This window comes from Haloterrigena sp. H1, from assembly GCF_005938085.1.
Classification (GTDB): domain Archaea; phylum Halobacteriota; class Halobacteria; order Halobacteriales; family Natrialbaceae; genus Natrinema.
Genome location: NZ_SMZK01000001.1, coordinates 1171314 through 1284840, shown reverse-complemented (window position 1 = coordinate 1284840; position 113527 = coordinate 1171314). Strand labels below are relative to the sequence as shown.

Here is a 113527-nt window from a genome sequence, read left to right as displayed (position 1 = left end):
ACCGGCGTGTCGACGGTGTCGGTGACAGCGTTCGTCAGCGGCAGATCGTAGCCGTCTTTCGTGCCGTCCTTGTCGATCGAGTTGACGAACAGCTCGCCCGCACCACGGGATTCGGCCTCGGCGGCCCACTCGAGGACGTCGATCCCCGTCCCCTCGCGGCCGCCTTTCTTCGTACACTCGAACCAGCAGGACTCGCCGTCGATCTCGACGTAGTGTTCGCCTTCTTCGTCGAAGCGACGTCTGGCGTCGACGCTGATGACGATACACTGGTTGCCGAAGGCCTGTGCGCCCTCGTTGATCAGTTCGGGACGCTCGAGCGCGCCAGTGGTGATCGAGACCTTGTCCGCGCCGGCTCGCAGGGTCTCCTTGATGTCGTCGGTGGTGCGGATACCGCCGCCGACGGTCAACGGGATGAAGACCTCGTCGGCAACGTCGCGGACGACGTCGAGCATCGTCTCGCGGCCCTCCGCGGAAGCGGTGATGTCGAGGAAAACGAACTCGTCCGCGCCCGCGCGGTTGTACGCGCGGGCCATCTCGACCGGGTCGCCGGTGTATTTCAGATCCTCGAAGTTGACGCCGGTGTAGACCGCCGGATTGCCGTCCTCGTCCAGGTCGACGTCGATACAGGGGATGATTCGCTTGGTCAGTACCATGTGATCCTTGACGGATCGTTCGCACCGGGGGTAGTAAAGGGGTCTGGATCGGACAATCGGCTACTCGAGCAGCCGAGCGCGAACCGCCTCGATGGCGTCCGGCAGCGTCTCGAGGTGGCTCCGATGCCGGACGTAGTCGCGGTACTGGCTGGTCAGCGAGACGGTCGTCTCGGGTTCCCGATCGGCGGCGCGTCGCACGCTGTCGTCGACCCAGACGAGCGACCGGAGCGTCTCCGCGAGGATGTACGCACCGAGCGACGGCTCGGTGAGCGATCCGCCCTCGAGTTCGGCTTCGCGCGCCTGCTGGGCAGCAGCGAGCGCTTCCCGGCGCTCGGCGCGAACGTCCTCGACCGAGAGATCACGAACGTCGCCGTCGGCGATCCGGTCGCGAACCGTCTCGAACCCCCGGTACGCCACCTCGAACCCGAGGGCGTTGTAGAGTCCAGTCGCCAGGTCGCCCTCTCGCAACGCCTCTCTCATGCCATCCTGGGCGTCCTCGACCGGCTGTCCAGCCCGCCAGAGGACGAACTCGAGGTACTGGTCGTCCAGATCGCCGAGCCCGATCGCTTCGAACCAGTCGTCGTCTTGGGCAGGGAACCCGACTTCGTCAGCGGCCGCGATGGAGTGCTCGAGGGCGTCTTCGAAGGTCGACTCGAGGCCGACGGTTTCGTCGTCCGCGAGCCATCGGGCATCGAGGTGCTCCCAGACGGTCGTCGTCGCCGTCGCGAACTCGAGGGTGCTGGCGGACTCGCCAAGTTTCAGGACGTCGTCAGCCTCGGCGACGCTCCAGCGGTCGAGAATCCGATCCGCCTGGGCGAGGTCGGTCTCGTGTTGGTAGTAGTACAGACACGCGCGGAGTCGTCCCTCGGCCGTGTCAGTGCCGCGGTACTCGAGAGCCTCGTGTCGGTCCGTCACCGCGGCGTTGACGGCGTCGCGCTCGTCCCGGAGTTCGGCCACCAGCGGCTGCCTCTCCGCGTCGATGGCGAGCCACGTCGTCGCGGCGTGTCGCGCGGCCTCGCGTGCGTCTCTCGTCTCCCGAAAGGCGTGATACTGCGCTGCTCCAGTTGCATCGGCACCGTCCTCCCGAGTGTCGATCGCCACGTCGCGCTTCTCGGCGATCGACTCGCGAACGACGCCGTTCGGCACGTCGTCCGGTCCCAGCGAATCGGGAACGTCGGCCAGCAACGCGTCGACACGCTCGAGCCCGTCCTCGAGTGCGCTCTCGGCGGGCCGGATTGGAGCCGGCCACTCGATCATCGGCTCGTCGTCGGTGCGGACGCTCCCGGCTTCGGCCGACGACATCCGGAGCGACGTGGCCGTCCCGTCGTCCTCCCAGGGGAGGGTGCTACAGCCGGCGACGGCAACGCTGGAGACCGCACCGAGACCGGCGAGGAACCGACGGCGTGTCTTCCGGTGGTTTCCGCTCATTCGTCTCTCTCCGTGTTCGCGGTCGCGTTCAGCGTCGTGTTCGTCACGTTTCCGATGGGGCTGCTCTCTGCTACTATCGTTCGACCGCGACACGATGCGCTCTCGGAACTGCCGCTGCTCGAGGGACGCTCCGCGTACGCCCGGTCGACCCGGAGGACGATCGCTTCCATCAGTTCCCGGTCGGCCTCACAGGGCGTCGTCGGCGCTTTCAGGGACCGACAGAACGCCGTCTCGAAATCGTCGTCGCGTGCCCGCACACCCATCACGTGACGCTCGTAACAGTCCTCGACCGTCCACTGGAGGACGGCGATCGACTGGCTCCCGAAGTCGGTTGCCTCGAGGAAGTGGCGGATCTCTCGCTCTTTGTCGTCCGTGAGGTCGGGGTCGATCCAGAGTTCCGCAGTGTCTTCCTCGGAGAGAACGAAAAACGGCGAGAGGCTGTACGTCGCGGTCTGATCGCCGTTTTCGGCCTTCGTGGCCTCGTCCTCGTTTCGATAGATGAAGCGATCGTCGTTCTCGAAGCGGACGAACAGCGATTCGTACTCGTGGGTCGGCCCGAACCGACGCGTCGTGCGGTCGCTTTCGCTCGACCTCTCCGATTCTTCCGAGCCGGTACAGCCGGCGAGTGCGACCGTGAGACCGCTCGCGCCGGCGAGAAGTTGCCGGCGCGAGCACGGTCCGTGAATGGAGGGCATCGTGGCTCGATTGTTCCTCTCTTGGGAAATATATTCAGGTGACACGTCTCACCGATCGCTCCGAGCGCCACGTAGGTGTCTTTAAGATGGCAAGGAAACAACGCCCGCACATGACAGACGACACTGAGGACACTCCGGAGACCGATCACGACTCGGGGGCGGACGTCGGTCACGACCTCGAGGCCGAGCGAACGACCGCACCGATGAGCCCGTACTCGGCGCGGGACGTCGCGGTCGGCTTCGTCGTCATGCTCGTCGGCGCGGCGGTCGCGTTCGGGATCCCGCTGCTGACGATGGGCGTCTGAGACGGTCGACGACCCGCCGGCTTCGCTGGCAGCATGCGATCGGACGAGACAGCGTCTGCTCCCAGAAGTGGTAGGACCGGATGCGTGCGCTGTCGGATGGCTGAACTGACTGCCGAAAACAAAGACGTTAGAAGACGTATTCGTCGTCGTGGCCCATCATGCCGTCGTCTTCCAGGCCAGTGCCGCCAGTCGCGCCCTCGTCTTCGTCCATCGGTCCACTCGTCTTGTAGGCCTTGATACCCGTTGACAGGAGGTCCTCGATCGCTTCCTCGCGGTTGACGAACTCACCGCGTTCGACCATCTGCGCGATCTGCATCTCGAGGTGCTCCGGGATAGTGATCTCTACTTTCGGCATCTGATTCGGCTTTCGGCGAGGGGGTATTTAGGTTTGACGGGGAATCTACACGGAGCGGAAAGAAAAATTCAGTCGCGCGAAACGACGGTTGGTGTTCGGACGACTGTTTGCTACTGATGCCGTGGTAGGCGGACGGAGATCCGGTGAGTGCCGCCCTACCGACTTCCCATCACGGAGTCGAACGCCTCTCGCAGCTTCGTCCCCGGCTGGGTCAGCGTCTCGATTTGCCGGCGCATCTTTCGCTGGTTGAAGTAACTCGCGAACGCGAGGATCGTCGGCGGCCAGAGCCCGATGAACGTTCCGAGCTGGCGCTCACCGCGGATGAAGTAGTAGTACAGCGCGAGCCCGACCGACGCGGCCGATGCGACGAACGCGGGGCCCATCGCATCTTCGCCCATCTCTGCCGGTTGCTGCTCGGACACGCCTTGCTCCGTTAGTTGTTGTCTGCTCGCCATGCAACGGTAGTCTCGGGAACGCTGTACTAAGGCATAGCGAGGGTTTCGATGGAAACCGCAGTTTTCGACCGTTCGCTGATCGTTTCGATTCGTTTTGTCCCCTATGCCGGCTGCCAAACGTGGCGTTTCTCGAGGGGTGACAGGCAATGGCGTCACACCTACGTCCATCGGCACAAACCCACGCGTATGAACGTGACAGACGTAACGGATCTGTATCAGGAGTTCGGCGACGAGCGATTGCCCCCGGGACAGCGCGAAACGAGCGAGTTTCCCGTCCTCTCGAAGAGTGCAACGCCAGAGTGGGATCCCGAAACGTGGGAGTTTACCGTCACTGGGGCGGTCGATGAGGAACTGACGTTTTCGTGGGACGAGTTCCGATCGCTGCCGAGTGTGACCCTGTGTCAGGATTTTCACTGCGTGACCGGCTGGAGCAAGTTCGACTGTGAGTTCACTGGGGTTCCATTCCTCACACTCGCCGAACGGGCCGGCGTCATCGACGACGTCGACGAGCGACGCTCGTCGGGCAACCGGACGGAGTCCGGTCAGGCCGTCCACGTCCTGTTTTCCGCACTGGACGACTACACGACGGATCTGCCGCTCGAGGACTGTCTGCGCGAAGAGGTCCTGTTCGCATGGGCGTTCGATGGCGAGTCACTGCCCTCGGATCACGGCGGTCCACTTCGGGTGGTTACGCCGCACAAGTACGCCTACAAGGGCGCGAAGTGGGTCGACGGTATCGAGTTCCTCACCGAACCCGAGCGTGGCTACTGGGAACGGCGCGGCTACTCGCGGACTGCGGATCCGTGGCAGGAAGAACGCTACAGCTAGACGGATACACCAAGTGAGCGAATAGTTAGGCTGAAGGCGGGTGGGTCCTGAGGTTGTGTCGATGGACCGATCGTCGGGTGAGGGTCGACTAACTGGGGAGACCGAGTCGGTTGACGGTACCGTCGACCTCGTCAGCCGGAGTCGCGAACTCGAGACCGCCGCGTTCGGTGCGGTGCTCGAGGATGAGACCGCGTCGAGAATCCAGTGGGCCACACCCGACGGACTCGAGATCGTCGGTCGCGGCGTCGCCGCCCGCTTTACCGCCGCCGGCACCGACCGATTCGATCGGATTCGAACGCAGGCGAGCCGTGCCTTCGACGGACTCGCACACGACGGCCCCGAACACGCGCGACCGCGGGCGTTCGGCGGCTTCTCGTTTCACGACGGCCACGAGGCCGTCCCACCTTGGGCCGGCTTCGACGCGGCCTCCTTCGTCGTTCCACAGCTTTTCGTGACCCGAACTGACGACGGGACGTGGCTGACCGCCGTCGGCGAACACAGCGACACAGTTGCTGACCGCCTCGAGCGCTGGCACGATCGCCTGATGAACCAGCCGGCGACGCGACCAGCCGACGCGACCCCCGGCGTCGACGCAACGCGGCGGACGACCTCGCAGGCGGCGTGGACCGAACAGGTCGACACCGCTCTCGAGCGGATTGCCAACGGCCAGCTGACGAAAGTCGTCCTCGCACAGTCGCTGTCGGTCGATCTCGAGGGGCCGATCGACGTGCCGGCGACGCTCGAGCGGCTCCACCGGCGGTATCCGAACTGTTATCGCTTCTTAGTCGATCACGATGTCGGCGGCACGTTCTTCGGCGCGCCACCCGAGCGACTGGTTTCGAAACGCGGCGTACACGTCGAGACGGAAGCGCTAGCCGGGTCGGTTCCCCGCGGGGACACGTCGACCGAAGACGAGGCACACGTCGAACGGATGCGCGCCGACGCGAAATTCCAGCAGGAACACGGCCTCGTCGTCGACGCGATCCGCGAGCAACTCGCACCGCTCGCACGCGAACTCACCGTGAGCGAGCAGACGATTCGCCGGCTGGCGACCATTCAACATCTGCGGACGCCGATCGAAGCCACGCTCGAGGGTGATCGTCACGTTCTCGAACTCGTCGAGGCATTGCATCCAACGCCTGCGGTCGGCGGCGTCCCGCCGGAGGCTGCCTGGGAGACGATCCGCGACACGGAGCCGTTCGACCGTGGCTGGTACGCCGCGCCGATCGGCTGGTTCGATGCCACTGGCGACGGCGAATTCGCAGTCGGGCTTCGCTCTGGTGTCGCGGCAGACGAGACAGTGACGCTGTTTGCGGGCAACGGAATCGTCGCCGACAGCGACCCCGACGAGGAGTGGGACGAGGTACAGCTGAAGTTCCGACCGATTCTCGACGAACTGCGGTAGTATCCAATGACTGCACCGAATCGTGCGACCCTCTGGGGTCGCGTCCTCGCCGACGAACTCGCCAAGGGCGGCCTCGAGGCCATCTGTATCGCCCCCGGAAGCCGGTCGACGCCGCTGACGGTCGCGTTCGCCGAACACCCGGAGATCGAGGTCTACTCCCATCTCGACGAGCGCTCGGCGGCCTATTTCGCGCTCGGTCGCGCCCGCCGGACCGGCGAGCCGACAGCGCTGGTCTGTACTTCCGGGACGGCGGTCGCGAACTTTCACCCCGCCGTGATGGAGGCCGATCAGGCTCGCGTCCCGCTGTTGGTACTTACCGCCGATCGGCCGCCCGAGTTGCGCGACAGCGGCGCGAATCAGACCGTCGATCAGGTCAAACTCTACGGCGACGCGGTCCGGTGGTACACCGAACTGCCCGAACCCGAAGCCGACGAGCGGAAAGTGCGCAGTCTCCGGACGACTGCTGCGCGTGCGCTCGCGGAGACGACCGGCGTCCCGCCCGGCCCCGTCCACCTGAACTGTCCGTTCCGCAAGCCACTCGAGCCGATCGACGTGCCCGGCGACGTCCCCGAATCGTTCGCCGACACGCTGGCAGCAACGGGTCGAGACGGGCCGTTCGTCGAGACGACCGGGGGTGTGCGGACGCTCGCAAGCGAGGAGCACCGACAGCTACGTAGAGCGCTCGAGGGCGCTGACCGCCCACTAATCGTCGCGGGGCCCGCCGATCCGACCGCTCTCGGCTCGCTCGAGCCCGGCGCAGTCACCGAACTCGCCGATCGGCTCGGCGCGCCGGTCCTCGCGGATCCACTCTCGGGACTGCGATACGGCTCCCACGTCGGACGACCCGATGGAGACAGCGATGCACCGTGGACGATCTACGGTGGCTACGATGCCTACATCGATGCACTGCCAGCGCCGGATGTCGTCCTCCGCTTTGGCGCGTCTCCGACATCGAAACGGCTTCGCAACTGGCTTCGAGACGCCGATGCGCGACAGTTCTTGATCGATCCCGCGGGCGCGTGGCGTGAAGCGACGTTCACTGCAACCGATCTATTGGCCGCCGAGCCCGGAACTGTGGTCGAGGGGGTGCTCGAGGCACTCGACGAATGCGAACACACCGAGTCGGCGACAACCCCCTCGACTGGCGACGAGTGGCGTGCCTGGTTCGACGCAGCCGAACGCTGCCACTGGGAAACCTGCGACGATGCGCTGACTGCGGACGCGCTCGCGTCCGAGCCGTTCGAGGGCGCAATCCTCGCATCGGCGATCGCGAACGCGCCGGATCCGGCGACGGTGTTCGTCTCGAATAGCATGCCGATCCGGGACGCCGACCGATTTGGCCGGCCCCGAGCGACCGATCTGACAGTGCTCGCGAACCGCGGCGCGAGTGGCATCGACGGGATCGCGAGTACGGCACTCGGTGCCGGCAGCGCGACCGACGACCCGCTCGTACTGGTCACCGGCGACCTGGCTTTCTACCACGATTCGAACGGCCTGCTCGCGGTCGATCGCTGCGACGTGGACGCGACGATCGTGTTACTGGACAACGACGGTGGCGGTATCTTTCACAAACTGCCAATCGAGGAGTTCGACCCACCCTTTACTCAGCAGTTCAAGACGCCCCACGGCCTCGAGTTCGAGGCGCTCGGCGATATGTACGGGCTCGCGTTCGAACGCATTGCGCCCGCTGACTTCGAAGCCGCCTATCGCGACTCGCTCGAGACGGCGGGTACACAGATCATCGCCGTCGACTTCGATTCCGAAGCGAGCCACCGACGACGCGAAGCGCTCATGGATCGGGTCTCCGATACCGTGGCGACCGCACTCGAAGACGACGCAGCCAACGGATCGGACTGATCTCGAGGGGCGTCGTTCCTCGCTTGCTGAACGCTGTGCAGTAGCGCGCTAGCGGACGCCTCTAAGACAGTGAGCAGCGACGCACGACGGTCACGGCCGCAGGACCCACCAGAGAGCGACGGCGTAGCCGAACGGCACCCAAGCGAACCCCATCGCGAGGAGTCCGACCGCGGAGACAGGAGTGAGCCAGGGAATCGCCACCAATCCGATCGGAAAGCAGACGCTCCAGACACCGAACGCCGCCACCGCGAGCCGGGGCATCGTCAACAGGTAGCCGCCTATCGCCAGCGTACACGCGGCGACGACGGCGTTAACTGACAGCGAAAACAGCGACGTGAGGCTCGCGGCGACTAATAACGGGTACAACAGCGCGATCAAGCCCACCGAGACGACCGTCCGCCGATGGATCGGTGGTCCCTCCCACTCGAGGTCGACATCGCCGTCCCAGTCGTGGACGGTATACTGAAACCCGTTCTCTCGTCTCTCGGCCGCAGATCCTCCTGTCCGAGTACGCCCTTCCCGTCCGTTTTCGGGGTCGTCCGTCCCCTCGAACGGCCAGTCGCCGGCCGCTTGTCGTCTCGCCCGCTGGCGGTGCCGTTGCGATCGGTGTCGAGCATGGTGGCTTCCGGTTCGATGGCCGCTTTCCGCATCGGTCTGTCTTCGCCCGGCTCGACTCCCCGTCCGTCGGTCGCCCGCTGTCGCTCGGGAACGATCGGTTGCGGTTCCCGAGGTCCCCGTGTCAGTCGTTTCTTTTGCTGTCCCGGTCGCGGTTGCCGCCCGTTCACCCCGGGCGCTCGAGGCTGACCGGTCTGTGCCGCTGGCCTCGCCGCTTGAGTCACCGCTACCGGCGTCTCCGTGGGCGAGACCGACGTACGCGTCATGGCCGAGCCGATCGTATCGTGTGCGCTCCGCTTCGTCAGTGAGTACCGACTTCGCCGTCGTGACCCGTTTGAACTGCTTGGCCGCATCGGGATCGTCGGAGTGGTCGGGATGGGTCTCGAGGACACGGTCGCGATAGGCCGACTCGATCTCGTCAAGGGTTGCGTTCGAGTCGACACCGAGGACCTCGTAATACGTCTCGCCCATCGCGTGAGCGGTCGGGCTGACGGGCAAAAAATAATATGGCCTAGATGAACGGTGGCCGTATTCGAGGACGAGCCAGCACGCAGTGGCAGACAGTGACGGTCGTGAGTTTCCGTCGATTATCGAGCAAATAAATCAAGTGACGCTATAGTGAATATCTCTCGAGCGCGACGCGAACCTATTTCTGGTATCGCCGACGACACTCGAGCAAATGGTTTCGGACCTCTTCGATCCGGCACAGTGGGAGCCGATGGCCCTGAACGACGAGTTCAAAGACATTACCTACCACCGCGCGGTCGACTCCGGAACGGTGCGGATCGCGTTCGATCGACCCGACGTGCGCAATGCCTTTCGACCCGGGACGGTCGACGAGCTCTACGACGCTCTGGAGCACGCGAAACGCCAGACCGATGTCGGCTGTGTGTTGCTGACCGGGAACGGCCCCTCCTCGAAGGACGGCGGCTGGGCCTTCTGCTCGGGTGGCGATCAGACGATCCGCGGCGAAGATGGCTACCAGTACGAAGGCGACGAGGAACGAGCATCGGAACAGGGGCGGCTGCACATCCTTGAGGTCCAGCGGCTTATCCGTCACATTCCGAAGGTCGTCGTCTGCGTGGTGCCGGGCTGGGCCGTCGGCGGCGGTCACTCGCTGCACGTCGTCTGTGACCTGACCCTCGCGAGCGAAGAGCACGCGAAGTTCCTCCAGACCGACCCCGACGTGGCCAGCTACGACGCCGGCTTCGGTTCGGCCTACCTCGCCAAGCAGATCGGCCAGAAGAAGGCCCGCGAGGTGTTCTTCCTCGGGAAGACCTACTCCGCCGAGGAAGCCGAAGAGATGGGGATGGTCAACGAGGTCGTCCCCCACGAGGAGTTAGAGGAGACCGCCCTCGAGTGGGGCCGCCGGATCAATTCGAAGAGCCCGACGGCGATGCGGATGCTCAAGTACGCCTTCAACATGACCGACGACGGGATGATCGGCCAGCAGGTCTTCGCCGGCGAGGCGACGCGGCTGGGCTACATGACTGACGAAGCGAAGGAAGGCCGCGACGCGTTCGTCGAGGGGCGTGAGCCGGACTTCGACGAGTTCCCGTGGCATTACTGACGCCGGGCAGCCGATCGTGAGACCAATCGAGTGACCCACGATGGACCGGCGCACGTTCCTTCGACAGGCGGCCCCGCTGTCGGCTGTGATCGCCGTCACGGGGTGTACGGCACCGGGTAGTGGAACCGACGATCGCGACGCGAGCGACGGTGCCCGCGAAAACGAAGCCGAACGCGGCGGCGACGCAGGGACGGGAACCGCGCCGGTCCCGATGCTCGAGGACCCGCCGAAAGCGGTGTATCTCCCTGGCCACCGGAGCGCGATGCGAACGCTCGAGCCGATCGACGCGGGCGACTACCGGCTGGCACCGATGCTCTCGTATCCGCATCCGTTCTGGCTCGTTACCGGGACCGATCGCGAGCTCGTCGAGCCGGCGGCCGGCCGCGGCGTCCACCTGATGCTCGTCGTCTGGGACCCGGAGACGGGACGCGTGCTTCCCGTGGATCTCAGTCCGCAGGCGACGATCGAGGGCGACGGTGGTTGGCAGCGAAGTCGGTCGCTGTGGCCGATGCTCTCCCAAGAGATGGGCGTTCACTTCGGAGACAACATCACGCTGCCAGCCGACGGTATCTACACCGTGCATGTCGATTTGCCGCCGATCACGACGCGACGAACCGGCGCGTTCGCGGGGCGATTCGACGACGGTGCGAGCGCGACGTTCGAGTTTACCTACGACCAGGCGTTCCGTGAGGGGGTCGTCGATGAGATCGAACTCCTCGAGCGGGACCGCTGGGGGACCCGTGGTGCGCTCGAGCCGATGGGCCACGGCGGCGAGGGGATGCAGTCTCCGGTTCCGTATTCGACATTCCCGCCTGCTGGAGACTATCCCGGGACCCACTTGCGCGCGTCCGACGGCGAGTCACGGGACGGGCTGCCGACGAGCGGCGACGCGGCGTTCGTGGGCAACCTGCTCGAGGCCGGCTCGCGACTGGCCGACGGCGACGATCGGTATCTGCTTGTCTCGCCGCGGACGCCGTACAACCGGGTTCCGCTCACGAACATGTCGCTTCACGCCACCGTCGACCGCGACGGCTCGACGGTCGTTGCCCGGGACCTCGTCGGGATGCTCGACGACGTTGTCGGCTTCCATTACGGACGATCAGTCGGAGCGGTCCAGCCGGGCGATTCGGTGACGATCACGGTCGAGTCCCCGCCGCAACTGGCCCGCCATCAGGGGTACGAGACGGCGTTTTTCGAGATGGAGTCCCTCGAGCTTGCAGTCCCCACGGCGTGACCGCGCGGTCGTGTCGGTTCACAATGCCAACGTTGACACTCTTTCGAGTCGGATAGACGAGTAATGAGTTCGGCCGAGGTCGACATTTCACGGACGAAGGCGTGGCTGATGGCAGCCCGTCCCCAGACCTTGCCCGCGGCTGCGGCTCCGGTGATCGTGGGAACGGGGCTGGCGGTCGCCGACGGCGTGTTCGCGCCGCTGCCGGCGCTGTTGGCGTTCGTGGGGGCGGCGTTGATCCAGATCGGGACGAATTTCGCGAACGACTACTACGACGCGATCAACGGTGCCGACACCGAGGACCGCGAGGGCTTTACCCGCGTCACCCAGTCGGGGCTGATCTCGCCCGAGCAGGTCAAGTTCGCGACCATCGTGACCTTCGGGCTGGCGGTTCTCTCGGGAACCTATCTCGTCTACATCGGTGGGCTTCCGATTCTCGTCATCGGGCTCGTGAGCGTCGTCTGTGGCTGGGCCTATACCGGCGGTCCCTATCCGCTTGGATATCACGGCCTGGGTGATCTTTTCGTGTTCATTTTCTTCGGGCTCGTCGCCGTGACGGGGACCTACTACGTGCAGGCCGCGGCCGTCCTCGCCGAGCCGCTGACGACGACGCTCCCCGCGGACACGATCACGGCTGCGGCCGTCGTCGCGAGCCTGCCCATCGCCGGGATCTCGACGGCGATCATCGTCGTGAACAACATCCGTGACCTCGAGACCGACGCCGAGACCGGCAAGCGAACACTGGCAGTACGACTCGGCTATCAGTGGAGCCGCCTCGAGTACGTCGCTCTGCTCGCACTCGCCTACGTCGTTCCCGTCTGGTTCTGGCTCGGGACCGAGTACGGCCCCGGCGTGTTGTTGCCGCTGGTCACGGTACCCTACGCCGCGATGGTTGCCCGGACCGTCGTGACGCGAACCGACGGTGACGCGCTCAATCCCGCACTCGAGCAGACGGGGAAACTACTCGCGCTCTACGCCATCTCTTTCGCCGGGGGATTGGTGGTGCTATGATCCCCGACGATCTCTCGCTCGAGTATCGACCGTTCTCGCTCGCCCTGGCCGAGCCACTCGAGACGGCCGACGGATCGATCTCCTCGCGAGACGGCTTTCTCGTGCGCCTCGTCGCCGAGGGACGCGACGACCCCGCCGTCGGCTACGGCGAGGCGACGCCGCTCCCGGGCTGGACGGAGTCGCTCGCGGACTGCGAGCACGCCCTCGAGCGCGCACAGGATGCGCTCCGGACGGGCGGCGCGAGCGAGGCACTCGAGGCCGTCGATCAGCAGGTCGCGGCTCGACACGCGCTCTCGCTGGCACTTACCGACCTGCAGGCGACCCGCGAGGCGACGCCGCTGTATCGCTATCTAGGCCAGGGGCCGATGGTCGGCAGGGTGCCGGTCAACGCGACGATCGGTGACGGCCCCCCGGCCGACACCGCACGCGACGCACGCGCGGCGGTCGATCGGGGCTTCGACTGCTGCAAACTGAAGGTCGGCATCCGAAGTATCGAGGAAGACATCGAACGCGTTCGTCGCGTGCGCGAAACCGTCGGCCCCGACGTCGAACTCCGGGCCGACGCCAACGAAGCCTGGACCTACGAACAGGCCCAGTCGGCGCTTGCGGCCTTTGCGGACCTGGACGTCTCGATCCTCGAGCAACCGCTGCCCGCGGGGGCCCTGGAGGGCCACGCCGACCTCCGGGCGGAGAGTCGGGGCGTCTCGATCGCGCTCGACGAGGGCTTGCTCCAGCACGGCGTCGACACGATTTGCGACGCCGACGCCGCGGATGTCGTCGTCCTGAAACCGATGGCGCTGGGCGGGCTCGACGTGGCGCGCAAGCTCGCGGCCTGGCTAACTGAACTCGATGTGACGCCGCTGGTAACGACGACGATCGATGGCGTCGTCGCGCGGACCGGCGCGGTCCATCTGGCGGCGGCGATCCCCGATGTCCCGGCCTGCGGGCTCGCAACTGGAGACCTGCTCGCGGAGGATCTGGGCCGCGATCCCGTCTTGCTCGAGAAGGGATCGGCGGTCGTTCCGCAAGCGAAAGGCCTCGGCGTCACCGACGTGTGGACCGAGTGATGCCTACCCCGATCGACTGGCCGACACGCGACCCGGTCGCCCACCGCGTCGCGGCGACGCCACAGCGGACGGCACTGATCGACGTCGCAACGGACACCGACTGGACGTTCCGCGAGTACGACCGCCGGGTCGACCGCCTCGCGGCGGCACTCGAGTCGGCGGCCCTCGCTGGCGAACGGATCGGCGTCCTCATGGACACCCGTCCGGCCTTCGCGACGCTCTTTTTCGCCGCGATGCGAACTGGGACGGTCGCCGTCGCGTTGAACGTCCGCGAGACGACCGGCGAACTTGCCGCGAAAGTCGCACGGACCGACCTCACCGCCATCGTCTGCGAGCGCGGGACCGAGGCGACCGCGCTCGAGGTCGCGACCGACACCGGATCGGTCGACGTGTACTCGGTCGACGAGCCACAGCGAGATCGGACACGGATGCTGGCTCGGCCGGAAACGAGCGCGACGCTCGAAGCGGCCCCCGAGCGAGACGCACAGCTGGTCGAGGCGACCACACTCGCACGCGACGAGACACAACTGATCATGTTCACCTCCGGCACCTCCGGCGAGCCGAAGGCCGTCCGGCTGACGGTCGGCAACCTCGTCGCGAGCGCGACTGCCTCCGCGTTTCGGCTGGGCGTCGGTCCCGACGACCGGTGGCTGTGTTGTCTCCCGATGTATCACATGGGCGGGCTAGCACCCGTCGTCCGGTCGGCGCTGTACGGCACGCCCGTCGTGATCCAGCGCGCGTTCGAGCCGACGGCGACAGCGCGCGTGCTCGAAAACTACAGTGTAACCGGCGTCTCGCTCGTCCCGACGATGTGCAAGCGCCTACTCGACGCCGGCTGGGAGCCAGCAGACGCGTTGCGGTTCGTCTTGCTCGGTGGCGCACCAGCCTCGAGCGAGTTGCTCGAGCGCTGCCGGGAGCGTGACGTGCCGGTCTGTCCGACCTACGGCATGACCGAGACGGCCTCCCAGATCGCGACGGCGCTGCCCGACGAGGTCGCCGCCCACGAGGGGACTGTCGGCCAGCCGCTGGTGTTCACCGAGGTTTCAGTCGTCGACGAGACCGGCACGCCCGTCGAGCCCGGCCAGCAAGGCGAGCTCGTCGTCTCGGGGCCGACGGTGACGCCGGGCTACCTCGACGACAACCACACCGAAGCGGCGTTCGACGACCGGGGCTTGCACACCGGCGATGTCGGCTATCGTGACGCGGACGGGCGGCTGTGGATTCTCAATCGCCGCAGCGACCGCATCGTCACCGGTGGCGAGAACGTCGATCCCGGCGAAGTGGTCGCGGCACTCCGGGACCATCCTCGCGTCGAGGACGCCGCCGTCGTCGGACTCGAAGACGAGGAGTGGGGCGAGCGGGTCGCGGCGCTTGTCGTTCCAGACGCGGACTCGAGTTCGGACAAGAGCACGCTCGAGCTGCGAGCACTCCTCGCCCACTGCGACGACCGCCTTGCAGGATTCAAACAGCCGAAGACGATCGGGATCGTCGACGCGTTGCCCCGGACGGCGTCGGGTACTGTCGATCGCGAGGCAGTTCGGGACCGGCTGCTCGCTGACGGGATCGACGTAAGCGAGGAGCCGTAGTTCATACTGCCGGACAGCAGTCGGTGTGACGTCGATCGCGAAAACCGGCCGTCTCCGATGACGACCGCCGCGCCGATCGATCTTCAAATGGTTCTGTCCAGCAGTATCACTCGTCGGCCACGAGCTTGTAGCCGCCGCCGTCGGTGTCGATCCCCTCGTCGGACGGGTCCTCGCCGTCTTCTGGTGGGTTCGGTGCGCGTTCGGCGTAGTAAATCGCGCCGTCGATCACGCGCGGCGTACTCGAGACGACGCCCTCGTTGTCGACCGTCCAGACGATTTCGCCGGTGCGTTTCTCGAGCGCGTAGACTGTCCCTCCTCTCGAGCCAACCAGAACACGGTCGTCGCAGACGGTCGGACAACCGTAGAGCCAGCCGTCCGTTTCGACCGACCAGTGGCGCTCGCCGGATTGGGCATCGAGAGCGTACAGGTTTCCGTCGTGACTGCCGATGAAGACCGTATCCAGCGTCGGATCGATCGCCGGCCCCGACATCACGAGGTCTCCCGTCTCGAACGACCAGTCTTCGGTGCCGTCCTCGAGACTGATCCGGTAGACGCGGTGGTTCCACGACCCGAAGTATGCTCCGCCGTCGTAGGTCGCGATCGGCCCTTTGATATCGCCGTCGTTGTCGCGGGGCTCGGCTTCGAACGACCACTGGAACTCGAGATCCGGATAGGACCAGCCGTAGAGCACCCCGTCGTTCGAGCCACACACGAGCCGACCGGCGTCGGGGTCGATCGCCGGCGTCGAGTGTGGGTGATCGGTGGGCCGACCTTCGGGGTCTTCCCAGACGACCTCCCCGGTGGCCGCGTCGACGACGAACGTGCTCCCCTCCGGATCGGGGTACTCGACTGCCATGACGACCTGCCCGTCGTGGTAGAGCGGGCTCGAGCCGATCGAGCCGCCGAGTTTCGTCTCCCAGTCGATGTCGCCGGTCTCGGCGTCGACGGCGTAGAGGACGCCGTCGTACGCGCCAATGTAGACGCGGCCGTCGGCGACGGCGGGCGTGCCGTGGATCCCTCGCCCCTCGGTGTCCGTCCCGGTTCGCCAGCGCTCCTCACCGTCGGCGTCGAGGGCGATGAGATAGCCGGTGTCACCCGGGAAGACGACCCCGCCGTCCGGAAGCGGGACGGCGCTGGCCTTCGCTGCAGTGTGCGACCCCGTGTTGAGTTCGTCGAACCGCCAGTCCTGTGTCACCGCGTCGGGTACTGTCGCGTCGGGGTAGTACCCCCACCGCTCGACCGAGTGTCTGAACTGGGCGACGCCGTCGGGCACGGTCTGCTTGAGGTCGGTCTCGACGAGGGGAATCCCGTCGGTTCCGGCTTCCTCGCTCTGGCCGAGACAACCTGCGAGTCCAGCGGCCGCGACCGTCGCGCCGCCGACCGCCTGGAGCACCTGCCGGCGACTGTGACCCGTCCGCCGCCGGTCAGTCGTGTGTGAATCGTCCGTCATCGTCATGACGGTCTCGCTCGAGGAGCACCTGTTTTGTGTTTTGTCGACACATCGCCGGAACGAGAAGCTCGCCGTCCGCACTGTCTCTACCGGCCGATTTCCCCCTCTCCCGTTCGGGTAGAGGGTGGCGGGGGACGGCTACTCGAGTTCGTTGATCATAACGACGGCCTCGCCGTCGATGACCGTCTCGTCGCTCTCGTCTACGACCGTCGTGTGCAGCCGGAACCGGTCCTCGCCGAGGTCTTCGATGATCTCACACGCTGCCGTGACCGTCTCACCGATCTCGACCGGTCCCGTGAACTCGAGGTCCTGCGAGAGATAGACCGTCACGCCGGGAAAGCGGGCTAACGCGGCGCTGATCGTCCCGGCGACGAGCGTGCCGTGGACGATTCGGCCGCCGAACTGCGTTTCCTCGGCGAACTCGGACTCGAGGTGGAGTCGGTTGGCATCCCCCGAGACCTGTGCGAACGCGGTGACGTCCGTGTCCGCGATCGGCTTCCGAAAGCGAACGTAGTCGCCGACACCGAGTGCGTCGGCGTCGTCGGTCGAGCGTTCCATGGTCCAGTTCTCGTCGCCGAACGCGATTTCGCCGACCGCCCCCGAGGTCGTCGTGTCTGTGTCGGACGAAGATTCGCGCGAGTGCGTCAGCCCCATTGCCGCGAAGAGGGCGTTGTTGGCTTCGACGTAGCTGTTGAAGACGTGTTTCGAAACACTACTCCAGTGGTCAGTCGGTGGGACGGGGTCGACGCTGCTGGCGTCCGGGCGTTGGCTACTCATAGGCCAGGGGTGTGCCGAACTAGGGGTGCCGTCGTCTTTGTGGTGGTGCCAAATCACATTGGAACACCCACGACTCGTGTGACCCCATCCGATCTCGGACTCTCAACCGACCGCTCCGATTCGTGGCACCGGGCCGCCCCGATGGAGCAACCGGACCCGACTCGAGCCGATGCCACTGTTCGATGACCAGTGCCGGCTAGGCCGCGGAGAGGGAGTCGAGGAAGTTGGTCGCGGTCGCGTTGAACGCACGCGGGCGGTCCTGGTTGACCAGATGGCCCGAATCAGCTAGTTCGACGCGCGTGCCGTCGGCGACCGCCGACGCGATCTGGGCACTCTGTCGTTTGACCAGCGGCACCTCCTGATCACCGTGGACGACGAGTGTCGGCGTCTCGAGACCAGTCAGCTCGGGCGGATCGTACCGGTAGAGCGCGCCGAATATCTTGCGGTACTCCGCCGACGGGATGTCGCCGACGGTGTCGATCGCTTCGGCCCTGATCGCGGAATCGACCGACAGCCACCGCTGGCCAGTCGTCGCCTGAATCGACTGGAGCATCGACTGGAAGGTCCCTGCCGAGCCCGTCATCGACAGCGATGCGGACACCGCCGGCAGCGGCGACCAGAACGGTTTCAGCCCCGTCGGCAGCTCCACCGGCGGCATCGACCGCACCGCTCCGCCAAGGATCGCGCCCGCCGTACGGTCCGGGTGGCGATCCAGATACTCCTGGACGACCATCGACCCCAGCGAGAGCCCACAGCAGATCGGTCGCTCGATCTCGAGGTGTGAAAACAACGCCTCGAGGTCGTCAGTGAAGAGTTCGATCGAGTACTGGTCGGCGTCAGTTGCGCCGGTGTTACCGTGGCCGCGGACGTCGAGCGTGACGACTTGATACTCGTCGGCGAAGCGCTCGACCTGTGGCTCCCAGGTCGTGGCGTCCAGCCACCCGCCGTGGACGAACACCAGTGGCCGGCCGTCGCCGGTCGTCTCGTAATTGATCGTACCGTCGTCGACCTCGAGTGCTGCCATACAATGGCTGGGTGCTACTCGCTCTTAGAATACCGGGTTGCGATAGCACGAACTGAGAGCCAGCCAAGCTCTCATTTTCTGTGCGACTGGACCACAGTCACTCTCGGGTGCTCGTCTCGGTCCGGATCCAGCGGTCCCAGACCGAGTCGAAGTCGGACTCGTCCTCGGAGATACGGTCCCACGCCGCGAGGCCGCGTTCCTCGCGGGTCCCCGGGACCGTGTTGTCGAGGACCAGCGCCGCGAGCCCGCCGACGGCCATCCCGGTCGAGCCGACGATGTATACCGTATCGACGACGGCCTGTACCGCGGCCTCAACCCCGGTCGCGGCGGCTGTGTTCGCGAGTCCAGTCGCGGCGATCATGGACTCGAGGCCGACGGCCTCACGGAACGCGATCGTGCTCTCGAAGTTGCCCATGTACGCCGGGATCGCCAGCCCGACGAAGAGGGCAAAGCCGATAATGAACGTGTTTCTCGAGGAGTCGAGATCGACGTGACGAAGGTTCGAGATCCCGACGGCAACGATCTGACCGAACATAGCAATAAAAAGTCCGCCGACGATCGGATCGGGGATCGTCGCGATCAACTGGCCGAAGTAGCCGATGAAGCCGACGAACAGCATGACGACGGCCCCGATCTGGACGACATATCTCGAGGCGACACCGGTGAGCCCGATCGCGCCGATGTTCTCGGAGTACGATGTCGAGCCAGCGGTGCCCATGATGCCCGAGAAGACGTTCATCAGCCCTTCCATCCCGATGCCGTGGTTGATCCGTTTCTCGCTTGGCGCACCCGCACCCGAGATATTCGCCACCGCGTAGTAGTCGCCGATGCTCTCGACGATCGAGGCCAACACGCCGGCGAACATCCCGATAACGAACGCCGTCGTAATCTCGGGGGTCCCCCACTGGAAGGGATAGATCGGAAGCAGCGGCCTAGTGTTCGCGACCGCTCCGAGATCGACGTAGCCCGGATGACCGCCACCGATCACGCCCGCCACCGAGAGTGCTGCGGCGGCGACCCAGGCGATGACCAGCGCGAGAATCACTGGATAGAGGCGGAACGCCTTGTGTCTGACATCGAGGTACTGTGAAAACAGCAGGATGAGTCCGAGCGTGAGCCCGAGCAGGGGCCAGCTCTGGTTGTTCGTCGTGATTTGCGGGGCGCTGAACAGCGAGAGGCCGATCAGCGCGATCGTCGGTGCGATTACCACCGGCGAGAGGAACCGGCGGAGTTTCCCGACCAGTCCGAAATACCCCATCGAGACCTCGACGACCGCGGCGACGATGATCGCGCCCTGAAGCTGCAACAGTGCTGCTTCCCAGCCCGGTTGTCCCTGAACGCCGCCGGCAGTGACGACCCCGACGATCGCCAGCGCCGGTGCGAGCATCGAGAACGGCGCGCCCTGCACGATCGGATACCGGTTTCCAAATGTCGTCTGGGCGAGCGTCGCGATGCCGGAGACGACGAAAAACGTCCCGATGAATCGGGCTGTCACGCCAGGAGGCATCCCCATCGCGTCAGCCAGAATCAGCGGCACCGCAATGTTCGCGCCGACCATCGTCAGATAGTGCTGGACCCCCAGTACCATCGATTCACCCAGCGGCGGCTGTTCGTCGATTCCGTATTCGATCGCATCACCGACGGACTCGTCGGCGACTTGCTCATCCCCCGTCATCGATTTCCGTCGGATAACAGCCGAGGGGCGTTCAAAGGGGTGTTGATCCGTCTTCACCCTCGTTTCGGGTAGTTGTCCTGTTTTAGGAGCGCTGGTTCTCGTCGGCCGCTCGCTCGGCGGCCGCCCGAACCCGCTCGACCGACAGCGTCGAGAGCTCCACTCGCTCGCCGTTGGTCTCGCTCGCGACGAGGTCCGAGAGCCCTGCGCGCGAATCGTCGCCGGCGTCGACGACGACTACGCGCGTGTCCTCGGTCGCGAGCGCACGTGCCGCCTCACGAGTCGCCGCCGTCGGACTCCCGTCGGCGACGTTCGCTCGGCCGTCAGTGACGAGGACAACGACCGCGGCGTCGGTGTCGGCCTGCTCGATGACCCGTCTCGAGGTCTCGAGTCCCGCCGGCAGGGGCGTTCGATCGCCCGAGGGGAGGTCCTTGAGATGGCGGGCGGCCAGCGAGACGCTGTCGGTCGGTGGGAGCAGAACGTCGGCGTCCTCGCCGGCGAATGCGACGAACGCGACCTGATCGCGGTGTTCGTAGCTGTCGCGCAGTAATTCGAGGACCACACCTTTGGCAGTCCGCATCGCCGGGCGCATGGAGGCGCTGGCGTCGACGGCGAAGACGATCGTCACCGACGTCTCGCCGGCCCGAACCGATTGCCGGAGGTCCTGTTTCCCGACGCGGGATTCGCCGCGGGTCGCCGCCGACCGGACCGACGCCGCGGCGTCGATCGAGCCTTCGCCCGAGGCGGGCTCGGTGCGGACGCGCGCACCCCGGTTGTCCGTACTCGGTGCCGTACTCGCCCGTGATCCCGTCGCAGTCGCGCCCTCGCTGCCTTCGACGGTCGCCGTCTCGAGATCCGGCGCTGCCGCGTCGCCGATCTCGGCGCGTTGCTGGCCGGGGACGAGCGGCTGGGCGGTTTCGTCCTCGCTATCCTCGTCATTGGATGACTCGTCCGACTCGGAATCACGCTCGCTCGAGTCGTCGTCTGACCCCCCGTCGCCGGTCTCGGCGGGGGACTGGTTCGCTGGAGCCGGTTGCTCCCCACGCTCCGGTCGCTGTTCAGGCCCGTCATCGTCGCTTTCGTCGCCATCGCCGCCGTCGCTCGAGTCGTCGTTGCCGGCTCCATCGCTGCCGTCGTCCGATCCCTCGCGACCGCTGTCCTCGTCTCCATCACCTGGTTCGGGTTCTGGTTCGCTCTCGTCGCCGTCATCCCCGTCATTGTCGTCTCCATCCCCCTCGCCATCGTCGTCGGGTGACTCCTCGTCGAAGCGGTCCTCGAGCAGATCGTCGAGATCCGGTTCGTCCTCGAAGGGAGTGCTCCGAAGCCGGTGGGGAAGCGTGTACGTCGCCGCCTCGTGGACATCCGATTCGATGACCGTCTCGCGACCCTCGAGTGCAGCCAGCGTCATGGCAGTGCGGGCCGTCGCGACGTCGCCGCGGTGGCCGTCGACGCCGGCCGCGAGACAGAGGTCGGCGATCTCGGCTTTGAAATCGGTCGGGAGGTCGACGTTCGCGAGGCGCTCGCGGGCCGCCGCGAGGTCCTCTCGCAGGGTTTCGGTCTCGTCGGCGTACGCCGTTGCGGGGTCGGGTTCGCTCTCGGCCTCGAGCGCACGATCGATGATCTCGACGCGGTCGTCGATCTGGCGACAGCCCTCGACGGTGGCCTGTAAGGCGAACCGATCGCGCAGTTGGGGCCGAAGGTCGCCTTCTTCGGGGTTCATCGTTCCGATCAGAGTGAAGTCCGCCGGGTGGGAGACGCTGATCCCGTCGCGCTCGACGGTGTTGACGCCGCTGGCGGCCGCATCGAGGATGACGTCGACGAGGTGATCGTCCAGCAGGTTGACCTCGTCGACGTAGAGGATGCCGCGGTTGGCACGAGCCAGCAGGCCGGGATCGAAGTCTGCCTCGCCGGCCAGCGCGTCCTCGACCGAGAGGGTACCGACGACCCGGTCCCGTGTCGCCCCCAGCGGCAGGGTCACGAGCGGCACGGGTCGCGTCTCGACCCGGAGATCCGCGGGGTCGCGCTCGCGGCAGTCGTCGCACTGCTGGCTCGAGTCGTCGGGCGAACAGCCATACGGACAGTCGGCGACGGCCCGCTGTTCGGGCAGGAGATCGACGAGCGCTCGTACTGCGGTGGATTTCGCAGTTCCTTTTTCCCCGGTTATCAGGGCACCGTCGAGGTCGTCGTTGGCCGCGACGGCGAGCAACACGCGTTTCAGCTCCTCCTGTCCGACGATCGCCGGAAAGGGGAGTGACGACAGGTTTTTGCCCCCGGCGTTTGCAACCATACTTGCGCTAATACAATAGAGGTTTAAAAGTACGATGACACGGATCGGGATCTATACTGCGACGGAAAACGAACTCGGCTCGATCGGACAGGCCGCCGAGCGCCTCGAGGGGATCGAGCTGGTCGTCCGCTCGGAGAGCGACCTCGACGAGGAAGCCGACGTCGAGGAGTTCGTCGAGGAATTGCGCGACGCCGCGGCAGCGATTTTCTGGCTGCATGGGGCCGAAGACAGCATGCCGGGCTACGATTACGCGACGGGCGCGCTCGAGGACGCGGGCGTCCCGCTGATCGTCAAGGCGACCGGTGACGCCTACGCCGTCGAGGACACGACGGTCGCGACTGAACACCGCGAACGTGCCTACGACTATCTCGAGAAGGGCGGCACGATCAACGTCGCGAACCTGTGTCGGTTCCTCGCCGCCGAATACGAGGGCCGAGACGTCGACTACGACGAGCCCGCCGAACTCTCGACGGAGGGCGTCTACCACCCCGATCATCCGGGGATCGAGTACGAGGAGCTGCTCGCGACCCACGACCCGGACAAGCCGACGGTCGCGGTCTGGTTCTACGAGTCCCACTGGACCCACGAGAACACCCGCTATGTCGACGCGCAGGTCCGCGCACTCGAGGAACAGGGGGCCAACGCACTGCCGATCTTCTGCAATCCGGCGACCGATACGGACGAACAGGAAGACGCCGAGTGGGTGACCGACAACTGGCTGCTAGACGACGCGGGTCAGCCGGTCGTCGACGCCGTGCTCTCCTCGTTTATGTTCTCCCTCTCGATGGACGAGCGCGGCCGCAGTGCCGATGACGAAGGCAGTTCTGCAGAGGACGTTTTCCTCGACCGGCTCGGGGTCCCCGTCCTGCAGACGGTCACCACGATGCGCTCGCGGTCGCGCTACGAATCCAGCGACACGGGCGTGATGGGCTTCGAACTCGCCCTTTCGGTCGCGCTGCCGGAGTTCGACGGAAACGTGATTACGCACCCGATTTCCGGCAAGGAGCGCACCGACGACGAGGCCGGCATCGGCTCCGCGCCGAAACACCACTTCCCGATCGACGACCGGATCGACCACGCCACGCGGCTGGCGGTCAACTGGGCACAGCTGCGACACACCCCTAACGAGGACAAGCAGGTCGCCGTCGTCCTCCACAACTACCCGCCGAGCGACGACGGGATCGGGACCGCGTTCGGCCTCGACTCGCCGGAGTCGACCGTGAATCTGCTTGAGGAACTCGATGCGCGAGGCTACGATCTCGGCGACGACATGCCCGAGGACGGCCAGACGCTCGTCGAGAACCTGACCGCCCAGCTCACGCTCGAGGATCGGTGGGTCGCACCGGAAGACGTCCGTGATCTCTCGGTCGACGTGGTTTCGCCGGACACCTACGCGGACTGGTTCAGCAACGCCGACGAGCGCTTCCAGGAGAACGTTATCGATGAGTGGGGCGAGGTCCCCGACCGCCCGTTCGCGATCCCCGGCGTCGAGTTCGGTAACGTCCTCGTCACCGTCCAGCCGCCACGCGGGTTCGGGATGGACCCCTCGAAGGTCTACCACGATTCGGACCTGCAGCCGCCACACGACTACTACGCGTTCTACGGCTGGCTCCGGAACACGTTCGAGGCCGATGGCGTCGTCCATCTGGGCACCCACGGCAGCCTCGAGTGGCTCCCCGGTAAGACGGTCGGCCTGAACGGCGCAAGTGCGCCGGATCAATTGATCGACGATATCCCGAATGTCTACCCCTACATCGTCAACAATCCCGGCGAGGGGACCCAGGCCAAACGGCGCTCGTACGCCGCGATCGTCGACTACCTCACGCCGGTCATGCGATCGGCAGGCACCTACGACGAACTCTCGGAACTCGAGGAACTGGCCAATCAGTACCGCGAGGCCGGGATGGAAGACGCCCGCGCCGACGACGGCGAGCACCTCGAGACGCTGATCCGCGAGAAAGTCGACGAACTCGATCTCGCAGTCGAGTTGGGCATTACGGGCACGATCGACGAGAAGGCCGATGTCCGTGGTCCTGACGAGGCCGGGTCGACGCTCGCGGAAGGCGACGTAGCGGGAGACGATATCGAAATCGACGAACTCGTCGAACGCGTCCACGAGTATCTCACCGACGTGAAGACGACTCAGATCCGGCTGGGACTCCACACGATGTCCGAGCCGCCGGAAGGCGAGCGCCTCGTGGAGTATCTCGTCGCACTCACCCGCCTTGAGAACCCCGGTTCGCCGAGCCTGCGCGAGAGCGTGGCCGGTGCGCTCGGTGTCGACTACGAGAAAATGCTCGACTCCCCCGGCGAGTACGACGATGCCCTCGGGATGACCTACGCCGAGGCCGCCGACATCGTCTACGAGACCAGCGTCGACCTGCTCGAGACACTGGCCGCACACGACTTCGACGTCCCTGTGTCCGAACTCGAGGGCGGGCCCGACGACGAGGTCAACATCAATCTCATGATCGTCGATCTCGAGACGATCGGCGACGCGAAGGCCAAACCGGGTGCACACGACGACTTGCGCGAGGTGCTGGCGTACGTCTGCGAGGAGGCCCAGCCGCGCGTGCAGGGTGCCGAAGACGAGATTCCCCGCACTGCGGACGCCCTCTCCGGCGAGTACGTGCCGCCGGGCGGCTCCGGTTCACCCACCCGCGGCGGTGTCGACCTGCTGCCCACGGCTCGAAACTTCTACACGCTCGACCCGCGGAAGGTGCCCGCGAAGGCTGCCTGGCAGGTCGGGAAGGAAGTAGCGGAAGGGGTCCTCGAGCGCCACCACGACGAGAACGACGAGTACCCCGAGGAGATCGGTGTCGTCGCGTGGGGAACCCCGACCGTGCGCACGCGCGGTGAGACGATCGCCCAGGTGCTCGCGATGATGGGCGTCGAACCACAGTGGACCGACGCCGGCCGGATCGATGACGTCGAGCCGATCCCGCTCGAGGACCTCGACCGGCCGCGGATCGACGTGACGACGCGCGTCTCCGGGCTGTTCCGCGACGCGTTCCCTGCGGCTGCGGGCGTCATCCACGATGCCGTGGATGCGGTCGTCGACCTCGACGAGCCCCACGAGATGAACTACGTGAAGAAACACGTCGAGGAAGAGCAGGCCGAACTCGAGGACGAGGAAGGCCTCGACGAGAAAGAGGCCCGCAAAGCGGCGAAACACCGCGTCTTCACGACCACGCCCGGCGGCTACGGTGCCGGGACGAACAAGGCCGTCGACGAGGGCAACTGGGACGACCGCTCGGACCTCGCTTCCGTCTACGTCCAGTGGGGCGGCTACGCGATGGGGTCGCGCGGCCGCGTCTCGGACGCCCACGACGCCTTCGAGCGCCGACTCTCGAGCGTCGACGCGACCGTCAAACTCGAGGACACGATGGAACAGGACGAGTTCGACTCCTCGGACTGGTACGCCTTCCACGGCGGCTTCATCTCCGCGGTCTCTGAGATCTCGGGCGAGGAACCGGCTTCCTACGTCGGTGACTCCTCTGACCCGGACAACGTCGACGTCTACACGAACGAGGAGAAGGTCCGCAAGGCAATGCGCTCGCGTGTGCTCAACCCCGACTGGCTCGAGTCCATGGAAGAGCACGGCTACAAGGGCGCGGGCGATCTCTCGACGACGGTCGACGTGACGCTGGGCTGGGATGCAACCACCGGTGTCGTCTCGGATACCCTCTGGGAGGAGGTCGCCGAGAAGTTCGCCTTCGACGAGGATCGCCAGGAGTGGATGCGCGACGTGAATCCGTGGGCGCTCGAGTCCATCACGGACACCTTGCTCGAGGCGATCGAGCGGGACCTCTGGGACGCCGACGATGAGACGATCGACCGGCTGCGCGATCTCAATCTCGAGGTCGAGGGCGATCTCGAGGCACAGACGACCAACGAGGCAGTGGGGGTGACCAACGATGACTGACGGCCAACAAGAGTTCGAGAAGGAGTACGCCGATCTGGGCGCAACGACACAGAACGCGATGGACATCGCGGAGACGAGTATGGACATCGTCCGGCAGTTCGTGCCAGACGAGACGCTCGCGGACCGGGTTCGACAGAAGTCAGTCCACTCGATGGGCGACATCGAGTTCCAGCATCTGATCGAGTTCACCGGCTGTGACGACCTCGGCGACGACGAGGACGCTCCCGTCCGTGCCGGGGCGCGCGCCGTGCTCGAGGAGGCGACCATCGTCACCGACATCACGATGTCGAAAGCCGGGATCACCGGCCGCGGCCACAACTGCGAGAAGCGCAAGGCGATCGGCAACGGCGCGGAGCTAGCAAAGGAAACAGGGATGACCCGAACCGCCGCGTCGGTGCTCGAACTCGACAAGCAGGGCGTCTACGACGGCGCGATCGCGACGATCGGCAACGCGCCGACGGCTGCGTTCGCGCTGGCTGACTGTATCGAGAACGGTACCCGACCCGCCGCCATCGTCGCGACGCCGGTCGGCTTCGTCAAGGCAGAGGAGAGCCGCCAGCGCATCCGCGAGGTCAGCGAGGAATACGACGTGCCGGCGATCACGAACGTCGGTCGCCGCGGCGGCAGCGGCCTCGCTGCGGCGCTGACGAACGAACTGATCCACGTCGCGAAAGACGTGCGAACGGACGACCTCGAGCTGGAGCACACGGCCGCCGAGCGACGATCGCTGGAGGACAAATGAGCGGCGAGTACGACCTCGATTCCGGGCCGGACCCGGCGACGTTCGCGGCCGCAACGGCGGAACCGGACATTGATGAAGAGACGGACGACCCGGTCTACGCCGTCGGCGTCGGCCCGGGGAATCAGGAGTATCTCACTCCACGGGGCGAACGCGCGATCCGCGAAGCGGACGTCGTCGTCGGCTTCACGACGGTCGTGGAGTTCGTCGAAGACCTGACCGACGCCGACCTGCTGACCTGTGGGTACAAAGACGAAGCCGAAGCACTCGAGGAATTCGGCGAGCGCGTCGCCGCCGGCGAGTCGGGCACTGCGGTCGCAATGGGCGATCCGAATCACTCAGGGTATCAGTTCGTCGGGAAGGTACAGGATGCAGTCGAATCCGAGGACCCCGAGATCCCGGTGCGCGTGATCCCGGGCATTTCGGCGATTCAGATGGCCGCCAGCCGCGCTCGGACTCCGATGGAGGACACCGAGTTCGTCACGCTGCACAAAAGCGGCGACCTCGAGTCCGACATGGAGCGCCTCGTCGCTGCCGTTACGGACGACGGGCGGCATCTGCTCACGTTGCCCCGGCCCTACGACCGGATGCCTGGCGACATCGCCGCCACCTTACTCGAGGCGGGTGCCGACCCCGACCTCGAGGCGCTGGTGCTCGAGAAACTGACCCACGACGAGGAGACGATCCATCGATTTACGCTCGGCGAGCTGTCGGAACACGCCGGCGGGAACGGCAAAGACGACACGCCGTTTTCCGATCTGGTCGTGCTTGCGGTTCGACAGCCGGTCTAATCGTCGCTGTCGGGGGCGGGCCACGCCACCACCGTTCTCCACGGTGGTCGATTAGTAAACGGGACGGACAGCCCACGACGATCGCAGCGCGACCTCACGTGACGGCGTTGCCGCCGATCAGATCGGTGTACCAGAGGTGTTTTATACTGGGGCAAAAGAAATGCGGGTAGACGGCACGGTTAGACAGTTACCTTTCAGCGCACGTGGTTTCCACGTGCGTTCACCTGCTGACCTACCCCGTCTTTCCAACAACTCACGAGCGGTTGCTATTGCGATCGTTCCAAGATACTGAGACACCAGTCAGAGACGCGTGTCTATTGCACAGCCACGACCTCATCCGCGAGCAGCGTCTCGAGGTTCTCGAGCGCCCGGAGGCTGACCGGCGTGTATCCTGCCTGATGGAGCGGCAGTTCGAATGCGACCCGGCAGCGCCCATCGCCGAGGTCGTCGACGCGGTGGCCGGCAGCCGGAATCCCGGTCACGCGCCAGGTCCACCGCCGTTCCGCACAGCCGGTAATCTCGAATGGCACCCAGACGCCGGGCAGTCTGACCCGTCCGGTCGTCCCTGCCCGAATCCGGCGATCCGTCGACTCGACGCCGTGTATCGTCGGCGACCAGTCGGGCCACGTCGTGGTGTCGATCAGCGCGTCCCAGGCGTCCCCTGTAGGGACTGCCATCACGTGCGAGACCTCGAGCCGACGGCCATCCGGCGTTTGCGTAGTCCGAACTCGAGTCATAGGGGCCACTACGTGGCCGGTCCCTATGTGGGTTGCTGCGATCAGCCAGCCGATCGCTGTCTGTGGCTCGAACCAGCGTTATATCTATTCGATACTGACTGTCACTAGTCGCTAGGTTTTACTGAGACGACTCCTTCGATCGGGCTACCCAATGGCAATACTCGACGTAACCGACCTCCGGAAGGAGTACGGCGGCTTCGTCGCCGTCGAGGGTAGCTCCTTTTCGATCGAGCGGGGCGAGGTCTTCGGCGTCGTCGGCCCGAACGGCGCGGGCAAGACGACGACATTGAAGATGCTGGCCGGGCTGATCGAGCCCACCGCCGGGACCGCCGTCGTCGCCGGCCACACCCCCGGCGAGCCCGCGATGGCCCGCCAGCTCGGCTTTTTGCCCGAGGAGTCGCCGCTGTACGAGGAGATGACGGCGATCGAGTACCTCGAGTTCTTCGCCGATCTCTACGACGTGCCCGCCGACGTGGCCAGCAAGCGGATTCACGACTCGCTGGATCGACTCGATCTCGAGCATCGCGATCGGCGGATCGGCAACATGTCGAAGGGCATGCAACGGAAAGTCGCGATCGCGCGGGCGCTGGTCAACGATCCCGACGTGTTGATCTTCGACGAGCCGGCGTCGGGGCTCGATCCGTTGACGACCAACTACATCATCGAGTTCACCCGCGAGTTGAGCGACGAGGGGAAGACGATCGTCTTCAGCGCGCACAACCTCTTTCACGTCGAGAGCATCTGCGACCGGATCGTCATCATGAACGACGGCCGGATCGTCGCCCGCGGCACGCTCGAGGAGATCAGGGAGGCCCACGGCGGCACCGAATACCACGTCACCGCGACGGTCGACGGCAGCGACGGCCTCGACGACGCTACGATCGAGGTCACGCGTGAGGATGGACAGGTTCGCCACGTCGTCGGCGATATGGCCGCCGTCGATGCCGTCCGCGAAACCGTCGAAGCGGCGGGCGGCCGCGTCACGGACATCCAGACGAAGACGCCGAGCCTCGAGGAGATCTTCCTCGAGGTGGCAAGCGACCCGGCGGAAGCCGAGCCGTGAGCGCGGGCCGGCTTCGCGGGTCTGTCGCGCGAACAGCCCGGATCGCCCGCTGGGAAATCGCCCGGAGCGTCGGCACCGTCGATCGGAAGACGACACTCGCCCTGATCGTGATCGCCGTCGCGGTCGGCACCGCCGGTGTCTCGGTCGCCGACGACGGGGTCGGCCTCGAGCGCGAGATCTACGTCGTCGGTGTCGACGAGGGCAGCGAGTATCACGACGTCGCCGTCGAGAGCGAACAGTTTCGCGCGATACCGCTCGAAAACGTCGAGATCGAAAGCGAAACCGAGGCGAACGTCGACGTCGTGGTGTTGCGAGACGGGCGAATCGGCTACGCCGGGACGAACGGCGAGGCCGCCTCCGACGCGTTTCGCGAGGCAATCACGGAGTACAACGCGAAGCTAATGGAGGCAGAAGCCGACGAGACGGCCGCGTATCCGGTCCTCGTCTCGCTCGAGTATCAGGACCGTGACCGCGGGACGGCATCCGGGTCCGGAACCAGCGCTGGCACCGAGAGCGGAGGCGGTGACGAGGGTACGACGGGCGATGGCGACGGCGGCAGCAGTCTAGACGGGAGCAGCGGCGCGTCCGAACCGCACGAACCCACTGGCGACGATGGTGGCGGTGGAACCGACCGGCTACAGGTTCCCAGCGTCGGCGGTGGCTCGACGGCAGCGACGACGTCGACGACGCCCGGATCGCTCGCGCCGCCGTTCCCGTTCGAGTCGCTCGTGCTCGCATTCCTGTTTATCGTGCCGATGAACTTCGTTATCCAGGCCTACGGGAGTACGATCATGGACGAGCGAGTCAACCGTCGAGGCGAACTGTTGCTCGTCTCGCCGGCCTCGCGCTACGAGATCGTCGCCGGCAAGACCTTCCCCTATCTGCTCGGCCTCGTCGGCGTCATCGTCGCCATCGCGACCGTGATCGACGGCGGACCGGTGGCCGTCGCGGCGTCGCTGCCCATCGCGTTGCTCTTTCTGGCGGCGACGTTCGTCGGCGCGATGCTGGCACGGTCGTTCAAGGAACTGACGTTCGTGACGGTCACGATCAGCGTTTTTCTGACGACGTATACGTTCGTGCCGGCGATCTTCACCGATGTCAACGCCGTCGCGTTGATCTCGCCACTGACGCTGGTCGTGATGGTCCTCCAGGGGACTTCGGTCGGGTTCGGCGAGTACCTGTTTTCAACCAGCCCGTTCTATCTCGGCGCGGCAGTCTGTTTTCTGCTCGGGATCGGCGTCTACCGCGAGGAGGACATGTTCGCCCAGAAGCCGATTCCGACGAAAGTCATCGACGCGATCGCGAGCCGGATCCATGGCCGGCGGAGCATCTCCGTGCTGTCGATTCTGTTCATCCCGTTCGTCTTCGCGAGCCAGCTACTTGCGGTCGCCTTACTGTTCGTCGTTCCCCAGTCAGTTGCCGTACCACTGATCATCGTCGTCGCGGCGACGGTCGAGGAACTCGCGAAAAGCGTCCACGTCTACGCCGGCTTCGTCCGCTCTCGGTTCGAGCCAACGGTACGGACCGGCGCGGTCCTCGGCGTGCTCTCCGGTGCCGGCTTCTTTGTCGGCGAGAAACTCACCCACGTCGTCCAGTTCGTCGGCCTTCCCGAGCTGCCGGTCGGCACGGCAGCTTTTGGCCCGGCCGTCTCGAGCAATCCGCTCGTACTCGCCGTTATCTTCCTCGCGCCGCTCGCGTTACACGTCGTGACGGCCGTAATTTCGGCACTCGGAGCGAGTCGCGGCCGATTCGGCTACGTCGGCGGACTGGCCGTCGCAACCATCGTTCACGTGACCTACAACGCGGGGGTGATCGCCCTTGTCGCGTAAGCCCGACGCCGACGACACGCACGATGCGACCCCTCGCGGGCTGAACCCGCCGGCACGGCCGGACGGCGGGTCCGAGACGCCCTCGAGCTGGCGGTCCCGCTGGGCCATCGCTCGCCGAGAACTGCGATCGCTGCGCTCGGAGAAAACGATCCTGTTGGCGATCGCGATCCAGCTGTTCATCGCGACGTTTTCTTCGTTTTTAGTCGTCGGACTCGTCTCGCTGTCCGATCCGGGCGCGGCCGACGACTATCAGAGCGAGGTCGCCGTTACCGGTTCGGATACCGACACGTTGCTCGCGGTCGCAAGCGAGCGGGACGGTATCACCGCTCGGGAGTACGACCGCGAGGCCGCCTACGAGGCCTTCGACGCGGGAACAGTGTCTGCCGTCCTCGACGCGAACAGGACCGAGAACGGCCAGCTCAGCGTCCGGGTCACCGCCCCCGAAGAGGGGCTTCGGACGACCCTGCTCGTCGTCCAGTTGCGGGAGACGCTCGATAACGTCGAACGCGTCGAGCGCCAGCGAAACGCCGCGGCCGGTCGACTCGAGCGGGCACCGCTTCCGGTGCCGAACGAGATCGGGGCGAGTCCGTACGTCGGCTTTACCTACACCGTTTTGCTGCCGCTGTTGTGCTTCCTGCCGGTGTTTATCAGCGGCTCGATCGCCGTCGACTCGTTGATCGAAGAGCGCCAGCGGGGTACCTTCGAGTTGCTCCGGGTTGCACCCCCCTCGCTTGCGACTGTCCTCGATGCGAAGCTGCTGGCGATGGCGGGGCTAGCTCCGCTGCAGGTGGTCGTCTGGCTTGGCTTACTGGCGATCAATGGAACTGCGATCGCTGGGCCAGTGGCACTGGTCGCACTGGTGGCTGCGCTGTCGGCCCTCGTCGTGACCGGCGGGATCGCGATCGCGCTGTGGGCTCCCGACAGACGACAGGCACAGCTACTGTACTCGGCGGCCACGGTCGGCGTGCTGGTTATCGCAACGGGCTTGCCCGAACACCCTGCGAACACGGTCGCGAAGTTCGCGATCGGGAACCCGACACAGACGACGTGGTGGCTGCTGGCCGGCTACGGCCTGCTCGCCGTCGTCGCCGTCCTCGCGCTTCGGGTCGGTGTCGGTCGCCTCGAGCCCGACGCGCTGTAACCCGTCGACCGACGGCGTGCTGTCAACTCACAGTTAACCGCACTGTGCTGTCGGCTCGATCACTGGCCAGTACCGTCCTGTTCGATAACGTGTCACGATAGCAGATGCTAAACGCTTAGTTCCTCTAGAGGCGCGTACCTGATAATGAGTGCTCCCGATTCGACCGATCAGCCGCAACCAGACCGCGATCCTCCCGAACAGGAACAGGTTAGAGAGGCAGTCGAGCGCTCACGGAGTGGCGCTCCAGCGGTCGGTGCGGTCGTCCGCGATCGCTTCTCCTCCGACGAGATCTTCCAGCGGATCGTCGCCGCGGCCGACGAGGAGATTACCTCCGGAAGCCGCGAACTGTTCTTCAGCGGTCTCGCCGCCGGTTTCGCGATCACTATCACCTTTCTGTTGTACGCGTCACTGACGGCGTCGACCGACGGGCATCCAATCTTGAGCAAACTGCTGTATCCGCTCGGCTTCATCTACATCATCATCGGTGGCTATCAGCTCTACACCGAAAACACGGTGCCGCCGGTCGCGCTGACCTTGGAGCGGCTGGCCAGTATCCCCGCCCTGTTGCGCCACTGGACGATCGTCCTCGCAGGCAACTTCACGGGCGGTGCCCTCGGTGCGGTCGCGCTGTCGTGGGGTGGGGTCTTCGACGAGCCAGCAGCCACCGCAGCGATGGAACTCGCTGAAAAGGGCGTCGCAACGCCGTGGTGGTCGCTGTTCTCCAAGGCGGCGTTTGCGGGCCTGATCGTCGCCGGCGTCGTCTGGATCGTTTACGCGTCACAGGACACCATCTCGCGGCTCGTCGTCGTCTACATGGCGTTTCTCGCGATCCCGCTCGGAAACCTGTTTCACGTCGTCGTCTCCTTTACCGAGATGGTCTACATCGTCTTGGCCGGTGAGCTCGCCTTGCTGGTTGGCATCACCGAGTTCGTCCTGCCGGTCTTGCTCGGCAACACCATCGGCGGCATCGTGCTGGTCACCGTCGTCAACTACTTCCAGACCAGCGAACGACGGCTTGAATCGGCCCGTTTCGAGGGCTCCGACCGACAGCTCTCGATCCGGGAGTGGCTGTTCGGGAACTACGCGGGCCGGTCGTACGTGCCGTTGATCGACACCGCCGAAACCCACGGGACCGGCAACGGTGACTACCGCGTGCTCGTCCCGATCGCGAACCCGCGAACCGAGTCGACGATCGTCGACCTCGCCTGTACCCTGGCCAGTGGCCACGAGAACGCGACGGTTCACGCCGTCCACATCGTCCAGATGCCGGGTCGCGCCTCGATGCGCTACGGGGCCGGACAGACCAACCGGATCGTCTCCGAGTCCGAACAGCGGATGGAAACCGTCCGGCAGCGAGCGCGATCCTACGATGTCGACTACGAGACGTCGACCGTCGTCTCCCACCGCTCGTTCGAGGACGTCTTCCAGACGGCGGAACGCGAGCGCGCGGACCTCGTAGTCCTCGGCTGGGGTGACGATCGACCGTGGGGCAAAGGACGTGCCGAAGGTCGGATCAACGAACTGACCAGCAACCTCCCCTGTGACTTCCTTATCCTCAAGGACCGGGATCTGGATACCTCGCGTATCCTCCTCTCGACCGCTGGCGGGCCGGACTCGGATCTGAGTGCCGAGGTCGCGCGGACGCTTCGCGACCACGCCAACGCGGAGATCACGCTCCAGCACGTCGTGGCCAGCCCGGACGACCGCGAGCGTGGCGAACAGTTCCTTACCGAGTGGGCCACGGAACGCGATCTCGAGGACGCCGAGATCGTCGTCGACTCCGGTGACGTCGAACGAGCGATCTGTCGGCAGGCCGCGGATCACTCGCTCGTCCTCATCGGCGCGACCGAGGAAGGGGTGATCTCGCGGCTGATGAGCGACTCGCTGCACATGGACGTCGTCAACGAGGTCGACAGCTCGGTGTTGCTCGCCGAGCGACCGAGCGATCGCACCGTTCTCCAGCGACTGTTCGGTCACTGGTAGCGCGGTCACACGTCTCGTCACCGCGTTCGCGTCGAAAAACGACACGGCATCCGGACGTTGGTGACCGATCTCCCGATGCCGTCGCGATTAGGTGCGGGTAAACACGTTCTTGATGCGCGAGACGATACCGCTGTCGTCGGTGCGTTTCGTCCCCCGATCGTCGTGTTCGTCCGCCAGTGGCACGCAAACGTACGATCCCGTTCTACTAAAAAATGACGAAGGTACGACAGCTGTCGCCGCTTGCCACACCACGTACTGTTTTTTCGCCCGTCTCCGTACGGCCAGTATGGAGTATACGACCCTCGGTTCGACCGGCATGGAAGTCAGCCGCATCTGTTTGGGCTGCATGAGCTTTGGCTCGAGCGACTGGCTCGAGTGGGTCTTAGACGACGAGGAGAGCAAAGCGATCATCGACCGGGCGATCGACCTGGGAATCAACTTCTTCGATACCGCGAACATGTACTCGAACGGCGAATCAGAGCGGATCTTGGGTGATGCTCTCGAGGGCTACCGCGAGGAGTCTGTCGTCGCCACGAAAGGCTACTTCCAGATGCGCGAGGACGACCCGAACTCGGGTGGGCTCTCCCGGAAGGCGATCGAACAGGAACTCACAGCCAGCCGCGAGCGACTGGGGATGGAGACGATCGACCTCTATCAGATCCACCGCTGGGACGACGACACGCCGATCGAGACGACGCTGCGGGCACTCGACGACGCCGTTCGACGGGGTCACGTCCGCTACATCGGGGCCTCCTCGATGTGGGCCCACCAGTTCGCCGACGCGTTGCACACGAGCGACCGGCTGGGGCTCGAGCGGTTCGTCACGATGCAAAATCACTACAACCTCGTCTACCGCGAGGAGGAACGCGAGATGCTGCCGCTCTGTGCGAAGGAGAACGTGGGTGTCATCCCGTGGTCGCCGCTGGCCCGTGGCTATCTGACGCGGCCCCACGAAGAGATCGACGCGACGACGCGCGGCGAGACCGAGGACCACCTGTACGAACATCCCTATCGCGACGGCGGTGGGCCGGAGATCAACGAACGTGTCGCAGAAGTCGCTGCCGACAAGGGTGCGACGATGGCCCAGATCGGGCTCGCGTGGCTGCTCCACAAAGACTGGGTCGACGCCCCCATCGTCGGGACGACCAGCGTCGAACACCTAGAGCAGGCCGTCGAAGCCCTCGAGATCGACCTCTCTGCGTCAGATATGGCCTATCTCGAAGAACCCTACGAACCGGTTCCGGTATCCGGTCACAGCTAACTCGGGTCGGAGCCGAGCCCAGCGGTTCTTATTCGTCGTCCGCTTCACTCGGGGTAATCGCGAGAATCGGAGCCGATGCGTGTCTGAGCAGCCGCTCGGTCGTGCTTCCGAGCAATAGCCGATCGAGACCGCTTCGGCCGTGGGTCCCCATCACGACCAGATCGATCTCGTGGTCGTCGATGTACTCGAGCAGTTCGGTGCCGGGTCGTCCCTCGAGCACGGCGGTCGTGGCCGCCAGCCCGTCCTCCTGAGCCCGCGCTGCGATCTCGTCCGTCGCGTTCTGGCGCTCGGTCTCGAGGTGTTTCACCATCTCCGTCGGCGGTGAGAGTGTGGGACTGGCCGCCATATCGCCGGTGTCGAGGACAGTGACGGCATGGACGCGTGCGTCCGCCGCGCGTGCGATCTCGAGGCCGTGGTCGACTGCGACCCCTGCAGCGTCGCTGCCGTCGGTCGGCACGAGGATCTCTTCGTAGCCGTCGCTCCGTTCGGCCTGTTCGGTCGCTCGAACGGTCAGGACAGGGAGGTCTGTGCTGCGAACGACGTGTTCGGTGACGCTGCCGGCCACGAAGCGACTCACACCGCTTCGGCCGTGGGTCCCCATCACGATCAGTTCGGCGTCGGTATCTCTCGCGTATGCGAGGATCTTCTTTTTGGGCTTCCCCTCGAGAACTGTAGTCTGAACCGCGATCGAGTCGTCGGCCATCTCCTCGATCGTCTCGACGGCGCGTTCGGCACCGGTCTCGAGTTGATTGATGAACTCTCGACGGACGCTGCCGGAACTGAGCAGGCCACTCGCGGCGCTCGTGTCGACGACGCTGATCGCATGGACCGTGGCGTCGAACCAGTCTGCGAGCGTCAGGGCCTGCTCGGCCGCTCGGACGGCGTGGTCGCTCCCATCTGTTGGGACGAGAATGGTATCGTACATGGAACGGATGTACTCGCGGTTCGCTTCGCAACCGCATAAAGGCGGTTCGACATTCCCGGTCGCTGCAAGTGTCTCTCAAAGCCCGACGTTGGACCGCACCGCAGGATGGAGCCCGACAGCGACTCCGACGAGTAGTGATGTGAGTATGCCGCCGAGGAGGCGGTCATAGTATTCCATGGGGCTTGTTCGGTCCACACTCGAGACGGAAAACTCACTGTCCAATTGCCAGTAGTCGAATGGCAGGTCACGCGGCGGCTGGAGCGATCAGGACAGCCGCGCGGCGATGTCGGCCTCGGTGATGATACCGACGGTTTCGCCGGCTTCGGTAATCATCACGGCCTTGTAGTGCTCGAGCAGGTTGCTGATCTCGTCTAAGGTGGCATCTTTCGAGACGGTCGGGAAGCTCTCGCTCATGTGATCTTCGACGGGTTCGTCGCGGTCGTCCGAGTCGAGGTGGACGAGATCGGTCTGGCTGATCGAGCCGACCGGAATCCCGTCCTGGATGACCGCAAGCTGTGAGTAGGCTTCTTCTTCCATCTTTTGGGCGGCCTCGCTGACGGGGTCGTCGGGAGAGACGTTGACGACGGCCTCGTTCATCAGGTCTTCGGCGCGGATGACGTCGCTTTCGGCCTTTTCCAGGGCGTTGACGATCCGCCGAAGCGTCGAGAGGCGCGGATCGACATCGCCACCCTCGATCCGAGCGATCAACGGCTGGGAGACGTCAGCCGTCTCCGCGAGTTCGCTCTGAGTGAGTCCGAGTTCGGTACGGCGTTGTCTGAGGTCTGCAGGCGTCGGGAGTTCCATATCGAACAATAACTACGGGTTATAGAAAGAACTTTGGGTGGGATTCCCTCCCCAGAGGGACAGCGTGGCTACTCGATACCCTGTATTACTCGAGCGATCGCTCCGCCGACGCTGCCACAGACGAGACCCAACAGTGCCCCGAACAGGAGGACGAGTCCGGCCCATAGAAGAAAAGCAATGACCGTAAGTGGAAACGCCACGGTGAGAAGCAGTGCGCCGATGCCACCCGTCGAGTACGCTCCGAGCCCCACGGCCACGGCGAACAGACAAACGACGACGATCGAACCGGCGACGCCGAGTGCGGTTCCGTACGCTGCACCGCGAAAAACGCTTCCCGACCGGTAGCCGGCGTAGCCGAGGATGGCGATCGCCACCAGCGCGAGCGCGTCGGCCACGTCGCTGGCGGCGACGGCGATCATCCCCACGACACACAGCGTTCCGATCGCGACCTTCGCTCTGGGTCCCATCGACCGGCCGATCGGTCCCACGCTGTCGGCCGACGTCGCCCCCGCTTGGTACGCGTACCCGACCACCATACAGAGGACCACCAGGAAGACGGCTGTCTCGAGATCGGAGGAAACGAGGGCAATAGAGCCCAGAATCACCAGCACGCTCCCGCCCAGTCTGGCCCACGACCGGAGCGACGATCTCTCAGTCATGAAGCATATCTGGACGTACATCTTACTGTGATAAGTCACATTCGATGACTAGAGACCGGTCCCGGCCACGAGGTCTCGTATGCGACCGGTCGTTGGAGCCAGTGTTCGAGATAAACCGATAGAATAGCCGACGCTCACTGGTACTTGCAGCACTGGTCGAACGGCTCGAGCACCGAATCGGCGGGTCCGGTTCTAGTCCTCGTCTTCGGGGACTTCGACGACCTCGACGACCGACAGCGGGACGTCCCGTAGCGCGCCACCGACCTCGCTTTTCGCGATGCGAGAGGCGTGTTCCTCGCCATCGGCGTTGAAGACCTCCATCTCGAGTGCGAGGCCGACGAGTGCGGTGTCGGCGGCGATAAAGGCGGAGTCGAACGGCTCGCCACAGGCTGGACAGCCCGTCGCACCGACCTCGACCTCGACGTAGTCCATGTCTTCGCTGTTGAGTCGCTTCCCGGCTTCGCTGACGGCGACGCCGATCGCGTCGTCGATCTCATCGACGTCACGAACGAGCCATGCCGCTTCCATCGCGACGAGATAATTGCCCATACAGCGTAGTCGGTCCGGGGGGTTTCCTGTCTTGCGGTTCGTCGGCGCTGTCGTCTGCTCGACGCGCGCGCCGCCGATTCGGACGCGCACGTCAATCGGATGATTCCCATAAGTTACGAGAAATCCCCGGATCAATTGCCACCGACATACCCGTACATCGACGCGAGTGTAACTCGAGTTGTGTCTACCGCAACCGTAGTTGAATCGCAAGCAAGCGTTGACCCAACAAGTAGTTAATAATCATTATATATTCCATTCTTCAACAATGCTTATATATGGCCTTCGTCTGAGCCACGACTGAACGCTGATGATATCCCGCGTGTACCACGCGACGCTGTTCGCACTGTACCAGCTCTGTATCGTGGCCGGCATCGCCGCGATGCCGCTTGCGATCGCCGCCCGACAGGCTGGATTCACCCTGCCGATCCACCGCGTCCTCGCCACCGTCGAAGACGCGTACGAAGCCACGCAGCGCTAATCGACGCTGACTGATTTTCGGACTCGCCGACCGACGAGCCACAGGTCCGCGGGCACACGCCGAATCGTCGCTCGAGTGGTCGCTCGCCTCTGCGAACGGAAGCGGAAACGACGGTGGTGACCGCCGGTGTTTTATACCGCCCCGGCGTACGCTTCGGGTAATGCGTACGCCCACACACGACTCCGATTTCTCCCGGACGGTCGACCAGTTGGCCGACGATCCGAACCCCTACGAGCCGGAGCTCGGCTCTCTGCCACAGAACGATCTGACCCAGGCTGATCTGGACAACGTCAACAAGACCGGCACGACGACGATCGGTATCTCGACCGCCGACGGCGTCGTCATCGCGACGGACATGCGCGCCAGCCTCGGCGGCCGGTTCGTCTCGAACAAGAACGTCCAGAAGGTCGAACAGATTCACCCGACCGGTGCACTCACCCTCGTCGGCAGTGTCGGCGGCGCACAGTCGTTCATCTCGAGTCTCCGCGCCGAGGTCAACCTCTACGAGGCCCGACGCGGCGAAGGCATGAGCATCGACGCGCTCGCGACCCTCGCAGGCAACTTCGCCCGCGGCGGCCCGTTCTTCGCCATCCATCCGATCCTGGGCGGCGTCGACGACGAAGGCAGCCACGTTTACAGCATCGACCCCGCCGGCGGCGTCATGGAAGACGACTACACCGTCACCGGCAGCGGGATGCAGCTTGCCTACGGCCACTTAGAGCAGGCTTACGAGGACGACATGTCCAACGAGGAGGCCAAGACGGTCGCCGCGCGCGGCATCAAATCCGCCGTCGAGCGCGACACCGGCTCCGGTAACGGCGTCTTCCTCTGTGAGATCACTGACGAGGGCGTCGACATCCACGGCCACCACGACTTCGACGAAGTCCTCTAAACCGGTCGAAACGGGCGGATTTTCCGATTTTCTCCTGCGACCAGCGGCGGCGCTCTTCGATCAGTTCTCGTCGATACAGTGTTGAATCGCGTTCGAGAGCGTCTGGAATCACATGCCGAAACCTGCGCTTCGAGAAATCGCCGATCAGTCGAGTCGCGTCGCTTCCTCGAGTTGGGCGTCGCTGACGCGAGCGTCGGCGAGCGTCACCGACCGTTCGGCCTCGTTCGAGCGATAAATCGCGTCGATAACGCGCTGGACGGTCAGCGCTTCGTCGATCGTATTGGTCTCCGGTGGGACGCCGGTCGCGACGGTCTCGAGGAACGCCTCGTCCTGTTCGGCATAGCCGGTCAGTGTGTCGTCGGCGCTCATGTCGACGTCGGCGTAGTGGTCGCGACCGACCGTGCCGGCCTCGAGAATCCGCAGATCGGTGTCACCGATGTCGAACTGGGCTCCCGCCTTCGTTCCGCGAACGCGGAAATCCATGCTCTCCTCGCGGTTGGTCGCCCACGCGGCCTCGAGCGAGATCGTCTGGCCGCCGGCACAGCGGATGAAGGCACTGACGGAGTCGTCGACCTCGTAACGTTCGGCGTCGGCGTCCCAGTTGTCGCCGAACCCGTCGGGATCGGCGACCTCCTCGCGCGTGCCGAACGTGGTCCGGGTGACGCCGCTGACTTCCACGATCTCGGGGAAGTCCAGCGCGTAGAGCGCGAGATCGAGGGCGTGAACGCCGATGTCGACTAAGGCACCGCCGCCGGAGAGTTCGGGGTCGGTAAACCACGAGCCGGGGCCGGGGACGCCACGCCGACGAACGTAGTTGGCTTCGACATGGGTGAGCTCGCCAAACCGGTCGCGGGCCCGTTGTTCCTCGAACATCACCATCGACGCCGCGTGGCGGTTGTGGAAGCCGACCATACAGACACCCGCCGATCGAGCCGCCGCCTCGGCGATGCGTTCGGCGCTCTCGAGGGAGTGAGCGAGGGGTTTCTCCACGAGAACGTCCAGCCCCGCCTCGAGGGCTGCGACCGCGATGGGTTCGTGAAAGCGGTTGGGCGTCGTCACGATGACGGCGTCGACTACCTCGTCCGCGACGAGTTCCTCGTGCGTTTCGTAGGTTCGTGCGTCGAACTCGGCGGCGAACCGTTCGCGTTGCTCCGGGACGAGGTCGACGCCGGCGACGACCGTTGCGCCAAGGTCGCGAACGCTTCGCGCGTGGAGTGTTCCCATCCCACCGAGGCCAACGATGCCGACACCGATGTCGTCATCGATCATCGCCACCCCTCCGCGTTCGCTACAGCGAAGCAAAACGTGTCGTGAGAAACCATCGATTTCGCTGTCATTTGAGCTCGATCCCGTTCCATAGGAAGAGGCAGTTGGCGATCGAAATAAGGGTTATGACCGATTAATCTATACAGACGTGCTGTATTTCAATTATTATTATACTATTGTGGTCTCTATTTCAAACTTATTGAATGTGCGTTATCCCCCATTCGACAATTTTTATCTGCAACTGGCTGGAATAATAAATTGGTGGGCTGCTGTTCTCGGTCGGTGGATCGCACTTGCGCAGCCATCCGACGACGACCGACAGTATAAGCCATCGGCGGGTGGAGAGGATTGCCATGGTCGCAGTCACCATCTGGAACGAGTTCCACCACGAACGCGAGGACGACGCGGCCGCTGCCGTCTATCCCGACGGAATCCACGCGACCCTCACCGACGCGCTTGCTATGGACCACGAGGTTCGAACCGCGACGCTTGACGAACCGGACCACGGACTCACCGATGAGGTCCTCGCATCGACTGATGTCTTGTTGTGGTGGGGCCACGACGCCCACGAGGACGTCGACGACGCGGTCGTCGACCGCGTCCAGAAGCGCGTACTCGAGGGCATGGGCTTCGTGCCGCTTCACTCGAGCCACTATTCGAAGCCCTTCAGGCGGCTCATGGGGACGACCTGTAGCCTGCAATATCGCGAAGACGGCGGCACCGAGCGCCTCTGGGTGGTCGATCCCGGCCATCCGATCGCTGACGGCCTCGAGGAAGCGATCGAACTCCCGGAGACGGAGATGTACGGCGAGCCGTTCGACGTACCCGAACCCGACCGGCTAGTGTTCATCAGCTGGTTCGAAGGTGGCGAGGTGTTCCGCAGCGGCTGCTGTTACCGACGCGGAAAGGGACGAATCTTTTATTTCAGACCGGGCCACGAAACGTATCCCATCTACGAGAATGAAGCGGTCCAGCGAGTACTCCGCAATGCGGTCGCGTGGGCTGCCCCGACCGAGGGCTCGCCACGGACGTTCGGCGAACGAGACTAGAACGTCTGGCGGCCTTCGTCCGTAATGACGCTCTCGAGCAGCTCGACTGGCGTCGCGTCGTAGGCGGGGTTTTCCACGTCGAACCCCTCCGCGGGTTCAGCCATGACCTCGCTGGCCGATCGGAACTCGTTTTCGAAGACGAATCCCTCGCCGACGAGCTTCGAGGCCGAGCCGAGGACGGTCACCGGCACGTCCAGTCGGTCGGCCGTCGACGCAATCGGGAACGTGCCGACGCGATTGTAGAGGGTATCGTCGACGATACAGTCCATGCCGACGACGACCCGGTCACACTCCTCGAGATAGAGCCCGTGAGCGCTGTCGGTGATCAGCGTCGTATCGACTCCCTCGAGGTCGGACAGCGCCCGAGCGGTCTTGCGTCCGATATACCGCGGTCGGGCCTCGGTGACGTAGACGTCGAACGTCTTGCCGGCCTCGACCGCCTGCTCGATCGCCTCGAGGACCGTCGAGGAGTAGTCGTGGGTCAGCAGCGTTGCGCCATCCTCGAGGACATCGACGGAGTTTTCGGCCGCTAAGCGCTTGCCGGATTCGATTCGTGCGACAACCTCGTCGATCGTCTCGCTCGTGAGCCGTTTTGCGTCCGCAACGCTGTCGGGATCGGCGTCAGTCACATCGCCGACGATCTCTCGGATGGCGTTTTGCAGGGAGGCATGCGAGGAGTTCGCCCGCCGCAGGACGGTGCCGTTTCGCTCGAGTGCCCGCGTGTATTCCTCGACGGTGGCGAACTCTCGGTCGACCAGTTCCTCGAGGGCCTGCGCCGCGCGAACCGCAACCACCGAGGAGCTGTGCGTCTGCATCTCCTGGATTTCCTCGGCCGTCTCGTCGATCATACTCTGATGGTTTCCCGTCAACGGCAAAGGTGTTCCGGGTGTTGTCACCCGTCGCCGTCATGTGACTTTCGACGTGAACGTTATGCCGTATCGTCGAAGTCGAATCGCTGTCGCAACTCGGCCTCGATTCGGTCGACGAACGTTTCGAGGACGGGCTCGAACTGCGCGTGGTCGGCAACTGCACCGACCCGCTCGCGTGGATTCTCCGGCAGTTCGATGCGGAACTCGCCGTCACCCTCGTAGAACGGCTCGCTCTCGCTCAATATCTGCCGATCGATCGCGCGAAGCACCGTCGAGTCGTACTGGCCGTGGAGCTGTTGGTATGCACTCGAGTACGCTGCCTCGAGTTCCTCGAAGTAGTAGACGTATTTCTCCTCGAACTTTTCGGGGTCGAACTCGGTCATTGCCGTTTCTGGATCCGCGATAGGGTAAACGGTTTGGAACGGACACGCCGTCTCACTCGGCCAGACGATCACCGCCGCCCGCAGGCTTACAGTCTCGAGGTCCCTAGTGCTGTCGATGACCGTCACCGTCCGATACACCTGCCCACACTGCGACGCCGTGGTGAGCGTCGAGCGCCAGCCGGATCTCGCGGATCGATCCGTGACCACGATCCCTCAGCCGGGATGGGAGTACGCGAGTCCGGACGAGGGCTTCGCGGACGCCGATGGAATCGAGTTCCACTGTGGCGAGGACGGTCCGGTTACTGACCTCGAAGGCGAGCCCGTCGAGGGCTGTGGCCGGCCGTTCTATCTGAATTTCGTGCGCTACGAGCAGGGTGTCGAACTCGAGCCGGACCCGCCGACGTACGGCGGGCCGCGGTTCGATTTCAAGGGCTGACTCGGGATCGTCCACGACTGGTCGTAGCAGGGCAGCAACGGCCGGTCACACGCCAGTGAGCGGCCGGAGATAGGCGGCTACGTTTTCCGTGGACAACCTTCTCGTCTCGATCGACATCCCGACGACACCTCAATCGAACACAACCCTTTTCGACGCCGGGCAGTACCTACGAACATGGACGAAGCCGCCGTACGCGACCGTCTCCGGACGGTCGACGATCCCGAACTCGGCGACGATATCGTGTCGCTCGGACTCGTCAACGACATCACCGTCGACGGCGACGAGGTCGACATCGATCTCGCGCTGGGTGCGCCTTACTCCCCGGCCGAGAGCAACATCGCCGCGGAGATTCGCGAGGTTCTGACTGCTGAGGGGATCGACCCGAATCTGACCGCGAGCATTCCCGATCGCGACGACCTCTCGGGCGACGAGCAGGTGCTCCCGAACGTCAAGAACGTCATCGCCGTCGCCTCCGGGAAAGGCGGCGTCGGCAAATCGACCGTCGCGGTCAACCTCGCTGCCGGCCTCTCGCAACTTGGGGCCCGTGTCGGCCTCTTCGACGCCGACGTCTACGGGCCGAATGTCCCGCGGATGGTCGACGCCGACGAGCCGCCGATGGCCACCGAAGACGAGACGCTGGTCCCGCCCGAGAAGTACGGCGTGAAGCTGATGAGCATGGCTTTCCTCACCGGCGAGGACGATCCGGTCATCTGGCGCGGCCCGATGGTCCACAAGGTCATCACCCAGCTTACGGAAGACGTCGAGTGGGGCCATCTCGACTACCTCGTCGTCGACCTCCCGCCGGGGACCGGCGACACCCAGCTGACGATGCTCCAGACCATGCCCGTCACTGGCGCGGTCATCGTCACGACCCCACAGGAGGTCGCCCTCGATGACGCCCGCAAGGGCCTCGAGATGTTCGCCAAACACGACACCGTCGTGCTCGGCATCGCCGAGAACATGTCGACGTTCGCCTGTCCCGACTGTGGCGGCGAACACGACATCTTCGGCTCCGGCGGCGGCGAGGAGTTCGCCGACGAACACGACCTGCCCTTCCTCGGGTCGATCCCGCTCGATCCGGCCGTCCGCGAGGGCGGCGACGGTGGGAAGCCGACGGTGTTGAAAGACGAGGACGGAACCAGCGACGCCTTGCGGACGATCACCGAAAACGTCGCCAACAATACGGGCATCGTCCACCGGCAGGGCATCTCCCAGTACCGACGCAGCGAGGCCGCCTCGTCCGACTGATAACTGCCACCGGCAGGCCGAGGCCGTCGGTCTCGGCTGTGGCGTCGCCGGGCGCGTCGCTTTTGATCTTGCCACCCAAGAGGCGAGTGTGGACGCGAATCAACAGTCTCGAGCGAACCCCTTCGGCATGGACGAGGAGTGTCAGAACTGTCCGGCACTCTGTGAGACGCGCACGCAGGTCGTCCACGGCTACGGCGACGTGGATGCGGACTTCCTGTTCGTCGGCGAACGACCGACGGCCCAGGCGGACGACACCGGCGTTCCGTTTGCCGGCGCAGGTGGCAGCGACGGTGACGGCGGGCTGCGACGGATCCTTGAGCGACTCGGGCTCTGTGACGTAACCGCCCCGGCCGACGAACCCGTCCTCGAGAACGTCTATCTGACACATCTCACCCGCTGTCGCGATTCCGACCGGCAGCCGACCGACGAGGAAATCACTACTTGCGAACCCTATCTCAACGCCGAGATTCGGATGATCAACCCCGAAATCCTCGTTCCCATCGGCGAGCGCGCGCTCGCGGAACTCGGAACGGAGTACACGACGACCCCGGCCGAAGACCTCTCATTGGCTGACGATCACGCCACTCGAATCCGTGGCCGTGGGTTCGAACTGGTCCCCATGATCGCCCCTCGAGAAGGAACCGACGAGCAGACGCAGGCGTGGCTCGAGGCCTTCGCGGACCTGATGGCGACGGATTATCGACAGACGAAAGGACGGCAGGAACGGTAGCGGTCGAAACGAACGCGGTGGATTACCAGTAGGGGTTTGCCCGCCAGCGTTTCGAGCCCACGCCGAGCGCGATCAGCGCTCCCACGGCGATGACCGCGACGACGAGGACGCCGATCGTCGCTGTGACGTACGCACCGGATGCGGCGATGAGCGTGCCATCTGCGAATCCGAAGACACCGATAACTGCCAGCGCCGCGACGACGAGCGTCCCGAGCAGGCCGGCGATCGATAGCTTGTCCATACCGGTCGAAGGCGCTACGCCACTATAATTTGTCACGTTTCGAACTGGGGCGGATGCACGATCCCCGGAAGCGCCGCGTTCAAGAACCGCGCGCCCCGAGTAGCGGGTATGATCGTCGTCGTTCCGGTCACGCCCCCGCGAGAGGGACTCGTGCTCTCGTCGCTCGTCGAGCAGTCGCCGCTGTCGGCTGCCGAGGCGGTCTCGCTCTACGAGACCACTGTCGCCGACGTCCTGTGGGCCGTCGCCTCCAGTGGCGGCGACCTGCTAGTTAACTACCGTGACGCCGACACGCTGCCCGACGGGCACGCTGACGGCGACCCCGAAGCCGAGGTCCGCGCGCTCGTCCTCGACGCGCTCGGCGAGGACGCCGAGGTCCGGTTCGAGCGCCAGGTCGGTTCGAGCCGCGCCGCGCGCGTCGGCAATACCGTCACACATCTGCTCGAGCGCGAGGGAGCCAACAGCGTGGGCGTACTCGAGCCGACAGCCCCGCTGGTGGCTCGCACGGAAATCGACGGCGCGGCGATGTCGCTCCGTCGCTACGACGTCGTGTTAGGCCCGGCCGAGCGGGGCGGGACCTACTTCACTGGCTTTTCGGAGTCCATCGACTTCACGGACGCGTACGCCACGCCAGAACTGTCGACGCTGGCCCAGCAGGCGGCCGACGACGGCCGCGGCGTCGGGTTTGCGCCGATGCTCCCGACCGTAGCCACCCCGACCGGGTTGCAGGCGACCGTCGCGAGACTCGCGGCCCAGCAGGCTGCCGACCGGCCGGGCGCGGAGGCGACGGCGGCGCTCGTCGACGACCTGGGGATTGGCGTTGGTGCGGACGGTGAACTCGAGCGCGAATAGACCGACAACTCTTTTTGAACGTGTGCAGAATCCGAAGGTGAGGTGGGGTGGCAGAGCGGCCCAACGCGCCTGCCTTGAGAGCAGGTGGCTGTCAAGCCTCATGGGTTCAAATCCCATCCCCACCGTTGCTGTCACGAACAACTTTGTGAGCGACAGCGGGGTCGATTGATTTCAACGAGACCAGTCGCGCGCAGCGAAGCGAGCACGTCTGGGCGTGGTTCAAATCCCACCCATTATATCGTTTTTTCGTCATGTTCGCTCGAGTTGCTCGTGAACGCTCGAGCGAGCTGTAACGATGAATGAACCGCAACGTCTCGCGACCGACCACACAAGCCGTCGGAAAGCCGAAACCGACATTACGCCGTCGTACCCACCACAGTATAGTGACCCGCGTCTGTTTGCTCGGCGAGGCCGAGAGCACCCTCCAGTACGAACTGCTCTCCCGGGAGACGGCTCGAGAGGCCCTTGCGACCTACGACCTGACGCGCCCGTTCGAGAACGCCATCGCTCTGCGGACGGTCAGCGTCGGTGCTGCCGTCTCGCTGCTGAACGACCTCGACTGGTATCTGACGCGGTTCGTCGACGAGGCGCTCGTCCAGGAACCCAGCGTCAGCGACACGGAGTGGCTCTCGCGGTCGCTGGCGACCCAGCTTCGAAACGGCGACGTCGAACCCGCCGAGACGGCCGAATTCTGCAAGGTCTATGGCCTCGAGCGGATCGATGCGGCCGACGGCGATGCGGACGACGCAGACGGGAGCGACGACGCAGCACCCGCTGGCGGGCCGCCCTATCGGCTCGTCGAACCGCTGTACGTTCGCCGGACTGGCGGCGAGCTCCCGGCGTACGATCTCAGGGACGTCGAGGATACCCTCGTCGTCCGCGTGACCGAAGCCGAGTTCGCGTGATCCAGTCGGGGTCGCGGTGTGACTCGAGCGTGACGGCGGCCGGCACAACCCCCTCGGCTGACGACTACGAGTCTGACGGCTGGCTCTCGCTTTCGGCGCCCCATTCGGACGTGACGGTCGAACCCGCGGACGCGGAGCCGCTGTCGCTGCCCATCGTAACGCCGTACGTCGACCCATCGTGACCGACGATCGTGGCCGAAATCGTCGTCAGCGGTTCCGATTCGAACGTTACCCGAACGAGTCGGCCGACGGTCGTGATCACCTGAGCGCAGGCCCCGCCATCATCGGTCTCGTTGACGGCCGCCTCGAGGACGAGTTCCTCGTCTTCGTCGGCACTTCGGTCGGTACTGTCTGTGTTGGTTTCGCCACCAGGACTGCCGCTGTCGACGCTCTCGCCTGCCTCGATGTCGACCGACTCGAGGACGACCTCGTAACACGGGGTGGGTGCCTCGGCCGAAAGCGACACCAGTATCGACGTTTCGAAGTCGGTGTCATCGACGAACGTGGAGATCGTTTCGGCGTCGCGTAGCGATCCTCGGTCGTCGAGCCAGTCCGTTGCGCTGTCGGCGTCCCGCAGAACCGTTATGTCGGGCTCCGTCGAGGCGGGAAACTGGTACGACAGCGTTCGACCATCGGCTACCCCGTTGGGCAGATCATCGATCGTATCGCCGACGGCATCAGGACTGTCTTCGGTGTCGTTTGGCGAGCCATCGTCGCTATCGGCTGGGTCGTCATCGTCGGAGGGGGTCTCGTCGTCGGCGAGACAGCCAGCCGAAAGGCCGACTACTGCCGCAGTGCTACACAGTACCGTCCGTCTAGAGGGACGTGTCATCGTAACTGTACGTACGGTAGGGGTGATAAAGGCGGTTTGGCTAGGTGAAACAGTGATTTTCGTCTGCTCATCCTGCCGGACAGAACGACGTGACGCCGGTTGCATGTATGCTGCCGTCCCCGCAGGTGACGGCCGGGAATTCGCGCCCGGCTTCGTATTGACTGCTGTCCAGTAGTAGCAGTCAGCCTCATACGGTCTACTGGAGATCATTGTCGGCCGGCCGCGACCGTGTGTACGGTCGGGCCGGGAAATCGATACAGCAAACCGTCTCAGTCGAAGAGGCCGGTCGAGAGGTATCGTTCGCCGCTGTCCCAGAAGACGGTGACGACCAGCGGGCAGTCCTCGGCCGACCGTCCGCCGTCGGTCTCGGACGTCGCCGACTCGCCGACATCGTCGAAGGCCGTCGGCACGTGCGGGCACTCGACGTCTGGGTCGGCGATCTCGCTGGCGATCCGCTGGGAGGCCAGGCTCGTCGCACCGCTTGATTGGCCCACGAGGACGCCCTCCTCGCGGGCGAGGCGGCGACACTCGTCTTCGGCGTTCTCGAGTCGCACCGTCTCGATGCGGTCGATCAGGTCGCGATCGAGGTTGTCGCTGACGAAGCCGGGCCCCATCCCCTGGAAGTCGTCGTCGCCGGACTCACCGGTCGAGAGGACGGCGTTGCGCTCGGGTTCGACGGCGATGATCTCCATGTCGGGAAACTCCTCGCGGAGTCGCCGGCCGGTTCCAGAGAGCGTGCCACCGGTGCCGACGCCGGCGACGAAGGCGTCGATCTCGCGGTCGCCGACCTGTTCGACGATTTCCTCGCCGGTCGTCTTGTAGTGGGCCTCGGGGTTCGCCGGGTTCTCGAACTGGCCGAGCTGGATCGCGCCTTCTTCCTCGAGTTCGTCGGCGCGTTCGCGAGCGTCGGACATGTCGCCGTCGACGAGCTCGAGATCGGCCCCGTAGGCGGCCATGATCTGGCGGCGCTCCTTGGACTTGTTGGCGGGCATGACGATCGTCAGGTCGTAATCGCGGGCGGCAGCGACGAGTGCGAGGCCGATGCCCGTGTTGCCGCTGGTCGGCTCGACGAGCCAGTCGCCGGGTTCGATCAGGCCGTCACGTTCGGCCGCGCGGATCATCTCGCGAGCCGGCCGGTCTTTGGCTGAGCCGCCGGGGTTGAACGATTCGATCTTCGCGGCGACTGTGACGCCATCCGGTGAATCGACCTGAACGAGCGGCGAGCCGATGGTGTCCAGGATACTCCCTTTCATTGGCGTGCCGTAAGCAGTGGAGACGTAAACCCATGCTGGACGCAGGCAGGACGTGCCGGTGGTCGCGTTCCGTGTTCGGACGAAGCTGCCCGCGTTTCCGAACGCAATTTTTTCTCCAACATATGTGGCCAGCATCTATTTATGGGTTATTTTCTGTTATATTTTCATGGGGGAAACGCCTCAGTTCGGCTCCGTTGGATACAGTCGCAACGTCGATGCAGAAGATCTGGTCGATCGGATCGGACTCAGTGACGACGAAATTGAGTGGCGAAAGCAGTACATCGATTTTACCGAGGACGACATCGAGCGTCTCCGCCGATACGAGGAGACGTTCAATCTCCGTGGCGACGACGTCGCAGAGATGTTCTACGAGAAAATCGAGGACAACCCCCAGGTCCACGAGATTATCGACCGGTCGCCACGAAGCGTCGAGCAACTCAAGTGGTCTCAGAAGATGTATCTGGTGACCCTCGCGACGGGCGACTACGACCAGGAATACTTCGAGAATCGTGCTCGGATCGGGAAGCTCCACGATATGCTCGAGATGCCGATGAAACACTATATCGGCCAGTATGGCGTCTATTATAACCTCCTCCTCCCGATCATTTCGGATCGGATTCAGTCTGACATCTCCGAGGCGATCAGAGCGGCGATCGACCGACAGGCCGAGCGACAGGACGACGGCGACGACGTGAGCGCGGGCCGACTGTCGTCGCTGCTGGGCCGTGGCAACGGCACCGACGGCGACGCTGACGACGAAGCGTTCGAAACGACGATCGAAGAACTCGAGGACGAACTTTCCGAACGCATCGACGAGCGCATCGGCGAACTGCACTCGATTTTGAAGATCATCAACCTCGACATGCAGGTCGCAATCGACACGTACATCGACTCCTACTCGAGCGTCGAGGATCTCCTCGAGCACCAGCAGAACGTGACAAATAAGGTGTCACATTCGATGCAGGACATCTCGACGGCCGGCGAAGCGATCGCCCAGAACATCGACGACATCAATCGCTCGGTCGAACGGCAATCCGAGCAGACACAACTGGCATCGGAGGAGATGCAAGAGCTCAGCGTCGCCATCGAACAACTCGCGACGACCACGGAGTCGGTCGTCCAAGACGACGGTCTCATGGACCGCATCGAAGCCGGCGACGCCCACTGGACCGAGTTGCTCGAGTCGATGAGCGAGATTCGCGACGGCGAACAGCGTGCCCAGGAGGAGCTCGAGGGCCTCGACGAGACGGTCGACGACCTCGACGACATCCACGACACGATCAGCGAGGCCGCAGAGAAAACAAAGACGCTTGCGGTCAACGCGAATGTGGAGGCCAGCCGATCCGGATCCAACTCCAACGAGAGCTTCAGTGTCGTCGCCGACGAATTCCAGGAGCTCTCCGAAACGATACAACAGCAGACGAACGCAGCCGACGAACGAGTCGAGACCCTCCGAGAGCGTACCGACGATGCGCGAACCGAACTCGAGGACACCCAACAGCACCTCGAACGCGACCTCGAGCGAGGGTCGGACCTGACCGAGGCCATCGACGACATCCGAAAAAGCGTCGACTCGTTTACCGACGACGTTCGTGAACTCTCGTCGCTGGTCGACGATCAGGCGTCGAGCACACAGGAGATGGCGACGCGACTTGACGCGATCGACAACGAGGTCCAGTCGATCAGCGACGACCTCGAGCGGGTCACTGCCGCGATCGAAGAGCAGTTCTCGAAAGTCGAGACGGTCGAAGCCGTCGTGACGGAGCTATCCGACACGGGCGAGGAACGGCAGAAACGGTACGGCGTCCGCTAGCCGTCGCCCACGTGATCAGCGACCGTCGTCCCGGTCGCGAGCGAGTCAGTTAAGCGACTTCCCCCGCAAGCACCGCCCATGAGTCTCGAGACCATGCGGCCGAACCCAACGTGGGACGCGGCCAGCTACGAGGATGTGGTCGACACGCTCGAAGCACACAACGACGAACTCGTGTACAAGATCTGGGGCGGCGACTGGTGTAAGGACTGCCGCGCCTTGCTGCCCGATTTGGGGGCTGCGCTCGAGGCCGCCGCGGTTCCCGACGAGCGAATCGAGGAGTTCGCCCTCGATCAAGACAAGCAAGGTCCCGGCGTCGAGGCGTACGACATCGAACTCATTCCGACGATCGTCGTCGAGGACGACGACGGTGAAGAGCTCACCCGGTTCGTCGAGGAAGAGGACGTCCCGCCGGCAGTCTGGCTCGCCGACGAACTCGAGGCCGCGCTCGAGACCGACACGGCCTGAGACCAGCGTTCGAAGCCGATCGCAGGAGTCTTCTTAAAACGGCGCGTCGTCGCTCTGGCTGTTGCCACCTTCGGGAGCGGCGTCGCCGTCGAGCCACTCGAGGGCTTCGTCAGCGTCGTGAGTTGGCGGCGAACACGTTCGATCCCGGCAGACGTACAGTGTCGGCTCGCCGTCGCGGGCCTCGCGACCGGCCCAGATCGGGGGTGCATCCGCCAGATCCAATCGGTCGAGCCAGGTCTCGAGTCTGTCCTCGGTCGGCGGCCGCAGCGCAAACAGTCGATCAGGGAAGTATCGCGATGTAAACCGGTCGCGCCACGTGGGTGGCAGGTCGTCCGCCGCGACCGTCACTTCGAGCGCACCGGATTCGAGCCAGTCGGCCGCGAGACACAGCGTCGCGTGCTCGAGCGCGTTCGCTTCGAGGGTGTTCGCGTGGGTCTCGAGGACGGTCGTGGCGATTCCTTCGAAGTCCTCGTCGGCGGCAAAGACGTCGAGAGCGAGCAGCGTTTCCACGGCCACGCCGGCCGCAGAGGGCGTCGACTGATCGCTCAGTTCCTGTGGCCGGGTGACCAGTGACTCGCCGCTCGCGGGGGTAAAGTAGAGCGTGCCGTGGTCTGCATCCCAGAACTCGGTCTCGATGACCCGTGCGAGTTCGAGCGCAAAGGCGAGGTGGTCGACCTCGCCGGTAGCCTGATAGCAGTCGAGTGCGCCGCGTGCGAGGAAGGCGTAGTCCTCGAGGTAACCATCGACTTTGACATCGCCATCCTTGTACCGCCGTGACAGCCGCCGCTCATCTGCGTCCCAGAGCCGCTCGCGGACGAATTCGAGGGCATCGACCGCGGTCTCGGCGTAGTCGTGCTCGCCCAGTACGAGCGCCGCCTCGGCGTAGGTCGAGATCATCAGCCCGTTCCAGCCCGCGAGTACCTTCTCGTCACGAGCAGGGCGCGGGCGCTCCTCGCGGGCCTCGAACAGCTGCTGGCGGATCGAGTCGAGTCGCTTCAAGACCTCGCTTTCCTCGAGGTCGAAGCCGACGGCCAGTTCCGATACCGGCGTCACGCGGTTGGGCTGGCTCCGTCCCTCGAAGTTGCCCGATTCGGTGATGTCGTAGCGCTTGCAAAAGAGGGCAGCGTCGGGTTCGTGCTCGATGACGTCGTGGACCTCGTCGGGCGTCCAGACGTAGAACGCGCCCTCCTCGTGCTCGCCGGTCGCGGGCGATTCGCTCTGGGCGTCGAGGGTGCTGAAGAAGCCGCCGTCGTCGTGGGTGAGCTCTCGCTCGACGAACTCGAGGGTGTCGCCGACGACCTCGGCATAGCGGTTCTCACCGGTGAGCTGGTAGCCAGTCAGGAACGCCCGCGGAATCTCGGCGTTGTCGTACAGCATCTTCTCGAAGTGAGGGACCGTCCAGTCCCGATCGACACAGTAGCGGTGGAACCCGCCGCCGACGTGGTCGTAGAGCCCGCCCGCAGCCATCGCGTCGAGGGTCTCCTCGAGCACCTCACGGTACTCCGTCTCGCCGGTTCGATCGTGTGCTCGCGCGAGTACGCGCAAGCGCGAGGGCTGGGGGAACTTCGGCCCGCTCGAGCCGAAGCCGCCACACCGGCGGTCGGCGCTGCGCACGATCGCGTCGGCGGCCGTCTCGAGGACCGCACTCGAGGGTGGCCCAGCAGCTGCGCCGGCATCGGTGTCTGAAGCGGGTGTCTCCTCGAGCCGATCTTTCGCGGCGTCGGTCCACTTCTCGGCGCGGCTCTCCATCTCGGCGCGGTCCTCGGTGCTCTCCCAGGAGCCACTGATCCGTTCACAGAGGTCCAGAAAGCCAGGCTGGCCCCGTTTCCCCTCCCGCGGGAAGTAGGTCCCAACGAAGAACGGCTTGCCCTCGGGGGTGAGCCACGCCGACAGCGGCCAGCCGCCCTGCCCGGAGACGAGCTGGCAGACGGTCATGTAGATGCTGTCGATGTCGGGGCGTTCCTCGCGGTCGACCTTGATCGGGACGAAGTTCTCGTTTACGACCTCGGCGACGGCGTCGTCGGCGAAGCTCTCCTCTTCCATGACGTGACACCAGTGACACGCCGAGTAGCCGATCGAAAGGAAGATCGGCACGTCGTGTTCGCGTGCCGTCTCGAGTGCCTGCTCGTCCCACGGCTGCCAGTTGACGGGGTTGTCCGCGTGCTGGCGCAGATACGGGCTCTCCTCTTCGTCGAGGCGGTTTCGCGTGGTCGGGGTAGTCATACGGTTGCATACGGCCAGGAGTTGTAAAAGCCCGACGTACGACCCGCTCTCGAGACAGCGACAGCGACAAAAAATCGAGTTGCTATGAGACGTGGGTTCGTGTCCGTTACTGCAGTTCTTCGTTGAGCAGGCGACGGAGCACGAGGTGGAGCACGCCGCCGTTCTCGACGTACTCGACCGCCATCGGCGTGTCGACCTGTGCGGTGACCTCGAATTCGGTGGTCTCGCCGTCGTCGTCCTCTGCGGTCACGGTCAGCTCGGCGTTCGGCTCGAGGCCGTCCTCGAGGCCTTCGATCTCGAAGTACTCGTCGCCCTCGAGGCCGAGTTCTTCCCAGCCCTCGCCGTCTTTGAACTGCAGGGGCAGGACGCCCATGCCGATGAGGTTGTCACGGTAGATACGCTCGTAGCTCTTGCCGATGGTCGCGCGGATACCGAGCAGGTCGGTCCCCTTCGCGGCCCAGTCTCGGCTCGAGCCGGTACCGAGTTCCTCGCCGGCCATGACGATCAGCGGCGTGTCCTCCTCGCGGTAGCGCTCGGAGGCTTCGAAGACGGTGGTCTCCTCGCCGGTCGGGTGGTGGATGGTGTAGCCGCCTTCCTTGCCGTCGAGCAGCTCGTTTTTGATGCGGACGTTCGCGAAGGTGCCACGCATCATGACTTCGTGGTTGCCACGGCGCGAGCCGTACGTGTTGAACTCGTACGGTTCGACGCCGCGCTCTTTGAGCCACTGACCGGCGGGCAGGTCCTCGCCGAACGGCCCGGCGGGGCTGATGTGGTCGGTCGTGACGGTGTCACCGAGCGTCAGCAGCGCGCGGGCGTCCTCGACGTTGTCGACGCCGGGTTCTTCGAGCGGGAAGTCCTGGAAGAACGGCGGCTCGCGGATGTACGTCGATTCGGAGTCCCAGTCGTAGACCTCGCCGGTTGGCGCGTCGAGTGCCTCCCAGCGCTCGTCGCCCTCGTAGATGCTCGAGTACTTCTCCTCGAACATGTCGGGGGAGACGTTGTCGTGGATCGTCTGACGGACTTCCTCGGTGTCCGGCCAGACGTCCTCGAGGAACACGGGCTCGCCCTCGTCGTTGGTGCCGATCGGCTCCTCTTCGAGGTCGATGTCCATGCGACCTGCGAGGCCGTAGGCGACGACCAGCGGCGGGCTGGCGAGGTAGTTGGCCTTGATCTTCGGGTGGATACGGGCTTCGAAGTTGCGGTTGCCCGAGAGGACGCTCGTCGTCCAGAGGTTGTGCTCGTCGATGGCTTCCTCGACTGGCTCCGGCAGCGGACCGGCGTTGCCGATACAGGTCGTACAGCCGTAGCCGACGACGTGGTAGCCGAGTTCCTCTAAGTCGTCGAGCAGATCTGCACGCTCGAGATACTCCGTGACAACGCGGCTCCCGGGTGCAAGACTGGTCTTGACGTATTCGGGAACTTCGAGTCCCTGCTCTGCGGCGTTGCGTGCGAGCAGGCCGGCCGCGACCATCACGGACGGGTTCGAGGTGTTCGTACAGGACGTGATCGCGCTGACGAGGATGTCACCGTGGCCGATCTCGACCTCGGTGCCGTCCTCGAGTTCGACGGGGATCTTCTCGTCGAGTGCGGGCGTGCTCTCGGCGACGAGTCCGCCGTCGCTCTCGGCGGCACCCGAGGGGATGACGCCCTCTTCCTCGAGCAGCGTCGGGAAGTGCTCGTCCAGGTTGCCCATCGGGATGCGGGCGTGGGGCTTCTTGTGGCCCGCGAGGCTGGGTTCGACCTCGCCGAGGTCGAAGTCGACGACCTCGGTGAACTCGGGGTCCTGCTCGCCGAAGAGGCCCTGTGCCTCGAGGTACTCTTTGACGAGGTCGATGTGGTCGGGGTCGCGACCCGTCAGCTCGAGGTACTCGAGGGTCTTGTCGTCGACGGGGAACATACTGATCGTCGAGCCCTGTTCGGGGGCCATGTTCGAGATGGTCGCGCGGTCGGCGACCGAAAGCTCGGAGACGCCGGGACCGAAGAACTCGACGAACTTGTCGACGACGCCGACCTGACGGAGCTTCTCGGTGATGTGAAGCACGAGGTCGGTCGCGGTCGCGCCGTCGGGGAGTTCGCCCGAGAGGCGGACACCGACGACTTCGGGCAGGCTCATGTTGATCGGCTGGCCGAGCAGTGCGGCCTCGGCCTCGATACCACCGACACCCCAGCCGACGGCACCGATGCCGCCGATCATCGGGGTGTGGCTGTCAGTGCCGACGAGCGTGTCGGGGACGAGCCACTGCTCGCCGTCGACTTCGCGCTCGTGGACGACGCGACCGAGGTGTTCGAGGTTGACCTGGTGGACGATACCCGTTCCCGGTGGGACGACGTTGAACTCGTCGAACGCCTGCTGGGCCCACTTGATCGCGCGATAGCGCTCCTCGTTGCGCTCGTACTCGATCTCGACGTTCTTCTCGTAGGCGTCCCCGCTGCCGAAGTAGTCGACCTGCACGCTGTGGTCGATCACGAGGTCACAGGGGACTTCGGGCTCGACGACCGTCGGGTCGACGCCCTTGCGGTCTGCTGCCGAGCGCAGCGCCGCGAGGTCGACGACCGCCGGCACGCCAGTCAGGTCCTGCAGGACGACACGCGAGACCGTAAACGGAACCTCTGCGTCCGGCACGTCGGGTTCCCAGGAGGCCGCCGCGCGGACGGCGTCGGCGTCGATCGTCTCGCCGTCGGCGTTGCGCAGCACCGACTCGAGCAGAATGCGGATGCTCACGGGCATCTTATCGAGGTCACAGAGGCCCTGCTCCTCGAGAACCGTAAGATCCGCCATCTTGTACGTCTCACCGTCGTGTTCGAATTCCCGGATCGCATCCGAGAACTGGTCGATTGCCATACTCCGCTTTCGAACCGGGGGGTTTTCAATCCCCCGAGAATTGTCTGAAGAACCATTATATACCCTCCACGTCTCAGCATGTGGTCTAGTAGCACGAATTGGGGGAGAGAGCCGACCCGAGAGAGAACGGCACGCCAGTGCATCCGGATAATGGCACCTATCTGACTGAAAGAGTGGCTATTAAAATGGGTTCGGCATCGGCTGATGCCCTCTCACTGGTCGTTCGACTCTCGAGTGTCGCGTGTTCGGTCACGCGCTAAAAAACAGATCAATGTGTGACGTCAGTTACCAGACCGGGGGTAGCGTTAGTTGCCGCCGCCACCGCCGCCGCCGGCTCCGGTATCGTTGCCGCCAGCACCACCGTTACTGTCGGTGCCACCGTCTTCCATGCCGCCGTCGCCGCCGTCGCCACCGTCGCCGCCGTCACCGCCGTTGCCGTCGTCTTCGTCGTCACCGCCGTTGCCGGACGCACCGGGGGTCACTTCGACCAGGTCCAGCTGGGAGTCGCGGAACTCTCCGTCGTCACCCATCGTCTCGCTGTCGCCGGAGCTGAGGGCGATATCTTCCGAGAGCAGGAAGCCCCACGTTGGGGCTTCGGCACCTAGATCGTAACTGATGATGTAGGCCTCCCAGTCGTCCGGATCGTCGAAGATGTCGTCTTCCGACCCGGAGTCCGCGATCAGATCCTCTTTCGTCTGCGTGTTTAGCTCCGAGATGACCTCGAAGTCCTGGCCGGGCCGGTAGTCGTCTCCGTACACGAGCACTTGGCCGTCCGCCTGAGCGCTGACGGTCCCGGTCGCGCCTGCGCCGAGGGCGAGCGCCGTCGTGGCGACCGCTCCTTTCTTCATGAACGAGCGCCGTGAGTCGTCGAATAGTCCGCTATCGTCTTCTGTCATGTCTCTCACCTAAGTCCCCTGTTCGGGGTGACCTGTTCTTGACCCAATTTTCGCATAAGTCGGCCCGATCGTTTCACTGTCTAAGACAAACTGAACCCGAACGATGGTCGTTCTGGATGCCTATACGCCCTGATTTCGACACTTCACGAGCTACCGACCGAATACTGTCAGCAATGATTGTTTATCGAGCGAAACGGGCATCGACGCACGTGCTTTCTGCCATTACGTTTCGTAACTGATGGGAGTCACCCGTGACAACCGGCAGTCGCGTCGCTGTCGATCCGATGCGGCCTGATTCGGGTCGTAACGGCGTTTCCGTGGGTTTTAGACCGGCTGTGTCGTGTGGCCCGAACCCATCGTATAATAAAACAAATGCTTTCCTCGGACTGTCCGTGAGAAAACCATCACGAGAAACTGATCACGACCGTGACTGATCGGCAATCCGACCAGCGATGTCGGCCCACGCCGCTGGCGTGGGTCTCGCGGGCGACACCTCGAGTCTCGATCGGGCTGTAAGTAAGACACGTTCGACTGACGTCACGAGACGGACCATCACGCGAGAGAAAAGGTTCGAACGGGAGACCGCGTCGCGGGGTCTCTCGCTTGCGCTCACAACTCGGCTTCGATCATGTCCAGACGGGAGTCGCGGAACGCTCCGTCCTCTCCCATCGTCTCGCTGTCGCCGGCCTCGAGGGCGATATCCTCCGTAAACAGGAGCCCCCACGCCGGGGCATCCGTGTCCAGATCGTACTTGATGATGTAGGCGTCCCAGTCGTCGGGATCGTCGAACACGTCGTCCGTCGCTCCGGAGTCCGACAACACGTCCTCTTTCGTCTCCGGTTCGAGTTCCGAGACGACGTCGAAGTCAGCGTCGGGGCGGTAGTCGTCTTCGAACACGACGACGACGTCCTCGTCGTCCTGTGCGGCGGCGGTGCCGGCCGTCGCGCCCGCGCCGAGGGCGAGCGCCGTCGCGGCCAGCGTTCCTCGCTTCGCGAGCGAGTCGCTCGAGTCGTCCGACTGCTCTTTGTTTTCTGTTGTCATATCTCTCACCTGAATCCCCTGTTCGGGGTGGAGAGTTCTTGACCCAATCTACGGATAAGCCAGCCACATCGTTTCACCGTCCAAGGTTCCCTGTACTCGGGGAACAGAGCGATCCATCCGGATCGATGGATCAGTCGCGACGGACGTATTCCACGAACGCGAACCCGTCGCGCTCGTCCAGCGCAACTGCCCGAAACGCCTCCCGATCCCAGTCCGGAAAGTGCGTATCGCCCTCGGGATCGTCGTGGACTTCGGTGACGATCAGCCGATCGACCGCCGGCAGGAACTGCTCGTAGACCGTCGCGCCGCCGGCGACGAACACGCGATCGGCCCCGTCGTGGCGCTCACGGGCCGCGGTTTCGGCCGCCTCGAGTGCAGCCTCGAGATCGTGCGCGACGACGGCGTTGTCTGGCGTCTCGAGGTCCTGGCTCGTCAGGACGATCGTCGTCCGGCCGGGCAGTGGCTCGCCAAGCGCCTCGAGGATCCCCTCGTAGGTCACCCGGCCCATGATGACCGGCTGGTCCATCGTCGTCTCCTTGAAGTGCCGGAGATCGGCGGGGATATACCAGGGCATGTCGCCGTCCTTGCCGATGACGCCGTTGTCGGCAACGGCGACGATCGCGACGAGTTCGCGGTCGGTCTCGAGCGCCGACACGTCGGTATCGCCGTTCATTCGGCCACCGAAAATTCGATCCCGTCGTGTGACTCGTAGTCCCGAAGCTCGACGTCGTCGTAGCTCAGCTCGTCGATCGAGACGTCCGCTACCTCGAGCGTCGGGCGCTCGAGTGGCTCCCGCGAGAGCTGCTCGAGCAGGCCGGGGACGTGATCGAGCCGTTCGTCACCCGCGGCCTCGGGTGGAGCTTCCGATTCGAGCCACTCGCGGACCGCGAGATACTCCTCGCGGTCGTCGACCGCTGCCAGTTTCGATTGCAGTGTCTCGAGGTTGTCGGCGTACCACTCCCCGCGCGCGCCGCGCCCGCAGTAGACGTGTGCGTCGACGACGGTGTGGGCGAACGTGCCGGGTTCGAAGCCGGTCTGCTGGGCGATCACTTTGGTCAGCAGCGAGTAGGCTGCGATGTTGAACGGGATCCCGAGCGCGGTATCGCCCGACCGCTGGGTGAGATGGCAGTTCAGCCGATCGCCCTGGACGTTGAAGACGAACGTGTAGTGACAGGGCGGCAGCGTCGAGACGGCCGCGTTGGCAGGATGCCAGGCGTTGACCACGAGCCGACGGGAGTTCGGCGACTCAGAGAGCGTATCGATCACGTACTGCAGTTGGTCGAACGTCCGCCGACCGTCAGCTTCCTCGGTGACCCATCGGTGGGCCGCGTCGGGCCAGGTCTCGCCCTCGAGTTGCGCGTCAGCCTCGGGAATCGGATACCGTCGCCAGAAGCGGCCGTACGCGGTGTCGAGTCGCCCCTCGTCGTCGGCCCATGCGTCCCAGATCTTGGTCTCCTCGCGGAGCTCTCGAATGTGTTCCTCGCCGGAGAGATACCAGCAGACCTCGTGGAGCATCGAGTTCCAGCGATAGCCGTCCATCTCTTTGGTCGTCAACAGCGGATACCCGTCCTGTAAGTCGACCTCGTAGTGCTCGCTGAACGACGAAATCGTGTCGACGCCCGTCCGATTGGGCTTGTAGGTGCCATCGGAGAGGACCGTGTCGACCAGCTCGAGGTACTGTTGCATTGCGCTTGAGTTTTGTCCGTACGGATAAAAACAGCCGCTTTTCGTGTCTCCCGACGGTTGTTGTGCCGGCTTCGGACTTTAGTTCGACCGCGTGTCACTAGGAGTGGTGACGCTCGAGGACCTCGTCCACGGACAGCGAGCGAACGCCGTCATCGGATGGGTACTGACCGGCATCGTGGCGCTGAGTGCCATCTGGAACGGGCTCACGGCCGCCATCCTCTGGTGCGGGCTCGCACTGCTGGTCGTCGTCGTGGCATCGGTGCCTGCGCTGGCGACCCGCGACTGGACGGCGATGCTCCCCTGACCCGTGCTATCGGTCGCTGCGATCGCAGTGATCGCCAGGGGGGTCGGGCTGGGTCCCGAAGCCGCGGGATACCTCATCGTCGCGACGCTGGCGCTGATCGTCGTCGTCGAACTCGAGGTCTTCACGTCGGTCGAGCTAAGCCGTCGCTTCGCCGTCGCCTTCGCGGTCATGACGACGATGGCGCTGCAGGCGCTCTGGACCGTCGCCCAGTTCTACTCGGATCGCTGGTTCGGGACTGCGTTCCTGCGCTCCCAGACCGAACTCCAACAGGACATCGTCGTCGTCACGCTCGTCGGCTTCGTCCTGGGCGGACTCTTCGAATGGTATCTCACGCGGTTCGAGCCCGCCGGAGCCGTCGGTCGAGCGACCAACAGTACGGGGTCGACATGACGCTCGGCGATCTACTCGACGTGACCGACACCTGGGAGCGACGGCTCGTGTGGCTGCTACAGCTCGCACTGGTCGGGTTGGTCGTCTACGGGACGGTGGCGGGACGGATTTCGGTTTCCGTGACGGCGAGTCTCGCGCTCTGTGTCTCGTTCTTACCGGCGGTTCTGCGGCGGGAATACGGGTACGCGATGGACGCCGGACTCGTCCTCTGGATCACTGCCGCCGTCTTCCTCCACTCAGTCGGCTCGATCGGCATCTACCGGCAGTATCAGTGGTACGACGAGGTGACACACACTGTGTCGTCGATCGTCGTCGCCGGGTTCGGATACGCTTCGTTCCGGGCGCTCGAACTCCACTCCGACGACGTGTCGGTTCCGTCGGCGTTTCGATCGCTGTTCATCGTCGTCTTCGTCCTCGCCGCCGGCGTCCTGTGGGAGGTGTTCGAGTACGCCCTCGGTGGTCTGGTTCCCGTCTACGGAGTCGACGACATCGTCACCGATTTCGTATTCAACGGAATCGGCGGGCTGATCGTGGCGATCTGGGGAACCGGCCACGTCGGCGGTCTCGTCGGATTCCTCCGGAACCGACTCCGGTCCAATGCCGATCAGTAACCGGTCGCCGCCGCCGAGACGCGCAGTCGTTCAGAGATGGCTGCAAACTCCGGCCCGAAACCTATCCACAGACGGGCTGAAGGAACGGCCTGAAAAGGCGGCTGATTACAATGGCTAACACACCACGCTTCGAGACGCGACGTCGATTCATCGGGACGGGTACGGCGACCGTGGGCGCGCTTGCGTTCGGAGTGACGGGGAGTACGACGGCCCAGGAATCCGGAGACGAAGCAGCTGACGCGTCCTTTCAAGACGTGATCTCCACCCGCGAGACGTACTTCTCCGGCGCGATCTTCAGGGTCGTCTCACCGCCGCTCGAGAACGCCCCTGTGGTACAAAACGAGGAGCCGGTACAGAACTACAGCGTGCGCGTCATCGAGTACTTCAACACGAACGAGGAGGGATACCTCTTCCTGCCACCGAACGCACAGGTCGAGCGCGGGCAGGTCTACGTCTTCGACGACCGACTGGGATCAGGAGCGCCGGAACTTCCGGCCGCGAACCTCATTCGAGTCGAGTACCGACCGGTCACGCAGGCGGAGCTGCCCTTCAAAATGGAGGAGGACGAGGACTTCGAGTACTTCGAGGGCGGGGGTGGCGAGGCCGCCGTCCGCCCGGACGACTTCTACTCGAGTGCCCTGTTCGAGATTACCTCCGGCGCGCAGGGCTGGGTTCCCCAAGACGTCGAACAGAGCGGTCTGTTCACTGATTACAACACCGTCCACGCCAGATATCTTGGCACGAATCAGCGCTTCCTCCTCTTTCCCCAGGAGGCTGCAGGGACGAACCCGGGACAGCTCTACGTGATGCGCGACGAATCCGAAATCTTCGATCCGGCCGGCAATCTCGTGGCTGCCGAGTCCAGCCCCGTCGACGAGGACAGTCTCACCTTCGACGACGAGTTCCTCCGCTCTCGGACGTGACCGACGACGTGTGAGCGGTGCCGGCGACGGCGTCGAACGCACCCACGTTCCGACGACTACCCCACGAACGTGAATACTTCCGGCCGCCGAAAGAGCAACGCTTACAGGTTCGTGCGTTCCGCTATCGACCATGCGAGAGAACGTTCTGTTGATCGGGGGTGGCGGCCGCGAACACGCCATCGCCCGCGCGCTCGAGGATAGCGAGGCCGACCTCTATGCCTGTGCCGGCAACAAAAACCCCGGCATCGCCCGCATCGCAGTCGGGTTCGAGACGCTCGAGACGACCGACCCCGACGCCGTCGTCGACTACGCCGAGGAAGTCGACGCGACACTGGCCGTCATCGGCCCCGAAGCGCCGCTCGACGCCGGCGTCGCGGACGCACTCGAGGACGCAGGCATCTACGCCTTCGGTCCGAAGGAAGCCGACGCTCGCATCGAGACGGACAAGGCCTTCCAGCGCCGGTTCATGGCGGAGAACGACATCCCCGGCTGTCCGGACTTCGAGACGTTCGACGACATGGACGCCGCCTGCGAGTTCATCGACGAGTACGACGGTGACCTCGCGATCAAGCCCGCCGGCCTCACGGGCGGCAAGGGCGTCAAGGTCATCGGCGATCAGGTCACGCCCGAGGAGGGCAAGGAGTACATCCGCGAATCGGATTACGACCGGATCGTCCTCGAGGAACGGCTGATCGGCGAGGAAGTGACGATCCAGGCCTTCGTCGCCAACGGCGCGTTCGAAACCGCACCCGCAGTGCAGGACCACAAACGCGCCTACGAGGGCGACGAAGGGCCGAACACCGGCGGTATGGGGAGCTACTCCGACGCGACGAACGACCTCCCGTTCATGAGCGACGACGACTACAAGGAGGCCGTCTCGATCATCGAGGCGACCGTCGACGCCCTCGAGGACTACCGTGGCATCCTCTACGGTCAGTTCATGCTGACCGAGACCGGCCCCCGTGTCATCGAGTTCAACGCTCGCTTCGGCGACCCCGAGGCGATGAACACGCTGCCGGTCCTCGAAACGGACTTCCTCGACGTGCTCACCGCGGCACGGGACGGCGAGGCCCCGCCGGAACTCGAGTTTGCCGACCAGGCGACAGTCTGTAAGTACGCCGTGCCGGAGGGCTACCCGACGGACCCCGAGGCCGGCGCGAAGGTGCAGGTCGACGAGGAGAGCGCGGGCGACGCCCTGCTGTACTACGCCAGCGTCGACGAGCGCGACGACGGCATCTACACGACGACCTCCCGGTCGTTCGCCGTCGTCGGCGTCGCCGACTCGATCGACGAGGCCGAGGAAATCGCCGAAGACGCCCTCGCGGTTGCCGGCGACGAGGGCCTGCACATGCGCCACGACATCGGGAAAGCCGACCTCGTTCAGAGACGGATCGACCACATGAACGAACTCCGCGGCGAGTAACACCGTCGCTGCGTTCTTTCGGTCCTGTTCTCGTTCCCAGTCCGTGAGAGCGAACGCACGCCTTCATCGTTTCAGCGAGCCGTGACGTTGGGTATGGACGCCACGTCACGGTCGACAGCCCAGACGCGAGTGCGGCGGGCGCTCGAGCGCTCGCAGCCGTGGGCCTTTCCGACGCTCTATTTGGGCTGGGCGTACCTGTTCTGGCTCCCGATCGTCGCCTCCGGCGAGTCGGTGTGGTCGGTTCCGAATGTCGGGCTGTTCCTCGTCGGCGGGATGAGTCCGCTGCTCGCAGGGCTGGTGTTGCTATGGCTTGAGGACGGCCGTGCGGGCATCGCCGATCTCCGGCGACGGCTGACCGATCGCGACCGCATCGAGCCCCGCTGGTGGCTGGTCATCGCCCTCTTCTATCCGGCGTTCAATCTGCTCGCCGCCGGCGTCGCGCTCGCGACCGGGTATACGTCGGCGCCGCTCGAGGTCATCACGACCGACCGCCTGCTCGATCCGTCGGCACTGCTCCTATTGGTCGCCGTCGCGCTCGTGTTTCCGACGATCGAGGAGATCGGCCTCCGTGGCTACTGGTTCGATCAATTGCAGGCGCGCTGGAGCGCGCTGGTGGCGAGTTTGATCCTCGGCGTCGTGTGGGCATCGTGGCACGTGCCACTTGTCTATATGGCCGGCTACTACGAGGGAACGACCTTCGATCCGGCGCTGTGGTGGTGGCTCCCGAGCATCGTGCTCACCGCCATCATCGCCACGTGGGTCTACAACAACACACAGCGAAGCGTCCTCGCCGTGATCGGGCTGCACTCCGTCGGTAATCTGACTGGTGAGACAATCGGATTTAGTCCCGAGTTGTACCCGGCCGTCCACCTTGGGACTGCCCTCGTGGCGATCGTGCTGGTCGTCGGCTGGGGCCCTGAGTCGCTTCGTGGCTGGGGACAGCCCCGTCCCGTGTCAACGCCATCGTAATCGTCCCGTCGTGATGGGCGGGCACGATCACCGAGTCGAACGCGCCGTTGATGCCAGCACTATAGTAGCCACTGACAGTCACTGCACACCCGATCGCACGACGGAGACGCGGTTCGGAGCGACGACGTGAGCAAGAACCGCGGACTGTACGATCGGTGTGTGAATCGTTTCAGTTGTTACTATAGCGAGCGACCCAGAGTATCCGCGGCTGAGGCGGACTCCTGTCAGTCAGTGCCGGCCGTACCTGTCCAGCAGGTCCACCGGTCACTCGGGACGGCAGACCGTATGAGAGTGTCACATCGGGTCGGTCGCGGCGGCGTCGATCGCCTCGAGCAACAGCCTCGCCCCGAGCTCGATCTCCCGTTCGGTCACGTCCAGTGGCGGCAGCAATCGTAGCGTCTTGAAGCCACAGCCGAGTGTCAGCAACCCACGGGAGAACGCCGCCTCGAGGACCGTATCCCGGCGCGCTTTGGTATCGAACTCGACGGCGAGCATCAGGCCGCGACCGCGAACGTCGATCACGCCCGGGGCATCGCCATCGGTGACGGCGTCTGTGAGTATCGCCCGGAGTTGACTCCCACGTTCGCGGACGTTCGCGAGCAGATCGGCTTCGTGAATGACGTCGATCGTGAGCACGCCTTGCATGGCGGCGATGAAATCGCCGGCACCCCACGTCGAGGAGAGGCGACTCTGCTCGGTGGGAAACACGTCGGACCGGGAAATCGTCGCGCCCACGCGGAGGCCCTTTCCGCTCGCGATGACGTCCGGCGTGAGCTCGAGGTGATCGACGGCCCACAGTTCGCCTGTCCGGCCCAGTCCGGACTGGATCTCGTCGGCGATGACCCGGAGGCCGTAGCGCTCGCGGAGCGCCTCGAGATCGCGGGCGAACTGGGGGTGAGCGACGCGGTAGCCGCCTTCGCCCTGAATCGGCTCGATGATCACGTAGGCGACTTCGTTGGGGTCGATCACGCCGCGGTCGGGATGGAGCATATCGGCGACGACATTGCCACCGGGACCGTCGGTCCGCCAGCGGGTGTCGTATTCCTCGTCAGTGGTTGGGTAGGGAACGCTGACGACGCCCGGAATTTCCGGAAAGCCAGTTCGGTGGACGGCTTTCGAGCGGTTGAGCGAGAGTGCCCCCAGTGTGCGGCCGTGGAACGCGCCGTCGAAGGTAAACGCCCGGTGGCCACCGGCGGCGTAGCAGATCTTGATGGCGTTTTCGACGGCCTCCGCCCCGGAGTTCGAGAGGAAGACCCGATCCATGTCGTACTGGTCCGTCATCGCGACCAGCCGATCCATGAGTTGGGTCGGACCCGGGAGCTCCGGGTCGTCGGGTGGACCACCACCGCTCACGTAGAAGTCCTGGCCGGCGATCTTCAGCGGATCGACGAGGTCGAATTCGCGGAGTCGCTCGCGGATCGCGGGGTTGTTGTAGCCAAGCGGCGAGGCGGCGACGTGACTCGTGAAATCCAGCAGGACGTTGCCGTCGACATCGGTACAGAACGGGCCGATCGCTTCACCACTGACATCCCAGACGAACTCGTAGACGTACGTACTCGGGGCGGCGAACCGGTGGTGGTAGTTGACCCACTCACGGGCCCGCTCGCCGGGGAGGTCGTCGACTGCTGGCTCGGCCGTTGCGCGGTCCATATGGTACCACTAGGCACGGATGGATAAAGTTACTCAGTCCTAAACGACGACGAGCACCGACGCGAGCGCACCGCCGATCAGCAGGATCGCGCTGTAGGCTGCGACCCGGTTCCGGAAGCCAGTGTTCGTCGACGTCGACGCCAGCAGGGCCTTGACCACGATGCTCGAGACCGTCGCGAGCAGGATGGCGATGGTCGCCTCTGGCCCGCCCAGTTGGCCGCCACGGTAGAGGACGACCGCGGAGGTGGTCGCGCCGGCACTCGAGACGAAGCCGCTGGCGACGGCAGTCGCGTAAAAGCCGAGCGTCCCGAACCACGTTTCAGCAAGCGAGCCGAAGACGAGCACGCCGAGAAAGACGACGCCGAACCCGAGCGCGTTTCGCAACGAGAACGGACTCTCGAGTTCCATCGGGCCGGACTCGTCCCAGTCAGCAGTGAGCGCGGCGACGGCGAACGCGAGGACGATCACGGCTCCGAGCGGCACGATCGCCTCGACGAGGATTTCGGAGTCGCTACCGGCAGTAAAGCCGACCGCGATCGCGAGGTTGCGCGCGGCCATCGCGGCGTTTGCGAGCAAGATCGCGGCGACGGCATACGAGGCCGCCTCGGGTCGTTGCTTGACGTGATCGAGCATCGTCCCGACGACGGCCGTCGAAGACGCCAGCCCGCCGAAAAAGCCCGTGATTGCGATCCCGCGACCGCCATACGTCGTGACGATCGCGTAGTTGGCGATGCCGATTCCCGCGACGGCAACGACCATCAGCCAGATGACTTGCGGCTCGAGGGGAATCGCCAGTCCGACGAACTCGACGGTCGTTTCGGCGGGGAGGATCGGATAGATGACGAACGCGAGGATGGCGAACTCTATCGTCGAGCGCATCTCCTCGTGGGAGAGCCCCCACGCGAACTCGTGGAGTTCGCGCTTCAAGACGAGCAACAGCGACGAGAGCACGGCGACGGTGACCCCCTCGAGAATGAAGCCGACAGCAACCAGCGCGCCGACGCCGTAGGCGACGAGCATCGACACCGATGTCGTCAGGGAGAGTCCCGCCTCGTCATCGCTCATGAGCCCCTGGACCGCGAGCAACACTCCCTGGACGATCACGAGGACGCCGCCGAGTACCAGTAGTCCCTCGCCGATGGGTGTCTCGCCCTCGACGGCGAGGACAGTAAAGACGGCCGCGAGCAGGCTGATCAGCGAGAACGTCCGAATGCCGGCGGACTTCTGAGACCACTCGCGTTCCAGCCCGAGGAACATGCCCAGTGCACCGGCCAGTGCGATCCGCACGACTGTCTCCTCGAACGGCGCGTCGGCGACCTGCAGCGCGACCTCGTTCACCCCCGACCGTTCACCATGGTCGCATATAAGCAACCCGCCGACGGCAACTCGATCTGTCCTCGAGCGCTGCTATCGCGGGTACTCGACGAAACACGGACCCGGACTAGAGATCGACGTACTGTTCTTCCCACTCGCGGCGGGCCTCGAGTTCGCGCCGGCCACGACGAGTGAGTGTGTAGAAGTTTGTTCGGCGGTCGCGTCGGCCCTTTTCGACCAGTCCCTTGTCGACGAGGGTGTCGAGGTTGGGGTAGAGCCGACCGTGGTGAATTTCTTTCTCGTAGTACTGTTCGAGCTCGTCTTTGATCGCCAGTCCGTGGGGCTCCTCCTCGCCAGCGATGACGTAGAGCAAGTCACGCTGAAATCCTGTCAGGTCGTACATTGGGAAAGTACCAATCGCACTTACTGTCGAATTTTAATAAGGCTATCGGGTTGTTTCGATCGAAAGAGGGTTATTACCAGCGAGACGTGTCGTTTCGAGTGCGAGAGACCCATAATGACTATGACGAATCGGTCGACGATGCTCCCATAATGTGCGGTTCATGTTTACAGTCCAGATATTTTGTTTCGACACAATTATATAGGATTATCCATCACTAGAGACTTCGGTGTGAGAGTACAGACGAGTCTCACCAGTCGGCAATAGTACAGTGAAACAGGAAAGCAGATCGCGTGACGGGAAAAGTGTCACGCGACCGCTTGCCGCCCTGAATTGGTCCCCGCTGACGCTTCGGCCCTCCAAGCGAAGCGTCACGTAGAAGACTACGTTGTGTGTACTTAAATGTAACGGCAGTGCTGACAGCAGGCGCGGACTCCGATCCGACCCTCGATTAGATATGTTCCTCCTCGAGTACCCAGCCGAGTGCTCGCTTGTAGTAGGTAAACATCTCTTCGACGCCGTCGTGGCGCATCTCGTCGCTCTCTAACTGCTCTTTGAGGAACTCGTACTGTTCGCGGATTTCAGCTTCGTCTCGCATACTCGTCACTATCAGGCGAGAGCGGAAAAGCACCGCTACACGATGTCAGTCACGCTCGCTTCACGACGGTTCGCGACGGGTGAGCCCGCATACCGTTTCAGACGGAAACACCTGTCTTTCCGGGACGAAACGATGCGGAGCGACCGTGTGTCTCCGTATAGCCGTTCGGTGAATGGGTCCGTTCGAACAGCATCTACAGACCACACCGACCCGGGGTGGTTCCCTAGATGCTGTCGTTGCAGTCGTTAATTGGCTGTTGATACTGCCGGACAGAGCGACGTGCAGCCGGTCGCGACGTCGCGGCCGCCCCCACCGGTGACGGTCGCACGCATGCGGCCGGCGTCGTCGTGACTGCTGTCCAATCGATGAGCGACAGTCGTCCTCTCGGTGTCCGTTCGGCCACCTAACCACCGCCGTGGACCGTCGCTTGCGTCTCACGATTTGTCAGTGGCGATGACGTTCTCGAGCCGGGTCCGGTGAGATTTTTTGTGTTCCGTCCGTAGCGAGCGCTATGAAAATCAGGGGCGAGCGCGAATGTACGGAGTGTGGGACCCGGTGGTCGTACTACGAGACCGGGAGCGTGGGCTGTCCGGCTTGTGGGAGCCTCCAGAGCATTGGCGTCGACGAGCGGACTGAGCATACTGATATGCAGGTCACGTTCGATCTGACCCCCGTTCGAAACGCGATCGACGAGGTCGACGCCGACGATCTCGCTGAACGGGCTCGCGATCGGTGTCGAGAGTACGTTCGCCGCCGCGGGTTCGTCAACGCCGGCACCCTCCGCGACCTCGACGATACCTATCTGGCCGCGATCGAACTGCTCCACGTCGCCGACATCGTCGCCCGTGAGATCCACCTCGACGAACGCGAAGAGATGTACTTCCTTGCCCTGCTCCGCGACGCCGATCAAGGCAAGCGCCCGCCCGTCGCAGACGTTCCGAAATCGCTTCGCGCCGCTCGCGGCCTTGCGTATGCAAACGCCGTCCGCGAGTATCGTCGAGACATCCGCACGTGGGCAGCGGACCGAGAACTGGCCACGAGCGAACGGGGAGCACTCGAGACGCTCGGCGAACACGTCACGCGGGTTCGGATGCTCGACGGTGACATCGAACCACGGACTGCCGAACGATTGATCGAGGCGACCCGCGACTTGACAAACGGCCTACGCGGCGACAAGGTGGCGTTCTCGCAGGCCCAAGAGCGGCTGGCGAGCCTCGAGTTCGGTCCAGCGACCTGAGAAATCAACCAACGAGCGCCAATGAGAGCGAAGCCGTCAGCATCGACGTTTGACGAACGGCAAACGTTATTGGCGTGGGTAAGACCGGTCATCATCGTCCTCTCGATCCCACCGCTCGTGGTCACGAGTATCATCGTCGTCGGTGAAAGCGGTGTCACGACGGGATCGATCGGAGTGATCGCCGCGGTCGTCGCTCCAAGCCTCGGCATGCTCCCCTTGCTGAATCGATCCGAACTTCGAACACGGGTCTACGACGATGGCGTTTACTTTCGCTTTCAGCCGTTTCATCGCTCGTGGCGATCGATTTCGTTCGACGAGATCGACGACGTTCAACGGAGCGAGCGCCGCGCCTTCCAGCACGGGATTCGCTGGACGAGATGGGGCTGGGAGTACCGGCCCAACGCCAGCGAGGGCGTCGAAATATATCGGGCAGCGGAGCGTCCGATCTTTCTCGGCTCCGAGCGACCCTCCGAACTACGGCTAGCGATCGAAGAAGGAATGCGAGCGTAATCGATCGGCAAATCGCGCCTCTCGAGCCGGTCTCAGGGCAGGTCCACCGCGACGTCTTCCTGCAGGCTCGCGGCTTTGACGGTATTATATAGCAACATCGCGCGCGTCATCGGGCCGACACCGCCGGGAACCGGCGTGATGGCGCTTGCCTTCTCCTTTGCGCTCTCGAACTCGACGTCGCCGACGAGTTCGTAGCCCTTCTCAGTGTCCGCGTCGACGCGATTGACGCCCACGTCGATCACGACCGTTCCGTCCGAAATCATCGAGCCGTCGACGAGTTCCGGGACGCCGGCGGCAGCGACGACGACGTCTGCACGCCGGGTCTTTTCCGCGAGGTCTTCGGTTCGGGAGTGACAGACCGTCACCGTCGCGTTGCCGTCGTCTGCCTTCTGGATCAGCAGGTTCGCCAGCGGCTTGCCGACGATGTCAGACCGGCCGACGATCGTCACGTCCTTGCCCTCGGTGTCGACGCCGGCCGACTCGAGCAGCTTCTGGACGCCGTGGGGCGTACAGGGTCGGAACCGGGCGTCACCGGCGACGAGCCGGCCGACGTTCTCGGGGTGGAAGCCGTCGACGTCCTTCGCGGGATCGACCCGGCGGATCACGTCACGATAGTCGACGTGGTCCGGCACCGGCGCTTGGACGATATAGCCGTGAACGTCGTCGTTGTCGTTGAGGTCCGCGATGGTGTCGAACAGTTCCTCGGCCGGAGCGTCACCGTCGACGTCGACGTGGTGGCTCTCGATGCCGACCTCCTCACAGTCACGCTGTTTCATGTTTACGTAGGTCTGGCTCGCCGGATCGTCGCCCATGAGGACGGTCGCCAGCCCCGGCCGTGCGCCCGCGTCTGCGAGTGTCTCAATCGCCTCGGTCAGATCGTCTCGAATGTTACTCGCAACCGCGTTGCCGTCGATGATCTCGGTCATTACTCGAGTGGGCGACCGCGAGGCTCATTAATCCCCGGATTCGTGCGTAGAATCGCCCTCAACTCGGCTCGAATATACACGTTTGTGAACAATCGCCGCAGAACTGCCCGTCGACTCAGTCGGATCGTGTCGGCAGGAGTACCTGCCGCTTGCGAGTACTGGCAGCGAACCGTCAGCAGCGAAAACGGGTAGGTCGTCAGTTACTCGTACAGCGGGTTCTCGTCACACAGCGTCGCGACTTCCTCGCGGACCTCCTCGAGGACGCTCTCGTCGTCGGGACTGTCGACGACGCGGGCGATCAGGTCGGCGACTTGTCGGCAGTCGTCCTCGTCAAAGCCACGCGTGGTCAGCGCCGGCGTGCCGGCGCGGATGCCGCTGGGGTTGAACGCCGAGCGCGTCTCGCCGGGCACCGTGTTTCCGTTGAGGACGATGCCGGCTTCCTCGAGCGCTTCTTCGGCGTCGCCGCCGCTCGTATCGGGGTGGCTCTCGCGGAGGTCGACGAGCACGAGGTGGTTGTCAGTGCCGTCCGAGACCAGCGAGAAGCCGTGTTCGGAGAGGCGCTCGCCGAGGGCCTTCGCGTTCGCGATCGTCTGCTCGGCGTATTCTTCGAACTCCGGCTCGAGGGCTTCCTTGAAGCCGACGGCCTTGCCGGCGATGTTGTGCATAAGCGGGCCGCCCTGTCCGCCGGGGAAGACGGCGGCATCGATGTCGTCGGCGTACTCCTCGTCACACATGACGATGCCGCCACGGCCCGAGCGGATCGTCTTGTGCGTGCTGCCGGTGACGAAGTCGGCGACGCCGACCGGCGAGGGGTGGACGCCGGCGGCGACGAGGCCCGTGATGTGAGCGATGTCCGCGAGGTGGAGCGCGTCGACCGCGTCGGCGGCCTCCTGAATCCGTTCCCACTCGACCTCACGCGGGTACGCGGAGTACCCCGAGACGATGATGTCGGGGTCGAACTCGGCCGCGTGCTCGGCGAGTCCGTCGTAGTCGAGATAGCCCGTCTCGGGGTCGACCTCGTACTGTTCGACCTCGTAGAGTTGGCCCGTGAAGTTCGCCGGGTGGCCGTGGCTGAGGTGGCCGCCGTGGGTCAAGTCCAGCGAGAGGATCTTGTCGCCGGGCTCGAGCATCGCGAAGTAGACGGCCTGATTTGCCTGCGTGCCCGAGTGGGGCTGGACGTTGACGTGTTCCGCGCCGAACAGCTCCGTCGCGCGGTCGATCGCGAGCTGCTCGACCTCGTCGGCGTACTCACAGCCGCCGTAGTAGCGCTCGCCAGGGTAGCCCTCGGCGTACTTGTTCGTCAGGGCGCTGCCCTGCGCGTCGAGGACGGCCTCGCTGACGTGGTTCTCGCTGGCGATCATCTGCAACGTCTCTCGCTGGCGCTGTACCTCGCCCTCGAGGGCGTCGGCGACGGCGGGGTCGACGTCCCGTACCTTGTCGTGGTCCATATCCGAAATGCGGTCTGGCGGCTGTATAAGTGTACCTTTCCCGGGCAAGCCAAGCCAGTACCGCTGGCTAGAACAGCGGAGCGATCGCCGGACGACGGTAGTTCTCCCATAGTCAATTACCATCCGATACAACTAACTCATCCGAATGACATTCATCCAACCAAATGATAGAGTGGACGGCCGACGGCAACACGCTCCACGTCATCGACGCGGATAACGCGGAGCTGACGGTCAACGGGCCCGACCTCTCCGTCGACCATCTCGACGTCGACATCCCGCGGCCCGTCGACGAGACGCTCGTCGTGACGGCTGACGAGCTTCGCTTCCCCCACGCGGTCGTCTACGCGTTCTCGCTCGAGCGCGAGGACCACCGTGAACTCGACCCGAGTGGCGAGCCACTGTCGCTGTCGCCTGGCGAGTACATCGTCGACGTCGACACGGAGATCAAGTCTTACCTCCGATTTTCCGGCGCGGCGACCATCACAAAAACCGACAACTACGAGGAGATCGTCGTCTCCTTTCCGCACCGAACGCGCGTCGTCCTCGGCTTCCGCTGTCGCCACGAGTTCCCCGCGGGAACGATCACCGTCCCCGACTCCCCCTCGGCCGTCGCCGACGCCATCACACATCTGGCCGCCTCGCACAAGACAGCCAGTCCCGATCGCTCGTATCCCACGCTCCGAGGCCATCCGGCCCTGCTCGAACAGGGTGACTCCCTCGAGATCCCCGACTGCATCCGATCTGCAACCCCTGACCACGGGATCGAACTCGTCGTCCCGCCCGACTACGAGTCGCTGTTGGTCACCGCGCCGCTTGCCTACTACCTGCAGGCGACGGTCCGGACGATCGACGACTGCCGTCGCACCGCTGCCAGTTCGGACCCGGGCCGTCCGCGGCTCCGACTCGTCGGCCGCGGGACCGACGTGGCACTCTCGCCGATGCCCGAGTTAGAGCGCGACGTGGGACGACTGCTCCGAAAGACCTTCTTCCTCGACTGTCTCGTCCGCAACGCTGGCCCCTATGGGACGACACTCGCCGAAAGCAGTCTGCTCGAGCAGCTCGAACTCGACGCCAACACGCTGTACGACGCCTCACCGCAAGCTCGGCTCGCAGCCTATCTCGACGTGCCCTTCGCGGCCATCAAACACCGGTTCCCCGAGTGGCATCTCTCGACGTACGTCACACCCGCGTACGAGAGCGTCGAAACGCTGCCGTTCCTGCTCGACCGACTGAGCATGATCTACACCCCCCGTATCTCCGAACTCGAGGGACAGGAACTGGTCGAGCGCTCGCTCGAGGATTTCTATCGTGGCCCCGGTTCCAAAAACGGCTGGACCGAGCGGCCGTGCGCTCCGTCCGCGGCCAGGGCCACCACCGGGCAGGTCGCTTCGGTCGACATCGTCAAACCCGACCTCCGGAGCGGCCGCGCCCACGGCTGGCTGGCCGACGGCGTCCCGATCGACGTCTTCAAATCCGCGCCCGAGGCCTACGACAACCGCCTCGACTTCCTCGAGCGAGCGAGTGACGCGATCTCGATCTGTGTCGTCCTCAACGACCCGAAGATGGCCGGCGAACACGACCGCGTCGCCGACATCTACCGCCAGCGTTCCGAGGAGCTGACGATCGACCTCGCTGTCGAAGAATCGCTCGAGACGGCCGAACTCGCCCGCGTTTTCGAGAACGGCTACGACTTCGTCCACTACATCGGTCACTGCGAAACCGGCGGGCTATGCTGTCCGGACGGCACGCTCGCAGCCGCGAGTCTCGAGCGCTGTACTGCCCAGACGTTTTTCCTCAACGCGTGTGGCTCCTTCCATGAGGGACAGACCCTGATCGAGCGTGGCAGCGTCGCCGGCGCGGTGACGTTCACCAAAGTCCTGAACGATCACGCTATCAAGGTCGGCTCGACGTTCGCCAAACTGCTGGTCCACGGCTTCAGCATCGAACGGGCGATGGATCTCGCCCGCCGGCGCATCATGATGGGAAAAGACTACGCCGTCGTCGGCGATGGGACACATTCGCTCACGCAGGGCGACCGGCCACCGACCACCGCACGGCTCGAGGAGTTCGAGGATGACGGCCGTGAAACGCAGTATCTCTTGTGTCTCGACTGTTACTCGACGCGAGCAGCCGGGTCGTACTACTTTCCACACACCGAGACCAACGAGTACGCCTATCTCTGTGGGAACGCCTCGAGGTTTACGCTGACGGAACCGGAACTGGTCACGATGCTCAAAGAAACCGAGACCGCTGTGATCTACGACGGGGACATCTACTGGTCGGACGCCCTCTGGCCGCGATTCGATCGGTAACTCCCTTACGGACCGCCGTACGTGCTGACCCGCTCTGTCCGCACAGTGTTACGTGACGATCGAGTGTGGTCCGGTTCGAGCCACCCTCGGCCGATGGCCGATCGAACGACCCACCACAGTCGGTTCTGTCGAACACACATACGATAGCAGAGTAACACGTTTATTTCTTATAGTTATTGGTACTAGCAACGAAAACCGGACCTCAGTTGCTCTATTACCAATCATCGTTTCCAATTGTATCTCTATCAACGCACATGTGTATAAGAGATAGCAGTATTTGGTAGGCGAACCAACGGTTTCATGGACAAAAATTACCGGATCAGCCGGGGGACGAGAAGTTCTGCTGTGCAAACGGCCGCCAAAATTAAGTACCGTGTTCCCAATTACTTCTGTATAGGCATGACCTCGAATTTACTCAACCATCAGATTGACGATATTCTCGAGTCCGTGCTCGAGGATGCGAGCGGTGATATCTTCATGGTAAATCCATCCCACGACGCCATCGAAGAATTCGTCGCCGTCGCCACCGGATTCGACGGCGACCTGCCGTCGGTCCACATGCTCGCCGACGAGCGTACGCTCAAAGACATCATGGGCGATTTCATCGTCGCCTCGAACGCGGCCGACCTCATCAGCGAGGGTGCACTCGCCCTGCGAACGCTCGAGCAGGCCCCCGAAAACTCGCTTTTGGTCACCGAAGATCGTGTCGTCGCTGTCGTCCGCGCCGGCGACCGCGTCGGCGGCCTCGTCACCGACGCTCAGGATTTCGTCGCGGATACCTACGCGACCTACGAGGACCGCTGGGCCGACGCGTCCGAATTCAACCTCCGGACGCCACCGATCACGGACGTCCGCGAAACGCTCGCCGACGAGATCAGCCCCGACGCCGAAGACGACTTCACCGCCATTCTCGACTCGCTCGAGACCGCCCGTGGCGACGGCGATGGTCTCGACGAGGTCACCATCTCCTTGCTCGTCGCCGCGAAAAACGAGGCCCTGCTCTACGACATCAGCAAGTGGGGCGAAGACGTCGGCATCGCCTCCAAGGCCACCTTCTCGCGGACGAAGACCAAACTCGAGGACATGGGCCTGATCGACACCGAGAAGGTCCCGATCGACGTCGGCCGCCCGCGACTCCGTCTCAAGATCGGCGACGAGCGGCTCATGGAAGCCGATAACGGCCAGCTCGCGACGGTGGCGCAGTCGATTCTCAACTAACAACCTTTTACACTGCGTTCTGGCAGGCTGACGACAGCGTAGCTGTCGCACAGCCTGCCGTCACTCGGTAAAAGGTTGATCAAAAGCACTCCTCCTCCCCGTTGGGTCGGTCGTCGGCCCGCTCGCTCACCCTCGGGTTCGCTCGCGGTGAGGTCGGGTAACGGCCTGCGCTCCCGGCCACGGCATTCTGAGGTGATTCGAGAGGTGCGACTGGATGGCGCAAACCCCAAGTCGACCCCGTGAGACGATCCGAGTATGTACGAGGCCGTCCACGCCCACCCCGACGGACAGAGTACGGTCGCCAGACTCGCGAAAACGGCGGCCGACTACGGGTTCGAGGGCGTGGTCGTACGCAATCATGCCGACGCTCGAGCCGAATACGACCCCGATCGAATCCGCGACGAGTACGGGATCGACGTCGTCGAGGGTGTCGAAATTCGGACCACCGATCGACAATCCGCCAGCGGTGCGGTGGGAAACTATCGGACCACCGAAACGATCGTCGCGGTCCACGGCGGGACGAACGCGATGAACCGGTTTGCAGTCGAACAGGCGAAAGTCGACGTTCTCGCACACCCGATGGCCGGCGACGGTGATATCAACCACGTGCTCGTGAAAGCCGCCGTCGAGAACGGGGTCCGCCTCGAGTTCGACCTCTCGGGGATCCTCCGACAGAGCGGCGGTCGGCGAGTCCGAGCCCTGCAGTCACTGCGAAAGCTCCGGGAGATCGTCGACCACTACGACGCGCCCTACGTCGTCAGCGCCGAGCCGATCTCACACCTCGAGGTGCGCGCCCCCCGTGAACTCAAAGCACTCGGCGAGGAGATCGGCCTCACACGTGAGTTCATCGAAGACGGACTCGCGGAGTGGGGACGGCTCGCCGAGCGAAACCGCCACATCCACTCCGAGTCGTTCATTGAGCCGGGTGTCGAACGGGGCAAGTATGAAGAAGAGCCTTGAGGAACACGCCGCCCGGTTCGACGAGAAAGCTGGCGCGTACGACGACTCGAAGTCCGAGGAGTACCACGCCTGTGCGAATTTGGTCGTCGAGCACGCCGCGCCCGAACCCGACGATGTCGTCCTCGATCTGGCCACTGGGACCGGTGCGATTGCGCTCGCGCTCGCCTCCGACGCAGCCCGCGTCGTCGGCCGCGACATCAGCGAGGGCATGCTCGAGCAGGCTCGGCAAAAGGCCGACGAGGCGGGCCTCGAGAACGTCGAGTTCGGTCACGGCACGTTCCGAGAACCCGACTATGAGGGACCCGCCGATATCGTCACCACGAACTTCGCGTTCCACCACCTCTCGGACAACGAAAAACGCGAGGCGATTGCAGTCATCGCCGACCTCGAGCCTCGAAAATTCGTCCTCGGCGACGTAATGTTCTTCGGCGATCCCGACCCCGACGACCCCTTCTATACGCCCGCCGTCGACGATCCGGCGACCGTCGGCACCCTCGCTGACGCCTTTACCGACGCGGGCTTCTCGCTGACGGCCGTCGAGCGTGTCCACGATCAGGTCGGCGTGCTGGTCGCCGAACGGAATCCGAGTGACGGCGACATGACGACCGACGAATGAAACACCTCCCGAAACACCTCCGGCCGCGCTGGCGCTATCTCGCCATCGAACTCGAGACGTGGCCCGACGAACACATCGGCAGACGCTCGTTCCAGCGCGAGGTGTGGTATGCGGGCCAGAACCTACTCGGTGATCCGGGTAGTGCCGACGCCGATCTCACTGTCATGCGGTTTTGGTTCGCCGATGGCCGGGGCGGGGCGATCGTCAGGGTTCGTCGGGGCGAGACCGAACCCGCTCGCGCGGCGCTTGCGTGTCTCGACGAGATCGACGGCGCTCCCATCGGCGTTCGCGTCCGGGGTATCAGTGGCACGATCCGTGCCGCTGAAGAAAACTATTTACGGCGACGCGGGCAAGAATCCGAAGAGAGAAACGTCGTGTTCGGGAACGAGGAGCGAGTCGCCATCCTCCGGGATAGCGTTGGAGATGTCCGACTCGATGAGACGTTCGCGGGCGCGACAGACCTCGATTACGATTTAGCGTGATACTATGCAGGGACAAGCCCAACAGCAGGCGTACGACCGTGGCATCACGATCTTCTCGCCCGACGGCCGACTCTACCAGGTCGAGTACGCTCGCGAGGCGGTCAAGCGAGGCACAGCCAGTATCGGCGTCCGAACGAACGACGGCGTCGTACTCGCCGTCGACAAACGAGTCCCCTCCCCGCTGCTCGAGGACTCAAGCGTCGAGAAGATTCACAAGGCAGACGACCACGTCGGCATCGCCAGCGCGGGCCACGTCGCCGACGCCCGCCAGCTGATCGACTTCGCCCGCCGTCAGGCCCAGGTCAACCAGCTGCGCTACGGCGAGCCGATCGGCGTCGAGACGCTGACCAAGGAGGTCACCGACCACATCCAGCAGTACACCCAGGTCGGCGGTGCCCGCCCGTTCGGTGTCGCGCTGATCGTCGGCGGCATCGACAACGGCGAACCGCGCCTGTTCGAGACCGACCCCTCGGGAACGCCCTACGAGTGGAAGGCCCTGGCCGTCGGTGCCGACCGCGGCGAACTCCAGAATTACTTAGAGGAGAACTACGACGACGAAGCTGATCTCGACGGCGGTATCCAGCTTGCCCTCGACGCGCTCGCCTCGGTCAACGATGGCTCCCTGCTCCCCAACGAAGTGGGGCTGGCGACCGTCGACGTCGAAACCGAGACCTTCGAACAGTTCGACGCGGATCGGATCGAGGATTACCTCACCGAGAACGAGCTTCTCGACACCGGTGAAGACGACGAAGCCGACGAGTAACCCCTACTGAGACGGGCTGCTGTCCCGATGTCCCAGTGGGACCGCAGGGCAGGTGGCGGTCCCACCGGCACCCACTGACAGGAGTCCGTACGATCCGTTTTCGCGTTCGCTTACCACTCCTCGAGACCCCTGTCTCGGTCTTGCCGTCTTGTCGCGCCGACGCCGGCCCGTACCCACCGACGCCCGTCCACACCGATCGGGGTCGCTCGTCGGGAAACACTCTTTAAATTGGCGCGGGAATCGTGAGGTATGATTTCGCTCGACGAGGCGGTGACGGCGCGACTCGAGTCACACGGGGCGCGCTTCGAAGTGCTCGTGGACCCGGATGCAGCGCTGGCGATCAAACGCGACGAATTCGAGGGCGACTTGGAGGACGTCATCGCAGCCGAGGACGTCTTCGAAAACGCCTCCCGTGGGGATCGACCGGCTGAGAGCGATCTCGAGAAAGTCTTCGATACGACGGAGCCACTCGAGATCATCCCCGAAGTGATCAAACAGGGGGAGATCCAGATCACGGCCGATCAGCGCCGCGAGATGCAAGAACAGAAGCGCAAGCAGTTGATCGACACGATCACGCGCAACGCGGTCAACCCGCAGATGGATAACGCGCCCCACCCACCCGAACGGATCGAGAACGCCTTAGAGGAAGCTGGCTTCACCGTCGATCCGATGGAGCCGGTGCAGGCACAGGTCGACGACGCGCTCGACGCGCTCCGCCCGGTCATTCCGATCCGGTTCGAAGAAGTGACCGTCGCGGTCCAGGTGCCGGCCGACTACGCCGGCAGTGCACAGGCCCAGATCCGACAGTTCGGTGACTTAGAACGCGAAGAGTGGCAAAACGACGGCTCGTGGATCGGTGTGCTGACGTTCCCGGCGGGACTGCAAAACGAGTTCTACAACGAGGTCAACGAATACACCAGCGGCGAAGCCGAAACGGAGATCGTCAAGGACAAGGACGATCTGAAGACGCGATAGCGGACGACCAGCGACTCATCCGCGCTTGAAGCCGATTAGGAACCCACCGGTAAAGCCCGCGCCGATCGACAGCGTCGAGACGAGCGACTGGACCCAGTGGTTGTTCGCTGCGTGCTGTGCGTGGTCCCCCGTTTGGAGAATCCCCGCTGAGAGACGGTTCCAATCCACCGTGATGATACCCTGAGACTCGAGATAGCGAAAGATCATCAGCTGGACGCCAACGATGACCGCGAGCACCTTCGCGATCTTTTTGGCGGCGAAGCCGATGAGACCCCCGATAACGGCACCGCCGCCGAACTCGAGGCTGAGTGCGGTCGGATCGAGGTCGATCATCGTCCGGATTCATTCGAGTCGGCTCGTATGACTGTTATGATCGGCCGCTGTTCACCGGCATACACTGTTGTCAATTGAACCGAAGCCAGACTGCCGCAGGGCCATCGTGCGATCAGGTGTGCGAAGCGAATCGGCAGACAGGATCGGGCACTGGATTCAAGACGACTCGTCGCGTACGAGCAGGTATGAGCCACGTCCGTCCAACGGAGGTGTTCGACCGGCATCGTTAGCGTACCCGGGTCACTGCGGCAGTGTCCGTCTCGTCGATATGCCCGACCACGCCCGGAGGACGCAGCTCTCTCTGCATGAACACGATAATCGTCAAACGCGTCGATTCAGGCACGCCCGACACGAGCGAGATTCGCGATCTGGCCCGGGCGGCGGGGTACACCGTCGTCGGCGAAGTTACACAGTCCAGACGGGCCGATCCAGCCCTCCAGATCGGCGAGGGGAAAGCCGAGGAACTGGCCGCGTTAGTCGAGGAAACCGACGCGACGACCGTCATCTTCGACAACCGGCTCGGTCCCTACCAGACGTACAACCTCGGTAAGCTCCTGCCCGAGGGCGTCGAGGTCATCGATCGGTTTACGCTCATCCTCGAGATCTTCGGCCAGCGCGCACAGACGCGCAAGGCCCAGCTACAGGTCGAACTGGCCGAACTCCGCTACGAACTGCCCCGTGCGGAGGCAAAGACCAGCCTCGCAAAGCGCGAGGAACACCCCGGCTTCATGGGGCTGGGCGAGTACGACGAGAGCCGCGAGCAGGACATCAAAGCCCAGATCAGCCGGATCAAAGACGAGCTCGAGCGGATCGAGCAGACCGAACAGCAACGCCGAGAGCGCCGACGTGACTCGGGGTTCGATCTGGTCGCGCTAGCCGGCTACACCAACGCGGGCAAGTCGACCCTGTTGCGTCGGCTCGCGAGCGATCTCGACGTTTCCGAAAACGAGGGCCTCCATCCGGATCTGGATGCGACGGCCGAATCCAAGGACAAGCTCTTCACGACGCTCGGCACGACGACTCGGCGGGCGGCCATCGACCGCCGAGACGTGCTGGTGACCGACACCGTCGGCTTCATCAGCGATCTGCCCCACTGGCTGGTCGAGTCGTTCAAGTCGACGCTCGATTCCGTATACCGGGCGGATCTGGTCTTGCTCGTCGTCGACGTCAGCGAGCCGATCGACGAGATCCACGAGAAGCTCGTGACCTCTCACGATACCCTCTACGAGCGCAACGAAGCCCCAATCGTCACCGTCCTGAACAAGATCGATCAGGTCAGCGACGCGGAACTGGCCGAGAAACGCGAGGCGCTCTCGTCGCTCGCGCCGAATCCAGTCGCGGTCAGCGCCAAGGACGGGCAAAACGTCGACCGGCTGCTCGAGCGGATCGACGAGGAACTGCCCGACTGGGAGGAAGAACGGCTGTTGTTGCCGATGACCGACGACACGATGAGCGTCGTCTCGTGGCTTCACGACAACGCCCACGTCGACGACGTTACCTACGGGGATGAGGATGTCGTCGTCTCCTTCGAGGCTCGACCCGCTGTGGTCTCGCAGGCGCGCTCGCGCGCGAGCGAGTTGCGGACGGCCGCGGCCGAATCCGCGTGAGCCTCGAGTCGGTGTCGACGGCGGTCGATTACTGGTGGGTGGTATCGTGGGCTCATGTTGAAATAGTGAGTCAAGCAGCGAACACTGTCACGACCCCCCACATATAAACCACTGACTAGAGTCACCTTGAGTATGGAACGTGTTGCAATCATCGGTGCCTCGATGACCCAGTTTGGGCAACGCGAGGGCGAGTGGATCACGGACCTCCTCGCGGAGGCCGGTATCGAGTGTCTCGAGGATGCAGGTGTCGACGCCGACAACGTCGAACATCTGTACGTCTCGAATATGGCAAGCGGCGAGTTCGAGGGACAGACGGGCGTCCCGAACGCGCTGGCACACGACTTGGACGCGATGCCGGCGTACACACAACGGATCGACCAGACGAGTTCCAGCGGCGGTGCGGGGATCTTCGCCGCCTGGCAGTCGGTCGCCAGCGGGGCAAGCGACATGACGCTGCTCGTCGGTGGCGAGAAGATGACCCACAAGACCACCGGCGAGGCCACCGACGTGATCGCGTCGCTGACCCACCGCGCTGAGTACAAAACCGGCGTCACGCTGCCGTCGTTTGCCGGCTTGACCGCACGCCACTATCTCGAGCGATTCGACGCGCCTCGCGAGAGCCTGGCGAAAGTCGCGTCCAAGAATCACAAAAACGGCGTCGACAACCCCAAGGCCCAGTTCCAGAAGGAGGTCGACGTCGAGACGATCCTCGAGTCACCGATCATCGCGGACCCGCTGCGACTGTATGACTTCTGTCCGATCACGGACGGGTCGGCGGCGCTGATGCTCTGTCCCGAGTCGGTCGCCGAGGAGTACACCGACGACTACGTCGTCATCTCGGGGATCGACGGCGCGACGGACACCCACGTCGTCCACGAACGCGAGGACCCGACCGTGATGGGCGGCGTCGTCGAGAGCGGCGAGGGAGCCTACGAGATGAGCGGCCTCGGACCCGACGACATCGACGTCGCCGAACTCCACGACATGTTCACCATCCTCGAGTTCCTCCAGATGGAGGGACTCGGCTTCGCCGAGCACGGCGAGGCCTGGAAACTCGTCGAGGAGGGATACACTGAGCGAGACACCGGCGAACTACCGATCAACACCTCGGGTGGCCTCAAGTCGAAGGGCCACCCACTGGGGGCAAGCGGCGTCGCACAGGCAGTCGAGATTTACGAACAGCTCATGGGCGAGGCGGGCCCGCGCCAGGTCGATGCTGAGACCGGCCTGTGCTGTAACGTCGGCGGCTTTGGCAACTGTGTGATTACTACGATTATGGAGGCAGCACAATGACGATGGACGCGACACGCTACGAGGACGGTTCGATCAGCTACCCCGGCCACCCGCGCGGTCCCGGTGGCTCGAATCCGGCGGAAACGATCGATCTCAGCGAGTACACCGCTGAAGTCGTGACGTGGACGACCAGCACCGCGACGCCCCCGGGCGTCCGCGAGCCAAACCACCTCGCGATCCTCGAGTTCGACGTAGATGGCGAATCCGTCCGCGCGATCGGCCAGCTGACGACCGGCGACGTCGAAACCGGCGACGAGGTCCAGCCGGTCCACGTCGACGAACTCCGCGAACCCGGTGCCGGCATTCGCGAGCCCGAGAGCCAGGACTGGGACGGCTACCGGTTCGAACCCGTCTAAGGTCGCTCGTCTCCGCCACCGCTTTTTTCAGATCCGTCAGCGTCCGACGCACCGGTGTCGTCGGCATCGTCATCGTCGCTCACACTCGAGTCGGTAGCGTCCTCGCCGTACTGATCTCGCAGCGTCTCGAGTTCGGCGTCGACGTCGACCGCAGAGTCGGATTCGTCCGAATCCTCGTCGGCCGTCTCCTCGGCGTCGCTTGGCGGTCCGTCGGCGATGTCGATCGAGATCCCGGTCGCCGCCGATCCTGACGCGCTCGATTGGGAGGCCCGGTCGGTGGCCTCCCGGAGACGCGTATCGACGTCGTCGCGAAGCTGGCGTGCTTCAGAGAGGAGGTCTCGTGCCCCCTCGTCTGCGGGTAGACTCCCCTCTGAGACGGCCCGGTTGAGTTCAGTCAGGACCATATCAAGCTGCGAGAGCGTCGTCCGTCGAAGCTCGCTTGCGCGGTCGCTCGTCGCCTCGGCGGCCGCCGACGTCCGGTCGCGAGCCGCCCGCTCGGTTCGGACGATTTGCAGACCTCGCTGGAACGCCTCGAGCGCGCGAACGTTCGCCTCGAGGATGGCCAGCGCGGCGGGAAGCGCCACCTCGTCGGTGAGTCGGAGCAACTCTCGCGGTGTCGGCGGTCGTAGCGGCGGCCGAAAGCGCCGGCGAGGCTCCTCGAGTTCCGTTTGAAGCTCGTCGATCGTTCGCGTCAGTTCGCGAACGGCATCGGCGAGTTCGTCGTCGCGATCTGTCATACGTGTCCTACGGCCGCGCGGCTCAAAAAGTGGACGCTCAGCGTATTGGGTTCCAGCCGATCCAAGCGTTTTTAGCCCCACCGAACCCCTGAACGGGTGTGCGAATCGAGAACAGCTTCATTCCCGTTCGTGGCGTCGGAGAAACCACCGAACGACGCCTGTGGGAAAACGGCGTGACTCACTGGGACGAGTTCGACGGCAGCGTCGTCGGCTCGACGCTCGCGGATCGGATCGAGACGTTCATCGACGAAGGTCGAACCCACCTCGAGCGTGGCGATGTCTCCGTCTTCGCGGAGGCGCTGCCTGCCGCGAGTCGCTGGCGGTGCTACGAGAACGTCCGCGGTGAGACCTGCTTTCTGGATATCGAGACGACCGGCCTCAGCGCCGAGACGAACCACGTGACGACCGTCAGCCTCCACCGTGGTGGCGAGACGAAGACGTTCGTCAACGGGCGCGATCTGACGGGCGACCGCCTCGTACGCGAACTCGAGGAATCGTCCCTGCTCGTCACCTTCAACGGACAACGCTTTGACGTTCCGTTTCTCGAGACGTGTTTCGACGTCGAGGTCGACGTGCCCCATGTCGACCTCATGTACCCGTGCAAGAAAATCGGGCTCAACGGCGGGCTGAAAGCGATCGAGCAAGAATTAGGTATCGATCGGGACATGCCCGACATCAGCGGCCGCGATGCGGTGCGTCTCTGGCGTGAGTACGAACGCGGTGATGAGGGTTCCCTCGAGACGCTTATCGAGTACAACCGCGCAGACACGGCCAATCTGGAACCGCTGATGGAAACCGTCGCCGACCGACTCCACGAGCGTGTCTTCGAGGCTGCGATGGCCGACGAGTGAGTGGATAGCGGTGAGACCGGAGACCGAGTCAACGTTCTGCCCGCTCCGGGAGACAGAGTACAGCGACGACTGTGCAGTCGCTCGTCGCCCCGGAGATAGCTTACCTGGCCGACCCTGCGTGTGGTGAACGCAGGGCGGACTTAGAAAGAGCCGCCTTCACTCGAGGTCGGACACCTCGACTTCGCCGTCGCTCGTGACGACGATCCGGTAGCCACAGTAGGAGAATTCGACGCGGCCGGTCGGTCGCTCGCGGCCGTTCTCGCGGGTCGCAAAGAGTGCGTCGAGCGCCTCGGGATTGATCACGTCGTAGAGGGCGTCGTATTCGGGCGGTTCGAGCTCGAGCGGGTCGATGCCTTCACGCTCGGCGACGGCCTCGATCACGTCGAAACTTATTGATTGCCCGACTGTCGGTTCCGAGCGATCGACTGAGAGTAGCATTGGCCGGATTCTTACATCGATCCAGTATAAATCCTCTGACCTCAATCTGATCGCAAAATCCAATTCTGCTCGTTAACGCCCGAATGTGTGCGATAATGTATTTGTTATACGCTATAACAACCATCATTTTATTGATTTCGCACTGTTCTAAGCTATTCAAGAACTGATATCAATCGGACAATCATCGATTGTAGCGGCGGTAAAACCGCAAGCCTACGGCCCCGTTTGAACCGGTCGCGTTACATGTTCGGCACGAACTCTCTCATCGTCCGCACCGTGTCCGCGCTGGCGAGTGGTGGATCTCGAGGGAGCAGACGACGAGCAGTCACAGCCAGACCCCGAATATGTTCGCAATGGTGTGTTTACACGTGTGGGTCGTACAGTTCCCGCATGGGAGCTAACCGAGTCACCGCCACCGAGCCAGACAGTCGAAGCGATGCTACGACGACAGTGACGGTCCGCTGTACTGGCCACGTCCGCGACGCTGTCGGCAGTCACGAACTCGAGTTCACGTTCGATGGCACCCGGCTCCGGGACTTCCTCGAAGCCTTTTTCGAGGAGTACGGGCTCGAGGACATGCTCATCGCGGAAACCGAGTCCGAGGCGACCCACAGCGGGTGGGCACCGGTACCCGACGACCTGCCCGGGACGTGGCGCAAGAATCCGGAGGGCGACCAGACCCGACCGTACGCGCGGGTCTGTGTCAACGGTCGGTTCAACGAGCACCTCGGTGGGTTCGAGGCGGAACTGACCGATGGCGACCGCGTCGCGCTGATCTATCCCTTCATGTTCTGCTGTTGAGCGACCCCGTGTCGACGGTGACGGACTCAGTCTGCGGCACCGCCGACCATCGATCCCATTTCTCCACCGCGAACCTCGTCATCGGAGAGGTAACACTGCGGGTCGGGTTCGAAGAGGTCGCCGGTCGACGCCAGCGCGCGCAGTCGCGAGGCGCCGCGACAGATCGACTGATACTGGCAGTCCGCACACTTTCCTTTCAGGTGCTCCTCGCGGTTGCGAAGCGCCTCGAGCAGCGGGTTCGACTCGTCTTCCCAGATCTCGCCGAAGGGCCGGTCCCGGACGTTGCCGAGACTGTAGCCCTGCCAGAACTGGGTGAGGTGGACGTTGCCCTGATAGTCCACGTCGGCGATCCGTTCGCCGGTCGGGTCCCCGCCGTTTCGCTCGAGGTAGTCGTAGACCGCCTGTGCTTTCGCCTCGCCGAATTCCTCGCGGGCGTACTCGACGAGGAAGGCCGCGTCGGCGTAGTTGCCGACCAGCAGGGTCTCGATCTCCTCGCCACGGTCGTGGTACTCGAGGGTCATGTCTGCGACGCGGCGAACCGCCTCGCGTTTCTCCTGTGGGGAGAGGTCGGCGTCGACGATTTCGGCCCCGCGGCCGCCGTAATCGAGGTGATAGAAACAGAACCGATCGAGCCCTTTCTCGGCGAGCAGGTCGACGACTCCCTCGAGGTCGGGCGCGTTGGCCTCGGTGATCGTGTATCGGAGGCCAGTCTTGAGGCCGACGTCGAGACAGTTCTCGATGCCGCGGACGGCGGCGTCGAACGCACCCTCCTCGCCGCGGAACCGATCGTTTCGCTCGGGGAGGCCGTCGACGGAGATGCCGGCGTACTGGAGCCCGGCGTCTCGCAGCGCCGTAGCTTTCTCGCGGGTGATGAGGGTGCCGTTGGAAGATAGTACCGGCCGGAGCCCCTGATCGGCCGCATAGGAGACGAGTTCGACCAGATCGTCGCGCACGAGCGGTTCACCGCCGGAGAAGAGCACGACTGGTGCGCCGTAGTCGCCGAGCTGGTCGAGGAACGCCTTCCCTTCGGCGGTCGTGAACTCGCCGGACGCGGGCTCGAGGTCCGCACCGGCGTAGCAGTGCGAACAGTAGAGGTTACATCTGCGAGTGGTGTTCCAGACGACGACCGGCCGCCGCTGTTTCTCCTCGGTGATCTGTGGCTTCTTCGAGCCCTCGGCCGCGTCGTAGCGCAGGCCGTCGCCCTCCGCGTCGAGATCACAGAGCAGCTTGCTGATCGAGATCACGCGTCTTGCACCTCCGTGGCGTGTGCCGTCTCTTCGGACTCGCGCGGCTCGTCGCTGTCTCCGACGGCCTCGTCCGATCGGTCGTCGGCCGCAGCCGCGAGTCCCTGTGTCGAATACCGTTCGACCGCATCGGCAGGGCACAGCCAGATGTCGTCGGCATGCCAGCCGAACAGCCGGGATGCGTGTTCGTGCGCTTCCGTCCCGCTGGCGGCGGAGACACTCCCGGCGTGGCGCATCGGTTCGTCCGCTTCGGGGCGGATGAAGACCTCCCACTGCGGGGTCGGGTTCCCTCGCTCGTCACGTTCGACGTGCGTCCGGCGTGCGTTCTCGACCATACGGACATCTACGAGACAACACCGAAGGCCGTTCCGCGACCTCCCAGCACGCGGGAATACCTCACCGGCCGGCCGACCATCTTCACGTCGGGTCGAGACTGATGACGCTCCAGTGTGCGGGACCGAAAAAACAGGTTCGACTGCGGCGTTCGCTCGCGTTACTCGAGGACGACCAGCGTGTCGCCCATGTCGACGCTATCGCCTTCCTCGACGGCAATCTGGGTGACCTCGCCGCCCTGCGAGGCGACGATGTCGTTTTCCATCTTCATGGCCTCGAGGACGACCAGCACGTCGCCGGCGGCGACCTCGTCGCCTTCCTCGACTTCGATGTCGAGAATCGTGCCCTGCATCTCGGCGTCGACGGTCTCGCCGTCCCCCTGGATCTCGGTCTCGCTGCCGCTGGAGCCGCCGGCCGGCTCCGGTCGGCTGGCCTGTGCGCCGCCGGCGTCGACGTCGCCGGCCGGGATCGCGGGCGCACCGTGTTCCTCGAGTTCGACCTCGAAGCGCTTGCCGTTGACTTCGACGGTGAACTCGCGTTCGACGGCTTCCTCGTCCTCTTCGCTGGCACCGTCGCCGGTGTCACCGCCCCACTGCTCTTGGGCTTCCTCGATGCGCGTCTCGTCGAGTTCCTCGTCTAAGTACTTCGTGGTGTGGGTACTCGCGACGAACTCCTCGTCGGTTAGCATCAGCCGGTGGAACGGGATGATCGTCGGGATACCCGCGATGTCGTACTCGCGGAGCGCGCGCAGCGAGCGCTCGATACACTCGTCGCGGTCCTCGCCCCAGACGACCAGCTTCGCGATCATCGAGTCGTAGTCGGTGACGAGCTCGTCGCCCTGTCGGAGCGCGTCGTCCATCCGGACGCCGATCCCGCCTGGCGGGTCGTACGTCTCGAGCGTGCCGCCGGTCGCGGGCGCGAAGTCGTTAGCCGCGTTCTCGGCGTTGATCCGGAACTCCATCGCGTGGCCGTCGACGTTGACGGCTTCCTGTGCGAAGTCGAGTTCCTCGCCAGCGGCGATCTTGAGCTGGCGCTTGACGATATCGATGCCGGTGATCTCCTCGGTAACGGTGTGCTCGACCTGGATCCGCGTGTTGACCTCGAGGAAGTAGAAGTTGGTGTCGGGACCGAGCGGGCCGTCGCGGCCTTCGTCCTCTTCGACGAGGAACTCGACGGTGCCGGCGTTGGTGTAGTCAGCAGCCGAGACACCGCGACGGGCGGCTTCGCCGATCTTCTCGCGCAGTTCGTCCGAGAGGGCCGCCGAGGGGCCTTCCTCGATGACCTTCTGGTGGCGGCGCTGGAGCGAGCAGTCACGCTCGCCGAGGTGACGGACGTTGCCGTGCTGGTCGGCGACGATCTGGACCTCGATGTGACGCGGGTTCTCGAGGTAGCGCTCGAGATACACCGAGTCGTTGTCGAAGTAGGCCTCGCCCTCGCGCTGGGCGCTCTCGAGTTGGTCTTCGACTTCGCTCTCGTCCCAGACGACCTTCATCCCGCGGCCGCCACCGCCACCTTCGGCCTTGATGGCGATCGGGTAGCCGTGTTCCTCACCGAACTCTTTGACTTGCTCGGGGTCGGTGACGGGTTCGGTCGTCCCGGGGACGATCGGCACGTCGGCCTCGTTCATGATCGTCCGGGCTTTGGTCTTCTCACCGAGCGCTTCCATCGAGTCGCCGGACGGGCCGACCCAGGTGATCCCCTCGGTCTCCTCGACCTTGCGGGCGAACTCGGCGTTTTCGGCGAGGAAGCCGTAGCCGGGGTGGATGGCGTCGGCGTCAGCCTTGCGCGCGGCCTCGATCACAGCCTCGTGATCGAGATACGAGTCAGCTGCTCGTGCCGGCCCCACGTTGTACGCTTCGTCAGCGTAGCGGACGTGACCCGAGTCCTTGTCGGCCTCGGAGTAGACGGCAACAGTCCCAATATTCAACTCTTCACACGCCCGCATGACGCGGACGGCGATCTCCCCGCGGTTGGCCACGAGAACCTTCCTGAACATTCCTGTCGAAACCGTCGTGAGGGGCCTACGTTACTTTTTCGCAACTGGTTCGTCGTGACGGGCGCTTTTGTTACGTAGCGAACTAGTCTCACACACGGATGGCAGTGTGAAATGCTAGTTATGGACAAGGGTTATCCGAACTGAACCCCTGAATCACACGATGGACGAGCTGGTAGCCACTCCACTCCAGACACAGTCAGTGCTCGAGGATCCGATCCTGCTGGTCGGGTCGATCGGGCTCTTACTCGTCGTTATCACGGTCTGGCAGATGGTCGAGATCGTCGACGCCTACGACAGAGCCGCGCTGACCGTCTTCGGCGAGTACCGCGAACTTCTCGAGCCCGGGCTGAACATCGTCCCACCGTTCGTCTCGCGGCTCTACACGTTCGACATGCGAACGCAGACGATCGACGTGCCGAGCCAGGAAGCGATCACGCGGGACAACTCCCCGGTGACCGCCGACGCCGTCGTCTACATCCGCGTGATGAACGCCAAGCGTGCCTTCCTCGAGGTCGACGACTACCAGCGGGCGGTCTCGAACCTCGCCCAGACGACGCTGCGCGCCGTGATCGGCGACATGGAACTCGACGACACGCTCAGCCGGCGCGAGCTCATCAACGAGCGGATCCGCACCGAGCTCGACGAACCGACCGACGAGTGGGGCATCCGCGTGGAATCGGTCGAGGTCCGCGAGGTCACCCCCTCCCAGGGCGTCAAAGGTGCGATGGAAGAACAGACCTCCGCCGAGCGCCGCCGCCGCGCGATGATCCTCGAGGCCCAGGGGGACCGCCGCAGCGCCATCGAACGGGCCGAGGGTGAGAAACAGTCGAACATCATCCGCGCTCAGGGGAAAAAGCAAAGTCAGATCCTCGAGGCACAGGGGGACGCGATCTCGACCGTCCTGCGCGCGCGCTCGGCCGAATCGATGGGCGAGCGCGCGGTTATCGACAAGGGCATGGAGACGCTGGCCGAGATCGGCCAGGGCGAGTCGACGACGTTCGTCCTCCCGCAGGAACTGTCCTCGCTGGTCGGGCGCTACGGCAAACACCTCTCGGGCAGTGATATCGAAGCGGACAGCACCGAACTCGAGAGCCGCGAGTTCGACGAGGAAACGCGCGAACTGATCGGGCTTGACGACATCGCCGACATCATCGGCGAGATCGACGAACAGGCGGAGATGGACGTCGAAGCGATGGAAGAACAGGCACGGGCGATCAAAGAGGGCGGCGATGTGGGAACAGAAATCGACATCTCCGATACGTCGGCGGCTGCCGACTCGGAGTCGACCCCGGACTCGGAGTAGGACGGCTAGTGGTTCGTCACGCCTGACTTTGTGGGTCGAACCGACCGCTGTTATCTGGTTCGACTCGCCCGTCGACGCGTGACGGAGTACTAGTTTTCTCGAGAAGTAATTCCCTGGTGGGACGTGAGCCTGCTCACATACCGACTGCAAAAAACGAGCGAGCGCGGATTAGAAGCGTTCGGTCCGTCCCGCGGCCGACCACGCGTTGGTCGGCGCGTCACGCGGAACGCGAACGGTCCGGTGTTGCTGTGCGCGCACTCGGCCGGCAAAGGCCCAGCGCTTGTCGTCCCACGTCTCCTCGCCGCTGGCCGCCGCCGCGGCGACCGCGAGCGCGTGATCGTGGAGATGGGCACCGATGGCGGCCGCGATCGCCGCGGCCTCCTCCTCGTCGGCGTCGTCGGGCAAGTCGATGGAGACGTCGCCGGGCAGGGCTGCCTCGAGGCCGGGTGAGTCGCCTGCGGCCGTCTCGTCCGCCGGCGCTGACGCGGTCGCGTCGTCGGCGGTGGACTGTTGCTGTGTGGTCATGCTACAGCGGGATGTTACCGTGTTTCTTGTCGGGCTTGTCCTCGCGCTTGGACTCGAGCATTTTCAGGTCGTCGATCAGCCGCGGACGGGTCTCGGTTGGGACGATGACGTCGTCGAGGAAGCCCTTGTCCGTTGCGGTGTACGGGTTGGCGAACTCCTCGCGGTACTCCTCGATGAGTTCGTCGCGGAGTTCGTCGGGGTTGTCGGCTTCGGCGAGTTCCTCACGGTAGAGGATGTTGACTGCGCCCTGTGGACCCATGACGGCGATTTCGGCGGTCGGCCAAGCGTAGTTGACGTCCGCACCGAGGTTCTTCGAGGCCATGACACAGTAGGCACCGCCGTAGGCCTTCCGCGTGATGACGGTCAGCAGCGGCACCGTCGCCTCGGAGAAGGCGTAGAGCAGTTTCGCGCCGTGGCGGATGATCCCACGGTGTTCCTGGTCGGTGCCAGGCATGTAGCCGGGGACGTCGACGAACGTGACGATCGGGATGTTAAAGGAGTCACAGAAGCGGACGAACCGCGACCCCTTCATCGAGGCGTCGACGGTGAGCGTGCCGGCGTTGACCCGTGGCTGGTTGGCGACGATCCCGACGGAACGGCCGTCGAGACGGCCGAAGCCGACGACGATGTTCTGTGCGAAGTTGTCCGCGACCTCGAAGAACGAGCCCTCGTCGACGACCGAGTCGATGACGTCGTTCATGTCGTAGGGCTTTTGCGGACTCGGCGGGACGATGTCTTTGAGTTGTTCGTCACGTCGGTCGGGATCGTCCCACGGCTCGACGCGTGGCGGGTCCTCGACGTTGTTCTGCGGGAGATACGACAGCAGGCGCTTGATATCGTCGAGCGCCTGTTCCTCGCTCTCGCAGGCGAACTGGGCGACACCGGTCTTGTCAGAGTGGGTCATCGCGCCGCCGAGTTCCTCGTGGGTGACGTCCTCACCGGTGACGGTCTTGGTGACGCCGGGCCCGGTGATGTACATGTGGCTCGTGTCTTTCACCATGAAGATGAAGTCGGTGATCGACGGCGAGTAGACCGCCCCACCGGCACACGGTCCCATGATCCCCGAAATCTGGGGGACGACACCACTTGCTTCCTGATTACGCCGGAAGATTTCGGTGAAGCCGGCGAGGCTCTTGACGCCCTCCTGAATGCGCGCGCCAGCGGAGTCGTTGAGCCCGATGACGGGCGCGCCGACCTCCATCGCCATGTCCATGACTTTGCAAATCTTCTCGGCGAAGACCTCTCCGAGCGAGCCACCGAAGACGGTGAAGTCGTGGGCGAAGACGAAAGTGGTCCGGCCGTTGACCTCGCCGTAGCCCGTGACGACGCCGTCGCCCGGCACTTTCTTCTCTTCCATCCCGAACTGGCTCGTCTGGTGGGTCCGGAGCTGGTCGAACTCCGTGAACGTCCCGTCGTCGAGGAAGTAGTCGATCCGCTCGCGGGCGGTCATCTTCCCCTTGTCGTGTTGCTTTTCGATTCGTTCTTCGCCACCACCCTTGCGGGCCTCCTCGCGGAGTTCCTCGAGTTCGTCGATGCGATCCTCCATCGTCATGCTGGGAACACCCCTGCGCGATTCATACGGCGTTGTGTGAGGACCAACTGCAAAAGGATTCCGTAACTCCTTCACGATTATTGGCTATTACTCACTACATGATGGATCGTCCAAGGAAAGCTATATGGACGTATCATAGATAACAGCGGGTATGGCACAACGCGAATCATGGGCAACACGAACAGGGTTTATTCTGGCTGCAGTGGGGAGCGCAGTCGGGCTAGGTAACATCTGGCGGTTCCCGTATCAGGTGGGTGAACAGGGAGGGGCAGGATTCCTCTTCATCTACCTCCTGTTGATCGTCGGGATCGGATTCCCAGTGATCCTCGTCGAGTTCGTCGTCGGCCGGAACACCGAACGAAATCCCGTTGGAGCACTGAAACGGATCGGGAGCGGCGCGTGGACGAAGATCGGCTGGGTCTTCGTCACGGCTGGGTTCGTCATCCTTTCGTACTATAGCGTCGTCGCCGGCTGGACGCTCAGATACGTTCTCCTCGGACTGCAAGGGAACTACACCGCCGAGAGCGCACCCGAACAGTTCGGTGCAGTCGCGAGCGGACTCGACGCCGTCGTGCTACACGCGATCTTCATGGCAGCAGTCATCGCGATCGTGGCACTCGGTATCGAGCGCGGGATCGAACTCTCCGTCAAGCTGATGGTGCCCGCGATCATCATCATCTCAGTCGGTCTCGCCGCGTACGCGTTTACCCTCGATGGGGCAGCCGATGCCTACGCCTACTACCTCTCGCCGGAACTCAGCACTATCGCCTCCGAGTGGACGACAATCCTCCCGGCGGCCGCCGCACAGGCGTTCTTTACGCTGTCACTTGGGATGGGTGTGATGATCACGTACGCCTCCTACCTCGGTGAGGACCGGAACCTCGCCGAAGACGCTGGAATTATCGCTGTCCTCGACACGTTCATTGCCTTTACAGCAGGGTTGATCGCGTTCCCGATTCTGTTCGCCGCGGGGATCGAGCCGGGCGCGTCCGGGCCGTCGCTCATCTTCGTGAGTCTCGCTGCGGCGTTCGCCGAACTTCCCCTCGGAGGCCTTCTCGGCGCGATCTTCTTCGGCACCGTCGCTATCGCCGCGCTCTCGAGTGCAATCAGTATCATGGAGGTCGTCGTCTCCTACCTGATCGACGAGCGCGGCATCGGCCGCGTTCCCGCAACGGCTGCACTGGGCGTGGCCATGTTCGTCGTCGGGACACCGGCTGCGCTCGACCTCGTCTTCATCGGCCTCTACGACGGCTTCGCAAACAGTATCCTGCTCATGCTTGGTGGGCTCCTGCTGTCGGTCTTCGTCGGCTGGATCGTGCCAGACCTCGCCCTCGAGGAGATCAGCAAAGGGATCAGAAACGTCGGCTCGCTGGGTTCGGCGTGGCTCTGGTTCGTCCGGGTCCCGGTCGTCCTCGCACTGATCGTTCTGGTCGCGCTGAACGCATGGGACTACTACGGGTTCCTGACCGGTGACTTCGCCACATGGCTTGCAAGCCTCTAACCGATCACTGACCCGCATTGATCAATCGCTGACCGTACTTTTGAACACGCCTCGAGTCGACCTCAGGCCTCGCCGTAGACCGGCACCGCAGCGCCGCTCGTCACCGCCGCGCCGTCGCTACAGAGGAAGGCCATCACGTCGGCAATCTCGAGCGGCTCGACCCACGAGTCGTGGTCCGCGTCGGGCATCATTTCGCGGTTCATCGGCGTATCGATCACGCTCGGCATCACACAGTTCGCCCGCACAGTGCCGCGATTTTCTTCGGCGAGCGTCTCCGTCAGCAGCCGAATCCCGGCTTTCGTGATCCGGTAGGGGCCGTCCCCTTCGCCGCCCTCGAGCGAAGACCGCGCGCTGATACTGACGATCGAGCCCTCCGCCTCCTGGAGGTGGGGCAAGGCGTGTTTCGAGGCGAGAAAGGCCGTCTTCAGGTTGATATTCATGAGGAGATCGAACTCTGAGAGATCGGTCTCCTCGATGTGGTCGCCGCCACGCCACGTGCCGGCGATGTTCAGCAGGTGATCGATCCGGCCGTGATCGTCGACAATGGCGTCGATGAGCCCCGAAACGTCGTCTTCGTCGGTCAGGTCGGCGTCGTAGAACGCGAAGCCGGATTCGTCGGCCGGATCGCGCTCGAGCAAACTCTCCTCGTCGTCGGGTCCGATCACGTCAACGGCACAGACCGTCGCACCTGCCTTACGAAAGCGGTCGACGGCAGCGCTGCCGAGTGCGCCGCTGGCACCGGTGATCACTGCCACAGTGTCGCTAAAGTCGACGTCGAACGAAGTCGTCGATGACATACGGCCACATACACCATTCGACTGCATCAAAGGCAGGGCTCAGACGGGTTGCTGTCACCTGTCCCGGCACACCCCCAGGGCGGGTCGCGGGTGTGCTGGCACTGACTGACGGTTGCGGGTCGTCAGTCACCGACGGTCGTCACGGAGACCGTCCGCGTGCGCGGCCCATCACACTCGAGGAGCAACACCGATTGCCACGTCCCCAGCGCTAACTGCCCGTCCTCGACCGGGATCGTCACGTCCGGTCCGACCAGCGCAGCCCGGAGATGCGAGTCGGCGTTGCCGTCGAGTTCGTCGTGTGCGTGCCCCTCGTCGGGCACGACATCTCCGAGGAACGACTCGATGTCGCCCCGGAGCCGCGGCTCGTTTTCCTGGACGACGAGCCCAGCCGTCGTGTGTCTGACGAACGCGGTACAGAGCCCGGACTCGAGGTCGTCGGGAACGGCAGCGGCAACTTGGTCGGTCACGTCGACGGTCGTCAGCCGTGCGTCGGTGTCGACGGAAAACGTCATGCGCGAGGCTTCGACCGCGAGGGTCGATTACGTTCCGGTTGTATTCGCGGCCGCGACGGCAGAATTACGACAGGCGGCGCACGGCCCACGCCGCCCGATCACGGACGGCCGGGGACGGATCCGTCCGTGCGAGATCACGCAGTCGTGGCGTGGCCGCGTCGACGCCGCCGTGACCGAGCGCAACGCAGGCGCGTGCGCGGACGTGTGAATGGTCGTCCGCGAGCAACTCGAACACCGCCCAGCGCATCGGGTCGATGACCGTGTCGACGCCGGCAGCAACGCGGCCGATCGTGGCCGCCGCCAGTGCCCGGGTGTCGGGGTCGGGCAACGAGAGCGCCGCCTCGAACTCGGCGGCGACCGATGCGACCGCGGCAGGATTACGGTGGGCAACGTCGTTGAGACAGCCGATCGCGCTATGTCGCAGCGACCGGTCGTCGTGGGCGACGAGCGCGGCCGCGTCGGTGACGAACTCGAGTGATGGCAGCGTCGCCTCGGAACGGGCCAGCCGACCGAGCGCGCGAAGCGCCGGCTCACCGTTCTCGGCCGGATTCACTGAGAGCGCGTCGACAAGGAGCGAGCCCGCCGGTTCGACTGCCATCGGCGCGTACGCCGAGACGTGTGCGATCGCCTCGAGCCCACAGCGATCGTAGCCACGGCGGCGCTCGAGGACGTCGGCGATCGCGTCAGCGTGCTCGGCGACGACGTCCGGTCGCTCGACTGCGACGGCCGCGAGGGCGTGGAGGAGATCGCACGCGATCGGCTGGTCGGCACGCTCGCGGGCGACGGCCACGAGCGTCCCACTCGAGGGTGCGACGTCGGTGGGTGCTTCGGCTGCCAGCGCGGCGAGACAGGCGGCGACCTCGTCGTGAAAGTCGTGTTCCGGCTGCTCGAGCAGTGCCCGGAGTTTCGGTACCGTCGGGACGTATGCCGCGGCCCGTTCCTGGTCCTCGATCGCGGTTCGGATCCGGCGCACGGCAGCCCGTTGGTCGGCCAATACGTGAGCGTCGAGCTGTGCGAGCACCGACGGGAGATCGGCTCTGGTGGCCCCCCGACCACCTTGCTCGACGGTCTCGCCCCCTTCCCCGTTCATCGTGTCCTCTGCATGGGGGATAACCGATAAAAACATTCTGGCTGACCAACGCCTCGAGACACCTCGACACGGACGACTGCCGGTTGCCCCCTCTAGGCGAGCCACTCGTCGGGTTTGGTGTCGTAATCGATGTCGTCGGCCGCGAGGTGCTCGACTTCTTCCCAGGGCACGTCTTCGGTCGTCACCGTCTGGCCGTCGTAGCGGATCAGCTTGCCCTGCTCTTCGGGCTCGGGCTCGCGGTTGCGTCGTTTTGCCACCTCGATGTCGTGGTCGTCGACCTCCTTGACGATCGTCAGCAGGTTCACTGGCCGGCCCCACAGCTCGAAGATCCGCTTGAGCGTCTCCTTGGCTTGGGCGAGATCGAGCATGACGCCGTTGTACTGGTGGCCGAGCAGGAGTTCGTTGGCGTTGTTGTAGTTGCCGTCGTAGACCGCGATCGTCGGCTTCCCGAAGTTGGTAAACTGCAACAGCAACTTCTTTTTGACGTCTTCGGCCGCGTCGCTCGTGACGTGGAACTGACCGGTCGCCTGCGAGTGCTCGTAGGTGAAGTAGTTGTTCTCCGTGATGAACTCCTGAGTCAAGAACTCGTCCAAGAACGTCACGTCGTTGTGACTCTCCCGGACGTCGAACAATCGGTCCCAGCCGACCGTGAAGTCGACGTCAGCAAGCGCCTCGTCGACAGATCCGTAGCGTGCGTCGTCGAACAGGTAGCGACCGATCCGCTCGAGTTCGTTCTGATTAACACGCGCGAGGAACCCGCGGTTCTGGCGCTTGACCAGTGAGTAGTGCCGTCGGGCCAACCCCTCGTAGGTCAGCACCTTCCAGGGATACTTCGAGACGTCGATTTCGCCCGCACGGGCGCGCTCGAGCGCCTCGCGGTCGATCCATTCGTCGGAGAGGTCCGCGAGGTCGTCGAGCGTCTCGGACGTGATCGTCGCAATCGCTGCCGGGGGCTCGAGCGTCTCGAGCACCTCGTCGAAGTCGACGACGTCGGTGAGGTTGCGCCAGGAGATGCCCTCGACGCGCAGCAGGCGTTCGAGGACTTCCCGACGATTCGTGGTGTTCTCGACGTACTCCCAGAGTTCCATCCCGAGGCTGTAGGGATTGAGTCCGCCCGACGCCAGCACCTTGGCCATGTGATCGGCGTAATTCAAGAACTCGTCGTCGCCGGCGAAGGTCTCGTCGGTCATCATCGTCGACTCCCAGTAGGCGGCCCACCCTTCGTTCATCACCTTCGTCATCTTCTGGGCGGCGAAGTAGTAGGCCTCGGCGCGCATCATATCGAGGATGTCGCGTTGCCACTCTGCCATCTCGACCGCCCGGCCGACCTCGTCGTCGTACTGCTTGCCGTGTTCGCGGACAAAGGCCAGCACGTCCTTCTGGGGCTGCTCGGGGAAGTTGGCGGTGATCTCCTCGTCCTCGAGTTTCTCGATCCACTCTTCGTTGAACACCTCGCCTTTGATCTCGTCGGAGAGCTCGAGTTCGTCTAATTTCTCGGCGAGGTCCTCGTCGATCTCCGCGCCGGCCGGCCCATCGACGTCGAGTCGGCGGCTGAACACCTGATGCTGGTCGATGTTGTCCTCGAGGCTGAGACAGTGGTCGATCCACTTCTCGACCTCGGCGCGGTCGATCTCGGGATCGGACATGTACTCGTCGATCGCCCGCGCGTGGCGCTCGAGCATGGCGGCGGCGTTGACCTGTCCCTCGTCGGACTGGCCGCGAGTGAACATGCCGAACCAGTCGTTGTTCGCGAAGAAATCGGAGTGGGCCTCGACGTGGGTGATGACGGCCTTCTGGTCGGCCACCGTGTTCGACTCCTGTAAGAACGCGTGGGCGGGGTTGTCGTTGTTGACGATCTCGAAGGCCTTCCCGCCGCCGTACTGGCCCTGCTTTTGCTGTTTGTCGTACTGCATCCCCCATCGCCAGTGTGGGTAGCGACTCTGGAACCCACCGTAGGCGATGAGTTCGTTCATCTCATCGTAGTCGATGATCCAGTATTTCACCGGGTACGGCTCGAGGCCGAGTTTCCGTGCGAGGTTTCGAGCCTCCGTGACCGGTTCCTCGAGATCGCTTGCGATCGCCTGTTTGCGAAATCGGTCCGCGTTGGAGTTGCGCTTACTCATTTGTCTCACCCTCCGTCGAGAGGATTTCGTAGATCGCGTCGGTGACGTCGTCTTTGCTGTTGACGTAGGCCACCGCGACGTCGTCGGCGTCGGTCCCGAAGTGGCGCTCGAGTTCCTCGGCGTGGGTGGCGTTGATCGCGTTGCCGCTCGGCTGGGTCTCCACGTAGGCGTGGAGGTTCGCCGGGATTTCCTCCATTAGCGGGATGACGCGCTCGCTCGTGTCGTTCGAGGAGTTCTCGGAGTCGCCCGCGGCGAAGACGTAGCGGTTCCAGTCGCTCCAGGGATACTTCTCGAGGAGTTCGTTCGCGAGTTCGTAGGCGCTCGAGATCTTGGTGCCGCCGCCGCTGCGGATGCCGAAGAACTCGTCGCGTTCGACCGCCCAGGCCTCGGCGTCGTGGGCGATGTAGACGAACTCGGCGTTGTCGTACTTGCCCTGGAGATACCAGTCGAGTGGCGTGAACGTTCGCTCGACCAGTTCGCGTTTCTTCTCGCGCATCGAGCCCGACACGTCTCGGATGTTGACGACGACGACGTTCTTCTCTTTCTCCTCGATGATCTCGGGGTGGCGGTAGCGCTCGTCCTCGCGGCGGAAGGGGACGTGGTCGATCCCTTCGCGGCGGATCTTCTGCTGGACGTCTTCGCGCTCGACGTTCGCCTCGACCTCCTCGATCGAGGCCCATTTGCCGCGTTCCTCGTCAGGGATGTCCGCGTAGGCCTCTTCGATCCAGGCCATCGACACCGGGAGGTTCTCGCCGCGGGCCCACTCGAAGACCTCGCGCGGGTCGATGTCCTCGACCTTGCAGAGTTCACGGAGGAACTCCTCGTCGAAGTCCATCGCGAGCTTGCGCTTGAGCCCCTCCTTGAACATCCGCTCGAAGTCGAGCGTGCTGTTCGGCCCGGTCCGGGTGAGGTCCGTAAACGGCCCCTCCTTCTCCTCGACGACCGTCTTGCCCTTCGGATCGAGGTCGAGCCCGAGTTCCTCGTCGAGTTCCTCGGCGAACTCCTCGGGGTCCATCTCGTAGTACTCGTGCTCGCCCCCCTCCTCGCCGGGTTCGCCCTCTTCGCCGTCGTCGCCCGGCTGGGGCTGTGGCTGGCCGACCGGCTGGCCGGTGTCCGGCGTCCCGTCTTCGCCCTGTCCCACGCCGCCTTTGTCGCGTTGATCGTACTCGAACTCCGGGAGTGAGACGATCTTCACCGGGATGTTGATCTCGCCCGGGCCGCTCCGTCCGAGTTCGCCGTACTGGATGAAGTCGGCCAGATCCTCGCGGCGCTGTTCGCCGACTTCACGGAATCGTTCGAGGTCGTCTCTCAGTCCCATCGGTAACTCACCTGTCCCATAACGTGTCTGCTCGTCAGTTCGGCCGACGCCTCCGAGTAGCCGAAGAGGGAGACCAACGTCTCGATCGTGTCTTCTTTGACCGCCGCCGTCTCGGTCCCGCTCGGTGGGTCGTCCCACTGTCGTGGATCGAAGTCCTCGAAGGTGCGCTCGACGTCGTCCCAGTCGTGGCTCTCGAGGACGGTCTTGATCACTGGGATCGCCGTCAGGTCGACGTCTTCGACCGCGAAGTCCGCGTCGCGGTGTTCCCAGGCGTGGCGGTTCAGCGACGTGATGACCTTCTCGCGCCGGAAGTTCCGGACGCTCTCGCGGGGGAGGTTGCCCTCGTATTCGGCCTCGGAGAACCGTCCCAGGTGTTCGACCTCGAACAGCTTCATTTTCAGCGGATCGGGCTCGACGCGCTCGCCGCGGTCGTTGTACAGCGGCTCGTCGGTCTCCCAGGCGTAGACGTGTTCGACGTACTCGGCGACGGTCTCCTCGTCGACGCGTTTGTCGTGCATGATGGCCTCGATAACGTCGCTCTCCTGCTGGTCGTAGACGTAGTTTTTCACGGGGACGACGCGGTTTTCGAACTCCGAGCGCTCGCCCGACGAGAACACCGGTGCGTCGGCCAGCCCCTCGACCATGGCGTTTAACACATCGCGGGGCATGACGATATCCTCGACCGGCAGGTCGGCGTGGTGGCGGTCGCGGTCTGTCTGGAGCAACTCCGCGAGCGTGTCCCGTGTGTACGTCACTGGAACTCCGTGGTCGCCGTCTGCCCCATCGTCGTCGAAGTCGAACTCCTCTTTTTCCCGGCGGCTGTCGCCTTCCTGAAGGTAGCCCTGATCGTAGATCAACGCCTTGTCGACGAGATCCAATCCGTTCGGGAGGTTCTCCTCGTCTAAGCGCGTGACGACCGCGTACAGCGCGGCCGCCTCGATCGCGTGCGGTGCGAACTCCTGGACGCGCGTCTCGCCGTCGCGGTCCTTGACCGTTACCCGCACCGGCTCGCGGATCCGGTCGGCGAGTTCGTCGTAGCTGTCTGCCTCCCAGACTGCCGTCTCACCCGTTAGCTCGCGCCGGATCAGCTCCGTCTCGAGCGAGAGGTTCGTCAGATAGCCGAAGCGATGTTTGTCCAGCCGCCGTTTGAGCGCCTTCAGCGGGTCCATCCCGTTGCGGTCGGCGTGCTGGTTGAGCTGGGCCTCGAGATCGGGATTCGAGATGATCAGCAGCTGGCTGTCGACATCCATCCCGATCCCTTTGTCCAGTTTGACCGACTGCTCATCGGGGACGTTCAGCAGCTTCTGGAGCAGGTCGGCGTGCTGGGCCGCATCCTCGACGATCGTGAGGACGCCATTGCCCTGCGAGAGGACGCCGTCGTAACTGAACGCCTGCGGGTTCTTGCGCCCGCGCGAGTCGAGTTCCTGGAGCATCCCGTGCATCCACGAGCCGACGAGCCGTTCCTTTGGACGACCGTCGTCCTCGCTGTGGAGGACGCCGACGCCCTGGCCGACGTCGACGACGTAGTTTTTCACCCGGAGGTGATCCTCGTCGGCGATTGCCGAGAACAGCTCGTCCTCGCCTTCTCGGCGGTAGCGTTCCTCCAGGAAGTCGTAAGCCTCCCGGGAGAACGGGTCGAGCTGTGCGTCGACCTGGATCGGGACGTGATCGTCGAGTTCGTCGTTGAGTCGTGCGAGCAGGTCCGCACGGACCTCCTCGGGGAACACCGACAGCGGGTGGGCCTGCACGGGGCTTTCGTACCAGTTTTGCTCGTCGGTCGCGGTGGCGTCGCCGCCGTAACTCAGGCCACGTTCGCCGGCGTCAGCGGTCGTGACGTTCCATTCGACGGTGTATCGGCGGCCGTCGGGCGTCTTCGAGTACTCACGTAGTCCGTTGACCAGACAGCGTTTGAGCTCCGACTTGCCGGTCGCGGTCGGCCCCTCGAACCAGATGATCTTCTCGTCTTTCGCCCGGCCAGCGGCGACCGACCGCAGATCGTCGACGAATCCGTTGAGTACCTCGGTGTTGCCGAGGATCGCGTGCTCGCCGTCGTTGTGCGGATCATCGAAGAAGCGATACCGCTCTTTTTCCTCGCCTTCTTCGACCACGGTCCGGGTGCCGGCGGCTTCGATCGCCTCAAGCAGATACTTCGAGGCGTGGGAGGCGATCGACGGGTTCTCGAAGATCCGATCGACGTACGCCGCGAGGGTCATTGGCTCCTCGTAGGTCTCCTCTAGGGCGCGGTCGGCGTCACGGACGTAGTCGGTTCCTCGTGGCATGTTAGTCTTCCATCTCGGCTTTGGCGACCTCCGCGCCGGCGAACTCGAGTACTTCCTTGGCCCCCTCCTCAGAGTAGCCCTGTTCGATCAACGCGTCGATCCACGACGAGCGTTCGTCGTCGTCGAACTCGTTGGCGCTGACAAGCGCGGAGAAGTTGATGTTGTGTTTCTTGTCCTCCCAGAGTTTGCGCTCGAGGGCGCGGCGCAGGCGCTCGTTGTCCTGTGGGTTGAACGCCTCGCCTTCGCGAGCGCGCCGTGAGACCCAGTTCGACACTTCCTGGCGGAAGTCCTCTTTGCGATCTTCGGGGATGTCGAGTTTCTCCTCGACCGATCGGAGGAATGTCTCGTCGGGTTCCTGTTCGCGGCCGGTGAGTTCGTCTTCGATGGTGTCGTCGTCGATGTAGGCCATCACGTGGTCCATGTACTTCTCGCCCTGGCGCTGGATCTCGTCGATGTCGTAGGCCAGCGCGTGGCGAACGTCCTCGATGGCACGCTCGCGGTACTCCTCGCGGACCGTCTCGAGGTAGCGGTAGTACTTCTCGAAGTTGTCTTCGGGAATCGAGCCGTGGTGTTCCAAGTTCTCCTCGAAGAAGTTGAACACCGTCAGCGGCGAGAGGAAGCCACGCTGGCGGTGTTTGGAGTCCATGATCGCCTCGGCGATCTCGTCGCCGATAAAGCGCGGGGAGATGCCGACCATCCCCTCGCCGATCTCGGCTTTGCTCTCGGCCTCCTCGCGAAGCTTCTTGGTGTCGATGTCGTCGCCCTCGTCGATCTCGCCGTTGTAGGCTTTGGCCTTCGAGAGCAGATCGACGGTTTCGGTGTCGGGCTCTTCGATGCGCGTGAGAACGCCGAATAGCCCCGCCATCTCGAGCGTGTGGGGCTCGACGTTGATGTCGGGGACGTCGGCGTTGTTCAGCATCTTGTTGTAGATACTGGCCTCGTCCTCGTAGGAGAGGACGTAGGGGAAGTCGATCCGCTTGGTGCGGTCGTTGAAGGCCTCCATCTTCTCGTCGCCCTTTTTGTCCTTGTACTCGGGCATGTTCGTCCGCCCGACGATCACCTGGTCGATGTCGATGCGGGGGTTGTTCTTGGGCTTGATCGTCTGCTCCTGGGTCGCGTGCAGGAAGTCGTAGAGGAACTCCCGCTGCAGTTTGAGCAGTTCCTCGCCGGAGAAGATCCCGCGGTTCGCGTTACAGAACGCCCCCGAGTAGTCGAACGCGCGCGGGTCGCTTTCGCCGTAGATGGCGATCTTCGAGTAGTTGACGTCGCCGGTGAGTTCGGTCTCGTCCTGGTTTTTCTTGTCCTTGGGTTCGAACGTCTCCAGGCCCTGCCGTTTGTTCTCGTCGGCGACGAAGCGGACGATCTCGACGTGGTTCTCTAAGACCTGCTGGAGATCGTCGTCGTAGTACGCCAGCAGCTTGTCCATGTAGAACTCGCTTTCCGGATCGAGCGCCTGCTCGTTCTGGATGGTGTAGGGCGCGTCTAAGTTCTCGTTGAGATCGTCGATGACCCGCTGGCGCTGCTCGAGCGGGAGCAAGACGAGCGGATCCTGGTTCATCGGCGAGCGGACGACGTCATCGGCCGGGTCCTGGTCCTGGATGACGTCACAGAGGTTGGTCCACCGGAAGGTGTACATCCGGCCCTCATCGCGGAGGGTGTAGTCCTCGAAGTACCGGCGGACCTGCTTGTCGAAGTGGGACTTCCCGGAGCCGACCGGCCCGAGCAGGAGCTTGATCCGGCGTTCGGGGCCAAGCCGTCTGGCACCCGATTTGACCTTGTTGACGAACTCGTGGATCGACTGGTGGATCACCTTCCCGTAGAAGGTGTTCTCGCCGTCGCCCAGCGGATCCTCGCTCGCGAGCTGGTACTCGACCATCCCTTCGGTCTCGTCGTAGGTGGTGCCGTAGTAGTCGAACATGTCCGCGACGCGCTGGTGGGCGTTGCGGGCGATCTTCGGGTCCTCGTAGATGGCTTCCAAGTACCAGTCGAAGGACTTGGTTTCCCGCAGGTCTGCGGGTATCGATTCCTTGTAGTCCGTACTGAGCTGCTCGAGTGTCTCGATGTCACCGGTCATGGTATCATTGGATGCGGGTTCCCCCGATTGCGGTCGTCCGTGATCGCACGGGACGTGGAAGCGGACGTCGGTCGACCTGCCAAGCCGTCTCGTGGCCGAACTGTCGAACTCCGTCGCGTCACCCGGCGTGACGGGATCGGCTCGCCTCTCGTCAATGGAAGTGATACTGGCTCCTCGAGTGGGATCCCGGGGAGCGTGGCCCTGTCGTGGGCGGCAGTCGTTCGTGTCATCTGTCACCTATCACCACTTTCCGTCGCGTGACACCCTCACGGGTACCGAGCAACGGTGCGCCGGGGACGGGCGCGGAGTGGATCGGTCCGGCGAACGGATACCGATAGTATTTAATGAGTGAGTAATCCAGCTACTTAGCCTTAGCCCCAAAAGGTATTTATCAGAACTTAATTCCAGGAAAATACTGCCAGAAGCCTATGGTGATAGTAGGTATCACACCTCACATTCGGCGATCTACCACATAAGTTGTGGGCCTGCAATGGCCGTGTTGGCTCGCGCGCGCCAGTTTGACCGACCCGCGAGACGGTCAACTCGAGTTCACCGTGACGAGCCAGCGATCGGTCCGCTCGCCTCCAGCAACGGCGACGGATGAGCGCCGCCACGAGACCAGAGACGACGCCTGCGACCGGGTGGGTACGAACCGGTGTCCAGCAGTATATACGGTCGGCACGCCTATCGAACGGCATGTCGGATTCTGACGGAAACGGTGAAATCGATCGCTCGAGCGTGCCGGACGGCTGGGAGGTCTGGAGCGAGGGAGCCGACGGCCGACTCGTCCTCGCGTACCGGCCCGACGTGTTCAACGCCGCGGACTTCCCCGCGCCGTGTCTCCCGACGTTGTATCTTACCCACGGCAAGCGAACCCGTCGACCGGGCGTCAATCCTGCCGACACTGCCGATTCAGAGGACTGGTTCGTCACGCTCTATCTCGAGCCGGACGTCTCGCTGGACGAGACGCTGCGCGTCCCGACCCGCGAGGCGGCCATCGAGCGGACCGTCGAACTGGCGCGCGAGTTCGACGCCGGCGAGATCGACTACCGGGAGCTGTATCAGGTGCCGCGAGAGGGATATTTCGAGCGTCTCGACGAGTTGACCGGCGAGGATCGCGACGACTGATCCGTCCGTCACTCCTGTCCCGATTTATTCCGCCGGGACGTGACCCTTAACCGCCAGTGGCGACTACCGATTTCTATGTCGACCGTTACGCTCATCGGCTCCCGGCTGGCCGAACCGGGAACCGAGTTCGTCTACGAGGGCGAAGCCGACGCCTGCGCCGGCTGTCCCTACCGCAGTCAGTGTCTCAATCTCGAGCCGGACACCAAATACCGCGTCACCGATATCCGCGAGAACGCCCAGACACTCGAGTGTGCAATGCACGACGGCGGGGTTCGTGCCGTCGAAGTCGAACCTGCACCCACGCGCGCGAACATCACCGGGAAAGGTGCCTTCGCCGGCAGCAAGACGAGCCTCCCCGGCCCCTGTCCGTACGTCGCGTGTCCGAGCCACGAGTACTGTGAGCCCGACGGCGTCGACTTCGACGAGGAGTACCGCATTCGGGAGATCATCGGCGACCCGCCACACGAGGTCTGCCATCTCGACCGGTCGCTCGAGTTAGTCGAACTCGAGACCGACGGCTAAGGGCGTCCGGTGGTCGCCAGTGCCGGTGTCGTGTACGACCGCGAGCTGTGTGCGTGCTGGGGTATTATCGTCCACCGTTACTCGAGGTCGCTCTCGTCGAGCCAGGACCCGGCCCAGCACTCGATTTCGCCGAAAACGGGCTCGAGCGACTCGCCCTTGTCGGTGAGACTGTAGTACGTCGCGATCGGGGCATCTTCCTCGAGTCGACGCTCGACGAAGCCCATGTCGCCGAGGTCGTCGAGGACACGCGAGAGGGTTCGCGCGTTCGCGCCGGTCGACCGTTTCAGTTCGTTGAACCGCTGTTCGCCATCCAGCAGTTCGTGCAAGACGGCAAGCCGCCACTTGGAGCCGATCTGCTCGAGGGAGGCGATGACGGGACAGGCGTCGGCGTTTTGCTCGTGTGGCGTCGTCTCTGGGGATGACATCGATAAGACCTGTCCCCAGTTAGCGCGCCGGTAGCTTTAGAGGTTCGGATCCGAACCAGCTAACGGAACGATAGTGTCTCGCTTCGGTCGACAGTCCGGATCGACTGATACTCTCGGACACTAGTGTCTGCTACGGTCTGCTGTCCCGACGTCCCGACACATTCGCAGGACAGGTCGCGGATGCGCCGGAACCCACTGACAGGAGTCCGTCTGACGCACGGACCAGACATCAGCTCGAGTCCGGCGATTCCGGTGGCCTCACACCGAGCCGGCTCTCGACGAACGCAGCGAAGTCAGCAGCGAACGCCTCGACTTCGTCCCAGTCGGTGTACTCGTAGTCTCGAGACGTGTCCGTGTCGCCGGTCGCCGTCTTCGCGATCCGTTTCATCACCAGCCGCTTGAGAAAGCCGTACTTCGAGTACCGGAGTGCACCACCGAAGCGGCCGATTCGGTCGGGATGCCAGTCGGTCTCCTCGAGGAACGTCTCGACGTACCCCGCCGCCTCCGCCTGTCGCGACTCGTCGGCGACTGCAGAGGACATAGAGAGCTGGAAAAAGCCCGTCGGCCGGGCAGCCAGCTGCTCGCGATGTTCTGTCACGAACTCTCGAACCGACGACTGGTGGGTCCCCATGTGGACCGATGCGCCGACGAGTACGGCGCTGAACGCCTCGAGATCGAACGCGGGTGGCAGGTCAGCAGCACGTCTCGCGGTCGCATCGTGACCGCGCTCGGTGAGGACGTCGACGATTCGGTCGGCAACCGTCGCTGTCTGTCCCTCTCCGGTCCCGTAGCAGACGAGAATCGAAACCATTGGCTGCTCCCCATATCGTACGCCGTACAACCCAATAAAGGGGCTCGGCGAACCGGCCTCGCTGAAGCCGATCGACGCGACCGGCTGTGGGCCCAAACGATTAAACGGTGCCTGTGGTAGCGCCGCTATGAATATTTGCGAGGCACTCCGGGCCGAATCCGGCGTCGTCGCCGTCGTTGGTGCGGGCGGCAAGAAGACGACGCTGTACACGCTGGCTGCACGGGCCAGCGATTCGACCCGCCAGGCAGTCGTGACGGCAACGGTTCGGATCCCGATTTTCGACCGCCACGTCGAGGAGGTCGTCGTCACCGACGACCCGGTTGCAGCCCTCGAGCAGGCGGCTGCATGGCCGGTCGGCGTCGTCCCGGAACGGGAAGGCGAGGATCGGTACGTCGGCTACGACCTCGAGACGATCGACGACCTCGCCGCGGCTGACGTCGCCGACGTCGTGCTGGTCAAAGCCGACGGTGCGCGGACGCGCGAGTTCAAGGCACCGGGCGACCACGAACCGCAACTCCCGCCGCGCACCGATACGGTGGTTCCGATCGCGAGCGTCCAGGTCGTCGGGAAGCCACTCGCTGCCGAGCACGTCCACCGGCCGGAGCGCGTGGCAGCGATTACCGGTCGCGACCGCGGCGAGACGATCCGAACCGAAGACGTGGCTGCGGTGCTCGCGAGCGAGCGCGGCGGACTGAAAGGGGTTCCGGACGGGGCAGCGGTCGTCCCGCTGCTCAACAAGGTCGACAACGCGACACACCGGCAGGACGCAGCGGAGATTGCAACGATGGTACTCGAGCGGACTCCGTCCGTGAACCGCGTCGTGCTGGCGCGAATGATCGACGACGATCCGGTGATTCAGGTGCTCGAGCGGTGACGACTCAGACGGGCAGTCTTAGTCTTCGAGTCGTCGGGCGGCCGCCTCGAACTCCTCGAGGGTGTTGACGTTCTCGAAGGTCTCGTTGGGAGCGTCCTCGCGGATCTCGTCCTCGTCGACGACGACGTAGTCGAGGTCGAACAGCGGTTCGATGATCTTTCGCTCGTCACGCTCGAGCGCGCGTTCGCAGGCGGTGGCCATGGGCGTGGTCCGGTAAACAGCCTGGGTGGTCTGGAACCACTGGTCATCGAGTCGCGGGACCGCGGCGTCGTGACCGGCCGCGCGGTCGAAGAGGGAGTCGATGAACTCGGGGTCGATGAAGGGCATGTCGCAGGCGACGACGACGGCATACTCCCCTGTGGCCTCGCGTAACCCGGTCATAATTCCCGCCATGGGGCCGCGGTCGGGGACTGGATCGACCGCAAACGAGACCTCGGGGCCGCCCTCGAGTGCCGCGTCGATCGGCGACACCTGCTCGTCCCGGCAGTTGACGACGATCTCGTCGACGATCGGCTCGAGTCGGTCGACAACACGCCGGATCATCGGCGTGCCGGCGAGGTCGGCGACGGCCTTGTCCTGGTCGCCAAAGCGCGTCGAGTGACCGCCCGCGAGGACGACGCCCGTGCGCTCGGTTCGGCCGGTCTCGGGGGGCATGGCCGATCGTTCGTCGAGAACGTGGAAAAACCTCCCGCACGCGACTGGCTCACGCTCGTCACGCCGAGTGCCGCCAGAGCGCGCGATACAGCATCCACAGGTCACAGTCGAAGCGGTCGGCCAGCGAGCGACAGCGCTCGAGGTACGTCTCGTATTCCGAAACCGACGGCGAATCCGGATACGGTCGGGAGAGTTCGTCCGCCTCTCGGAGCGTTGCCCACACGCGGGGGCCGACCACGACGTACGCGTCGGGATCGATGAACATGCAAAACGCCGAGGCGACGGGGATGTCGACGGCCTCGAGGGCGGTCAGCGCGTCGATCATCGCGGCAGCATCGTCGGCGTCGACGGCGGCCGCGATCGCGTCGCGGACGGCCTCGAAGTCGTTCTCCCAGAAGCGCTCTTCGGCTTCCTGTCGCTCGTCGTCGGGATACGCGCCGAGAAAGCGCCGGTAATACCATCTGACGATCCAGGCCGCGTCCCGGCGGCCGTACGCACCCGATGCGAACGCAGCCGGGAGCGTCTCTCTGTTCTCCGCCTCGACGGCGTACAGGGGCTCGTGTCGTTGGTAGTCGCGCGCCTGCGATTCCACGACTGACTTCGTAAGCGCCATCGTGTGTTGGTTTCCCATGAGATGCCGTCAGCGTTTCCCCGCTCCCGTAGTGACGTCACGTAAGCCGTCGCTTCTCGGGACGTACCAGTAGTATGGTAGAAAACCTCATGCACATACGGGTGATGGCTGTTACACAACGGGTGCAGCAACCTGGAGAGACTCACAATGTCCAGTGACCAAGAGCCAGTCAAGACGATCTGTCCGTACTGCGGTGTCGGGTGTGGAATCCAAGTACAGCCGGGCGACGAGCCCGGTGACGTCCAGTTCATGCCGTGGGGCGACGCCCCGGTCAACGAGGGCCGGATCTGTATCAAAGGCGGGGCGGCGACGGAGGTCGTCGACCACGAGGATCGGCTCACCGACCCGCTGATCAGAGACGACGACGGCGACCTCCGCGAGGCTTCCTGGGAGGAAGCGTACGAATACATCGTCGACGAACTCGAGCGAATCCGCGACGACTATGGCCCGGACGCGATGGGCTTTTTCGGCTCCTCGAAGACGATGAACGAGGAGAACTACCTGCTACAGAAGCTGGCCCGCCGCTACGGCACCAACAACGTCGACAACTGCACGCGGATGTGCCACGCCTCGACGGTCTGGGCGCTTCGCACGAGTCTGGGCGCGGGCGCGATGACCAACAGCATGCGCGACCTCCGCGAGGAGTGTGATCTGTTCTGGATTCAGGGCGCGAATCCCGGCGAGCAACACCCCATCGCGAACAGCCAGTACTTCCGCCAAGCGGTGCTCGACGGGGCGACCGTCATTCAGGTCGACCCACACGCGAACAAGACGACGCGGTCGTTCCAGATCGACGACACCGACCGCCACCAGCATCTGCAGTTGAATCCGGGGACGGACATCCCGCTGTTGAACATCGTCCTGAAGACGATCCTCGAGCACCACGACGAAAACCCCGACGACGGCTGGATCGACGAGGAATTCATCGAGGAACGCACCGAGGGGTTCGATCACCTCAAAGAGACGCTCGCGGACTTCGACAAAGAGGCGGCGGCCGAGGAGTGTGGCATCGACCTCGAGGCCATCGAACTGGCCGCCGAAAAGTACGCGACCGCCGACAACGCGGCCATCTTCACCGGCATGGGGATGAGCCAGCACGCCTGTGGCGTCGACAACGTCCAAAACGAGATCAACCTGGCGCTGATCACCGGCAACCTCGGGCGGGCCGGGACAGGCGTCAACCCGCTGCGCGGCCAGAACAACGTCCAGGGGACCTGCGACGTCGGTGCAATGCCGAACGTGCTACCAGGCTATCAGCTGGTCGACGACGACGAGGCTCGCAAGTCGGTCGAGGACGTCTGGGGATTCGAGGTTCCCGACGAGCCGGGGCTGACGAACGTCGAGATCTCCTACGAGGCCGGTGACTCGATCAAGGGCCTCTACGTCATGGGCGAAAATCCCGTGATGAGCGAACCAGACGCAAACAGCGTCGCCGAACGGCTCGCAGATCTCGAGTTCATGATCGTCCAGGACATCTTCCCGACCGAGACCGCGGAGTACGCTGATGTCATCCTCCCGGCGACGACCTGGGCCGAACGCGGCGGCACCGTCACGAACACCGATCGGCGCGTCCAGCGCATGCGCGGCGTCGGGAAGGTCCACGAGAACACGAAACACGATCTCGAGATCGTCAGCGAGGTCGGGAAGCGGTTGTTCGAGGAGGAGATGTTCGACTTCGACGACCCCGAGGTCGTCTTCGAGGAACTCCGCCAGGTCTGTCCGAGCTATCACGGGATGACCTACGACCTGCTGGGCGAGGAAGGTCTGCACTGGCCCTGCTACGAACTCGGCGACGAGGGCGATCCGTTCCTCTACGAAGAGGAGTTCGACACCCAAAGCGGCCTCGGCCACATCGAGGGCGTCGAACACACCCCACCGGCGGAGACGCCCGACGACGAGTATCCGCTGATCCTCACGACTGCACGGCTCGAGGAACACTACAACACCGGGACGATGAGCACGCGCTCGCCGACGCTCAACCGGCAGACCCCGGAGAACTTCGTCGACGTCCACCCCGAGGACGCCGAACGCTACGGCATCGAGGACGGCGAGTACGTGAAGCTGCGGTCGCGACGCGGCGAGATCACGCTCGAGGCCAACGTTACCGAGGACACGAAAGAGGGCGTCGTCTGGACGACGCCACACTTCGCTGCTGCCTCGGCGAACAAGCTGACGAACCACGTGCTCGACGAGCGAGCGAAGATCCCCGAGTACAAGGCCGCCGCCGCGGAGATCGACGTCGATATCGAGCCCGTCGATCGAGCGGCTGGCGACGACTGATACGGTCTGCTGTAACTGTTTACTGGTGCAACCGCA

General features: G+C 64.2%; 106 protein-coding genes and 1 tRNA gene (1 of these 107 running past the window's edge). 54 read left to right on the top strand and 53 right to left on the bottom strand.

The window, feature by feature from the left end:
• The 3 genes in view from hisF to E2L06_RS06445 are tightly spaced (at most 60 nt apart) and all read right to left on the bottom strand, a layout consistent with a single transcriptional unit that may run on beyond the window.
• Positions 1-653: the 5' portion of an imidazole glycerol phosphate synthase subunit HisF gene (gene hisF, locus E2L06_RS06455; RefSeq protein WP_138779734.1), read on the bottom strand. Its footprint begins 163 nt before the window's first position; 653 of the gene's 816 nt are visible here — the first part of the coding sequence; its start codon is at positions 651-653; its stop codon lies off the left edge, out of view.
• Positions 654-713: 60 nt separating this feature from the next.
• Entirely contained in the window at positions 714-2081 is a 1368-nt protein-coding gene (locus E2L06_RS06450; RefSeq protein ID WP_138779732.1) for a transposase, read from the bottom strand.
• The gene (locus E2L06_RS06445) at positions 2078-2776 is read right to left on the bottom strand and encodes a hypothetical protein (protein WP_138779730.1); all 699 of its coding nucleotides are present in this window, start codon (positions 2774-2776) and stop codon (positions 2078-2080) included. Before E2L06_RS06445 ends, E2L06_RS06450 begins: the two co-directional genes overlap by 4 nt.
• Before the next feature lie 110 nt (positions 2777-2886).
• On the opposite strand from E2L06_RS06445, the gene E2L06_RS06440 reads away from it, so the two are divergent.
• Positions 2887-3081, top strand: coding sequence for a hypothetical protein (locus E2L06_RS06440; protein WP_138779728.1), 195 nt, complete (start codon positions 2887-2889; stop codon positions 3079-3081).
• 127 nt (positions 3082-3208) lie between these two features.
• Here the strand turns inward: E2L06_RS06440 and E2L06_RS06435 are convergent, their stop codons facing one another.
• Both E2L06_RS06435 and E2L06_RS06430 read right to left on the bottom strand, forming a co-directional pair.
• Complete coding sequence (locus E2L06_RS06435; protein WP_008014354.1) at positions 3209-3436, bottom strand: ribbon-helix-helix domain-containing protein; 228 nt, start codon at positions 3434-3436, stop codon at positions 3209-3211.
• Between the two features lie 155 nt (positions 3437-3591).
• Positions 3592-3891 carry a hypothetical protein gene (locus E2L06_RS06430; RefSeq protein WP_138779726.1) on the bottom strand — a complete coding sequence of 100 codons (300 nt, stop codon included), beginning with the start codon at positions 3889-3891 and terminating at the stop codon, positions 3592-3594.
• Between the two features lie 186 nt (positions 3892-4077).
• Between E2L06_RS06430 and E2L06_RS06425 the strand changes: the two genes are divergently transcribed.
• The 3 genes from E2L06_RS06425 to menD all read left to right on the top strand — a co-directional run bounded on the left by E2L06_RS06425 (position 4078) and on the right by menD (position 7981).
• Positions 4078-4719, top strand: coding sequence for a sulfite oxidase-like oxidoreductase (locus E2L06_RS06425; protein WP_138779724.1), 642 nt, complete (start codon positions 4078-4080; stop codon positions 4717-4719).
• 61 nt (positions 4720-4780) lie between these two features.
• Entirely contained in the window at positions 4781-6124 is a 1344-nt protein-coding gene (locus tag E2L06_RS06420; RefSeq protein ID WP_138779722.1) for an isochorismate synthase MenF, read from the top strand.
• Between the two features lie 6 nt (positions 6125-6130).
• On the top strand, positions 6131-7981 hold the full coding sequence (gene menD, locus E2L06_RS06415) for a 2-succinyl-5-enolpyruvyl-6-hydroxy-3-cyclohexene-1-carboxylic-acid synthase (RefSeq protein WP_138779720.1): 1851 nt from the start codon (positions 6131-6133) through the stop codon (positions 7979-7981).
• A 90-nt stretch (positions 7982-8071) separates the two neighbouring features.
• On the opposite strand, the gene E2L06_RS06410 is transcribed toward menD, so the two are convergent.
• The gene (locus E2L06_RS06410; protein ID WP_138779718.1) at positions 8072-9067 is read right to left on the bottom strand and encodes a DnaJ domain-containing protein; all 996 of its coding nucleotides are present in this window, start codon (positions 9065-9067) and stop codon (positions 8072-8074) included.
• A 208-nt stretch (positions 9068-9275) separates the two neighbouring features.
• Here E2L06_RS06410 and E2L06_RS06405 point away from each other — a divergent pair, with 208 nt between their 5' ends.
• From E2L06_RS06405 to E2L06_RS06385, 5 genes are all read left to right on the top strand, one after another.
• Positions 9276-10166 carry a 1,4-dihydroxy-2-naphthoyl-CoA synthase gene (locus E2L06_RS06405; RefSeq protein ID WP_138779716.1) on the top strand — a complete coding sequence of 297 codons (891 nt, stop codon included), beginning with the start codon at positions 9276-9278 and terminating at the stop codon, positions 10164-10166.
• Between the two features lie 40 nt (positions 10167-10206).
• A complete protein-coding gene (locus tag E2L06_RS06400) occupies positions 10207-11400 on the top strand; it encodes a hypothetical protein (protein WP_138779714.1) in 1194 nt (397 codons plus the stop codon).
• Between the two features lie 63 nt (positions 11401-11463).
• Positions 11464-12408, top strand: coding sequence for a 1,4-dihydroxy-2-naphthoate polyprenyltransferase (locus tag E2L06_RS06395; protein ID WP_138779712.1), 945 nt, complete (start codon positions 11464-11466; stop codon positions 12406-12408).
• Positions 12405-13475 carry a mandelate racemase/muconate lactonizing enzyme family protein gene (locus E2L06_RS06390; RefSeq protein WP_138779710.1) on the top strand — a complete coding sequence of 357 codons (1071 nt, stop codon included), beginning with the start codon at positions 12405-12407 and terminating at the stop codon, positions 13473-13475. The genes E2L06_RS06395 and E2L06_RS06390 overlap by 4 nt, the downstream gene beginning before the upstream one ends.
• Positions 13475-15061, top strand: coding sequence for a class I adenylate-forming enzyme family protein (locus E2L06_RS06385; protein ID WP_138779708.1), 1587 nt, complete (start codon positions 13475-13477; stop codon positions 15059-15061). The genes E2L06_RS06390 and E2L06_RS06385 overlap by 1 nt, the downstream gene beginning before the upstream one ends.
• 106 nt (positions 15062-15167) lie before the next feature.
• Here the strand turns inward: E2L06_RS06385 and E2L06_RS06380 are convergent, their stop codons facing one another.
• From E2L06_RS06380 to E2L06_RS06360, 5 genes are all read right to left on the bottom strand, one after another.
• On the bottom strand, positions 15168-16511 hold the full coding sequence (locus E2L06_RS06380; RefSeq protein ID WP_138782512.1) for a PQQ-binding-like beta-propeller repeat protein: 1344 nt from the start codon (positions 16509-16511) through the stop codon (positions 15168-15170).
• A 138-nt stretch (positions 16512-16649) separates the two neighbouring features.
• Complete coding sequence (locus E2L06_RS06375) at positions 16650-17288, bottom strand: MaoC family dehydratase (protein WP_138779706.1); 639 nt, start codon at positions 17286-17288, stop codon at positions 16650-16652.
• 196 nt (positions 17289-17484) lie between these two features.
• Positions 17485-18312, bottom strand: a complete 828-nt coding sequence (locus E2L06_RS06370) for an alpha/beta fold hydrolase (RefSeq protein ID WP_138779704.1) — start codon at positions 18310-18312, stop codon at positions 17485-17487.
• 97 nt (positions 18313-18409) lie between these two features.
• Positions 18410-19987, bottom strand: coding sequence for a uracil-xanthine permease family protein (locus E2L06_RS06365; RefSeq protein ID WP_138779701.1), 1578 nt, complete (start codon positions 19985-19987; stop codon positions 18410-18412).
• Positions 19988-20069: 82 nt separating this feature from the next.
• Positions 20070-22271 (bottom strand): VWA domain-containing protein, encoded by a 2202-nt coding sequence (locus E2L06_RS06360; RefSeq protein WP_138779699.1) that lies wholly within the window; start codon positions 22269-22271, stop codon positions 20070-20072.
• A gap of 34 nt (positions 22272-22305) precedes the next feature.
• Here E2L06_RS06360 and cobN point away from each other — a divergent pair, with 34 nt between their 5' ends.
• Genes cobN through E2L06_RS06345 form a run of 3 tightly spaced genes read left to right on the top strand, consistent with a single transcriptional unit; the run spans position 22306 to position 27726 of the window.
• Positions 22306-26196, top strand: coding sequence for a cobaltochelatase subunit CobN (gene cobN, locus E2L06_RS06355; RefSeq protein WP_138779697.1), 3891 nt, complete (start codon positions 22306-22308; stop codon positions 26194-26196).
• Positions 26189-26938, top strand: coding sequence for a precorrin-8X methylmutase (locus tag E2L06_RS06350; RefSeq protein ID WP_138779695.1), 750 nt, complete (start codon positions 26189-26191; stop codon positions 26936-26938). Before cobN ends, E2L06_RS06350 begins: the two co-directional genes overlap by 8 nt.
• Positions 26935-27726, top strand: coding sequence for a cobalt-precorrin-7 (C(5))-methyltransferase (locus tag E2L06_RS06345; RefSeq protein ID WP_138779693.1), 792 nt, complete (start codon positions 26935-26937; stop codon positions 27724-27726). The genes E2L06_RS06350 and E2L06_RS06345 overlap by 4 nt, the downstream gene beginning before the upstream one ends.
• A 314-nt stretch (positions 27727-28040) precedes the next feature.
• On the opposite strand, the gene E2L06_RS06340 is transcribed toward E2L06_RS06345, so the two are convergent.
• Positions 28041-28463 carry an SRPBCC family protein gene (locus tag E2L06_RS06340; RefSeq protein WP_138779691.1) on the bottom strand — a complete coding sequence of 141 codons (423 nt, stop codon included), beginning with the start codon at positions 28461-28463 and terminating at the stop codon, positions 28041-28043.
• Between the two features lie 151 nt (positions 28464-28614).
• Between E2L06_RS06340 and E2L06_RS06335 the strand changes: the two genes are divergently transcribed.
• The 5 genes from E2L06_RS06335 to E2L06_RS06315 all read left to right on the top strand — a co-directional run bounded on the left by E2L06_RS06335 (position 28615) and on the right by E2L06_RS06315 (position 35740).
• Complete coding sequence (locus E2L06_RS06335; protein WP_138779689.1) at positions 28615-29526, top strand: ABC transporter ATP-binding protein; 912 nt, start codon at positions 28615-28617, stop codon at positions 29524-29526.
• Entirely contained in the window at positions 29523-31355 is a 1833-nt protein-coding gene (locus E2L06_RS06330; protein WP_138779687.1) for a PrsW family glutamic-type intramembrane protease, read from the top strand. The genes E2L06_RS06335 and E2L06_RS06330 overlap by 4 nt, the downstream gene beginning before the upstream one ends.
• A complete protein-coding gene (locus tag E2L06_RS06325) occupies positions 31345-32496 on the top strand; it encodes an ABC transporter permease (RefSeq protein WP_138779685.1) in 1152 nt (383 codons plus the stop codon). The genes E2L06_RS06330 and E2L06_RS06325 overlap by 11 nt, the downstream gene beginning before the upstream one ends.
• Positions 32497-32640: 144 nt before the next feature.
• Positions 32641-34479: a formate/nitrite transporter family protein gene (locus E2L06_RS06320; RefSeq protein ID WP_138779682.1), complete on the top strand. Its 1839-nt coding sequence runs from the start codon at positions 32641-32643 to the stop codon at positions 34477-34479.
• Positions 34480-34765: 286 nt separating this feature from the next.
• Positions 34766-35740, top strand: a complete 975-nt coding sequence (locus E2L06_RS06315; RefSeq protein WP_138779680.1) for an aldo/keto reductase — start codon at positions 34766-34768, stop codon at positions 35738-35740.
• Positions 35741-35768: 28 nt separating this feature from the next.
• Here E2L06_RS06315 and E2L06_RS06310 read toward each other — a convergent pair whose 3' ends face one another.
• The 4 genes from E2L06_RS06310 to E2L06_RS06295 all read right to left on the bottom strand — a co-directional run bounded on the left by E2L06_RS06310 (position 35769) and on the right by E2L06_RS06295 (position 38677).
• A complete protein-coding gene (locus E2L06_RS06310; RefSeq protein WP_138779678.1) occupies positions 35769-36665 on the bottom strand; it encodes a universal stress protein in 897 nt (298 codons plus the stop codon).
• A gap of 264 nt (positions 36666-36929) precedes the next feature.
• The gene (locus tag E2L06_RS06305; protein ID WP_138779667.1) at positions 36930-37469 is read right to left on the bottom strand and encodes a CBS domain-containing protein; all 540 of its coding nucleotides are present in this window, start codon (positions 37467-37469) and stop codon (positions 36930-36932) included.
• A 68-nt stretch (positions 37470-37537) separates the two neighbouring features.
• Positions 37538-38128, bottom strand: coding sequence for a hypothetical protein (locus E2L06_RS06300; RefSeq protein WP_138779665.1), 591 nt, complete (start codon positions 38126-38128; stop codon positions 37538-37540).
• A 192-nt stretch (positions 38129-38320) separates the two neighbouring features.
• Complete coding sequence (locus E2L06_RS06295) at positions 38321-38677, bottom strand: DUF555 domain-containing protein (protein ID WP_138782511.1); 357 nt, start codon at positions 38675-38677, stop codon at positions 38321-38323.
• A gap of 307 nt (positions 38678-38984) precedes the next feature.
• On the opposite strand from E2L06_RS06295, the gene E2L06_RS21765 reads away from it, so the two are divergent.
• Together E2L06_RS21765 and psmB are read left to right on the top strand one after the other, a co-directional pair.
• On the top strand, positions 38985-39155 hold the full coding sequence (locus E2L06_RS21765; protein ID WP_171052318.1) for a hypothetical protein: 171 nt from the start codon (positions 38985-38987) through the stop codon (positions 39153-39155).
• Between the two features lie 160 nt (positions 39156-39315).
• Positions 39316-40047 carry an archaeal proteasome endopeptidase complex subunit beta gene (gene psmB / locus E2L06_RS06290; RefSeq protein ID WP_008010010.1) on the top strand — a complete coding sequence of 244 codons (732 nt, stop codon included), beginning with the start codon at positions 39316-39318 and terminating at the stop codon, positions 40045-40047.
• Between the two features lie 144 nt (positions 40048-40191).
• On the opposite strand, the gene E2L06_RS06285 is transcribed toward psmB, so the two are convergent.
• Positions 40192-41316, bottom strand: coding sequence for a Gfo/Idh/MocA family protein (locus tag E2L06_RS06285; RefSeq protein WP_138779663.1), 1125 nt, complete (start codon positions 41314-41316; stop codon positions 40192-40194).
• 350 nt (positions 41317-41666) lie between these two features.
• Here E2L06_RS06285 and E2L06_RS06280 point away from each other — a divergent pair, with 350 nt between their 5' ends.
• Complete coding sequence (locus E2L06_RS06280; RefSeq protein ID WP_138779661.1) at positions 41667-42362, top strand: ThuA domain-containing protein; 696 nt, start codon at positions 41667-41669, stop codon at positions 42360-42362.
• Here the strand turns inward: E2L06_RS06280 and E2L06_RS06275 are convergent.
• Together E2L06_RS06275 and E2L06_RS06270 are read right to left on the bottom strand one after the other, a co-directional pair.
• On the bottom strand, positions 42359-43210 hold the full coding sequence (locus E2L06_RS06275) for a translation initiation factor eIF-2B (protein ID WP_138779659.1): 852 nt from the start codon (positions 43208-43210) through the stop codon (positions 42359-42361). The genes E2L06_RS06280 and E2L06_RS06275 overlap by 4 nt on opposite strands.
• A gap of 80 nt (positions 43211-43290) precedes the next feature.
• Positions 43291-43614, bottom strand: coding sequence for a DUF5783 family protein (locus tag E2L06_RS06270; protein ID WP_138779657.1), 324 nt, complete (start codon positions 43612-43614; stop codon positions 43291-43293).
• A 115-nt stretch (positions 43615-43729) separates the two neighbouring features.
• On the opposite strand from E2L06_RS06270, the gene E2L06_RS06265 reads away from it, so the two are divergent.
• The 3 genes from E2L06_RS06265 (at position 43730) to E2L06_RS06255 (ending at position 46028) form a co-directional block, all read left to right on the top strand.
• Complete coding sequence (locus tag E2L06_RS06265) at positions 43730-44050, top strand: hypothetical protein (RefSeq protein ID WP_138779655.1); 321 nt, start codon at positions 43730-43732, stop codon at positions 44048-44050.
• A gap of 174 nt (positions 44051-44224) precedes the next feature.
• On the top strand, positions 44225-45298 hold the full coding sequence (locus tag E2L06_RS06260; protein WP_138779653.1) for an Mrp/NBP35 family ATP-binding protein: 1074 nt from the start codon (positions 44225-44227) through the stop codon (positions 45296-45298).
• Between the two features lie 127 nt (positions 45299-45425).
• Entirely contained in the window at positions 45426-46028 is a 603-nt protein-coding gene (locus tag E2L06_RS06255; protein WP_138782510.1) for a uracil-DNA glycosylase family protein, read from the top strand.
• Between the two features lie 22 nt (positions 46029-46050).
• Here the strand turns inward: E2L06_RS06255 and E2L06_RS06250 are convergent, their stop codons facing one another.
• Positions 46051-46269: a hypothetical protein gene (locus E2L06_RS06250; protein ID WP_138779651.1), complete on the bottom strand. Its 219-nt coding sequence runs from the start codon at positions 46267-46269 to the stop codon at positions 46051-46053.
• Positions 46270-46377: 108 nt separating this feature from the next.
• Between E2L06_RS06250 and E2L06_RS06245 the strand changes: the two genes are divergently transcribed.
• The 3 genes from E2L06_RS06245 to E2L06_RS06235 all read left to right on the top strand — a co-directional run bounded on the left by E2L06_RS06245 (position 46378) and on the right by E2L06_RS06235 (position 48023).
• Entirely contained in the window at positions 46378-47118 is a 741-nt protein-coding gene (locus E2L06_RS06245) for a DUF2064 domain-containing protein (RefSeq protein ID WP_138779649.1), read from the top strand.
• Positions 47119-47159: 41 nt separating this feature from the next.
• Positions 47160-47243 (top strand) — tRNA-Ser (locus E2L06_RS06240).
• 258 nt (positions 47244-47501) lie between these two features.
• A complete protein-coding gene (locus tag E2L06_RS06235; RefSeq protein ID WP_138779647.1) occupies positions 47502-48023 on the top strand; it encodes a DUF5804 family protein in 522 nt (173 codons plus the stop codon).
• 64 nt (positions 48024-48087) lie between these two features.
• Here the strand turns inward: E2L06_RS06235 and E2L06_RS06230 are convergent, their stop codons facing one another.
• Positions 48088-48855: a hypothetical protein gene (locus tag E2L06_RS06230; protein ID WP_138779645.1), complete on the bottom strand. Its 768-nt coding sequence runs from the start codon at positions 48853-48855 to the stop codon at positions 48088-48090.
• A gap of 269 nt (positions 48856-49124) precedes the next feature.
• Positions 49125-50108, bottom strand: a complete 984-nt coding sequence (locus E2L06_RS06225) for a PLP-dependent cysteine synthase family protein (protein WP_138779643.1) — start codon at positions 50106-50108, stop codon at positions 49125-49127.
• Positions 50109-50274: 166 nt separating this feature from the next.
• Between E2L06_RS06225 and E2L06_RS06220 the strand changes: the two genes are divergently transcribed.
• The gene (locus E2L06_RS06220; protein WP_138779641.1) at positions 50275-51921 is read left to right on the top strand and encodes a globin-coupled sensor protein; all 1647 of its coding nucleotides are present in this window, start codon (positions 50275-50277) and stop codon (positions 51919-51921) included.
• Positions 51922-51999: 78 nt separating this feature from the next.
• Positions 52000-52386: a thioredoxin domain-containing protein gene (locus tag E2L06_RS06215; RefSeq protein WP_138779639.1), complete on the top strand. Its 387-nt coding sequence runs from the start codon at positions 52000-52002 to the stop codon at positions 52384-52386.
• 33 nt (positions 52387-52419) lie between these two features.
• On the opposite strand, the gene E2L06_RS06210 is transcribed toward E2L06_RS06215, so the two are convergent.
• The 6 genes from E2L06_RS06210 to thyA all read right to left on the bottom strand — a co-directional run bounded on the left by E2L06_RS06210 (position 52420) and on the right by thyA (position 61074).
• Complete coding sequence (locus tag E2L06_RS06210) at positions 52420-54609, bottom strand: thioredoxin domain-containing protein (RefSeq protein WP_138779637.1); 2190 nt, start codon at positions 54607-54609, stop codon at positions 52420-52422.
• A 106-nt stretch (positions 54610-54715) separates the two neighbouring features.
• The gene (gene acnA, locus E2L06_RS06205; RefSeq protein WP_138779635.1) at positions 54716-57451 is read right to left on the bottom strand and encodes an aconitate hydratase AcnA; all 2736 of its coding nucleotides are present in this window, start codon (positions 57449-57451) and stop codon (positions 54716-54718) included.
• Positions 57452-57756: 305 nt separating this feature from the next.
• Positions 57757-58347: a twin-arginine translocation signal domain-containing protein gene (locus E2L06_RS06200; protein ID WP_138779633.1), complete on the bottom strand. Its 591-nt coding sequence runs from the start codon at positions 58345-58347 to the stop codon at positions 57757-57759.
• Positions 58348-58956: 609 nt separating this feature from the next.
• Positions 58957-59388: a calcium-binding protein gene (locus E2L06_RS06195; RefSeq protein WP_138779631.1), complete on the bottom strand. Its 432-nt coding sequence runs from the start codon at positions 59386-59388 to the stop codon at positions 58957-58959.
• 130 nt (positions 59389-59518) lie between these two features.
• Positions 59519-60061 carry a dihydrofolate reductase gene (locus E2L06_RS06190; RefSeq protein WP_138779629.1) on the bottom strand — a complete coding sequence of 181 codons (543 nt, stop codon included), beginning with the start codon at positions 60059-60061 and terminating at the stop codon, positions 59519-59521.
• Entirely contained in the window at positions 60058-61074 is a 1017-nt protein-coding gene (gene thyA / locus E2L06_RS06185) for a thymidylate synthase (protein ID WP_138779627.1), read from the bottom strand. Before thyA ends, E2L06_RS06190 begins: the two co-directional genes overlap by 4 nt.
• 106 nt (positions 61075-61180) lie before the next feature.
• Between thyA and E2L06_RS22355 the strand changes: the two genes are divergently transcribed.
• The 6 genes from E2L06_RS22355 (at position 61181) to E2L06_RS06160 (ending at position 65694) form a co-directional block, all read left to right on the top strand.
• Positions 61181-61378: a hypothetical protein gene (locus tag E2L06_RS22355; RefSeq protein ID WP_249361375.1), complete on the top strand. Its 198-nt coding sequence runs from the start codon at positions 61181-61183 to the stop codon at positions 61376-61378.
• A 3-nt stretch (positions 61379-61381) separates the two neighbouring features.
• Positions 61382-61768 (top strand): hypothetical protein, encoded by a 387-nt coding sequence (locus E2L06_RS06180; protein WP_249361374.1) that lies wholly within the window; start codon positions 61382-61384, stop codon positions 61766-61768.
• A complete protein-coding gene (locus E2L06_RS06175) occupies positions 61765-62379 on the top strand; it encodes a hypothetical protein (RefSeq protein ID WP_138779625.1) in 615 nt (204 codons plus the stop codon). Before E2L06_RS06180 ends, E2L06_RS06175 begins: the two co-directional genes overlap by 4 nt.
• Before the next feature lie 110 nt (positions 62380-62489).
• On the top strand, positions 62490-63302 hold the full coding sequence (locus E2L06_RS06170; RefSeq protein WP_138779623.1) for a hypothetical protein: 813 nt from the start codon (positions 62490-62492) through the stop codon (positions 63300-63302).
• Positions 63303-63432: 130 nt separating this feature from the next.
• Positions 63433-64725 carry a phosphoribosylamine--glycine ligase gene (purD, locus tag E2L06_RS06165; protein ID WP_138779621.1) on the top strand — a complete coding sequence of 431 codons (1293 nt, stop codon included), beginning with the start codon at positions 63433-63435 and terminating at the stop codon, positions 64723-64725.
• A gap of 93 nt (positions 64726-64818) precedes the next feature.
• Positions 64819-65694 carry a CPBP family intramembrane glutamic endopeptidase gene (locus E2L06_RS06160; protein WP_138779619.1) on the top strand — a complete coding sequence of 292 codons (876 nt, stop codon included), beginning with the start codon at positions 64819-64821 and terminating at the stop codon, positions 65692-65694.
• Between the two features lie 294 nt (positions 65695-65988).
• Here E2L06_RS06160 and E2L06_RS06155 read toward each other — a convergent pair whose 3' ends face one another.
• The 4 genes from E2L06_RS06155 to E2L06_RS21760 all read right to left on the bottom strand — a co-directional run bounded on the left by E2L06_RS06155 (position 65989) and on the right by E2L06_RS21760 (position 69656).
• Positions 65989-67344, bottom strand: a complete 1356-nt coding sequence (locus E2L06_RS06155; protein ID WP_138779617.1) for an aminotransferase class III-fold pyridoxal phosphate-dependent enzyme — start codon at positions 67342-67344, stop codon at positions 65989-65991.
• A gap of 39 nt (positions 67345-67383) precedes the next feature.
• Positions 67384-68682, bottom strand: coding sequence for an MgtC/SapB family protein (locus E2L06_RS06150; protein ID WP_138779615.1), 1299 nt, complete (start codon positions 68680-68682; stop codon positions 67384-67386).
• A gap of 103 nt (positions 68683-68785) precedes the next feature.
• On the bottom strand, positions 68786-69061 hold the full coding sequence (locus E2L06_RS06145) for a PadR family transcriptional regulator (RefSeq protein WP_008010057.1): 276 nt from the start codon (positions 69059-69061) through the stop codon (positions 68786-68788).
• Between the two features lie 448 nt (positions 69062-69509).
• On the bottom strand, positions 69510-69656 hold the full coding sequence (locus tag E2L06_RS21760; protein WP_171052317.1) for a hypothetical protein: 147 nt from the start codon (positions 69654-69656) through the stop codon (positions 69510-69512).
• Positions 69657-70167: 511 nt separating this feature from the next.
• Between E2L06_RS21760 and E2L06_RS06140 the strand changes: the two genes are divergently transcribed.
• Together E2L06_RS06140 and E2L06_RS06135 are read left to right on the top strand one after the other, a co-directional pair.
• The gene (locus E2L06_RS06140; RefSeq protein ID WP_138779613.1) at positions 70168-70893 is read left to right on the top strand and encodes a TFIIB-type zinc ribbon-containing protein; all 726 of its coding nucleotides are present in this window, start codon (positions 70168-70170) and stop codon (positions 70891-70893) included.
• Between the two features lie 21 nt (positions 70894-70914).
• Positions 70915-71403: a hypothetical protein gene (locus E2L06_RS06135; protein WP_138779611.1), complete on the top strand. Its 489-nt coding sequence runs from the start codon at positions 70915-70917 to the stop codon at positions 71401-71403.
• A 32-nt stretch (positions 71404-71435) separates the two neighbouring features.
• Here E2L06_RS06135 and E2L06_RS06130 read toward each other — a convergent pair whose 3' ends face one another.
• Both E2L06_RS06130 and glyA read right to left on the bottom strand, forming a co-directional pair.
• Positions 71436-72329 (bottom strand): bifunctional methylenetetrahydrofolate dehydrogenase/methenyltetrahydrofolate cyclohydrolase, encoded by an 894-nt coding sequence (locus tag E2L06_RS06130; protein ID WP_138779609.1) that lies wholly within the window; start codon positions 72327-72329, stop codon positions 71436-71438.
• Positions 72330-72529: 200 nt separating this feature from the next.
• On the bottom strand, positions 72530-73777 hold the full coding sequence (glyA, locus tag E2L06_RS06125) for a serine hydroxymethyltransferase (RefSeq protein ID WP_138779606.1): 1248 nt from the start codon (positions 73775-73777) through the stop codon (positions 72530-72532).
• 164 nt (positions 73778-73941) lie between these two features.
• On the opposite strand from glyA, the gene E2L06_RS06120 reads away from it, so the two are divergent.
• The 7 genes from E2L06_RS06120 to E2L06_RS06090 all read left to right on the top strand — a co-directional run bounded on the left by E2L06_RS06120 (position 73942) and on the right by E2L06_RS06090 (position 81103).
• A complete protein-coding gene (locus E2L06_RS06120; protein WP_138779604.1) occupies positions 73942-76089 on the top strand; it encodes a hypothetical protein in 2148 nt (715 codons plus the stop codon).
• 399 nt (positions 76090-76488) lie between these two features.
• Positions 76489-77307, top strand: coding sequence for a transcriptional regulator TbsP (tbsP, locus tag E2L06_RS06115; RefSeq protein WP_138779602.1), 819 nt, complete (start codon positions 76489-76491; stop codon positions 77305-77307).
• Positions 77308-77562: 255 nt separating this feature from the next.
• On the top strand, positions 77563-78267 hold the full coding sequence (locus tag E2L06_RS06110) for an RNase P subunit p30 family protein (RefSeq protein WP_138779600.1): 705 nt from the start codon (positions 77563-77565) through the stop codon (positions 78265-78267).
• Positions 78251-78883 (top strand): class I SAM-dependent methyltransferase, encoded by a 633-nt coding sequence (locus tag E2L06_RS06105; RefSeq protein WP_138779597.1) that lies wholly within the window; start codon positions 78251-78253, stop codon positions 78881-78883. Before E2L06_RS06110 ends, E2L06_RS06105 begins: the two co-directional genes overlap by 17 nt.
• Positions 78880-79365, top strand: a complete 486-nt coding sequence (locus E2L06_RS06100; RefSeq protein WP_138779595.1) for an Rpp14/Pop5 family protein — start codon at positions 78880-78882, stop codon at positions 79363-79365. The genes E2L06_RS06105 and E2L06_RS06100 overlap by 4 nt, the downstream gene beginning before the upstream one ends.
• A gap of 4 nt (positions 79366-79369) precedes the next feature.
• Complete coding sequence (gene psmA, locus E2L06_RS06095) at positions 79370-80128, top strand: archaeal proteasome endopeptidase complex subunit alpha (RefSeq protein WP_138779593.1); 759 nt, start codon at positions 79370-79372, stop codon at positions 80126-80128.
• Positions 80129-80377: 249 nt separating this feature from the next.
• Complete coding sequence (locus E2L06_RS06090; RefSeq protein WP_138779591.1) at positions 80378-81103, top strand: ribosome assembly factor SBDS; 726 nt, start codon at positions 80378-80380, stop codon at positions 81101-81103.
• A gap of 15 nt (positions 81104-81118) precedes the next feature.
• Here E2L06_RS06090 and E2L06_RS06085 read toward each other — a convergent pair whose 3' ends face one another.
• Positions 81119-81436, bottom strand: a complete 318-nt coding sequence (locus E2L06_RS06085; RefSeq protein WP_138779589.1) for an FUN14 domain-containing protein — start codon at positions 81434-81436, stop codon at positions 81119-81121.
• Positions 81437-81741: 305 nt separating this feature from the next.
• Here E2L06_RS06085 and hflX point away from each other — a divergent pair, with 305 nt between their 5' ends.
• The 3 genes from hflX to E2L06_RS06070 all read left to right on the top strand — a co-directional run bounded on the left by hflX (position 81742) and on the right by E2L06_RS06070 (position 84692).
• Positions 81742-83043, top strand: coding sequence for a GTPase HflX (hflX, locus tag E2L06_RS06080; protein WP_138779587.1), 1302 nt, complete (start codon positions 81742-81744; stop codon positions 83041-83043).
• Between the two features lie 132 nt (positions 83044-83175).
• Positions 83176-84336 carry a thiolase family protein gene (locus E2L06_RS06075; protein WP_138779585.1) on the top strand — a complete coding sequence of 387 codons (1161 nt, stop codon included), beginning with the start codon at positions 83176-83178 and terminating at the stop codon, positions 84334-84336.
• Positions 84333-84692, top strand: coding sequence for a nucleic acid-binding protein (locus tag E2L06_RS06070; RefSeq protein ID WP_138779583.1), 360 nt, complete (start codon positions 84333-84335; stop codon positions 84690-84692). The genes E2L06_RS06075 and E2L06_RS06070 overlap by 4 nt, the downstream gene beginning before the upstream one ends.
• Here the strand turns inward: E2L06_RS06070 and E2L06_RS06065 are convergent.
• On the bottom strand, positions 84689-85429 hold the full coding sequence (locus E2L06_RS06065) for a hypothetical protein (protein WP_138779581.1): 741 nt from the start codon (positions 85427-85429) through the stop codon (positions 84689-84691). The two genes, E2L06_RS06070 and E2L06_RS06065, sit on opposite strands and share 4 nt — an antisense overlap.
• A gap of 98 nt (positions 85430-85527) precedes the next feature.
• Here E2L06_RS06065 and E2L06_RS06060 point away from each other — a divergent pair, with 98 nt between their 5' ends.
• Positions 85528-86280, top strand: coding sequence for a ribonuclease H-like domain-containing protein (locus tag E2L06_RS06060; protein WP_138779579.1), 753 nt, complete (start codon positions 85528-85530; stop codon positions 86278-86280).
• 156 nt (positions 86281-86436) lie between these two features.
• On the opposite strand, the gene E2L06_RS06055 is transcribed toward E2L06_RS06060, so the two are convergent.
• Positions 86437-86718 (bottom strand): HalOD1 output domain-containing protein, encoded by a 282-nt coding sequence (locus E2L06_RS06055; protein WP_138779577.1) that lies wholly within the window; start codon positions 86716-86718, stop codon positions 86437-86439.
• A 390-nt stretch (positions 86719-87108) separates the two neighbouring features.
• Between E2L06_RS06055 and E2L06_RS06050 the strand changes: the two genes are divergently transcribed.
• Positions 87109-87519, top strand: coding sequence for a MoaD/ThiS family protein (locus tag E2L06_RS06050; protein ID WP_138779574.1), 411 nt, complete (start codon positions 87109-87111; stop codon positions 87517-87519).
• 26 nt (positions 87520-87545) lie between these two features.
• Here the strand turns inward: E2L06_RS06050 and E2L06_RS06045 are convergent, their stop codons facing one another.
• From E2L06_RS06045 to E2L06_RS06035, 3 genes are all read right to left on the bottom strand, one after another.
• On the bottom strand, positions 87546-88763 hold the full coding sequence (locus E2L06_RS06045; protein ID WP_138779572.1) for a TIGR04347 family pseudo-SAM/SPASM protein: 1218 nt from the start codon (positions 88761-88763) through the stop codon (positions 87546-87548).
• Complete coding sequence (locus E2L06_RS06040; RefSeq protein ID WP_138779571.1) at positions 88760-89098, bottom strand: Htur_1727 family rSAM-partnered candidate RiPP; 339 nt, start codon at positions 89096-89098, stop codon at positions 88760-88762. Before E2L06_RS06040 ends, E2L06_RS06045 begins: the two co-directional genes overlap by 4 nt.
• 158 nt (positions 89099-89256) lie before the next feature.
• A complete protein-coding gene (locus E2L06_RS06035; RefSeq protein ID WP_138779569.1) occupies positions 89257-91092 on the bottom strand; it encodes an acetyl-CoA carboxylase biotin carboxylase subunit in 1836 nt (611 codons plus the stop codon).
• Between the two features lie 160 nt (positions 91093-91252).
• Here E2L06_RS06035 and E2L06_RS06030 point away from each other — a divergent pair, with 160 nt between their 5' ends.
• Positions 91253-92395 carry an SPFH domain-containing protein gene (locus E2L06_RS06030; protein WP_138779567.1) on the top strand — a complete coding sequence of 381 codons (1143 nt, stop codon included), beginning with the start codon at positions 91253-91255 and terminating at the stop codon, positions 92393-92395.
• Positions 92396-92563: 168 nt separating this feature from the next.
• On the opposite strand, the gene E2L06_RS06025 is transcribed toward E2L06_RS06030, so the two are convergent.
• Positions 92564-92920 (bottom strand): hypothetical protein, encoded by a 357-nt coding sequence (locus E2L06_RS06025; RefSeq protein WP_138779565.1) that lies wholly within the window; start codon positions 92918-92920, stop codon positions 92564-92566.
• A 1-nt stretch (position 92921) separates the two neighbouring features.
• Complete coding sequence (locus E2L06_RS06020) at positions 92922-94466, bottom strand: acyl-CoA carboxylase subunit beta (RefSeq protein WP_138782509.1); 1545 nt, start codon at positions 94464-94466, stop codon at positions 92922-92924.
• A gap of 157 nt (positions 94467-94623) precedes the next feature.
• Between E2L06_RS06020 and E2L06_RS06015 the strand changes: the two genes are divergently transcribed.
• Positions 94624-95973, top strand: coding sequence for a sodium-dependent transporter (locus E2L06_RS06015; RefSeq protein WP_138779563.1), 1350 nt, complete (start codon positions 94624-94626; stop codon positions 95971-95973).
• Positions 95974-96035: 62 nt separating this feature from the next.
• On the opposite strand, the gene E2L06_RS06010 is transcribed toward E2L06_RS06015, so the two are convergent.
• The 7 genes from E2L06_RS06010 to E2L06_RS05980 form a co-directional block, all read right to left on the bottom strand.
• Positions 96036-96770 (bottom strand): SDR family oxidoreductase, encoded by a 735-nt coding sequence (locus E2L06_RS06010; protein WP_138779561.1) that lies wholly within the window; start codon positions 96768-96770, stop codon positions 96036-96038.
• A 122-nt stretch (positions 96771-96892) separates the two neighbouring features.
• A complete protein-coding gene (locus E2L06_RS06005; RefSeq protein WP_138779559.1) occupies positions 96893-97282 on the bottom strand; it encodes a secondary thiamine-phosphate synthase enzyme YjbQ in 390 nt (129 codons plus the stop codon).
• A gap of 64 nt (positions 97283-97346) precedes the next feature.
• On the bottom strand, positions 97347-98372 hold the full coding sequence (locus E2L06_RS06000) for a HEAT repeat domain-containing protein (protein WP_138779557.1): 1026 nt from the start codon (positions 98370-98372) through the stop codon (positions 97347-97349).
• 92 nt (positions 98373-98464) lie between these two features.
• Entirely contained in the window at positions 98465-100495 is a 2031-nt protein-coding gene (locus E2L06_RS05995) for a SpoVR family protein (protein WP_138779555.1), read from the bottom strand.
• On the bottom strand, positions 100488-101813 hold the full coding sequence (locus tag E2L06_RS05990; RefSeq protein WP_138779553.1) for a YeaH/YhbH family protein: 1326 nt from the start codon (positions 101811-101813) through the stop codon (positions 100488-100490). The genes E2L06_RS05995 and E2L06_RS05990 overlap by 8 nt, the downstream gene beginning before the upstream one ends.
• A complete protein-coding gene (locus E2L06_RS05985; RefSeq protein ID WP_138779550.1) occupies positions 101804-104092 on the bottom strand; it encodes a PrkA family serine protein kinase in 2289 nt (762 codons plus the stop codon). Before E2L06_RS05985 ends, E2L06_RS05990 begins: the two co-directional genes overlap by 10 nt.
• A 1-nt stretch (position 104093) precedes the next feature.
• Complete coding sequence (locus tag E2L06_RS05980) at positions 104094-106166, bottom strand: PrkA family serine protein kinase (protein WP_138779548.1); 2073 nt, start codon at positions 106164-106166, stop codon at positions 104094-104096.
• 696 nt (positions 106167-106862) lie between these two features.
• On the opposite strand from E2L06_RS05980, the gene E2L06_RS05975 reads away from it, so the two are divergent.
• Positions 106863-107294 carry a DUF5820 family protein gene (locus E2L06_RS05975; protein WP_138779546.1) on the top strand — a complete coding sequence of 144 codons (432 nt, stop codon included), beginning with the start codon at positions 106863-106865 and terminating at the stop codon, positions 107292-107294.
• A gap of 75 nt (positions 107295-107369) precedes the next feature.
• Positions 107370-107816 (top strand): UPF0179 family protein, encoded by a 447-nt coding sequence (locus E2L06_RS05970; RefSeq protein WP_138779544.1) that lies wholly within the window; start codon positions 107370-107372, stop codon positions 107814-107816.
• Positions 107817-107893: 77 nt separating this feature from the next.
• Here the strand turns inward: E2L06_RS05970 and E2L06_RS05965 are convergent, their stop codons facing one another.
• The gene (locus E2L06_RS05965; protein ID WP_138779542.1) at positions 107894-108241 is read right to left on the bottom strand and encodes a helix-turn-helix domain-containing protein; all 348 of its coding nucleotides are present in this window, start codon (positions 108239-108241) and stop codon (positions 107894-107896) included.
• 229 nt (positions 108242-108470) lie between these two features.
• Positions 108471-109052: a flavodoxin domain-containing protein gene (locus tag E2L06_RS05960; protein ID WP_138779540.1), complete on the bottom strand. Its 582-nt coding sequence runs from the start codon at positions 109050-109052 to the stop codon at positions 108471-108473.
• Between the two features lie 127 nt (positions 109053-109179).
• Here E2L06_RS05960 and yqeC point away from each other — a divergent pair, with 127 nt between their 5' ends.
• Positions 109180-109926: a selenium cofactor biosynthesis protein YqeC gene (gene yqeC / locus E2L06_RS05955; protein ID WP_138779538.1), complete on the top strand. Its 747-nt coding sequence runs from the start codon at positions 109180-109182 to the stop codon at positions 109924-109926.
• A gap of 18 nt (positions 109927-109944) precedes the next feature.
• On the opposite strand, the gene E2L06_RS05950 is transcribed toward yqeC, so the two are convergent.
• On the bottom strand, positions 109945-110580 hold the full coding sequence (locus E2L06_RS05950; protein WP_138779536.1) for a molybdenum cofactor guanylyltransferase: 636 nt from the start codon (positions 110578-110580) through the stop codon (positions 109945-109947).
• A gap of 58 nt (positions 110581-110638) precedes the next feature.
• Positions 110639-111193 carry a hypothetical protein gene (locus E2L06_RS05945; RefSeq protein WP_138779534.1) on the bottom strand — a complete coding sequence of 185 codons (555 nt, stop codon included), beginning with the start codon at positions 111191-111193 and terminating at the stop codon, positions 110639-110641.
• A gap of 165 nt (positions 111194-111358) precedes the next feature.
• On the opposite strand from E2L06_RS05945, the gene fdhF reads away from it, so the two are divergent.
• Positions 111359-113491 (top strand): formate dehydrogenase subunit alpha, encoded by a 2133-nt coding sequence (gene fdhF / locus E2L06_RS05940; protein ID WP_138779532.1) that lies wholly within the window; start codon positions 111359-111361, stop codon positions 113489-113491.
• The last annotated feature ends 36 nt before the right edge of the window (positions 113492-113527 follow it).

Bases quoted from the DNA above. Each gene is read 5' to 3' on its own strand.
- E2L06_RS06335 (WP_138779689.1), top strand. From the start codon at position 28,615: ATGGCAATACTCGACGTAACCGACCTCCGGAAGGAGTACGGCGGCTTC.
- E2L06_RS06120 (WP_138779604.1), top strand. From the start codon at position 73,942: ATGATAGAGTGGACGGCCGACGGCAACACGCTCCACGTCATCGACGCG.
- glyA (WP_138779606.1), bottom strand. From the start codon at position 73,777: ATGGACCACGACAAGGTACGGGACGTCGACCCCGCCGTCGCCGACGCC.
- E2L06_RS06025 (WP_138779565.1), bottom strand. From the start codon at position 92,920: ATGACCACACAGCAACAGTCCACCGCCGACGACGCGACCGCGTCAGCG.
- E2L06_RS06345 (WP_138779693.1), top strand. From the start codon at position 26,935: ATGAGCGGCGAGTACGACCTCGATTCCGGGCCGGACCCGGCGACGTTC.
- E2L06_RS06255 (WP_138782510.1), top strand. From the start codon at position 45,426: ATGGACGAGGAGTGTCAGAACTGTCCGGCACTCTGTGAGACGCGCACG.
- E2L06_RS06420 (WP_138779722.1), top strand. From the start codon at position 4,781: ATGGACCGATCGTCGGGTGAGGGTCGACTAACTGGGGAGACCGAGTCG.
- E2L06_RS06265 (WP_138779655.1), top strand. From the start codon at position 43,730: ATGACCGTCACCGTCCGATACACCTGCCCACACTGCGACGCCGTGGTG.
- E2L06_RS06145 (WP_008010057.1), bottom strand. From the start codon at position 69,061: ATGTACGACCTGACAGGATTTCAGCGTGACTTGCTCTACGTCATCGCT.
- cobN (WP_138779697.1), top strand. From the start codon at position 22,306: ATGACACGGATCGGGATCTATACTGCGACGGAAAACGAACTCGGCTCG.
- E2L06_RS05975 (WP_138779546.1), top strand. From the start codon at position 106,863: ATGTCGGATTCTGACGGAAACGGTGAAATCGATCGCTCGAGCGTGCCG.
- E2L06_RS06215 (WP_138779639.1), top strand. From the start codon at position 52,000: ATGAGTCTCGAGACCATGCGGCCGAACCCAACGTGGGACGCGGCCAGC.
- E2L06_RS06375 (WP_138779706.1), bottom strand. From the start codon at position 17,288: ATGAGTAGCCAACGCCCGGACGCCAGCAGCGTCGACCCCGTCCCACCG.
- E2L06_RS06385 (WP_138779708.1), top strand. From the start codon at position 13,475: ATGCCTACCCCGATCGACTGGCCGACACGCGACCCGGTCGCCCACCGC.
- E2L06_RS06350 (WP_138779695.1), top strand. From the start codon at position 26,189: ATGACTGACGGCCAACAAGAGTTCGAGAAGGAGTACGCCGATCTGGGC.
- E2L06_RS06070 (WP_138779583.1), top strand. From the start codon at position 84,333: ATGACGATGGACGCGACACGCTACGAGGACGGTTCGATCAGCTACCCC.
- E2L06_RS05950 (WP_138779536.1), bottom strand. From the start codon at position 110,580: ATGCCCCCCGAGACCGGCCGAACCGAGCGCACGGGCGTCGTCCTCGCG.
- E2L06_RS06195 (WP_138779631.1), bottom strand. From the start codon at position 59,388: ATGACAACAGAAAACAAAGAGCAGTCGGACGACTCGAGCGACTCGCTC.
- E2L06_RS05960 (WP_138779540.1), bottom strand. From the start codon at position 109,052: ATGGTTTCGATTCTCGTCTGCTACGGGACCGGAGAGGGACAGACAGCG.
- E2L06_RS06085 (WP_138779589.1), bottom strand. From the start codon at position 81,436: ATGATCGACCTCGATCCGACCGCACTCAGCCTCGAGTTCGGCGGCGGT.
- E2L06_RS06155 (WP_138779617.1), bottom strand. From the start codon at position 67,344: ATGGACCGCGCAACGGCCGAGCCAGCAGTCGACGACCTCCCCGGCGAG.
- E2L06_RS06280 (WP_138779661.1), top strand. From the start codon at position 41,667: ATGGTCGCAGTCACCATCTGGAACGAGTTCCACCACGAACGCGAGGAC.
- E2L06_RS06190 (WP_138779629.1), bottom strand. From the start codon at position 60,061: ATGAACGGCGATACCGACGTGTCGGCGCTCGAGACCGACCGCGAACTC.
- E2L06_RS06210 (WP_138779637.1), bottom strand. From the start codon at position 54,609: ATGACTACCCCGACCACGCGAAACCGCCTCGACGAAGAGGAGAGCCCG.
- tbsP (WP_138779602.1), top strand. From the start codon at position 76,489: ATGACCTCGAATTTACTCAACCATCAGATTGACGATATTCTCGAGTCC.
- E2L06_RS05980 (WP_138779548.1), bottom strand. From the start codon at position 106,166: ATGACCGGTGACATCGAGACACTCGAGCAGCTCAGTACGGACTACAAG.
- E2L06_RS06445 (WP_138779730.1), bottom strand. From the start codon at position 2,776: ATGCCCTCCATTCACGGACCGTGCTCGCGCCGGCAACTTCTCGCCGGC.
- E2L06_RS06135 (WP_138779611.1), top strand. From the start codon at position 70,915: ATGAGAGCGAAGCCGTCAGCATCGACGTTTGACGAACGGCAAACGTTA.
- E2L06_RS06010 (WP_138779561.1), bottom strand. From the start codon at position 96,770: ATGTCATCGACGACTTCGTTCGACGTCGACTTTAGCGACACTGTGGCA.
- E2L06_RS06380 (WP_138782512.1), bottom strand. From the start codon at position 16,511: ATGACGGACGATTCACACACGACTGACCGGCGGCGGACGGGTCACAGT.
- E2L06_RS06245 (WP_138779649.1), top strand. From the start codon at position 46,378: ATGATCGTCGTCGTTCCGGTCACGCCCCCGCGAGAGGGACTCGTGCTC.
- E2L06_RS06175 (WP_138779625.1), top strand. From the start codon at position 61,765: ATGACGCTCGGCGATCTACTCGACGTGACCGACACCTGGGAGCGACGG.
- E2L06_RS06270 (WP_138779657.1), bottom strand. From the start codon at position 43,614: ATGACCGAGTTCGACCCCGAAAAGTTCGAGGAGAAATACGTCTACTAC.
- E2L06_RS06055 (WP_138779577.1), bottom strand. From the start codon at position 86,718: ATGCTACTCTCAGTCGATCGCTCGGAACCGACAGTCGGGCAATCAATA.
- E2L06_RS06360 (WP_138779699.1), bottom strand. From the start codon at position 22,271: ATGGTTGCAAACGCCGGGGGCAAAAACCTGTCGTCACTCCCCTTTCCG.
- E2L06_RS06000 (WP_138779557.1), bottom strand. From the start codon at position 98,372: ATGAACGGGGAAGGGGGCGAGACCGTCGAGCAAGGTGGTCGGGGGGCC.
- E2L06_RS06225 (WP_138779643.1), bottom strand. From the start codon at position 50,108: ATGAAAGGGAGTATCCTGGACACCATCGGCTCGCCGCTCGTTCAGGTC.
- E2L06_RS06230 (WP_138779645.1), bottom strand. From the start codon at position 48,855: ATGACACGTCCCTCTAGACGGACGGTACTGTGTAGCACTGCGGCAGTA.
- E2L06_RS06160 (WP_138779619.1), top strand. From the start codon at position 64,819: ATGGACGCCACGTCACGGTCGACAGCCCAGACGCGAGTGCGGCGGGCG.
- E2L06_RS21760 (WP_171052317.1), bottom strand. From the start codon at position 69,656: ATGCGAGACGAAGCTGAAATCCGCGAACAGTACGAGTTCCTCAAAGAG.
- E2L06_RS06140 (WP_138779613.1), top strand. From the start codon at position 70,168: ATGAAAATCAGGGGCGAGCGCGAATGTACGGAGTGTGGGACCCGGTGG.
- E2L06_RS06300 (WP_138779665.1), bottom strand. From the start codon at position 38,128: ATGACTGAGAGATCGTCGCTCCGGTCGTGGGCCAGACTGGGCGGGAGC.
- E2L06_RS05990 (WP_138779553.1), bottom strand. From the start codon at position 101,813: ATGGGACTGAGAGACGACCTCGAACGATTCCGTGAAGTCGGCGAACAG.
- E2L06_RS06200 (WP_138779633.1), bottom strand. From the start codon at position 58,347: ATGACAGAAGACGATAGCGGACTATTCGACGACTCACGGCGCTCGTTC.
- E2L06_RS06320 (WP_138779682.1), top strand. From the start codon at position 32,641: ATGAGTGCTCCCGATTCGACCGATCAGCCGCAACCAGACCGCGATCCT.
- E2L06_RS06365 (WP_138779701.1), bottom strand. From the start codon at position 19,987: ATGACGGGGGATGAGCAAGTCGCCGACGAGTCCGTCGGTGATGCGATC.
- E2L06_RS06340 (WP_138779691.1), bottom strand. From the start codon at position 28,463: ATGACTCGAGTTCGGACTACGCAAACGCCGGATGGCCGTCGGCTCGAG.
- purD (WP_138779621.1), top strand. From the start codon at position 63,433: ATGCGAGAGAACGTTCTGTTGATCGGGGGTGGCGGCCGCGAACACGCC.
- E2L06_RS06220 (WP_138779641.1), top strand. From the start codon at position 50,275: ATGGGGGAAACGCCTCAGTTCGGCTCCGTTGGATACAGTCGCAACGTC.
- E2L06_RS06130 (WP_138779609.1), bottom strand. From the start codon at position 72,329: ATGACCGAGATCATCGACGGCAACGCGGTTGCGAGTAACATTCGAGAC.
- E2L06_RS06425 (WP_138779724.1), top strand. From the start codon at position 4,078: ATGAACGTGACAGACGTAACGGATCTGTATCAGGAGTTCGGCGACGAG.
- E2L06_RS06400 (WP_138779714.1), top strand. From the start codon at position 10,207: ATGGACCGGCGCACGTTCCTTCGACAGGCGGCCCCGCTGTCGGCTGTG.
- E2L06_RS06030 (WP_138779567.1), top strand. From the start codon at position 91,253: ATGGACGAGCTGGTAGCCACTCCACTCCAGACACAGTCAGTGCTCGAG.
- yqeC (WP_138779538.1), top strand. From the start codon at position 109,180: ATGAATATTTGCGAGGCACTCCGGGCCGAATCCGGCGTCGTCGCCGTC.
- E2L06_RS06260 (WP_138779653.1), top strand. From the start codon at position 44,225: ATGGACGAAGCCGCCGTACGCGACCGTCTCCGGACGGTCGACGATCCC.
- E2L06_RS06430 (WP_138779726.1), bottom strand. From the start codon at position 3,891: ATGGCGAGCAGACAACAACTAACGGAGCAAGGCGTGTCCGAGCAGCAA.
- E2L06_RS05970 (WP_138779544.1), top strand. From the start codon at position 107,370: ATGTCGACCGTTACGCTCATCGGCTCCCGGCTGGCCGAACCGGGAACC.
- E2L06_RS06435 (WP_008014354.1), bottom strand. From the start codon at position 3,436: ATGCCGAAAGTAGAGATCACTATCCCGGAGCACCTCGAGATGCAGATC.
- E2L06_RS06250 (WP_138779651.1), bottom strand. From the start codon at position 46,269: ATGGACAAGCTATCGATCGCCGGCCTGCTCGGGACGCTCGTCGTCGCG.
- E2L06_RS06295 (WP_138782511.1), bottom strand. From the start codon at position 38,677: ATGGGCAATTATCTCGTCGCGATGGAAGCGGCATGGCTCGTTCGTGAC.
- E2L06_RS06275 (WP_138779659.1), bottom strand. From the start codon at position 43,210: ATGATCGACGAGACGGCCGAGGAAATCCAGGAGATGCAGACGCACAGC.
- E2L06_RS06285 (WP_138779663.1), bottom strand. From the start codon at position 41,316: ATGATCGATGACGACATCGGTGTCGGCATCGTTGGCCTCGGTGGGATG.
- E2L06_RS06065 (WP_138779581.1), bottom strand. From the start codon at position 85,429: ATGACAGATCGCGACGACGAACTCGCCGATGCCGTTCGCGAACTGACG.
- E2L06_RS06005 (WP_138779559.1), bottom strand. From the start codon at position 97,282: ATGACGTTTTCCGTCGACACCGACGCACGGCTGACGACCGTCGACGTG.
- E2L06_RS06075 (WP_138779585.1), top strand. From the start codon at position 83,176: ATGGAACGTGTTGCAATCATCGGTGCCTCGATGACCCAGTTTGGGCAA.
- E2L06_RS06105 (WP_138779597.1), top strand. From the start codon at position 78,251: ATGAAGAAGAGCCTTGAGGAACACGCCGCCCGGTTCGACGAGAAAGCT.
- fdhF (WP_138779532.1), top strand. From the start codon at position 111,359: ATGTCCAGTGACCAAGAGCCAGTCAAGACGATCTGTCCGTACTGCGGT.
- hflX (WP_138779587.1), top strand. From the start codon at position 81,742: ATGAACACGATAATCGTCAAACGCGTCGATTCAGGCACGCCCGACACG.
- E2L06_RS06170 (WP_138779623.1), top strand. From the start codon at position 62,490: ATGGCTAACACACCACGCTTCGAGACGCGACGTCGATTCATCGGGACG.
- E2L06_RS06050 (WP_138779574.1), top strand. From the start codon at position 87,109: ATGGGAGCTAACCGAGTCACCGCCACCGAGCCAGACAGTCGAAGCGAT.
- E2L06_RS06020 (WP_138782509.1), bottom strand. From the start codon at position 94,466: ATGGAGGATCGCATCGACGAACTCGAGGAACTCCGCGAGGAGGCCCGC.
- psmB (WP_008010010.1), top strand. From the start codon at position 39,316: ATGCGTACGCCCACACACGACTCCGATTTCTCCCGGACGGTCGACCAG.
- E2L06_RS05965 (WP_138779542.1), bottom strand. From the start codon at position 108,241: ATGTCATCCCCAGAGACGACGCCACACGAGCAAAACGCCGACGCCTGT.
- acnA (WP_138779635.1), bottom strand. From the start codon at position 57,451: ATGGCAATCGACCAGTTCTCGGATGCGATCCGGGAATTCGAACACGAC.
- E2L06_RS06390 (WP_138779710.1), top strand. From the start codon at position 12,405: ATGATCCCCGACGATCTCTCGCTCGAGTATCGACCGTTCTCGCTCGCC.
- E2L06_RS06305 (WP_138779667.1), bottom strand. From the start codon at position 37,469: ATGGAACTCCCGACGCCTGCAGACCTCAGACAACGCCGTACCGAACTC.
- E2L06_RS05995 (WP_138779555.1), bottom strand. From the start codon at position 100,495: ATGAGTAAGCGCAACTCCAACGCGGACCGATTTCGCAAACAGGCGATC.
- E2L06_RS06015 (WP_138779563.1), top strand. From the start codon at position 94,624: ATGGCACAACGCGAATCATGGGCAACACGAACAGGGTTTATTCTGGCT.
- E2L06_RS06395 (WP_138779712.1), top strand. From the start codon at position 11,464: ATGAGTTCGGCCGAGGTCGACATTTCACGGACGAAGGCGTGGCTGATG.
- E2L06_RS05945 (WP_138779534.1), bottom strand. From the start codon at position 111,193: ATGGCGCTTACGAAGTCAGTCGTGGAATCGCAGGCGCGCGACTACCAA.
- E2L06_RS05985 (WP_138779550.1), bottom strand. From the start codon at position 104,092: ATGCCACGAGGAACCGACTACGTCCGTGACGCCGACCGCGCCCTAGAG.
- E2L06_RS06315 (WP_138779680.1), top strand. From the start codon at position 34,766: ATGGAGTATACGACCCTCGGTTCGACCGGCATGGAAGTCAGCCGCATC.
- E2L06_RS06450 (WP_138779732.1), bottom strand. From the start codon at position 2,081: ATGAGCGGAAACCACCGGAAGACACGCCGTCGGTTCCTCGCCGGTCTC.
- psmA (WP_138779593.1), top strand. From the start codon at position 79,370: ATGCAGGGACAAGCCCAACAGCAGGCGTACGACCGTGGCATCACGATC.
- thyA (WP_138779627.1), bottom strand. From the start codon at position 61,074: ATGCAACAGTACCTCGAGCTGGTCGACACGGTCCTCTCCGATGGCACC.
- E2L06_RS06035 (WP_138779569.1), bottom strand. From the start codon at position 91,092: ATGTTCAGGAAGGTTCTCGTGGCCAACCGCGGGGAGATCGCCGTCCGC.
- E2L06_RS06110 (WP_138779600.1), top strand. From the start codon at position 77,563: ATGTACGAGGCCGTCCACGCCCACCCCGACGGACAGAGTACGGTCGCC.
- menD (WP_138779720.1), top strand. From the start codon at position 6,131: ATGACTGCACCGAATCGTGCGACCCTCTGGGGTCGCGTCCTCGCCGAC.
- E2L06_RS06370 (WP_138779704.1), bottom strand. From the start codon at position 18,312: ATGGCAGCACTCGAGGTCGACGACGGTACGATCAATTACGAGACGACC.
- E2L06_RS06310 (WP_138779678.1), bottom strand. From the start codon at position 36,665: ATGTACGATACCATTCTCGTCCCAACAGATGGGAGCGACCACGCCGTC.
- E2L06_RS06100 (WP_138779595.1), top strand. From the start codon at position 78,880: ATGAAACACCTCCCGAAACACCTCCGGCCGCGCTGGCGCTATCTCGCC.
- E2L06_RS06410 (WP_138779718.1), bottom strand. From the start codon at position 9,067: ATGGGCGAGACGTATTACGAGGTCCTCGGTGTCGACTCGAACGCAACC.
- E2L06_RS21765 (WP_171052318.1), top strand. From the start codon at position 38,985: ATGATATCCCGCGTGTACCACGCGACGCTGTTCGCACTGTACCAGCTC.
- E2L06_RS06405 (WP_138779716.1), top strand. From the start codon at position 9,276: ATGGTTTCGGACCTCTTCGATCCGGCACAGTGGGAGCCGATGGCCCTG.
- E2L06_RS06090 (WP_138779591.1), top strand. From the start codon at position 80,378: ATGATTTCGCTCGACGAGGCGGTGACGGCGCGACTCGAGTCACACGGG.
- E2L06_RS06040 (WP_138779571.1), bottom strand. From the start codon at position 89,098: ATGGTCGAGAACGCACGCCGGACGCACGTCGAACGTGACGAGCGAGGG.
- E2L06_RS06440 (WP_138779728.1), top strand. From the start codon at position 2,887: ATGACAGACGACACTGAGGACACTCCGGAGACCGATCACGACTCGGGG.